Origin of the sequence: Enterobacter sp. ENT02 (assembly GCF_019219165.1) — a bacterium.
Lineage (GTDB): Bacteria > Pseudomonadota > Gammaproteobacteria > Enterobacterales > Enterobacteriaceae > Enterobacter > Enterobacter mori.
The window spans coordinates 1-115,343 of sequence record NZ_JAHUWD010000002.1; the positions used below are offsets into that span (position 1 = coordinate 1).

Below are 115,343 nucleotides of genomic sequence, written 5' to 3' on the forward strand. Positions count from 1 at the left end.
GCATAGGTCGGGTCTCAGTCCAGGGCATAGCGAGTCTCCTCTTCTATGCCAGTTATAACTGTTACCCATGTATCCGGTCTAAAGTGTTACCCATGTTTCCGGTTCATACCCGACGCTTACCGGGCCTACAAATCACTTACCAGCGATAATTCACCGTCGCCGTCACCGTTCGGCCAATCCCGTAGAAGCACGCCGTATCGCTTGCGCACGACGCAACATATTTCGTGTCCGCCACGTTATTGACGTTGAACTGCACGCTCGCCCCTTTCAGGCTGTGGTTCAACTCGCCCAGATCGTAGCTCAGCATCGCATCATACAGATCCACCGACGGCACCTTGAAGGTATTCTTCGCATCGCCGTAGCTGGTACCGATGTAGCGCATCCCCACGCCAGCGGTCAGGCTCTTCAGCGCGCCGCCCGGAACGGTATAGCTGGCAAACGCCGATGCCATATGTGCCGGAATACGCGCCGGCGTTTTGCCTTCTGTTCCCGCCACCGTCGTGCTTTTTGTTTTCGCATCGGTGTAGGTGTATGAGCCAATCAGGTTGATGTTGTCCATCAGCGTGGAGTGGATTTCCGCCTCAACGCCTTTCGAACGCACTTTACCCGCGTTCTCGAACCAGCCTTCGGCGCTGTTGTAGGTTGCCACGTTGTCCTGGGTTAAATCGTACAGCGCGAGGGTCATCAGCGTACTGTCGACCGGCTGATACTTCAGGCCAATCTCGGTCTGCTCCCCGGTGGTTGGCTTGAAGGGGGCAACGCCCGGCGCGCGGTTGGTTTGCAGGTTCGGTTCAAACGAGGTGCTGTAGCTGACGTAAGGCGACAGGCCAGAATCGAACGCGTACAGCAGGCCGGTTCGCCAGGTGAACTTGCTGTCGTTCTGCTGGGTTAAGCTGCCGTCGGTGAAGTCGTGAGTTCGCACTTCGCTCCAGTCGTAGCGCCCGGAGACCAGCCATTCCCAGCTGTTCCAGCTCATTTGATCCTGCAAATACAGCCCCATCTGGTCGAGATTTTGCTGCTCGTCGGTGGCCGTTTTGAAGGTGCTTTCATCCACGTTCACGCCGTACACCGGGTTCGTCCAGTCGAGGTCATACTGTGAACCGCTCCCGCGTTCCAGCAGCTGTTTATCTTTGCTGGTCTTGTAGTCGAACCCGCCGAGCAGGGTGTGGCTGACGCTGCCGGTCTCCATCAGATACTCAAGCTGGTTATCCAGGCCAAATTCGTTGGTGGTGCGCTCTTCATGCTGCGCGCGTCGCGTCAATACCGTGCTGTTGGCCGCGCTGCTGGCGTAAACGAGGTAACGGTATTTTTGTTTGATGCTGGCGTAACGCGCGTTCTGGCGGAAGGTGAGGTCGTCGGCGAACTGATGTTCCAGCTCGTAGCCGATCGTCGTCTGCTCGCGCCAGGACTGGTTGTAATTCGGATCGCTGACGTTAAAGTCGCGCGGGATGTATTTCCCGTCGACGCTTTTGACCGTGCCGTAGGCGGGCAGGAAGTTGCGGTAGCCCGCATCCGGATCCTTCTGGTAGCTGGTCAGCAGCGTAAAGCGGGTCTGATCGTTCGGGTACCAGGTGATAGCAGGCGCGATCGCCATCCGCGTCTCTTTATAATCATCCACCTGATTATGCTGGGTACGGGCGATACCGTTGACGCGATACAGCACGCGGCCGTCGTCGCTCAGCTTGCCGCCGAAATCAAACGCGCCTTCTGCCAGATCGTTATTGCCGGTGCGGAACTGCACGTTATGGATGGATTCCGCGGTCGGCCGTTTGCTGGTCATGCTGATTAACCCGCCAGGGTTGACCTGACCAAACAGCACCGACGCCGGGCCACGCACCAGCTCCACTCGCTCCAGTAACCACGGGTCAATCGTACCCGTCTGGGACGAGGCTGTCGCGCCGAAGCTCAGGCCGTCGAGGAATTTCGGCACATAGCTAAAGCCGCGCACGAACACCTCGTCGTTACGGTTCGACGAGCCGCGGTACTCGGTAAACACGCCCGCCGAGTAGCGCAGCGCCTGCGATACGGACGTCACGTCCTGCATGTTCATCTGATCGCGGGTGATCACCGATACCGACTGCGGCGTTTTCACGATCTCCGCGCGGGTCTTGGTTGCGGAGAGTGTTTGGGTTGCCACAATCCCTTTTACCGGGGCGGTGGGTTCTTCACTCACACTCTGCGTCACCGTTATGGTTTCTTCTCTATTTTCAGCCTGAGCCGCCACGCTGGTCGTCGCCAGACTCAGCAGACACAGTTGCATTATCTTATTATTCTTAAACATTTTTTCTACTCATCCTTGGTTGCTATCGCCATAGAAACACCGTTAAAACGCGTTAGATGATATTGCAAATTATTACCATTTGCATTAGCGTTGATAACAAATTTCGTCAGGGAACAAGCGGTAATGAAGAGGGTATGGAGCGGATTATTACTCGGGATAGGTGTGCTGCCTGCGGTGGCGGCAACCTGCGAACACTCTTCCCGGCAGGGAGACGTCCAGGGGAAGTTTGATGCCAGCGGTGAAGTCTGTTTTATGCTGCCAGAGCTTGCTGAAAATTATGTCTCCGCCACGCTGCATGGCGTAACGGATGCCCGCCTGCTGGACGGGCAAAACCGCCGCATTCGTACGTTGGTTGAAAATGGGCCCGCCGATGGCGAACATACGCTGCTTTTTGCCCTGCCGGAAAAGCAGAGTACCTCGCTGGTCCTGCACGGCGAAGCGGGTAAACCCTGGCGTTTTCAGTGGCGGATGAAAGAGACATCTGCGCTACCGCGCGTACAGATGCTTGCACCTGAAAGCCCAACGCTTCAGGCGCTGGCAAAAGAGATTGCTGCCGGAGGGAGTACCGACGCGTTCTGGCAGACGCAGATTCGGCAGGGAACGCCGATGGTGGAGCCGGTAGACGCAGAACATAAGCGCGTCACCTTCCTGTGGCGCGGCGCGCGGGATAACGTTTTTATTCTCGGCTCACCGGCGGGGGATCACGACCCGCTGTTCCGCCTGGGCAACAGCGACGTCTGGTTCCGCAGCTATGTGGTGCCCGCTGACACGGTGATGCAGTACAAGCTCGCGCCCGATGTGCCGATCGTCGAGGGTTCCTCACGCGATCAACGTCGCGCGATCCTGGTGAGCGCCCAGGCCGATCCGCTCAACCCGAATACATTTGGTGAACAAAAGACGGATCGCTGGAACCGCTATTCGCTGCTCGATCTCAGCCCGGCACGCTATTGCTCCGTGCAGGCCACGGCTCAGCCACTGGTCCACGGGTCATTAAGCCGCCAGAGCATCAGGAGCAATATCCTCGGTAATACCCGCGAGGTGATGGTCTATAAACCGCGCGGCGCACAGCCTGCACGCTGGACGCTCATCCTCTTCGACGGGCAGATTTATCAGGACGAGTACCATTTCGCTAATGTGCTGGACGGTCTGATCGCCCGCCATCATCTTCCGCCGATTAACGTGGTGTTTATCGACAGCCTCGATCACGCCCGACGCGGCAACGAGCTGCCGCCGAACCCGGATTTCGCCGACTTTATGGCGCATGAACTGCTGCCGTGGCTGCGCGGGCAGGGCATCGCGATGCAGCGGCAGAAAACGGTGCTGGCGGGGTCGAGCTACGGGGGAATCGCGTCGTCATGGGTAGCGCTGCGCTATCCGCGCCTCTTTGGTAACGTGCTGAGCCTTTCAGGTTCGTACTGGTGGGCACCGAAAGGGGAGGCTCCCGGCTGGCTGACGCGGCAATATAATCAGTCGCCGCCATATCCGGTGCGCTTCTGGCTGCAGGCCGGAAAGTTTGAAACCACGGGGCCGGGCGGGGGCATTTATCGCACTACGCAGGATTTCGAACAGGCGTTGAGGGAGAAAGGGTATCGCGTCAGCTTCCATCCCTCATCCAGCGGTCACGACTACGCGGCCTGGTGTGAAGCGCTGATCCACGGCATGCGTGACTTCACCGGCTTACGACGCCAGTGAAAACCAGCGGCGCCAGACGAAACGCAGGATAAAGAATTCGATGGCGCCGAGTGCCAAAAACCACAGGCAAAACAGAATGGTGTAGAGCTGGTTCAGATCGACCATGTGAAAGGTCGTCATCAGCTTTTGCGCCAGCACCAGACCCAGCGACGGCGCGGGTAACAGCAGGCAAGAGATCAGGGCCAGCAATAAAATGCCCCCCGCCGTAAGCAGCGATTCTAACGGGTGTTTCATCTTAATGTTAATCGTCAGTTAAAAATGTCATTGTCCGGCATTCTGTAACGTAAAGCAATATCGGCCCCGCTGGCCTTTTTGAATAAAACAAAGACATTATTACTGCGAATAAATAACACTATACGACCCGGTGTTCATATTAATATCGCGTTATGTAAATAAATGTCCGTATCAGGAAAATAATTTTACAAATGTATAGGTGCTATAACCAATTAACGTGGCAATAACAATGGCTGCGACAATGTATAACGCCAGGCGTCGTCCGCGATAAATACCAAACATGGTTCCCCCTCGTTTAGTGTTGGTTTAGAAATATTTTGTAAAAATCAGGTCATCGAAATAGTTTTAATCAGTTTTGAATAACCGAGAAGTCATTATATTGCGGTAGATCAATTTTACCCGCAAGACTTAAAAATGAATTTATTTAAGCCAGAAAGGAATTCAGGCTTCTGTTCACCGGATATTGAAGGAAAAATACGATGACCGAAAAAAAATTGTCCCCAAACATGCCGCCTTCCGGCGGGCTGGCATACCAGCAGACCGCAGAGCAGGTGCTTACGTACCTGCAGAGCCAGGCCAGCGGTCTGGATCGTGCAGAGGCGCAGGCGCGTCTGCAAAAATCAGGTCCGAACGCGCTGCCGGAGAAAAAAGGTAAACCCGCCTGGCTGCGTTTTTTGGCCCATTTTAATGATGTGCTGATTTATGTCCTGCTGGCCGCCGCCGTATTAACGGCAGTAATGGGCCACTGGGTTGATACGCTGGTTATTCTGGGCGTCGCGGTAATCAATGCCTTAATTGGCCATATTCAGGAAAGCAACGCGGAAAAATCCCTGAAGAGTATTCGCAATATGCTCTCCAGCGAGGCGCGCGTTATTCGTAACGGCAGCCACGAAACGATACCCACAACTGAAATAGTTCCGGGCGATATTATTGTATTACGCGCGGGGGATCGTATTCCGGCGGATATGCGTCTAATCGAAGCGCATAATTTACGCGTGGAAGAGGCGATTCTGACCGGTGAATCCACCGTGGTGGATAAGCACACGAATCCGCTGAGCGGCGAACTGCCGCTGGGCGACCGCACCAATATGGTCTTCTCCGGGACGACCGTAAGCGCGGGCGGCGGCGTCGGCCTGGTCACCGCGACCGGCAAGGATACCGAACTCGGCCACATCAACCAGATGATGGCGGGCATTGAAAAACACCGCACGCCGCTGCTGGTGCAGATGGACAAGCTGGGTAAAGCGATCTTCGCCATTATCCTGGCGATGATGGCCGCGCTGTTTGTCTTCAGCCTGGTGTTCCGCGAAATTCCAATGGGCGAGCTGCTGCTCTCCCTGATTAGCCTGGCGGTGGCCTCCGTGCCGGAAGGTCTGCCAGCGATTATCTCCATCATCCTCTCGCTGGGCGTGCAGGCGATGGCGCGCAAGCGGGCCATTATCCGCAAGCTGCCGACGGTCGAAACCCTGGGCGCGATGACCGTGGTTTGCTCGGATAAAACCGGCACTCTGACCATGAACGAAATGACGGTCAAAGCCATCATCACCGCCGACGCCTGCTACCGCGTGGACGGCAACAGCTACGAGCCGGTGGGCAACATCTACCTGGAAGGCAGCGACGAGCCGGTCCACATCCAGCCGGGCACCGTGCTGGAGCAGTACCTGCGCACCATCGACCTGTGTAACGACAGCCAGATGATTCAGGACGAGCGCGGCCTGTGGGGCATTACCGGTGGGCCGACCGAGGGCGCGCTGAAGGTGCTGGCGGCGAAGGCCAGCCTTGCGCCGGTCATGACCACGCTGGTTAACAAGATCCCGTTCGACTCGCAGTACAAGTACATGAGCACCCACTACCAGATTGGCGGTGAGGAGCAGATCCTGATCACCGGTGCGCCGGACGTGATTTTCGCCCTGTGCGCGCAGCAGCAGACCCGTCACGGCGCGGAAGCCTTTAACCACGCGTACTGGGAAACCGAGATGGAGCGCTATGCGCGTCAGGGGCTGCGCATGGTTGCCGCGGCGTTTAAGCCAGCGAACGGCGAGCAGGAGCTGACGCACGACGACCTGAGCCACGGTCTTATCTTCCTCGGCATCGCCGGGATGATGGATCCGCCGCGTCCGGAAGCGATTGAGGCGATTCACGCCTGCCAGCAGGCGGGGATCCGCGTGAAGATGATCACCGGGGATCACCCGCAGACGGCGATGAGCATCGGCCAGATGCTGGGGATCACCAACAGCGAGCAGGCGGTGACCGGTTACGAGCTGGAGAAAATGGATGACGCCGAGCTGGCGGATGCGGCGGTGAAGTATGACATCTTCGCCCGCACCAGCCCGGAGCATAAGCTGCGCCTGGTGAAAGCGCTGCAGGATAAAGGTGAAATCGTCGGCATGACCGGTGACGGCGTGAACGATGCCCCGGCGCTGCGTCAGGCGGACGTGGGCATCGCGATGGGCATCAAAGGCACGGAAGTGACCAAAGAGGCGGCGGACATGGTCCTGACGGACGATAACTTCGCGACCATCGCCAGCGCGGTGAAAGAGGGGCGTCGCGTTTATGACAACCTGAAGAAGACCATCCTCTTTATCATGCCGACCAACCTCGCGCAGGGGCTGCTGATTGTGATTGCGCTGCTGGCGGGGAATATCATTCCGCTGACGCCGGTACTGATTTTGTGGATGAACATGGCGACCTCCGCCACGCTCTCCTTCGGCCTGGCCTTTGAAGCCGCCGAGCGCAACATCATGCGCCGTCCGCCGCGTCAGACCGGGCAGCACGTGATGGACGCCTACGCCGTCTGGCGCGTGGCCTTCGTCGGCACCATGATTGCCATCGCCGCCTTTGCGCTGGAAGCCTGGCTGGCCCCGCGCGGCCACAGCGCGGAGTTCATCCGCACTGTGCTGCTGCAGATGCTGGTCTGCGCCCAGTGGGTGTACATGATTAACTGCCGCAACACCGAAGGGTTCTCCCTGAACCGCGGCCTGCTGGCAAACAAAGGTATCTGGCTGGTGACGGGCGTGCTGTTCCTGCTGCAGGCGGCGATTATCTACCTGCCGTTTATGCAGATGTTGTTCGGCACTGAAGCGCTGCCGCTGCGCTACTGGTTCGTGACTCTGGCGGTGGCGGGCGTGATGTTCTTCGTCGTCGAAATCGAGAAGCGACTGACCCGCAGGTTCCGTAAGGCTGCATAACTTTTTGCCCTCACCCTAACCCTCTCCCACAGGGAGAGGGAACTCTGACCTCCCTCTCCCTGTGGGAGAGGGCCGGGGTGAGGGAAAACAACGCCGAGGTACTCCCATGAAACTCCCACTCCTGTTCGCGCTCCTCGCCTGCACCCTGCAACCCGCATTCGCTGCCGCCATTCCCGTTCGCGTCGCCGCCGTGGAGCAGACCGCCCACGCCGCCGAGCGTCAGATCCCGGGTCGCATCGAAGCGATTCACACCGTTGAGCTACGCGCCCGCACGGAAGGCGTGATTACCAAAATCCACTTCCGCGACGGGCAGTACGTGAAAAAGGGCGACGTGCTGTTTGAGCTGGACGACGCCGAGCCGCGCGCCGCCCTGCGCCTGGCGCAGGCCGAAGTGAGAAGCGCCGAAGCCACGCTGCGTCAGGCGCAGCAGCAGCTTTCCCGCTTTGAAAGCCTGGGTAGCAGTAACGCCATCAGCCGTCACGACGTGGATAACGCCCGCATGCAGCGGGACGTCGCCAGCGCCGCGCTGGAGCAGGCGAAAGCCCGTCTCGACACCCGCAGCGTCACCCTGAACTACACCCGCATCGCCTCGCCGATTGACGGACGCGTGGGGCACAGCAGCTTCCACGTCGGTAGTCTGGTCAATCCGGCGAGCGGCGTTTTGGTGGAGGTGGTCCAGCTCGATCCGATCCGCATCGCCTTTGCGCTGGAAGAGGGGGCGTTTGCCACCAAAGCCGGACAGCATGCGGATATCAGCGCCATGAAGCAGGCCTGGCAGGCGTTAATTGACAGCAACGGCCAGCGCGTCAGCGGTGAGCTGACGTCGGTGGATAACCGCATCGACCCGCGCACCGCCAGCGTGATGCTACGCGCCGAGTTTGCCAACCCGCGCCATCAGCTCCTGCCCGGCGGCAACGTGAACGTGACCCTGCGCCCGGCAAGCGAGCAGCCGGTTCTGACCCTGCCCGCCGCCGCGGTACAGCAGAACGGCGACGGGTTCTTTGCCTGGGTGGTTAACGCCGACGGCAAAGCCGAAATGCGCCCGCTGAAGGTCGCCGGACAGATTGGCCAGCAGTTCCAGATTGCATCCGGCGTGAAGCCCGGTGAGCGAGCAATCACTGACGGCGTGCAACGCGTGCAGCCCGGCGCTACCGTCCAGATACTGAATTAAGGAGCCATCATGCTGACGTTTTTCATCAAACGCCCGCGCTTCGCGATGGTGATTGCGCTGGTCATCACCCTGCTGGGGGCCATCGCGCTGAGGATTATTCCGGTAGAGCAGTACCCGCAGATCACGCCGCCGGTCGTGAATGTGTCAGCGTCATGGCCCGGCGCCAGCTCGGCTGACGTGGCGGAGGCCATCGCCACGCCGCTGGAGACCCAGCTAAACGGCGTGGATCACATGCTCTATATGGAGTCCACGAGCTCGGACGAAGGCTCGTACAGCCTGAACATCACCTTTGCGGCGGGTACTGATCCGGATCTCGCCGCCATCGACGTGCAAAACCGCGTGGCGCAGGCCGTGGCGCAGCTGCCGACCGAGGCGCAGCAAAATGGCGTGCAGGTACGCAAGCGGGCCACCAACCTGATGATGGGGGTAAGTCTTTACTCACCGAATAACACCCACACGCCGCTGTTCGTCAGCAACTATGCCAGCACCCAGGTGCGGGAAGCGCTGTCTCGGCTGCCGGGCGTCGGGCAGGTACAGATGTTCGGCGCGCGCGACTACAGCATGCGCATCTGGCTGCGTCCGGACCGCATGAACGCCCTGAACGTCACGACCGACGACGTGGCGCAGGCGCTGCGCGAGCAGAACGTGCAGGGGGCGGCAGGCCAGGTCGGCACGCCGCCGGTGTTTAACGGCCAGCAGCAGACCCTGACCATCAACGGGCTGGGACGTTTAAACCAGGCCGACGACTTTGCCGACATCATCATCCGCGCCGGGGAGATGGGCCAGCTGGTGCGCCTGAAGGACATCGCCACCATTGAACTCGGCTCGCGCAGCTACAGCTCCGGCGCGCAGTTGAACGGGCACGACTCCGCCTACCTCGGCATCTACCCGACGCCGTCCGCCAACGCCCTGCGCGTGGCCGACGCGGTGCGCGCGGAGCTGGAGCGCCTTTCGACGCGCTTCCCGGACGACCTGGTCTATGAGGTGAAATTCGACACCACCTCCTTTGTTGCCGCCACCATTAAAGAGATTGGCGTCTCCCTGGCGCTGACCATGCTGGCGGTTGTGGTGGTCGTTTCCCTGTTCCTGCAAAGCTGGCGCGCGACGCTGATTGTCGCGCTTGCCATTCCGGTGTCGCTGGTGGGCACCTTTGCGGTGCTCTACACGCTCGGCTATTCCGCCAACACCCTCAGCCTGTTCGCCATTATTCTGGCGCTGACCATGGTGGTGGATGACGCCATCGTGGTGGTGGAGAGCGTCGAAACGCTGATGGCGGAAGGGCAGAGCCGAACGGCGGCGACCGCGCTGGCGCTGCGCCAGATCGCAGGGCCGGTAATCGCCACGACGCTGGTGCTGCTGGCGGTGTTCGTGCCGGTGGCGCTGCTGCCGGGGATCGTTGGCGAGCTGTATCGCCAGTTTGCGGTGACGCTCTCGACGGCCGTCACGCTTTCAAGCCTGGTGGCGCTGACTCTGACCCCCGCGCTCTGCGCGATGCTGCTGCGTCCGCGTCCGGAGAAACCTGCGGCACTCTATCGCGTCTTTAACCGCGGGCTGGACGCCACGCGTGGTTTCTACACCCGCATCGTGAACGTTTTAAACCTGCGTCCGTGGCTGGCGCTGCTGGCCACCGCAGGCGCGGCGGCTGTGGTGGCGTTCAGCTTTATGTCGATGCCTAAAGGCTTCCTGCCGCAGGAGGATCAGGGCTACTTCTTCGCCAGCGTTCAGCTGCCGGAAGCGGCCTCGCTGGAGCGCACCGAAGCAGTGATGGCCACCGCGCGCGAGCTGATTGCCAAAAACCCGGCGGTGGAGGACGTGATTCAGGTCTCCGGGTTTAACATTCTCAACGGCACCAGCGCCTCCAACGGCGGGTTTATCTCCATCATGCTGAAGGACTGGAGCGAGCGGCCGCCGCTGGATGAGGTGATGGGCACCCTGCAGCGCCAGCTGCTGGCCCTGCCGGAAGCGACCATTATGACCTTCGCACCGCCGACGCTGCCGGGGCTGGGCAACGCCTCCGGCTTCGACCTGCGCATTCAGGCGCAGGCTGGGCAGAGCCCGGCGGAGCTGGAGCGCGTGACGCGTGAGGTGCTGGCGAAAGCCAACCAGCACCCGCAGCTGAACCGCGTGTTCACCACCTGGAGCAGCAACGTGCCGCAGCTGACGCTGACCGTTGACCGCGAGCGCGCCGCCCGTCTCGACGTGCCGGTGTCGCGCATCTTCAGCAGCCTGCAAACCGCCTTTGGCGGCACGCGCGCCGGGGATTTCAGCGTGAATAACCGCGTTTACCACGTCGTCATGCAGAACGAGATGCAGTGGCGCGAGCGCGCCGAGCAGATTAGCGAACTGTTCGTGCGCAGCAACAGCGGTGAGCGGGTGCGTCTGAGCAACCTGGTCACCATTACGCCGACCGTCGGCGCGCCGTTCCTGCAGCAGTACAACCAGTTTCCATCGGTGTCGGTGAGCGGCTCGGCGGCGGAAGGGGTGAGCAGCAGCACCGCGATGGCGGCGATGGGCGAGATTCTGGCGGAAAACCTGCCAGCCGGGTACGACTATGCCTGGAGCGGCATGTCTTATCAGGAGCAGCAGACCGGCAACCAGGCGATGTGGATCGTGCTGGCGGCGGTGGTCATGGCGTGGCTATTCCTCGTCGCCCAGTACGAGAGCTGGACGCTCCCGGCGAGCGTGATGCTCTCGGTGCTGTTCGCCATCGGCGGGGCGCTGGTCTGGCTGTGGTTGGCGGGATACGCCAACGACGTGTACGTGCAGATAGGTCTGGTGCTATTGATAGCCCTCGCCGCCAAGAACGCGATCCTGATAGTGGAGTTTGCCCGCGCGCGGCGCATGGACGGGATGGCGATTGTCGATGCCGCGCGCGAAGGGGCCTCGCGCCGCTTCCGCGCGGTGATGATGACCGCCGTGTCGTTCATTATCGGCGTATTGCCGATGATGCTGGCGACCGGGGCGGGAGCCCAGAGCCGCCGCATCATCGGCACCACGGTGTTCAGCGGCATGCTGGTGGCGACCGTGGTAGGGATCCTGTTTATCCCGGCGCTGTTCGTGCTGTTCCAGCGCCTGCGCGAGTGGGGCCACGGCCTTACGGACTCGTCGCCCACAGATCGCAGTGCTTCTGAACCAGAGAAATAAGCGAACCGCCGTCGGCGATAAACTCCCGCATGCGCTGCGCCTCGCTCTTGCCCTGCTTTAACAGCAGGGCAATTTCATTGATTGCGCTCGTCGCGCCGAGCTTCTCGGCCGACGGCGCAACCTGCTCCAGCAGCCAGGCAATGTCTTCCGCCACGGTTTTGTGCTCACCGGTGTGCACGTCCGTCAGAATGCCCTCTAATCCATAGCGACACGCCTGAAAACGGTTAAAGCGATACAGCAGAAAATCCTTCTCCTGATGCTTATAGGGCCGCGCGGTCAGCAGCCAGTGGGACGTCGCCTGAATCAGTCCGGCGATGTTAATCGCGTGGCCGAGCGTCAGCGGCGTATCCATCACCCGCATCTCCACGGTGCCGAAGTGCGGGCTGGGGCGGATGTCCCAGTGCAGATCTTTAATGCTGTCGATCATGCTGGTCGAACTCAGGCGGCGGAACAGCCCCTCGAACTCCTGCCAGCTGTTGACCCACGGCATCTGGCCGTTATCCGGGAACCCTGAAAAAATGTTAAGCCGCGACGAGGAGAACTTCGTGTCCGTACCCTGCATGTACGGCGAGGCCGCCGCCAGGGCGATAAAGTGCGGGACAAAGCGCGACAGGCCGTGCAGCAGGTAGATGGCGTCATCCCCGGTCCGACAGCCGACGTGGACGTGCTGGCCGAACACCGTTGCCTGCAAAATCAGGTAGCCAAAGCGCTCCAGCGTGACGTTATAGCGCTCGTCGTCGCACACCTCCTGCCGCTGCCACTTCTGGAACGGATGCGTCCCGCCGCCGCAGATCTGGATATGCTGCTCCGCCGCCGCGCGCAGGATGCTCTGCTGCATCACCGAGAACTGCGCGGCCGCCTGGTCGATGTTCTGGCACACGCCGGTGGCGATTTCGAGCATGCTTTCGGTGATGTCGTGTTTGACCTCGCCGCCTTTGATGTCGTCTTTGACGGCGGCGATAAGCGCGGAGGAGTCCTGGCTGAGATCGTACCCCGGCGGGTTAACCACCTGCAGTTCGAGTTCGATGCCGAGGGTAAAAGGTTCAGAGGATTTGAAATCGGGTAAAGGCATGGCGCACTCCGTTGTCTGTTGTGTGTTGAGTATAGACAACGACGTGGCGCTCACTTTTTAGGGTGGTATAACTGTTAGCAGGCTTAGCGAAAAGGGGAGTTAACCATGTCTGACAATCCAGTGATTGCGCTGATTGGGCCTGGCGCAATTGGTACCACCATTGCCGCAGTGCTGCACGACGCGGGCCGTACGCCGCAGCTCTGCGGACGTACCGCGCATCCTGAACTGCGTTTGCGCGACGACGAGGGTGAAACGGTGGTGCCGGGGCCGGTATTGACCGATCCGGCCGTCATCACGCGCCCTGTCGATCTGGTATTCGTGGCGGTAAAAACGACGCAAAATGCCGACAGTGCCGGGTGGCTGCGCGCGCTGTGCGATGAAAACACCGTGGTCTGCGCCCTGCAAAACGGCGTGGAGCAGAAAGCCCAGCTGGAGCCGTGGGTCAATGGCGCGACGGTGCTGCCGTCGGTGGTCTGGTTCCCGGCGCAGCGCGAGCCGGATGCCTCCGTGTGGCTGCGCGCCAAACCGCGCCTGACGCTGCCGGACGTGCCGCAGGCGCAGCGGGTAGTGGAGGCGCTTCGCGATACGCGCTGCGCGGTTGAGCTCTCGGAAGATTTCGCGAGCGTCGCCTGGCGCAAGCTGCTGCAAAACGCGGTTGCCGGGCTGATGGTGCTGGCCAACCGCCGCGCCGGGATGTTCAGGCGTGAGGATGTCAGCGAACTTTCGCTGGCCTATCTGCGCGAGGGGCTTGCCGTCGCCCGCGCCGAAGGGGCGAAGCTGGACGCTGCTGTGGCCCAGGAGATTCTGGCGAACTTCCAGCGCGCACCTGAGGACCTGGGTACCTCGATTCTTGCCGACCGTCAGGCCGATCGACCGATGGAGTGGGATATCCGCAACGGCGTGATCCAGCGCTACGGCCGCAAACACGATATTCCGGTACCCATCAGCGACGTGGTGGTCCCGCTGCTGGCGGCGGGGAGCGAGGGGCCGGGCTAACGGCCGCTGTTTTTCCGTTCGGCAAAGTAATGCGCGGGCGTGCTGCCCATCGCTTTTCTGAACATGGTGATAAACGCATTCACGGATTCGTACCCGAGCGCTGTCGCCATGTTCTGGACCGGCACGCCGCTTGCCAGCTCCCGCAGGGCAATAATCAAATGCAGCTGCTGGCGCCACCGCCCGAAGCTTAGTCCGGTCTCGCGCTGCATCAGGCGGGCAAACGAGCGCTCGCTGAGGGCCAGCCGCTTCGCCCACGCTTTCAGGGTGCTTCTGTCCTCCGGGCGGCTGACCAGCGCTTCGGCCATGGCGCGAATTTTCGGGTCGGATGAGACCGGCAGGCTCAGCTTCTGCTGCGGCATGCTGGCGAGCTCGTCCAGCGTCACCCGGGTCAGCCTGGCGACGTGGCTGTCGGGGGGATAATCAACCCCTTCATGCGTCAAACGATCGACCAGCTCCTTAATCAACGGCGAGATCGCCAGCGTGCAACACTTCTCCGGCAGCGCCGCCGCGCCGGGCTCAATAAACAGATAGTTCAGGTGCGCGTTCCATGTCGCTTTCGCGCTGTGCGGGATCCCGCCCGGGATCCAGACGGCGCAGTCCGGCGGCACGATCCAGATATCGTTTTCCGCATAGCAGCTGACCGCGCCGTAGCGGGCAATAATCAGCTGCCCCTTACGGTGGGTGTGTACCGGCACTTCCGCGGCGTAGTCCACGAAGTCCAGATGACGCGCCACGGCAGGCGAGGCGCTAGAGTCAGGGTCATACAGCGTATGAGCAAGTTGGGGCATCACGATTCTGGCAACTTTTAGGTATTTTTTGACAGAATAGAGTATTTAAGCGGGTCTGCAAGCCGGTAATAATCCCGGCATGAAAAACATTTTCTCTCATTCCGCACTGCGAAACGACGCGGGGGCGCTGATCTACGCCGCAAAGAGTTTTGCCGCGGCGATGCTCGCGTATTACCTCGCCCTGTCGATCGGCCTTGAGCGTCCCTCATGGGCGATTATTACGGTTTACATCGTGTCGCAGACGTCGGTGGGGGCATCGCTCAGCAGAAGCCTCTACCGGCTGGCCGGTACGGTTGTCGGAGCCTGCGCGACCGTTCTGATTGTGCCCACCTTCGCGAATACGCCGATCCTGTGCAGCGTTGTACTGACGGGCTGGATCGCGTTCTGCCTGTGGCTCTCTCTGCTGGAACGCACGCCCCGGGCATACGCCTTCGTGCTGGCGGGCTACACCGCGAGCCTGATTGGCTTTCCGGCGGTGTCCGATCCCGGCGGCATCTTCAACGTCGCCATTGTCCGCGTGCAGGAGATCGCGATTGGGATTTTCTGCGCGGCGCTGATCCACCGCTACGTGCTGCCCGCGCGGGTATCGGGTCAGTTCAACGCTAAGCTATCCCAGACGCTACGGGCCGCCCGCGGGCGGGTGGCGGATACCTTAGCGGGCAAACCCGACGCGGCTTCCGGCCCGCTGCATCTGGCCCTGGCGCTGCAGTTCCTGCAGGGCATCAGCCACCATATTCCGTACGATTTTGCCCTCTCAGCCCCGGTGCGGCAGGCCAGAAAAGCGATTCACGATCGGCTGGCGCGGCTGGTTATCGTCAACTGTGAATTACACGACCGCCTGCCGGCTATCGGAACCCTGCCCGCCGAGGTGCAGGCATTGCTGGAGGACGTTCAGGCCTGGCTTGCCGCTGAAGGCGCTGGTGCCAGCAGCCCGGCAGAGGCGCTGCGGCACCGCAGCGCGCTTCTCATCGCGCGGTATGCCGCGCAGGCGCAGACGTTTGACGACGTGCTGCGGGTCAGTTTTATCCGCTACCTCTCGGAGGCCATCGCTCTTCTGCAGCAGTGCGAGCACCTTTCCGGGGCCATCCGCCACGCGAAACCGGCCTTCGGGGAGGTACCAGCTCGCGCGGCAAAAGGCTACGTGTTCCACCGGGATCCCCTTACCGCAGCCCGCACTGCGCTGGGGGCTTTCGCCATTATCCTGAGCGGCTGCCTGGTATGGATCTTCTCTGCGTGGCCGGATGGCGCAGCGGCGGTGTCAATACTCGGCGTCTGCTGCACGCTGTTTGGTAGCTTCGACACCCCGGCGCCGCACATTGTGAAGTACATCATTGGCTCGTTCTGGGGCGTGGTGATTAGCCTGCTCTATAGCTTTGCGCTGCTGCCGCAGGTGAGCGATTTCCCGGTGCTGGTGGCGGTGCTTGCCCCGGCGTATCTGCTGGCCGGGTCGCTTCAGGCGCGTCCGCCCACCACGTTTATGGCGATGGGGATCACCCTGACGCTGCCCATTCTGTGCGAGCTGGGTGCGCGCTACAGCGGAGACTTCGCCGTCGCGGCCAACACTGCCATTGCGCTCTTTGCCGCCACTGGATTTGCCGTCATCAGCATGAGCCTGCTGCAAACCGTGCAGGCGGACGCCGCCATCGCGCGTCTGCTGAGCCTGTGCCAGCGCGACATTCGCCGCAGCGTGAAGGGCACGCTGCGGGTTGATGAAACGCACTGGATCAACCTGATGATGGACCGCACCGCTCTGCTACTGCCGCGCCTGCAGCGCAGCAAACATGAGCCAGAGCAGGCGCTCGATCGGCTTCTGCACGCGCTGCGTCTGGGGCTTTCGGTTATGCATTTACGCCGTAGTGACACACTGCCCGTCAGGGAGGTTGACGCGCTTTTTCATCAGATTGCTACCGCAGACAGCAGCCCCTTGCGCGAACGCATCGCCGACATCATCGAGTGGCACCTGCCTGCGGCAGATGAACATACGCGCCAGTTTGTCTTCAGGCTGGTGGATCTGCACTGTGCATTACGGGAGCCAGACCATGGTTAACGATCTCAATATCGGCGGCGTTTTTATTCCGGGGCTGCTGACGGTCGCCCTCGCGGCGCTGGTCTGCACGCTGGGCCTCGTGGCGCTTTTCTCTCTCAGCAGGCTCTACCGGCACCTGCCGTGTCGCCCGCTGCTGGACGTTTCCACCTGGATTGTCACCTTTTTCCTGCTGATGCAGGGCCTGACCGCGTTGGGGTTATTGTCATGAAATCACTGCTCTCTTTACTGGCTCGCTATGCGCTGACGTTAAGTGCGGCCGCAGCTGCCACGCTTCTGGCGTTTATGATGTGGAAACACTATGCACAAACGCCTTGGACACGCGATGGCCGCGTGCGGGCGGACGTGGTGCAGATTGCGCCGGACGTCTCCGGGCCGGTCATCAGCGTGGCCGTGCGGGATAATCAGTGGGTGAACCGGGGCGATGTGCTCTACACCATCGATCCGCGCTGGCTTAAGCTGGCGGTGACCAGCGCGCAGGCGGACGTCGAGTCGAAACGCCATGAGATGCTGATGCGCCAGGATGCGGCCCGGCGACGCACGCTGATTAAAAACGCCATCTCCAGCGAGGATTTGCAGCAAACCGGCAGCGCGGCGAACGTTGCGGCGGCCAACTATCACGGTGCGCTGGCCGCGCTGGCGCTGGCCGAGCTTAATCTGGCGCACGCCACCGTCCGTGCGCCGGTTTCGGGGTACGTCACGCACCTGCGGCTTCGCCCCGGAGACTACGCGACGGCGGGGGAGACAAAAGTTGCCATCGTCGATGCCCACAGCTTCTGGGTGGTGGGGTACTTTGAGGAGACCAGGCTGCGCCATATTCGCGTTGGGGATCGCGCGCGGGTCGCGCTGATGGGCTTCGAGCCTGTGATTACCGGGCACGTGGAGAGCATCGGGCACGGGATCGGGGACAGCAACGATGAGACGGGCGGGCTGGGTCTGCCCGACGTCGAGCCTACCTTCAGCTGGGTGCGGCTGGCGCAGCGCGTGCCGGTGCGCATTCATATCGACACGCTGCCGCAGGGGATTGAACTGGTGGCGGGCCTGTCGGCGAGCGTGTCGGTGGGGCAATAATCTGGGGATAGTCAGCCTTAAACACATATGCGAAACTTACCGCTTCTGAAAATATGTGGTGGGACCCGCTCAATGTCAGAACAACATTCGCAGTGCCTTTTCAGTGAAGGACTGATCAACGTTCCTGAGGGTTATCAGGACCGTACCGTTAACGTATTCGCACCGCCCGCGGCGGATGCGCCGGCGTTCAACATCTCCCGCGATGCCCTCAACCCCGGCGAAGCGCTTGCCGCGTATATCGATCGCCAGCTCGCCCTGATGGCAAAGCACATCAAGGGCTGGAAGCAGGGTGAGCGCAGCGCCGCGACGCTAGGCGACGGCCTTTCACAGGGTGAAACCGTCCATGCCAGCTACCTGCGCGACGGGAAACGCATCTGGCAGCAGCAGGCCGTCTTTAACGTCGACGGCGATAACATTCTGGTGTTCACCATGACCTGCACCCGCGCGCTGGGCGATGCCGACGGCGCGCTGTTTGGCGATCTTCTCAGGAGCTTCCGCTTCCACCATTAACTTCAGGGACCGTTGTTATGTTTGAAGCAGCACGCGTTGGTGATGATATCGGCCACTCCGGTGCGCTGGCCGGGATGATTGCCGGAACGATTGTCGGTGGCCTGATTGCCGCCGCCGGGGGCATTCTGGCGGGGGCCATGTTTATTGCTGGCCTCGGCGCATCCTGCCTTGGCGTGGGCGTCCTGCTCGTCGGTGCCAGCCTGGCCGTGGGGTATTACACCGGGGAGCTGGCAACCGCCGCCCGGGACAGCATCGCGGACGCCGGGGCATCCAGCATGACGAAGAAAGGCGTCATCACCTCCGGCTCGCCCAATGTGTTTATCAACGGTAAACCCGCCGCGCTTGCCACCGATAGCACCGTCGACTGTTCTGACGACGGCTCGCAGCAGATGGCCGAAGGCTCTAAGCGCGTCTCCATTAACAGCCAGCCTGCGTCACGCATCGGGGATCGCACCACCTGCGACGCGAAGGTGATGACCGGTTCGGACAACGTCATTATCGGCGGCGACCCGCAGCAAACCCTGCCCATTCAGTCTGAAGTGCCCGAGTGGCTCTACAAAGTCTCCGATCTAACCCTGCTGTTCGCCGGCCTGCTCGGCGGGTGGGGCGGTGCCGCTGGCAAAGTCGGGGCGCTCTCTAAGCTGCTGGGCAAAATCCCCGGCATCAACAAGCTGGCCCGTATCGCCTGTCGCGCCGGCACGCTGATGACCGGCGTGGCGGCCGCGGGGATCATCGCCCGCCCAGTGGATATCGTCAGCGGACAGAAGTTTCTCAGCGGGGATGATGAGCTGGACTTCGTCCTGCCTTCCCGTCTGCCGGTGCGCTGGCAGCGTTACTGGCGCAGCGGCAACCCCGGCGACAGCGTGCTGGGCCGCGGCTGGAGCCTGTTCTGGGAAAGCCGCCTGGAATCTTATCAGGATGGCCTGGTGTGGCGCGCGCCGTCCGGCGATTACGTCGCCTTCCCGAAGGTGCCGAAAGGGCTGCGCACCTACTGCGAAAGCGAAAAGAACTGGCTTGAACATCATCAGGACGACAGCTGGTCGGTGTATGACGTCAGCGGCGAGCGCTGGCACTATGCACCGCTGCGGGAGGATGCCCCGTCGCTGCTCCAGCGCATCTCTGAACCGTGCGGCAACGATATCCTCTTCGAGTGGAATGCGGATAATACCCTGCATGCCCTGACCGACAGCGCGGGCCAGCGCGTGGTCTGCCGCTACGACCGTGACAGGCTCCTCGGCGCCTGGCTGGATGACGAGATCTGCCTGGTCAGTTACGCTTATGATGAACAGCGCCAGCTGGTCTCCGTGACCGGCCGGGGCGGTAGCGTGCGCCGACGCTTCAGCTGGCAGGACGGGCTGATGAGCACCCACGAGGACGCCAACGGCCTGCTGAGCGAATACCGCTGGCGGGAGATTGACGGCCTGCCGCGCGTGGTCGGTTTCCGCCACAGCGGCGGCGAACAGCTGACGTTCGAATACGATTTTGATAACGGCACCCGCCGCGCGACCCGCGAAGACGGCGCGCAGGCGCACTGGCTGGTGGATGACGACGACAACGTCGCGCGCTTCACGGATTACGACGGCCGCCAGACGACGTTTGTTTACCGCGACGGCGAGCTCTGCGACGTCATACTGCCGGGCGGCGCAATGCGCCGCAGCACGTGGGACAAATACGGCCGCATGACCAGCGAGACGGACCCGGCGGGCCGCCGCACGGAGTATCACTGGCATCGCCTGACCGACCGCATCACCCGCACGGTGTACCCGGACGGCACTTCAACGCAGGCCATGTACGACCTTCGCGGTCGCCTGCTGTCGGAAACGGATCCGGCCGGTAGCACCACCGCGTATCACTATCCCGATGATGAAGAAAACCTGCCGGAGAGCATTACCGACGCCATCGGCGGCGTGGTGCGTCTGGTCTGGAACCACCAGGGGCTGCTGACGCAGCGCACCGACTGCTCCGGCAGCGTCACCCGCTTCACCTACGACCGCTTCGGACAACTGATTGCCAGCGAAGATGCAGAAGGGAATATCACGCGCCGGGAGTGGAGCCGTGCCGGGCTGCTGAGCGTCGTGATCCATCCGGACGGCAGCCGCGAGTCGCTGGTGTGGAACGAACGCGGCCAGCTCACGGGCTGGCGCGACCCGCTGGAAAGCGAGGTGAGCTGGGCCTACAACGCGCTCGGCCTCCCGGTCAGCCTTACCGACCGTATTGGCCGCGTGCGCCAGTGGGGCTACGACCCGCGCGGTAACCTGCTGCGACTCGATAACGGCAACGGGGCGGAATACCGTTTCACCTACGATGCCGTGGGCCGACCGCTCAGCGAAACGCGCCCGGACGAGACCGTGCGCCATATGGAATGGGACGCGCGAGGGTTCCTCTGCGCGCTCGAAGAAAACGGCCGGCCTGCCGCCGACGGCGGTATCGCCCGTCGCGTCCAGCAGTTCAGCTATGACGACAGCGGGCTGCTGATCGGGCGCACACAGCGCCACGCGGAGTACCGCTACTTCCGCGACCTGAGCGGCCAGATTACCCGCATCCGCCGCACGCCAACCGCCGAAGGCGTTGCCCTGGGTATCGAGAGCGATGAGATCGCTTACCGCCACGATGCCGCCGGACGCGTGCTGAGCGAGTCCGGCATTAACGGCGAGGTGGGCTACGAATGGGATGCTCTGAGCAACCTGACCGGCCTGACGCTGCCCGGCGAGCAAAAGCTGGCCTGGCTGCACTACGGCTCCGGCCACGTCAGCGCCATCCGCTTCGGGCAGCAGCTGGTGACCGAGTTCACCCGCGACCGCCTGCACCGCGAGGTGCGCCGTACTCAGGGCGCGCGCGATCAGATCCGCCAGTATGACAGCCTCGGCAGACGCACCCTGCAGCGCAGCGAATTGAGCACGGACGTGACCCTGCCGGAGCAGGCGCTACTGGAACGCCTGTATCGCTACACCGCACGCGGCGAACTTTCCGGCGTCAGCGACACCCTGCGCGGTGAGGTGGACTACGGCTACGACGCCGAAGGGCGCCTGCTGAAGCACTACGAGGCCCGCCAGGGGCACAGCCGCGCGCAGTTCAGCTACGATGCCGCGGATAACCTCGCCGCCAATGACGATCCGGTACCGGTCACGGATAACCGCCTGCAGCACTGGCAGGCGCTGTTCATGAAATACGACCACTGGGGCAACCTGGTCAGCCGCCGCAACGGGCTGTATGAGCAGCATTATGCGTATGATGCCGAGAACCGTCTGGTGTCCGCCCGGGGAACCGGGCCGGAAGGGCGGTTTGAGGCACGCTATCACTACGACGCGCTGGGCCGCCGCACGCGCAAAATCGTCACCACGACGCACGGCACCACCGACACCCGCTTCCTGTGGCAGGGCTACCGCCTGCTGCAGGAGCAGCAGGAGAGCGGGCTGTGCAGCACGTATATTTACGACCCGAATGAAGCCTGGAGCCCGCTGGCGCGGGTGGATCATCTTCGTGACCAGAGCAGCGGTGAGATTTACTGGTTCAATACCGACCTGAACGGCGCGCCGCTTGAAGTGACAGACGAGCGCGGCGCGGTGCGCTGGAGCGGCCAGTACGGCAGCTTTGGCGAGGTACGCCACCAGAGCGAAGGGTTCTCACGGGGGGGGAATCGCACGGCGATGCCACACCAGCCGCTTCGCTATGCCGGGCAGTACGCTGACGGTGAAACGGGGCTGCACTATAACCTGTTCCGCTACTACGACCCGCAGGTCGGGCGGTTTATTGTGCAGGATCCGATTGGGTTGAATGGTGGGTGGAACCTTTATCAGTATGCGCCGAATCCGTTGGGGTGGATTGATCCGCTGGGTCTTGCTGCTTGTAATTCTTCTGGGCAAAACAGGAAGTTTTGGAAAAATGAACCAATAGAATTTAACGGAAATAAAGTTTATCAGCGGGATGATTTATTTGATCCTGAATTGATGACAACTTGGCGTGAAAAAGGAAAAGTTTTCAGGGGAACGAACGTAGAGCGAATGGCTACAGGCCGTGCACCTGTTGGATATGATGGAAATGCAGTTAATTTACATCATATGTTACAAACTCAAGATGGCCCAATTGCGGAGATGAGTCAAACATTCCATAAAACTAACCATGGAATAATACACATAAATCCAAACACAATCCCATCTGGTATAGATAGATCTGTATTTGATACATGGCGTAAACAATATTGGACAAACAGAGCGAGTGATTTCCTATGAGCAGAGAAGAATTAGTAGAGCTTTTTGATAAACATTCTGATTTAATCAACATGGGAACGTCTGAAGATTCTCCAGGAAGTGACTGGATCGATGCTGCCGAAAAAGCATTATCAGTGACTTTTCCTGCTAGCTATAAGTGGTTTTTAAACAATTATGGTGGCGGAGATATCTGTGGTGAGGAAATTTATAGTATTTACTGCCTGCCTTTTGATGAGGCGGTAGGTGGAGATATAGTATATCAAAATACTATAGCAAATGATAATTTAAAAAAAGGAAGAGTTGTTGTATCGAATACGGATTTTGGCGAAGAGTTCTTTTTTGATGCAAATGAAATGGAAAAAATATATGTATCATTAGGGGAGAATGTTCAACCCTATGCTGATAATTTTATTGAGTATCTCAAGAAACGATTGTTTGCATACATTTAATAACTGTATTTTTCCATTCTAACTAAAACGCCGGGAAGTACTTTTTAATTTCCGGCTTGTTTTACCTATTAAGTTTAATATAACTACTACGCTCCTCGGATAGACTGTATATCGTACAGGATCCGATTGGGTTGAATGGTGGATGGAATCTTTATCAGTATGCGCTGAATCCGCTGGGATGGTTTGCTCCGTGGAGGTTATGTAATGGTAATACTGTCATAAGAGCGGTGACGCCTGAAAACGAGAGAGTATGTGAGCGGCTAAAAAACAATAATAACAACACGTTAGCATAAAATAACACCGGCCTAACATGTTGCAGGTGCTCCGCATTCGCGTGACTCTTGGATTTCCTCCACCAGAAGCCAGGCATCAGCAGAGAATTTACAAACACTGCTTACTCGAAATGCTGATGCGGCGCATCAGAAAGTTTTAATTTTGGTGAGGCATCCCACGAAACCATAATATTTTAATAGGTCATTTATGTTAAGTGATGTAAAGAAAAAAATAATTGAAAATGATTTTGTTAATAACGTTAGGATTAATATGATTTTCAAAGATGAGCAGTATAATGACTTGGTTTCTGGTTTAGAGAAACTTGCTAACCTATTGAAAAATAATGAGTCCATAGATAAAGAATTAGCTTTGTATTTATATACAATACCTCAAATGATAAGAAATGCGTATGCTAGTTTTGATAAAGTGGAAAACAAACCAGATTTGGCTTTTAAATTAGAGGATGCATGGATAGAGTTAGACTCGCTAGTAATAAACTGTTTAAGCTAAAAAGAATGAAGGCCGGGTGAGAGATTCGTCCAGCTTTGATATGATATAATCCTTTCTTGAACCACAAATATATAATTAATAATCCATCCTCTACTACGACCCGCAGATTGTGCGGTTTACTGTACAGGATCCGATTGGGTTATGTAGGGGATATGAAGTCAGTGGTAACAATCCATACCAGACGCGGGTTGATCCTCATTACCCCGGAAGAGCTCATCAAGCATTCTCAATAGATACCAGAACATTAGTATCAGGAATGCTTATTTCAAACTGCAATATAAGGAAATACCAAGAACTTTGGAGTCAATAATCTGATATGCATCGGGTTCCTTAAGTTAAAGCAAGTTATATAGAATAAAAGAAGTGGGAAAGTTACCGAAAATAGATGAAACCTGGATTAAAGTATTTCCAGAGCATGTGAATTATAAAGGAAAAGCAATAATACATTAACATGTAGATTTTGGGACATATCCTATACCCTAACCTGAACGTATTCATGTTGACAATGGCGATGTTTGGCATACGAATTGAGAGTAATAATTGTGTTAATAACACTAAATGAAATTGAAGTTAAATTAAATGAGAAGTTCTCTCCTTTTAATGGAGAGATGGATGATTTGATTTTGAAAAAAAGAATATCGCCTGTAAACAATATCAAACTTTCTGAGGAAAGACTTCGTGTGAATTTTCCAAAGGATTTTATTGAGTTTGTCAATAATTATGATGTTGATAACTTCTCTTTGGGGAATATATCTTTCGGCCATGGTGGTGATTATTTGGAGAAAATAGTCAGTATTAACAATAATCAGTTTAACCATTGGTGGATTGGCGAGCATAGACCAGATGGTGTGTTATGTGTTGCAATATCAGACCCTTATACTATTTTACTTAATACTCATGATGGCAAAGCTTATGCTATTACAAGTGAGCAAACTATGGATGGATGGGAATCGATAGCTGATAGTTTTGAGCTATTTATCAGAGGTGTTGGTTCGCATGTTTTAAAAACATGTCCTTTATCGGAAATTATCATGTTAACAGGGGCGAGGGATACTTCATTTTGGAATGATATCTGATGGCGTTGTCTGGTGATAATTTATATATTACTGCGTTGAATGTTTTTTTGAAACACTATCAAAAATAGTGAAAGAAATAATTTCCAAAATTGTTGTGGTGGTGTGGGTATTAAACCAACTTGCGAACTCAGTCCTTTTGTATAATTTAATACGAGCACAACCTTTACAAAAACCCGCATCTGTAGATGCGTTAGGGTGAAATTACTATGTATCTTACTGATTCAGAAAATAAACTAACTGTATACGAAATAAATGCTTTCAATACGATTTTTGATAATCAACTTCCCGCTTCATTTCTTGATTTTTATCTAAAAAATAATGGAGGACATCCTCGTAAAAATAAAGATGGTAATCCGTTTATGCTTGGCGGGTTTAACCCTGTAAAATATGGTGACCTGCCTATAGAACAACTCTACCGTGACCTTGTTGAGTCGTTTGGCGAATTGAGGAATATGGTCCCTTTTGCATATGATGACGGGGGGAACTCTTTTCTACTATCTCTCAAATCTGATGATTCATTAGGGAAGGTGTTTATTTTTTTCATGGATGATAAAGAAGTTGCATTGGTTTCTGGCTCGTTCTCAGAATTTTTAGAGGAATTGTTTCTTTGAAAGCAATGAGGTAGTGTATGAAATTCACAAAAGTGAGTTTGTTATTATCGAAAACTAAAGCAAAGTATGCAGTTAAAATATTAAATGACAGTCATTAATTTAATTATTGTAAATTTAATAACTATGCTTGCGTCTGGTTTGTTAATGTTTATTGGTAATTGTTGATATTTTTAGATATAAAAGCCAAGATTAAAACCGTAAGCTTCAATGTACGTATAAATTAATGTTAATGGTGAAGAATAGCATGTCAAATGGCAATGTGTGCAAGAGCAGAATTTGGAAAGGTATAGCATTTAGATGTTTGATAAATTTTATTACATAGCTTCAGATTGATGACGATAGAAGGAAGGAATAAATGCAACGATTGATGGGGGACGGTTACGAACCTTATGTTAATAAGTTTAATAACAGGCTTATATATTCATTACCTGTTGAATCGGGATTTGTCAGTTTTCATTTTGAGTTTGATATTCTTCAGACCGATCTTGACGTCCTGCTGTCCGATCATTACCGGCGGGCCGTCCTGGAAGTGACCGCACACACTTTGCTCCAGCGTTCGACGTTGAAGGGACACAAACGATTCACTCAGAACGATTTTGATAACCTTATCGCCACTACTCTTCATGCATCGCAAGAGCATCTTAGCGCATTCATTTCTCAGATTAATCGGGAGCACAATATTTCGATTGAACATTATGTTAATGACATAATGAATAGACGCTTAACTAAAGGATGAATATACCGAACCCAGATAAGGTCAACATTATTGTAATAATAACGCTGGATCGATAGCTCTTTTCAACCTCGTGCTGCCCGAAAAGATCAAATCGATTTTTTCGTGAGAAGCGCTCAGGTGGTTCTGTTTTTCCTTGAGTAGCTTCCCACAAACGCTTATCTGTCGGTGTCGTCCAGTGTGGAGGATGCCTATCTTTTACCTTGCTAAACATTTTGCCGGGAGCTGGAGGCAGGTAAGGAAACAGAATCAGGATGAGCTCGCGTATTGTCACGCTTTATCTCATTGCCTGGCGCTCTTCATTGCATCCTGCTTCCCCGGGTTGCATTGCTGTTTTGTACCGGGAAGATAAAAATGCCCCGATGGATCCGGATCTGTTCCGCCCGGACAACCCGCTCGGCCATTAGATGAGGCGGTGCCATCAGAACCGTTTCCGCCATCAGAGCCATTTCCTCCATCACCACCCTTACCGCCATCAGCAGCATTTACAGCGAATGCACTGAGTAAGAGCAAACAGGCAATAGCGCGCTTATTCATCAAAACCTCCATTGTTCAACCCATAAACATTCTGGAAAATACTCCCGCGAGGTTTCCTTTCGGAACATTTCACAGGTACACCTCACGTCTGACTTTCAATATTCTCTCTGACCGCCTTCAGCGTCCTTTTACGGATCCAGCCGCTGCCCGCCCGGATTACCAGCCAGTAAGCTGTCATCCTTAGCCGAGTGCTTCTGTCCGGACAATAGACGAACGTTTCCGTACAGAGTTCATGTTGCCCTGGCGCCAGTTCCGTTATCCGATAGCGAAGTAACAGTTTCGCACTGCCCGGAGCGGCTGGCGTCTGAAAAGCACTGGCATCCGGCACGTCTTCCAGACCGAAATCTGTCCGCCAGAATTGCCCGATTAAGCCATAGCACAGCTCAGATGCTGAGCTTTTCAAAAGGGTAAAGCTGTGCAAACCAAAGTCGCCGATCGCGTTAGATTGCGGGTTGCGCAGAAATTTCTGCGGTATTTGACGTAATGACATTAGCCGCTGAATCACGGGGTCTTGCCGGACGTCAAAGTTAGCAATCAATGGCAGAATAGTTTCAGGATGAGCAGTATGAATGACCGTTCGATGTTTCTCATGAAATTGAAACTGGGGTAGAAAAGCGGGAACGTCCCGCCAGTGAGCAAGCGCTTTGCGGGTAACGAATCCTGGATTCAGCATCTCTCATCCTTGTCATCCATTGAGCCCAGCCAGAGTAACAGATGCTTTGATATAGACAATTACCAGGAAAAGAGAGGGGTATCTGGCCGAAATCCTCGCCCGTCCGCAGCAGCAGAACCCCGGCCTCCCATCACCCGCCTCAATGCGCCGTTATATACGGCTCCTTCACAAACTCCGCCAACAGCCAGACCATATCATGCAGTAGCCCGGTGAGTTCTTTCGCCACGCTCGCAGGCAGTGTCCCGCCCATCACCGCCAGCGTTAACGCCACAGCATAATCCACCTGCAACTCCGTTTCCTGCCAGCAGTCCGGCACGCAGGAAACGATCTTCTCCCCCGCGATGAGCCGTTCAATCAGATGCGGGGGAAGCTCCGTATCGCAATGTTCACGCAGGCGTTTAAGCAGTTCCAGCAAGCGCTCGCAAAGTATGGAAAACGTCACGGGATCGTCAGTTTCAACCAGCACGCTCACACAGGCGGCGCAGGTGTCAGCCAGTTCGAAGAGATCTGCGGAATCGCAAAGCTGAAGATTGATGAGATGATGAACAGCGCTTTCTTCAGAGAGCGCATAAGAAAAGTTAGGTGTAGTAGCCATTTAGCATCCTCGTTGTGCAAAAAAGTGTCATGTTATGCTAACGGGTTCCTACGCCCGGTTACGGATGTGCCGCAACGCAGGCACTTTACGACCGTGAAGAAGGGATGAAAAGGGATGCCCCTGAATTACATAAGGTTGCTTGCAGGTTTGCGAGGCGGCTTCCAGAAGGGCATTGCCGGGTGGCGGCTGCGCCTTACCCGGCCTACAAAAAACACCAACCAAACCGGCCGCTACCCCTCGCTCATCATCGTCAGAAACCGCTTCACCGTCCGCGAGCGTTCAAAGCGCCGCCAGCAGAGTGCGATATCGGTATAAAGCTCCGGCGAGCTCAGCGCGTGGTAGGTGACATTCGGCGGAGAAATGGCCGCCATCGACTTCGGCACCAGCGCGAAGCCGCCACCTGCGGAAACCATGCTCAGGGAGGATGAAAGCTGTGATGACTGCAGCGCGTGCTGCACGTCAATCCCGGCCCGTTCACAGCAGCCGTAAACCCGGTCGTACAGGCCGGGCGCGACCTCCTGCGGGAACAGCACCACCGGCGTATCACGCAGCTGATCCAGCGCCAGATCGCCGCTTGCTGCCAGCGGATGGTCGCGATGCAGCGCCACCACCATCGGCTCCCGGTCGAGAATTGTTAACTCGAACGCTTTGCTGCTCTCGCAGGGCAGGCGCACGAAGGCGATATCAAGTTCACCCTCCGCCAGCTTTGTCGTCAGCGAAGACATATTGGCTTCCACCTGGTGAACCTGCACCGCCATGTTCTGCACCTGAAACTGACGGATCAGCGCGAAAATTTTGGGATGAAAAGCGTCGGAGCTGGTGATGCCAATCGACAGGCTGCCGTTCAGCCCGCGCGCGATGCCGCGGGCTTTCTCCAGCGCGGCGTCGCTCAGCGCCAGGATCTTGCAGGCGTCCTCGTAGAAGGCTTCTCCCGCTTCGGTCAGCTCGACGCCCCGCGTCAGGCGTCTGAACAGCGGCGTGCCCACTTCCTCTTCGAGCCGTTTGATCTGCTGACTCAGAGGAGGCTGTGAAATACCCAGCGCTTCGGCCGCCCTGGTGAAGTGTCGCTCGCGTGCAACCGCGACAAAATACCGCAGATAACGAAGTTCCATATCAAAAACGTCTCAAACCACCATGGTTTCTATATTGGAACTCTCTGCTGAATCGGGTCAACATTTATTTAACCTTTCTAAATAAAGTTGAAGAGGACGAGCACGATGATGCATTCATCTGCCTGCGACTGTGAGGCCAGCTTGTGCGAGACCCTGCGCGGGTTCTCCGCCCAGCATCCTGACAGCGTGATCTATCAGACATCGCTAATGAGCGCCCTGCTAAGCGGCGTGTACGAGGGGGAAACCACCATCGCCGATCTGCTGGCACACGGTGATTTTGGTCTGGGCACCTTCAACGAGCTGGACGGCGAAATGATTGCCTTCAGCAGCAAAGTGTACCAGCTGCGCGCCGACGGCAGCGCCCGGGCCGCGAAGCCAGAGCAGAAAACGCCGTTCGCGGTGATGACCTGGTTCCAGCCGCAGTACCGGATAACCTTCAATGGCCCGGTCAGCCGTCAGCAGATCCACGACGCGATCGACCAGCAAATTCCCTCCGACAACCTGTTCTGCGCGCTGCGCATCGACGGCAACTTCCGCCATGCCCACACCCGCACCGTACCGCGCCAGACGCCGCCGTACCGCGCGATGACCGACGTGCTGGACGACCAGCCGGTGTTCCGCTTTAACCAGCGCGAAGGGGTGCTGGTCGGGTTCCGCACGCCGCAGCATATGCAGGGCATTAACGTGGCGGGCTATCACGAACATTTCATCACCGATGACCGTCAGGGCGGGGGACATCTGCTCGACTACCAGTTGGAGAGCGGCGTGCTCACCTTCGGTGAAATTCACAAGCTAATGATTGATCTGCCCGCCGACAGCGCGTTTTTACAGGCCAACCTTCACCCCAGCAATCTTGATGCAGCGATCCGTTCCGTCGAAAACTAACAGGAGAACTACCGTGAACAGTGAGAAACAGTCACGTCAGTGGGCGCACGGCGCCGATATGGTTGTCGGTCAGCTGGAAGCGCAGGGCGTGAAGCAGGTGTTCGGCATTCCGGGTGCGAAAATCGACAAGGTCTTTGACTCCCTGCTGGACTCCTCCATCGAGATTATTCCCGTCCGCCACGAGGCCAACGCGGCGTTTATGGCGGCGGCGGTAGGGCGGCTGACCGGCAAGGCCGGGGTCGCGCTGGTCACCTCCGGGCCGGGCTGTTCGAACCTGATCACCGGCATCGCCACCGCCAACAGCGAAGGCGATCCGGTGGTGGCGCTGGGCGGGGCGGTGAAGCGGGCGGATAAAGCCAAGCTGGTGCACCAGAGCATGGACACCGTTGCCATGTTCAGCCCGGTCACCAAATACGCTGTAGAAGTCAGTTCACCGGATGCGATTGCCGAAGTGGTATCGAACGCGTTTCGCGCCGCCGAGCACGGCAGGCCGGGGGGCGCGTTCGTCAGCCTGCCGCAGGATATTGTCGATCAGCCCGCGACCGGGGCGATACTGCCCGCCAGCGGCCCGGCACTGATGGGCCCGGCGCCGGAATCCGCCATTAACGACGTGGCGAAGCTTATCGAGAACGCCAAAAACCCGGTTATTTTGCTCGGCCTGATGGCTAGCCAGCCGGCCAACAGCGCCGCGCTGCGCAAGCTGCTGGAGAAAAGCCGTATTCCGGTCACCAGCACCTATCAGGCCGCCGGGGCGGTGAACCAGGAACACTTCACCCGCTTCGCCGGACGCGTCGGCCTCTTTAACAACCAGGCGGGCGACAGGCTGCTCCACCTGGCGGATCTGATTATCTGCATCGGCTACAGCCCGGTGGAGTACGAGCCGTCCATGTGGAACAGCGGCGATGCCACGCTGGTGCACATTGACGTGCTGCCCGCCTATGAAGAACGTAACTACGTGCCGGATCTGGAGCTGGTGGGGGACATCGCCGAAACCCTGAACCTGCTCGCTAACCGCATCGAACGTAAGCTGGAGCTGAGCCAGCGGGCGTCAGAGATTCTGGTCGATCGCCAGCATCAGCGCGATCTGCTCGACCGCCGCGGCGCCTCGCTCAACCAGTTTGCGCTGCATCCGCTGCGCATCGTCCGGGCCATGCAGGACATCGTGAATAACGACGTGACGCTCACCGTGGACATGGGCAGCTTCCACATCTGGATCGCCCGCTACCTCTACAGCTTCCGGGCGCGTCAGGTAATGATCTCCAACGGTCAGCAGACCATGGGCGTCGCGCTGCCGTGGGCGATTGGCGCGTGGCTGGTCAACCCGGGGCGCAAGGTGGTGTCGGTGTCCGGCGACGGCGGCTTCCTGCAGTCGAGCATGGAGCTGGAAACCGCGGTGCGCCTCAACGCCAACGTGCTGCACATCATCTGGGTGGATAACGGCTACAACATGGTGGCCATCCAGGAAGAGAAAAAATACCAGCGTCTTTCCGGCGTCGAATTCGGGCCGGTCGATTTCAAAGTGTATGCCGACGCCTTCGGCGCGAAAGGCTTTGCCGTGGAGAGCGCGGACGCGCTTGAGCCGACGCTGCGCGCGGCAATGGATGTCGACGGCCCCGCCGTGGTGGCCATTCCCGTCGACTACAGCGATAACCCACTGCTGATGGGCCAGCTCCATCTCAGCCAGATTTTGTGAATCAATATAAGGACAGAGAAATGCAAAAAGTTGCTCTCGTAACAGGCTCAGGCCAGGGGATTGGTAAAGCGATTGCGCTGCGCCTGGTGAAGGATGGCTTTGCCGTCGCCATCGCCGACTATAACGACGAGACGGCGAGAGCCGTTGCCGACGAAATCATCCGCAACGGCGGTAATGCCGTCGCCGTGAAGGTCGATGTCTCTGACCGCGAGCAGGTGTTTGCGGCGGTGGAAAAGGCGCGCACCGCACTGGGCGGCTTCGACGTGATCGTCAATAACGCCGGGGTTGCGCCGTCCACGCCAATCGAATCCATCACCCCGGAGATTGTCGACAAGGTCTACAACATCAACGTGAAAGGGGTGATCTGGGGCATTCAGGCCGCGATCGACGCGTTTCGCAAAGAGGGGCACGGCGGCAAGATCATCAACGCCTGCTCCCAGGCGGGCCACACCGGTAACCCGGAGCTGGCCGTCTACAGTTCCAGCAAGTTCGCGGTGCGCGGCTTAACCCAGACCGCCGCGCGGGATCTCGCGCCGCTGGGGATCACCGTTAACGCCTACTGCCCGGGCATCGTCAAAACGCCGATGTGGGCAGAGATCGACCGTCAGGTGTCCGAGGCGGCGGGTAAACCGCTCGGCTACGGGACCGAAACCTTTGCCAAACGCATTACGCTTGGCCGCCTGTCCGAACCGGAAGATGTCGCCGCCTGCGTTTCATACCTCGCCGGGCCTGACTCTGACTATATGACCGGCCAGTCCTTATTGATCGACGGTGGTATGGTGTTCAACTAAATACTAATAAGCTCTGACATGAGTTTTCCCCTGCCCCCGTGCAGGGGCTTTTTTTTGTCTCCTCCGCCATTGTGCATTACACTGCGCGCTGCAAAACTTTAGTCATTACGATCTGACAGGCGGTAACAGCGATGAACGGTACAATCACAACGTGGTTTAAAGATAAAGGCTTTGGATTTATCAAAGATGAAAACGGCGACAATCGCTATTTTCATGTGATTAAGGTCGCGAACCCCGATCTGATTAAAAAAGATGCCGCGGTGACCTTCGAGCCAACCACCAACAATAAAGGCCTCTCCGCCTACGCGGTGAAGGTGATCCCCGAAAGTAAGCACCTCTATATTGCGGGCGAGCGCGTGAAGCTCACCTCGATCAAATCCTTCGTGGTGTTCAGCGAAGAAGAGCCGGTTGATGCCAAAATCGACAAAGAGAACGCGGTGCTGTCGGTCGGGCTGCTGATGAACAGCATCAAGCCGAAGTCCGATAAAAAGCCGGGCGAAACGCGTTCGGTGAAGAAGCTGGCGATCACCACCTTCCAGAATACGACGATGATCTTCACCGAAGATGAAATCGACATTGATGCCACGGTGAAGCTGCTGAAGTGATTTGTTGCCGGGTGGCGGCTACGCCTTACCCGGCCTACGAAACCCGTGCGGCGCTCGCCGCCGCACGGTTTACCCCATTCTGTGCTCGCCCCTCAACATTGCCTCACGGTCAAACACCCGCTGGATCTCCCCGTGCGCCATAAACGCCGCCCGGTCTGACATATGCGCAACCACGTCCGCGTCGTGGCTCACCAGCAGATAGGTCATGCCGTGCTCGGCCTTCAGGCGGTTGAGCAGGTTCAGGATTTCCGCCTGCACCGACATATCCAGCGCCGAGGTCGGCTCGTCCAGCAGGAGTAGCTGCGGGCGCAGCAGCAGCGCGCGGGCAATGGCAACGCGCTGGCGCTGGCCGCCGGAAAGCTGATGCGGATAACGTTTACCCGCGTCGGCGGAAAGCCCCACCTGCTGTAGCGCATCCGCCATCTTTTCGGCAACCTGAGTTTCACCGTGGATGTTTAACGGCTCTGACAGGGTACGCGCAACGGTGTGGTTCGGGTGCAAAGAGGCCCACGGATCCTGAAACACCATCTGCACGTTGCGGCGAAGCTCGCCTTCAAAACGTCGTCCTGGCCGTAACGCTTCTCCCAGGATCGAAATGCGGCCGTTCCACTCGCGCTGCAGCCCCGCCAGCACGCGCAGAATAGTCGATTTCCCGCAGCCGGATTCACCGATCAGGCTGAAGGTCTCGCCTTTCTCAATAGCAAAGCTGGCGGCGGAGACCGCCGTTTTCTCCCCGAAGCTCACCTGGAGCCGGTTTACGTCAACGAGAGCCATTGTTCACCTCCTTCCACGGCTGCGAGCGGTCCAGCGTCGGCAGCATCTGTCCATAGGTACTGGCGTTCGGACGGCAGGTCCACAGGGTGCGCGTATACGGGTGCGTCGCCTGCGGGAGCTGGCTTGCCGCCATCTCATCGACTTTTTCGCCCTGATACATCACCAGCACGCGGTCGCAGTGCTCCGCTACCAGCGGCAGATCGTGGCTGATTAACAGCATCGCCATCTGGCGTTCTTCGCACTGCTGCACCAGCAGTTCGAGGATCTGGTTGCGCAGGCGGGCGTCCAGTGCGGAAGTGGGTTCGTCGGCAATCAGCACCTGCGGGTTGTTGATCAGCGCCATCGCAATCATCACGCGCTGGCCCATGCCGCCCGAGAGTTCGCCAGGGTAGCGCTGGAGGACATGTTCGTTAAGTCCGACGGCGCGGATGATGTCGTGAATGCGCGCCAGGCGTTCAGCGCGGGGCAGGCGCTGATGCAGGGTCAGCGCCTCATCAAGCTGGGCGGCGACGTTTTTCGCCGGATTCAGCGCGTAGCGCGGGTCCTGCAGGACCATTGCAATCCCGTTGCCGCGCAGCGCCTGCCAGCGGCGGCTGTTCAGGGCCAGCAGGTCGTTGCCGAGCACGTTAAGCCGGTTCGCGCTCACGATGCCGGGCCTACGCACCAGCCCCATCAGGGCGCGGGCGGACATCGACTTGCCCGAGCCGGATTCCCCCACCAGCGCCAGCCGCTCGTTGCCAAGCGTGAAGCTCAGGTTGTTGACCACGCGCGCGGCGGGGTAGTCGATATTCAGCGCATCGACGATGACGCGTTGTTCAGTCATGCTGTGGCTCCAGTACGTCGCGCAGGCCGTCGCCCAACAGGTTAAAGGCCAGGCTGGCAAACAGAATGGCCCCGCCCGGAATGGCGGCAATCCACCACTGGTCGAAAATCACCTGCATGCCGTCGGCAATCATCGCGCCCCATTCGGCCATCGGCGGACGTGCGCCAAGGCCGAGGAAGCCAAGACCGGCGGCCGCCAGAATAATGCCTGCCAGATCCAGCGCCAGCCGCACAATCGCGGACGGCAGACACAGGGGCAGAATATGCCCGACCAGCAGGCGCGGGCCGCGAATGCCCATCATCTCGGCGGCGGCCAGGTAATCGCTGTGGCGCAGACGCTGAATTTCACTTCGGGCCTGACGCGCGTAGGCCGGCCAGGTGGTTAAGGCCAGCGCCAGCGCGCCGTTGACCAGCCCCGGGCCGAGCATTGCCACAAACGCGAAGGCGAGGATCAGGCGCGGCATCGACATCACCACGTCGGTAAAGCGCATCAGGATGCGCTCCATCCAGCCGCCGTAGTAGCCGGACAAAATCCCCATCAGCAGCCCGGCGGGCAGGGTGATAACGGTAACTAATGCCACCAGCCCGAGCGCCGGTCGCGTGCCGTAAATCAGGCGCGAAAGCAGGTCGCGCCCGTAGCTGTCGGTGCCCAGCCAGTGCTGGTCGTTCGGTGCCTGCAGGCGCGCGGCCGCGTCCTGCCAGTTCGGATCAAGCGGTGCGAGCCACGGCGCGAACAGGGCGATAAGCACCAGCAGTACGATGGCAACCAGCCCGCAAAACGCGGCAGGGGAGCGGCGCAGGCGGCGTAAGAAAAGATAAAACGGCATTAGCGCACCCTGGGATCGGTTGCCCGCACGAGCAGGTCGGTAAGGTTATTGATCAGTACAAAGCAGACGCCAATCAGCAGCGTGCCGCCCATGATGGCGGTGGTGTCTCCGGCGAACAGGGCGGTGGTGAGATAGCGCCCGATGCCCGGCCACGAGAAGACGGTTTCAGTTAATACCGCGCCTTCCAGCATGCTGGTGTAGGCCAGCGCAATCACCGTCAGCAAAGTGCTGCGAATGTTCGGCAGCACGTGGCGCAGCAGGATGGTCATCTCCCCGGCACCCTTGGCGCGGGCGAGCAGGATGTACTCTTTATTCATCTCGCTCAGGCAGGCCGAGCGCGTGAGGCGAGTGATGCTCGCCAGCGAGTAATACGCCAGCAGCAGCACCGGCAGCACCAGGTGGCTGAGGGCGTTGCGGAACGCCTCGCGGTCGCCGGAAAGCCAGGTATCTATGAGCGCAAAGCCGGTGCGCGGCTCGACGGTGAACTGCCAGATATCGTCCAGCCTGCCGGGACCCGCACTCCACTGCAGCTTCGCGTAGAACAGGGCCAGCATCAGCAGGCCGAGCCAGAAGATCGGCACCGAGTTGCCGAGCAGGGTGAGGGTTCTGATGGCGAGATCGAGCGGCGAACCGGCGTAGCGGGCGCACAGCACCCCGGCAATGACGCCGAGTACGGACCCGATGATTAAGGCCAGGGTTGCCAGCTCCAGCGTGGCGGGGAAGGCGCGCAGCAGGTCCTGCAGCACCGGCTGTCCGGTGGCGCTGGCGGTGCCTAAATCACCGTGGGCGAGGTTTTGCAGATAGTGCCAGAACTGCACGGGCAGCGGCCGATCCAGCCCGAGCTGGTGGCGAACCTGATCGTAGGTTGACTGGCTGGCGTGATCGCCGACGATCTGCAGCACGCGATCGACCGGGGAAAAAGCCGAGAGCGCAAACGTGACGAGCAGCAGCCCGAAAAGCGTGAGCAGCAGGGTCAGCAGACCCTGGAGCACGCGGGTGGAAAGATGTGGCATGGGAAATCTCTTCATGCCGGGTGGCGGCTTCGCCTTACCCGGCCTACAAAAACCGAGAACGTAGGCCGGGTAAGCGCAGCGCCACCCGGCAACAAGGCTACTTCGTAACGCGATCGTACCAGACCATATCCGCGTTCAGGCCCTGCTGATACCCCTTCACGCTATCGCGCACCACGATCTGGGTTTTGCCCTGATCGACGAACACGTACGGCGAATTCTGCTGCAGCTGTTCCTGCATTTTCTTGTACAGATCCAGACGCTTCGCCGGATCCGGCTCGGCAACCGCCGCCAGCGTGGCTTTGTTCAGATCCGGAATTTTCCAGCCGTTCAGGCCGGCCACGGTGCTGGATTTACCGTCGTTCCACGCGAAGGCGCTAGCGTTGGAGTGCGCATCGAAGTAGTCCGGGATCCACAGACGAATGGCCGCCTGATGCTGCTTCGCGCGCACGCGGGCATAGACCTGGCTACCCGCCGCAGGCAGCAGATCCACCTTCACGCCGCCCTGGGCAAAGCTCGCCTGCATCGACTGGGCGATGGTGATAAACGGCGGCTTGTTCTCCACGTCCAGCGTGAAGTGCGCGTCTTTAATGCCCGCTTTGGCGAGGATCGCTTTCGCCTTCGCCGGGTCAAATTTAAACGGATTGTCTTCCAGCGCGCCCGGCAGACCGACCGGCAGGAAGCTCTGATGAACAAAATACTGGCCTTTCAGCAGGTTTTTGGTGATGCCTTCATAGTCGACCAGCCAGCGCGAGGCCTCCCAGAATGCCGGGTTGTTCAGCAGCGGGTTGGCGCTGTTGCCGGTGTTGAACACCAGGTAATTTTGCTCGGCGGACGGGATGCTCAGCACCTTCACGCCGGGCTTGCCGTCCAGGGCGCTAATCTGATCTGCCCCCAGATCGCGCGCAACGTCCGCGTCACCCTGCTGGATCAGCAGGCGGCGGGAGGCCGGATCGGGGACGTTTTTAATGATGATGCTTTTCAGCTTTGGTGCACCGCCGGGGGCGGAGTCGTTGGCTTCCAGCACGATGGCCTGATGCGGCTGATAGACGCGCATTTTGAACGCGCCGCTGCCCGCCGAGTGCATTTTCAGCCACGCGTTGCCGAAGTCGTTATCCTTCACGTTCGCCGCAACCTGCTTTTCATCCACGATGGAGGCAATCGGCGTGGAGAGAATATTCAGCGCCACCGCCGGGCTGACGTCCGCCGTCCAGTGAAGCTGGAGGGTATGGTCATCCACCTTTTTCAGCTGGCTGGCGATGTTGCTGGCGTCCCAGCCCAGCACGTTCAGGATAAAGGCCGGGGATTTGTTCAGCGTCACGGCGCGGGTGTATGAGAAGATCACGTCTTCCGGGCGCAGCGGGTTGCCGGAGGCGAATTTTGCATCGGGCTTGAGCTTGATGGTCAGGGTTTTTGCTGCCGCGTCGGCGTCCCAGCTTTCTGCCAGAATCGGGGTGATTTTTTCCGGGTTATCGCGGTCCGGTTGCACCAGGCGCTGATACAGGCTCGGCACGGTCTGGATGCTGGAAAGCTCGTTGGCTTCGGCCGGGTCGAGGCTCACGATGTCATCAAGCCCCTGCGCGACAACCAGCGTGTTGGGCGGAGTAGCGGCGTGGGCAACGCTTGAGAGCGCAGCCAGCACCAGTAACGGCAGCAATTTTTTAGTCATAGCGATCCCTGAAGAAAATATATTGTGATTGTTTTATGCTCCGCTACGTTAGGTGGTCTCTGAAATTACGCAAAGTCGAAATTCAGCTTTCCTTATGCCTTCCGGGAATAATGCATGCGCTCGGGCTATTAAAATACGCTGCTTCTCGCCCGCTTTTTAACCTGCTATAACAAACTCCTTACCTTTCAGGGAGTCAACGCCGTGCCCGAAATCAATCAACATGGTCAAACCGTTAACGATATCGTCCCGGACTGGAAATGCGCCCGCGTGTTAACCCGCACGCCGCTTACCGGCCAGTACTGCCGTCTTGAGCCGCTGGATGCGGAGCATCACTCTTCAGATTTGTTCGAAGCCTATGCTCTGGGCGACGACAGCGACTGGACGTGGCTTGCCAGCACGCAGCCGGAAAGCGTGGAAGCGACCGCGCACTGGGTGCTGGGAAAGGTGCTGGACGATGACCTGGTGCCCTTTGCCGTGATCGATTTACGTACCGAAAAAGCGGTAGGGCTGGTGAGCTATATGGCGATCGAGCGGTTTCTCGGCTCGGTGGAAATCGGCCACGTCACCTGGTCGCGCAAGATGAAAGGCACCCGCATCGGCACCGAAGCGGTGTGGCTGCTGCTGAAAAACGCCTTCGAACATAAGTACCGTCGGCTGGAGTGGAAGTGTGATTCGATGAATATCGCCTCGCGCAACGCGGCAGAGAGGCTGGGGTTTGTCTGGGAGGGACGGCTGCGCCAGAAGCTGGTGCGCAAAGGTCGCAACCGCGACAGCGATATGCTCTCTATTATTGACGGCGAGTGGCCGGAAAGGGACGCGGCGCTGCGCGCCTGGCTGGCGGCAGAGAATTTTGACGGGGAAGGGCGGCAGATTAAGCGGTTAGAGGCGTTTCGGTTATAAGTGTTTTATGTAGGGTACATCTGAAACGGTCGATCAATCTGCGGAAATCGCGATTTCGATCAAATTGGTTTTTCCGGACTGTAGCCCCTGCGTCACCGCTGTGGCGATATCCGCGGCCTGGGTCACCCGGCAGCAGCGGATACCCATCGCGGTGCCCAGCGACTGGAAATCAATTCGCGGGTTAATCAGATCCATCCCGATAAAACGACCCAGCTTTGTCGAACTGTAGCCCGGCTGTCCTTTCATGAAGTTTTTCAGGATGTTGTACTCTAGGTTATTCATCACGATAAAGGTGACGGGCAGATTTTCGTGTGCCGCCGTCCAGAGCGCCTGCGGCGAGTACAGGGAGGCGCCGTCGCCAACCAGACACACTACCGGCTCGCGCCCCTGCCCCAGCGAGTGACCTACTGCTGCAGGCATTCCCCAGCCCAGACCGCCGCCGCGCATAAAGTAATAGCGCGGGTGCTGCTGGTCGGAGATAAACCGGCGAACGTGTCTGGCCGTTGCTATCGCCTCGTCGACAATCGTTATGCCAGGTGGAACAGACTTTATCACCTCGTAGGCCGCGACCATCGGTGAAATCGCCGGGCGCAGCCGCTCGGCTGCCAGACGCTCTTCCTGCAGTTGCCACTCTTTTCCACGTTCAGCGCGTGCCGCTTTGAGCAGCCGCTGATGCGCCAATTTGCTTGCCACCCGGCGTTGCTCAAGCTTCGGCAACAGTTCCTTCAGGGAGAGTTTTATATCTCCCATCACCGAGAGGCGGGTGGCGTAGGTGCGGCCAAGTTCGTTCATATCCGCCGAGAGCTGATACACCGCGCAGGTTTCCGGAATGGCCTCGCCCTCGCTATACAAAATGGTAATCAGGCTTCTGCCGCCGATGATAAACACCGCATCGTAGGCATTAACGACGCTGGCGATTTCATTTGCGGTGGTGGGCATATTCCCTCGCCAGAGCGCGTGCTGCGTGGGGAAGGGCAAATTCAACGGCCAGGAGGAGCCGTAGACGTGGGCGCCGAGCGCTTCAGCAAGCTGGACAATCTCCTGCGTCGAGCCGCTGGAGTGAACTTCATCCCCCGCCACAATCATGATCCTGCCGGGCGTAACCTGTATCAACTCTTCGGCCAGTTCGTCCAGCGAGCCCGCCACGGTGTGGTAGTTCACTTTAGAGGCCGTTTGTATCCCGGCGTCGCTCAGCTCTTCCATCACGTTCATTGGCAGGGATAGCAGCACCGGACCCGCGGGAGGGTAGCTGGCGGCGTGAAAGGCGCGGCGCACAAGAACCGGGAGCTGATCGGCGCTGGTGACCTCCTGCGCCCATTTCACCACCGGCGATCCAATGGAGACAATGTCATCGTACAGGAGCGGGTCGCGCACGTAGTGCCGCGTGTCCTGCTGCCCGACGGTGACAACCAGCGGCGTTTTCATGATCCGCGAATTAATGAGATTCCCCATGCCGTGCCCAAGACCGCTGGCGGTATGCAAATTGATAAAACCGGTCTTGCCGGAGGCTTTCGCGTAGCCGTCGGCAATGGCGACCACGCTGCTCTCCTGGAGTGCCAGAATATAGTGAATATTTTCATGGCGAAGAAGGGCATCAATGAGCGGGAGTTCGGTGGTGCCAGGGTTGCCAAAAATATATTCCACACCTTCACTCTCCAGCACTTCAAGGAGAATATCGGCACCCGATCGCATATTTAAATCTGATAGGGACGTTAATGATTTAATCATAATGACACCTCATTCAGCGTTATTTAACTTATGTTAAAATTCTTCCTGCGTAGGACGGACAATTATTTCATTTACATCAACGTCGTCAGGCTGTTCGATAGCAAATAATACGGCTCTGGCAATCGACTCTGCCGGAATAGCCTGCTTATAAAATTCATGCAGGAACTGTTTGCTCGGGGCATCAGAGCTGCCAAACTGCAGCTCGCTTTCAACGGCACCGGGGGAAATTAGGGTAGTTCGAACGGTTTTCCCCGCTTCCAGACGTAAGCCTTCACTCAGGGCGCGGACGGCGAATTTCGTGGCGCTGTACACCACGCCGCCGGGGGCAAGGACCTTGATACCCGCCACGGAGGCCACGTTAATAAAGTGTCCGCTCCCCTGACGCTGGAATACAGGGAATGCCGCGGCGATACCGTACAGCACGCCTTTAATATTGGTATCGATCATCCGGTCCCACTCGTCGGTTTTCAGCTCGCTGAGGGGGGCAATCGCCATAAAGCCCGCGTTGTTGATCAGCACGTCGACGCGCTGGTATGCGGTGACGGCAGCGTCAATCGCGCGCTGAACCTCCTCCTGTCGGGTCACGTCCGCCTTCAAGGCAATCGCCTGGCCGCCCTGCTGAATAATGCGATCCACCAGGGCGTTAATTCTCTCCAGACGACGGGCAACCAGCACCAGAGAGAAAGGTTTATTTACCAGATGAAGGGCAATGGCCTCACCAATACCGCTGCTGGCACCGGTGATAACAACAACTTTGTTTGCACTATTATTCATGATCTTATCTCACTGTTGTGTGATTCAAAAAAATAAAATGCAGATAAGGATTAAAGAATGATGACGAATTCTTTAACCCTTTTTAAAAATATATTGTATATATCGAATTAAATAACGTTCGATTTAAACTTAATGGAGTTGCAGGGATAGTGTCAATAACGTTTTAAATAATAAAATTCATTGCGGTGCTAATATTTAATTCTTATATGTAACAGTCAATATTATGTATAGGATTGAGTATTGAAAAATCTCTCTTTTCTTATCACGCGGGTGTAAATCCGCGGAAGGTAGATTAAGAGGCGCGCGGCCCTGCGAACAAGGCCGGAGGATTAAATCTTGCCGCTGTACAGCACGGGGCCGGTGGGTTGACCGGTGGGAGACCCCCCTTCGGGTTCGAGGCTTATGGCTATCATCGCGTCAGGGGTAAGGGTGTTGTTCCTGAGGGCAACATTAGTCGGTATATCACTTTGCAGCAGCCCAAGGGATATCGGGGCCTTCCCGGCAGGAATAAGCCAAAGCTGCAGGCTGTTTTGCGCCGCGACAGCGTTCGGTCTGAGAGGGGTGATGCTCAGATACTGGCGGCGGCTGTCCGCACTGACGATCCATTGCCCGTGCTGTTGGGCATCGTTGAGCACCATCAGCGGTGCGAGTTCCGGCGTGCGGGTGGAATACCAGGCTACCGCGCTAACGGCGGCGATGCCGGCCGCGACCATCCAGCCGAGATAGGGTCGGCTTTGGCGCAAAGGCTTTTTCGGTGGCAGATCGATGGCGATCCTCTTCCACACCGTCTCGGGTGGGTTAACGGGCGCGAGATGACTGTCGAGCGTGCTGAACGTTTCCTGCCAGTACGCCACGCGGGCGGCCAGACCAGGCTCAGCGGCAACTCTTTTCTGGAACTGAAGCCGCGCCCCTCCGCGCAGAGTACCGAGGGCATACTCCGCAGCCAGCATGTCATCGCGTTTTTCGCTGCCATTCATAGGCCCACACACTCCCGAAGATGATCCATCGCGCGGCGGATCCAGCTTTTTACCGAGCCCACGGGCTGCTGGAGCCAGTCGGCAATGTCGCTGTGGGACATGCCCTGATAGTAGGCGAGCATAATGCTCTGGCGCTGTTCATGACTCAAATGATCCAGACAGTGCCTGAGCCGTGCTGCCTGTGCGTCTTCGTGCCAGCTGTTCGGCTCATCGTTTTCGCTAAGCAGACTCTCTTCGGAATACGACTCCTCGCGGGCGGCAGCGCGGGTTTGCCCGCTGCGCAGCCAGTCAATACAGCGGTTGCGAACAATATGCGTAAGCCAGGTCATCGGAGAGCTCAGGGCGGCGTTATAGGTTTCAGCTTTACTCCAGACGGTGACAAAACAGTCGTGAAGGATCTCTTCTGCCCAGGCGCGATGATGAAGCATGCGCAGCGCGACGGCAAACAGGTGAGGCGATGTGAGTCGGTAAAGTTGTTCAAATGCGCGGCGATCGCCGTTAGCGATCGCCTGCATTAATTTCAACTGCTGTTGAGCCAGCGCGTTATCCATGTTTTTCCCGGAAGGCAACGTCACACTTCCGAAGTATAGACAACTACTTAGGCATCAGGACGGTATCAATCACATCGATCACGCCATTTTTCTGATGGACGTCATAGGTGCTGATGTTCGCCACGTTACCTTTACCGTCCTTGAGCTGAATATTGTGCGGGCCGTTACTCATGATCCACAGAGACTGACCGTTTACGGTCTTAAGCTCCGCATGACCGCCGCCCTGTTTAATTTTCTGCTCCAGCGCTTTCATATCGTAATTACCGGCGACCACGTGATAGGTCAGGATGCTGGTGAGCAGCGCTTTATTTTCCGGCTTCACCAGATTGTCGACCGTACCCGCAGGCAATTTAGCAAACGCCGCATCGGTCGGCGCAAAAACGGTGAAGGGCCCTTTGCTCTGAAGCGTATCCACCAGCCCGGCCGCTTTGACCGCCGCCACCAGCGTGGTGTGATCTTTTGAATTCACAGCGTTTTCAACAATGTTTTTGATCGGGAACATTTCCGCTCCGCCCACCATCACGGAGCCTGATGTCATGGCCGCTGATGCGCCTGCACAGAAGAGTAAAGCGCTGGATACGAATGCAACACTGAGTAGCTTTTTCATCATTTATCCTCGGATTAAGGAGCAAAGGCGTTGCTCACATACTCACATACGAGGGCAGGGGGGAAAGTGGATGCAGGCAAATGAAAATATTTTTGGAAGGGGGGCAAAGTGAATTTGATAGTTGATTTTGGTTAAGTTCAGCTCGCGGGTTTTATGCGCTAATGCCCTTCTGGATCTCCAATATCAGGAACTTAACTCATGGATGACTCTGAAAATCGTGCTTATCATCGGCCTATCTGGGACGACAATGGACGGTTTCATTATGAATTGATCTCCCAGCCAAAAGAAAATAATTACGTGGCGGTTTGCCTTATGCCGCCGCATAAAATCATTCCGGTTGTTTTTATTCCAGGAGTCATGGGGTCAAATTTAAAAAATAAAGACAACAAAGTCTGGCAGTTCAGTGTCGAATCGCTTAAAAAATGGCCGTTAGCAGGCCCAGAGAAAAGAAAACAGCTTCTGGACCCAAAAACCACATCCGTTGATAACAGCGGGAATATCTTCAATGAGGGGGCAGATGGCAAAAAATTCCCGTCCCGCCGTACACGGGGGTGGGGAAGTGCGTTTTATATGAGCTACGGCGAGGCGCTTGACCGGTTGCAGTACTTGCTCAGTGACGACGATATCCTGTTAGATAATTATTTCCGTGAAGCGCAATTACAAACGGCGCGGCAGCGTTTTACCGGTGTAAGAATCGGTGACGAACCTGCAGAGCAAGTGCTGACGGAAGAAGAAACTGCGCACGGCCACCACTTTTTATACCCGCTTCACGTTTTTGGCTATAACTGGCTACAGTCGAATGCTGATTCGGCGGCGTTGCTTGGCCAATATATCAGCAAGGTTCTGGGGTTATATCACGGTCGTCTCGCGGTGGATAAAGTCATTCTGGTTACCCATTCGATGGGAGGCCTGGTTGCCCGGCATTATTCAGAAAACATGAACGGACAGAGCAATATTCTGGGGATTGTCCACGGGGTGATGCCCGACCTCGGCTCGCCAGCAGCTTATCGACGTATGAAAACCGGCGAACGGGGAATTACCGGGATGATTATCGGGGACAGTGCTGAGAAACTGATGCCGGTGCTGGCCCAGTCTCCCGGTCCGTTACAGCTGCTGCCGGGCAAGGCTTATGGCCCGGGCTGGCTGAAAATCGAAAGCGACATTACGCAGCAGTCTTTGCCGAAGAGTGATCCTTACACGGAAATATACCTGAACAAAACGGACTGGTGGCGACTGTGTGATAAGGATTTGCTGCTGGGGGATACGAATAGTGAGTGGCAAGATTTTGTATACCGGATAAAGAATCCAGTTAAAGAATTCATTGAAAAACTGAACGGCAAATACCACCCGCAGACCTGGCTGTTTTATGGCGCGAGTGCAGACAATAAGTCTGATGCTTTTCTGACGTGGAAAGAACGGCCTGCTCTGCGGCCCGTGCCGGTGATGGGCTATCCAGAGCCATCATCGCCGACATATAGGCAAGATGCAGGAACAACCTTTGAGTTAATTTCCGCAGGAACGCCCGGCGATGGCACGGTGCCAGTAAAGGCGATTCGGACCAGGTCCCCCAGAATTCTTGGGGTACTGGCGACCAATGTTGACCATGAAGGGGCCTATGCCGTTGATCCCGTAGACCGCTCCCGTTCAGTTTACAGCGACTTGTCCGACGCCCTGATGTTCACAGTCCGCTCGGTGGTAAAAATCGTGCAGCAGGTGCCAGCACCATGAAAAAACTCCCGTTTCCCCTGCTTATTCCGCTGGCGATGCTGTTGCTGGCGGCAGGATTCTATACTCACAACTATGTGGCGTTTGTTCATACGCCACCAGAATTGACCGCTAAGGAAAAAAGTATGGTTGATACCCTGTTTGCCTCCACTAAAGCCCAGTGCGTGGGGCGCTATGTGTTTGAGGTTCCATCCTCTTTTGAAAACCCCCGGACCGAAGATGCCAAAATCAATGAGATCAGCATCAGCAGCAAGCGACTTTATCGCCCGGCGTTTGCGCAGCGTATCCGACTGCGAGAGGAGACGCTGAAAAACAGCCATACGGTTGATGCGATGGATCAGCCTTTTCTTAAGCAGGTGCACCGGATCAATGAGAATGCGGTGATATTTGACCGGAATAGAAATGGGAGTGAAGGAGGATATGGCCGCACTCTGGAAGGGCACCTGTATATAGATGGGGTAGCGTTTATCCTCAGTCAGGATATTATCGATTTATCAGATCCTAAATATCAACATGATAAAGAGGATTTTATCAATGCTGGTGTCAGTCTCGGCCATATTAACAACAAACCTCAGAAACTAGCAGAGCTACAGGACTTAATGTCCCGTCTGAGCGGGCGAAAAGATGATGAAATCCCGACACAACCGGGCACCTGTATTTCCGAGGGGTATATCCGCGACGGGAACGGAAAACCAAAGGAAGACATCACCTTTATTTATCCGCACAGTTCGGTCTTTTCTTTTACCGTCTGGAGCAATAATGCTCTGAAAGAAAGCACCACCATGCTGGAGCGAACCGGGGAAATTCAGTCTTATATCAACAGCATTAATGGACGCACGCTGCGTAAGGGTGAAACGCAGATTGCTGGTTTCAAGACCAGTGAATGGTTGATTACGGCCCCGCCGACAAGCTCATCCGATAATCCCTCAGCACAACTCATGTTTACCGCCGTAGCGAATGAGACAAATACAGACTTCATGCATCCCAATCTTGATCTGACGTTAAGCAACGAAATCCCACCCGAAGGAAGCGACACTGCTTTCCCATCAGCCTATAGCGACGCTGAGCTTGTGGCGATCTGGGATCGCATTATCCGCTCTTTTCGTCTCAGGGACAATGCGTTCTGACTGGTGCAAATCCCCGGCGGCGACGTCCGGGGAGTTTAATCTATGAAACTGAGTGCCTAATCATTGTTGAAACGTAGTCAGGCAACTCAGCGTCTGACCGGCGCCCCGTTCGCCACATAATACGCCGCCGTGCTCTTCGCCAGCGGCTCGCGCCCGCGAATGGCGTCGGCTATCTTCTCGCCAATCATGATGGTGGTGGCGTTCAGGTTGCCGGTGATGATTTGCGGCATGATCGACGCATCCACCACGCGCAGCCCTTCCAGCCCGTGAACGCGGCCTTCGCCGTCGACCACCGCCATCTCGTCGTAACCCATTTTGCAGGTGCCACACGGGTGGAAGGCGGTTTCGGCGTGGTTGCGCACGAATTCGTCCAGCTGCTCGTCGGTCTGGCACTCGACGCCCGGGCTGATTTCGCGACCGCGGTACTTGTCCAGCGCGGGCTGGTGCATGATCTCGCGGGTAATGCGGATCGCGTCGCGGAACTCCTGCCAGTCCTGCTCGTGGGACATATAGTTGAACAGAATTGCCGGATGCTGGTGCGGATCGCGGGATTTAATCCGCACGTGGCCGCGGCTCGGGGAACGCATGGAGCCGACGTGGCACTGGAAGCCGTGCTCTTTTACCGCGTTCGAGCCGTTGTAGTTAATCGCCACCGGCAGGAAGTGGTACTGGATGTTCGGCCACTCGAATTCTTCGCGGCTGCGGATAAACCCGCCCGCTTCGAAGTGGTTGCTCGCGCCCACGCCGGTGCCGCCAAACAGCCACTCGGCGCCAATCTTCGGCTGGTTCCACCACTGCAGGGCAGGGTAGAGGGAGACCGGCTCTTTGCATTCGTACTGGAGGTACATCTCCAGGTGATCCTGCAGGTTTTCGCCCACGCCGGGCAGGTCGTGTACCAGCGGAATATCGAACTGCTTCAGCAGCTCCGCGTTGCCCACGCCGGAGCGCTGCAGGATCTGCGGGGAGGCAATGGCCCCTGCGCACAGCAGAACCTCTTTGTTCGCCGTCGCTTTGGATGGGATAGTGCTTTCGCCTTCGAGCCACTCGACGCCCACGGCGCGTTTGCCGTCAAAGACAATATGATCGGTCATGGCGTGGGTGCGGATGGTCAGGTTCGGACGCGGCTTCGCCTGGTCCAGATAGCCGCGCGCGGTGCTGGCGCGTCGGCCCTGCGGCGTCACCGTGCGGTCCATCGGCCCGAAGCCTTCCTGCTGATAGCCGTTGAGATCCTCAGTGCGCGGATAGCCCGCCTGCACGCCGGCTTCGACCATCGCTTCAAACAGCGGGTTCACGCCCGGTTTCGAGGTGGTGACGCTCACCGGGCCGTCGCCGCCGTGGTAGTCGTTCGGGCCCACGTCGCGCGTTTCCGCCTTGCGGTAGTAGGGCAGGCAGTTGAGGTAGCTCCAGTGTTCAAGGCCCGTTTCTTTGGCCCAGTTGTCCAGATCCATCGCGTTACCGCGGATGTAGCACATGCCGTTTATCAGCGACGAGCCGCCCAGCCCTTTGCCGCGTCCGCACTCCATGCGGCGGTTGTTCATATACGGCTCTGGCTCGGTTTCATATGCCCAGTTGTAACGCTTGCCCTGCAGCGGAAACGCCAGCGCGGCGGGCATCTGGGTGCGGAAGTCAAAGCGGTAATCCGGCCCGCCCGCCTCAAGCAGCAGGACGGTGGTATTCGGATCTTCAGTCAGTCGCGTTGCCAGTACGTTGCCGGCAGAGCCGGCCCCGATAATGATGTAGTCAAATTGCAAATAAACCTCCCGGTTAAAATATGGACTGGAATTTACCCATCTCAACCTGGATGGACTTCACCTGGGTGTAGCTCTGGAGCGTCATCACCCCGTTCTCGCGGCCAATGCCGGAGTGCTTGTAGCCGCCCACCGGCATTTCTGCGGCGGATTCACCCCAGGTGTTGATCCAGCAGATGCCCGCTTCAAGCTGGTGAATGGCGCTATGCGCGCGGTTCAGGTCGGCAGTGACGATGCCCGCCGCCAGTCCGTAGTCGGTGTCGTTGGCGCGGCAGATCGCTTCTTCATCGGATTCATAGGAGAGGATGGACATCACCGGGCCGAAGATCTCTTCGCGCACGATGGTCATCTCGTCGGTGCAGTCGGTGAACACGGTCGGGGCGACCCACGCGCCGTTATCAAAGCCGTCACCTTTCAGCACGTCACCACCGCACAGCACGCGCGCGCCTTCCTCTTTACCTTTGGCGATGTAGCGCAGCACGCTGTCGCGGTGCGGGAAGCTGACCATTGGGCCGAAGTTGGTGCGTTCATCGAACAGATCGCCCGCGCGAATACGGCCCACGCGCTCAACGATTTTCTGCTCAAACGCGGCCTTGAACGTCGCGGGCACGAACACGCGGGTGCCGTTGGTGCACACCTGGCCGGAGCTGAAGAAGTTCGCCATCATGGCGATGTCCGCCGCCAGATCCAGATCCGCATCGTCAAAAATAATGAGCGGGGATTTGCCGCCCAACTCCATCGTCACCTCTTTCAGGGACGAGGCCGCCGAGTTGGCCATCACTTTCTTGCCGCTGGCGACGCCGCCGGTGAAGGAGACTTTCGCAATGCCCGGATGCTCGGTCAGGTACTGTCCGGTCTCCGCGCCCACGCCTGGCAGGACGTTAAACACGCCGTCCGGAACGCCCGCTTCGGTGTAGATCTCGGCAAGCTTCAGGGCAGTGAGCGGGGTCACTTCGCTCGGCTTGAAGATCATCGCGTTGCCCGCCGCCAGCGCCGGGGCGGATTTCCACAGGGCGATCTGGATCGGGTAGTTCCACGCCCCGATGCCCGCCACCACGCCCAGCGGCTCGCGGCGGGTGTAGACGAATGAGGTCTCACGCAGCGGGATCTGGCTGCCTTCCAGCGCCGGGATCAGCCCCGCGTAGTATTCCAGCACGTCCGCGCCGGTGACGATGTCGACGGTTGAGGTTTCGGAATACGCTTTACCGGTGTCGAGGGTTTCCAGCTTCGCCAGTTCGTCGTTGCGCTCGCGCAGGATATCGACGGCGCGACGCAGAATGCGCGAGCGCTCCATGGCGGTCATCGCCGCCCAGATTTTTTGCCCGCGTTTTGCGCTTTCCACGGCGCGATCGACATCTTCTCGCCCGGCGGCCTGTACGGTCGCCAGAACTTCACCGTTGGCCGGGTTGATGGTCTCGAAGGTGCGACCGCTGGTGGCGGATGTATAACCACCATTGATATAAAGCTGCTGTTCTGCCATTCGGGACATAAATCCTCCTCGGTTATTCGGTCGGTAAATGCTGGCTGATAAAGTGGCTGGTAAGCGACTGGGCCAGCGTCTTATCCAGCGGTTTGCCGCTCAGGGCTGCGCGCAGCCACAGCCCGTCAATCAGCGCCGCCAGCCCGTAGCCCGCCTCCTGCGCCTGTTCGCGCGGCAGCTCGCGGCGGAACTCGTACACCAGGTTCGACAGAAGACGGCGGCTGCTCACCTGCTGCAGGCGGTAGAGCATCGGCTGGTGCATGCTGCTCGCCCAGAAGGCCAGCCAGGCCTTCATCGCCGCGCCACTGGTCTGGGTTTCATCAAAGTTGCCGCCGACAATGGCCTGCAATCGCTGCTCCGCGCTGGCGTCCGGCAGGGCGTGCAGACGACTCAATACCGCGTCGCGAAGCTGGCCGGTGATGTCGCGCATGGTCGCTTCCAGCAGACCGTTTTTGTCTTTGAAGTAATGGCTGATGATCCCCGTGGAAACGCCCGCCCGACGGGCGATCTGCGCGATGGTCGCGTCATGCATTCCCACTTCATTAATTGCTTCCAGCGTGGCGTCGATAAGCTGCCTGCGCCGGATTGGCTGCATCCCCACTTTGGGCATTTTTGCCACTCCATTCATCAGCGTTGGTAATACATTAAAGCGGTTTTTGATTGGACGTTCAATATAAAATGTGTCTTAATTGTTGCGGATTTGGATTTCAATAGTTACAAAAACAGTGGGGATACTGGATGACAGACCTTTCACAGGACAGAGAAAAAGACAAAATCAACCCGGTCGTTTTTTATACTTCCGCCGGGCTGATTTTGTTGTTTTCCCTGACGACCATTTTCTTTCGTGATTTTTCTGCCGAGTGGATTGGGCGCACCCTGAACTGGGTGTCGAAGACCTTCGGCTGGTACTATCTGCTGGCGGCGACGCTCTATATTGTCTTTGTGGTTTGCATTGCCTGCTCGCGCTTCGGGTCGGTGAAGCTCGGGCCAGAGCAGTCCAAGCCCGAGTTCAGCCTGCTGAGCTGGGCCGCGATGCTGTTTGCCGCAGGCATCGGCATCGACCTGATGTTCTTCTCCGTGGCGGAACCGGTCACGCAGTATATGCAGCCGCCGGAAGGGGCAGGGCAGACGATGGAGGCCGCGCGCCAGGCGATGGTCTGGACGCTGTTCCACTACGGCCTGACCGGCTGGTCGATGTACGCCCTGATGGGCATGGCGCTCGGATACTTTAGCTATCGTTATAATTTGCCCCTCACCATCCGCTCTGCGCTGTATCCGATTTTCGGGAAAAAAATTAACGGCCCGATTGGCCACAGCGTCGACATTGCGGCGGTGATCGGCACCATCTTCGGTATCGCGACGACGCTCGGGATTGGTGTGGTGCAGCTCAACTACGGGCTGAGCGTGCTGTTTGATATCCCGGATTCGATGGCCGCCAAAGCGGCGCTGATTGCGCTTTCCGTCATTATCGCCACCATTTCGGTGACGTCTGGCGTTGATAAGGGCATCCGCGTGCTGTCCGAGCTGAACGTGGCGCTGGCGCTGGGACTGATCCTGTTCGTGCTGTTTATGGGCGACACTTCGTTCCTGCTCAATGCCTTAGTGCTCAACGTGGGCGACTACGTGAACCGCTTTATGGGCATGACGCTGAACAGCTTCGCCTTCGACCGCCCGGTAGAGTGGATGAACAACTGGACGCTGTTCTTCTGGGCGTGGTGGGTCGCGTGGTCGCCGTTTGTCGGCCTGTTCCTCGCGCGCATTTCGCGTGGCCGCACCATTCGTCAGTTCGTAATGGGTACGCTGATTATTCCGTTCACCTTTACCCTGCTGTGGCTATCGATTTTCGGCAACAGCGCGCTGCACGAAATTATCCACGGCAATGCGACCTTCGCGCAGGAAGCGATGGCGCACCCGGAGCGTGGCTTCTATAGCCTGCTGGCGCAGTATCCGGCGTTTACTTTTAGCGCCTCGGTGGCGACCATCACCGGTCTGCTGTTTTACGTCACCTCGGCGGATTCCGGCGCGCTGGTGCTGGGGAACTTCACCTCAAAGCTGAAGGACATCAACAGCGACGCGCCGAACTGGCTGCGCATCTTTTGGTCCGTCGCCATCGGCCTGCTGACGCTCGGCATGCTGATGACCAACGGTATCTCTGCGCTGCAGAACACCACTGTGATCATGGGTCTGCCGTTCAGCTTCGTGATCTTCTTCGTGATGGCCGGGCTGTATAAATCGCTCAAGGTGGAAGATTACCGCCGCGAAAGCGCCAACCGCGACACCGCGCCGCGACCGCTGGGGGCGCAGGATCGCCTGAGCTGGAAGAAACGCCTCTCACGCCTGATGAACTACCCCGGCACGCGCTATACCCGACAGATGATGGAGACGGTGTGTTACCCGGCAATGCAAGAGGTGGCGCAGGAGCTGAAGCTGCGCGGTGCCTACGTAGAGCTGAAAAACCTGCCGCCGGACGAGGGGGAGAACCTGGGGCACCTGGATCTGCTGGTGCACATGGGCGACGAGCAGAACTTTGTCTATCAGATCTGGCCACAGCAGTATTCGGTACCCGGCTTTACCTACCGGGCGCGCAGCGGGAAGTCGACCTACTACCGGCTGGAGACCTTCCTGCTGGAAGGGAGCCAGGGGAATGATTTGATGGATTACAGCAAGGAGCAGGTGATTACGGACATTCTGGATCAGTATGAACGGCACCTGAACTTTATCCATCTGCACAGGGAAGCGCCTGGGAATAGTGTGATGTTCCCGGATGTTTGATTGATGACAAACATTTGTCATTAACAATTCAGCCGTCTTTCTTGCCGGGTAGCGCTGCGCTTACCCGGCCTACAAAACTGCTTTTCGGTAGGCCTGATAAGCGAAGCGCCATCAGGCTCGCCTTTCATTGACACAACTTTAATGATAACCATTTTCATTTAAATATAGCCTGTGCTATACCTTATAGCACGGGCTAATTTTGCTTTGAATTTAATCACCTCAGGAGACTTCTGCGATGCACCCACGGCAAGGATTGAAGCGTCTGTTGCTCGGCGCGCTGCTCATTACTGCGACCACGACCGGCGCGCTGGCGGCTGAAAAGTTTCAGGTTATCACCACCTTTACCGTTATCGCTGATATGGCGAAAAACGTGGCGGGTGACGCCGCAGACGTGACGTCCATCACTAAGCCGGGCGCTGAAATTCACGAGTACCAGCCTACCCCGGGCGATATAAAACGCGCACAGAAGGCGCAGCTGATTCTGGCGAACGGCATGAATCTGGAGCTCTGGTTCCAGCGCTTTTATCAGCACCTGAGCGGCGTGCCGGAAGTGATTGTCACTAACGGCATTACGCCGATGGGGATCGGCGAGGGGCCGTATAACGGCAAGCCCAACCCGCACGCGTGGATGTCGCCGGATAACGCCCTGATTTACGTCGATAACATCCGCGACGCGTTGGTGAAGTACGATCCGGCCAACGCACAGACCTATCAGCGCAACGCTGAAGCCTACAAGCAGAAGATCACCGCCACTCTCGAACCGCTGCGTAAGCAGGTGGCGGAGATCCCGGAAGACAAGCGCTGGATGGTAACCAGCGAAGGTGCCTTCTCCTATCTGGCGCGGGATCTGGGGATGAAAGAGCTTTACCTGTGGCCGATCAACGCCGATCAGCAGGGCACGCCCCAGCAGGTGCGCAAGGTGATCGACCAGGTGAAAAAACATCATATCCCGGCGGTGTTCAGCGAAAGCACGGTCTCCGATAAGCCCGCGCGTCAGGTGGCGCGGGAAACCGACACCCACTACGGCGGCGTGCTGTACGTCGACTCACTGAGCGCGCAAAACGGCCCGGTGCCGACCTATATCGATCTGCTGAACGTCACCACCCGCACGCTGGTACAGGGCATCCGTGACGGCATGAAGGAGTAACCATGCACGAGGGGATTGTTGTTTCAGACGTCACCGTGACCTACCGCAACGGCCACACGGCGCTGCGCGACGCGTCGTTCAGCGTGCCGGGCGGATCGATTGCCGCCCTGGTTGGCGTGAACGGTTCTGGCAAATCCACGCTGTTTAAGGCGGTGATGGGCTTTGTGCGGGCGGCGAGCGGCACTATCACCATTCTGGGGCTGCCGCCTCACCGGGCGCTGCGCCAGAACCTGGTCGCTTACGTGCCGCAGTCGGAAGAGGTTGACTGGTCGTTTCCGGTGCTGGTCGAAGATGTGGTGATGATGGGCCGCTACGGGCACATGGGGTTTCTGCGTCGGCCCAAAGATCGCGACAGACAAATCGTGACCGACGCCCTGAAGCGTGTGGATATGCTCGAGCTGCGCCATCGGCAGATTGGCGAGCTGTCCGGCGGGCAGAAGAAGCGCGTGTTTCTGGCCCGGGCGATTGCCCAGCAGGGCGAGGTGATCCTGCTCGACGAGCCGTTTACCGGCGTGGACGTCAAAACCGAAGCCAGGATCATCAGCCTGCTGCGCGAGCTTCGCGACGAGGGCAAAACGATGCTGGTCTCGACCCATAACCTGGGCTCGGTCTCGGAGTTTTGTGATTACACGGTGATGGTCAAGGGCACCGTTCTGGCGAGCGGCCCGACGGAAACCACCTTTACCGCCGAAAATCTCGAGCGCGCCTTTAGCGGCGTGCTGCGCCATGTGGTGCTCAGCGGCTCGGAAGATCGCATTATTACCGACGATGAACGCCCCTTCGTGACGCACCGACAGGAGGCAAAATGAACGCGCTTCTCGAACCCTTCGGCTACGAGTACATGCTCAACGCGATGTGGGTCTCGGCGATGGTGGGCGGGCTGTGCGCGTTTCTCTCCTGCTATCTGATGCTTAAAGGCTGGTCGCTGATCGGCGATGCGCTGTCGCACTCCATCGTGCCCGGCGTGGCGGGAGCCTACATGCTCGGGCTGCCGTTCTCGCTGGGGGCGTTCCTGTCGGGCGGGCTGGCGGCGGGCAGCATGCTGTTTCTCAACCAGCGCAGCCGCCTGAAGGAGGATGCCATCATCGGGCTGATCTTCTCCTCCTTTTTCGGGCTCGGGCTGTTTATGGTCTCGCTCAACCCGACATCGGTGAACATTCAGACCATCGTGCTCGGCAATATTCTGGCTATCGCCCCGGAGGATATCGTTCAACTGGCGATTATCGGCGTGGTGTCGATGGTTATCCTGCTGTTCAAATGGAAAGATCTGATGGTGACCTTTTTTGATGAGAACCACGCCCGCGCCATCGGCCTGCGTCCTGAACGCCTGAAAATCCTCTTCTTTACCCTGCTGGCGGTCTCTACCGTGGCGGCGCTGCAAACCGTCGGCGCGTTTCTGGTGATCTGTCTGGTGGTCACCCCCGGCGCGACCGCGTGGCTGCTGACCGACCGCTTTCCGCGCCTGCTGATGATTGCGGTCGCCATTGGCAGCATCACCAGCTTCCTCGGCGCGTGGGCCAGCTACTATCTGGACGGCGCGACCGGCGGCATTATCGTCGTGGCCCAGACGCTGCTGTTCCTGCTGGCGTTCGTCTTTGCGCCGCAGCACGGGCTGCTCGCCAGCCGCCGTCGGGCGCGTCAGACGCAGGAGGCACAGCCATGATGGCGCTGCTTCTCGACCCTTTCCAGTTTGCGTTTATGAACAACGCGCTGCTGATTTCACTTCTGGTGGCCGTGCCCTGCGCGCTGCTGTCGGTTTTTCTGGTGCTGAAAGGCTGGGCGCTGATGGGCGACGCCATGAGCCACGCGGTGTTTCCCGGCGTGGTGCTGGCGTGGATGATGGGCCTGCCGCTGGCGCTGGGGGCGTTTGTAGCCGGGTTGTTCTGCGCGGTCGCCACCGGATACCTGAAGGATAACAGCCGAATCAAGCAGGATACGGTCATGGGGATCGTGTTTTCCGGCATGTTCGGCGCGGGCCTGATCCTTTATATCGCCGTCAAACCCGAGGTGCATCTCGACCACATTCTGTTCGGCGATATGCTGGGCATTAACGGGATGGACATTCTGCAAAGCGGGATCGTGGCGGGGCTGATCGCGCTGGTGATTGGCCTGAAGTGGCGCGACTTTCTGCTGTTCTGCTTTGATTACCAGCAGGCGCAGGTGAGCGGGCTGCGCACCCGCTGGCTGCACTACGGCTTACTGTGCATGGTCTCGCTAACCATCGTGGCGACGCTGAAGGCGGTGGGGATTATTCTGTCAATTTCGCTGCTGATTGCCCCCGGCGCGGTGGCGGTGCTGATCACCCGACGCTTCCACATGGCGCTGCTGGTCGCGGTCGCCGTTTCAGCCCTCGTGTCGGTAAGCGGTGTATATGCGTCGTTTTATCTCGACAGCGCGCCTGCGCCGACCATCGTAGTGCTGTTCGCAATGGTGTTTATCGTGACGTTCGGGGTCACCAGCGTGAAGGCCCGTCGGCAGGAGAGCGTGACAGCAGGGTGATCGCCTGTTCACCCTGCTGTTGCCAGTGAAGGGTGAAGGCTGCGCCTTCGTTAAAGCCTGCCAGTTGACGAGTCAACGCCAGCGTAAGCGTCTTATCGTCAAGCTTTGTCACCCGGGCGCTGTCAAACCCCATATAGGCCTGCACCCGTGGAAAGAGGGCTTTAAACAGGCTCTCTTTGGCGCTAAACACCAGCGTCAGTGCAAGGGCGAACGGGTATCCCGAGCGGGAAAGCACAGGCTCTTCCTGCACATCGATGATCCCATCCTTTATTTCTCTGGCTTCGTTTTCGGGAAGTATCGCTTCGCAATCGATGCCGATAAGCGCCTGTCGCTCACGGACCACGACCGCCATGGCCTGCGTGCCGCTGTGGGTGATGCTGCCGGAAATACCGTCCGGCCAGAGCGGTTCGCCGCTGGTGCCGATGCCGGGAATGGGGTGATCCGGTAAGGCGTGCGCGGCGGCGATGCGTCCGGCAAGATGGTCGGCTTTGCGTTTGCGTCCGGCATCAGCGAGCTGCTCGTGATGCGGAAGCCAGAGGAGATCTGCGTCGGTGAAGGTGGCGGGGTCGAAGGTGACGTGATGGACGGTGTGGCCGGCGAGAATGAACGTGCGGTGGGTGGTGTGCATGTTTTTCCTCTTTAATTATGCGGCCTGATGCCCTCACCCCGACCCTCTCCCACAGGGAGAGGGAGCAAACACTAAAAACGGCAACGGGGTTGCCGTTTTGCTTTTACCTTGCCCTCACCCCGGCCCTCTCCCACAGGGAGAGGGAGCAAACACTAAAAACGGCAACAGGGTTGCCGTTTTGCTTTCACCTAGAAATGCGTATTCACGCTCATATACCAGGTCCGGCCCGGCTCATTATACGTATACGCACCCGCACCGTACATATACGCACCGGTCGTGGTGTTCCCGGTGGTCTGGGCATTACCCGCACGCCACTGGCGCTTGTCGAAGACGTTGTCTACGCCGCCGGTCAGGCTGACGTTTTTGGTCACATCCCAGGTCGCGCTCAGGCCCACGATGCTGTACGGGCTGACTTCGTCTTTCTCAGACCCGGTCACCGGCTGACCTTTGTAGTTGTACTTCTTCGGCTGCTGCTTGCCGTACCAGGTGAAGGTCGACTGGAGCGACACATCCTGATGCACCTGCCAGCTCAGGGTTGAGTTCAGCGTGTACTCAGGAATGATCGACAGACGGTCGCCGGTCTCCTTGTTTTTGCTCTGCAGCATGTAGGTGATGTTGTTGGTCCAGTTAATGGTGTCGCTGACCGGCACGTTCAGGGAGCCTTCCAGACCTTCGACCACCGCCTTCGGCACGTTTTCCCACTGGTAAATATCGGTCGTGACTTTGCTGGTGGACGTCTGGCCAATCGGCGCGTAGCCTGCTTCAATCTTGTCGCGATAGTCGTTACGGAACCAGGTGACACCCGCCTGCCAGCCGTCACGTTTCCACTCCAGACCGATCTCTTTGTTGATGCTGGTTTCAGCTTTCAGGTCGTCGTTACCCATCATGTAGCAGCCCACGCCGTCGGAGCTTGCGTAGCAGCCCTGACCTTTGCTGTAGAGCAGGTAGTTCGGGTTAGTCTGGTACAGGCTCGGTGCTTTGTAGGCGCGCGCGATCCCCATCTTCAGCGTGAATTCATCGCCAAGGCCCTGCGAGAGGTTGAGCGACGGGCTCCAGTTGTTGCCGACGATGGTGTGGTGATCGAAGCGCAGGGCAGGGGTCAGCATGGTGCTGTCGGTCAACTCCATGTTGTTTTCGGCGAACAGGGAGAAAATCTCCGCCGAGGAGTACGGGCTGCGGTCGTCGCTCATGCCCGGAATGGTGCCGCCCTGCTGGGCCTGGGTGTTAGAGGTGGAATCCTTCATGCGCTGCTGGTTCCACTCGGTGCCCAGCGTCAGGTTCTGGTTGACGATGAAATCAATCGGCAGGTTGATTTCGCTGTGCAGCATCACGTCGGCCAGGTCGGTGTCGGTGAATTTATTGCTGTTGAACAATCCTTCCAGACCGCCCGCCAGCCCTTCGCCCAGACGGGAGTTGCGGGTGTGTTCGTACTGCGCCCAGTTGCTGGTGGTAATGCCGTTATCCCAGCCGCCGTTCCAGGTCACCGCAAAGTTCTGGCGGTAGATACGGTTAGTCTCTTTACCGTAGTTTTTCTTCACCAGCCCGCTGGAGCTGTTGTCGTTGTTGGTGTTCTGCGTGTCACCTGCGTACAGGTTGTTCTGGCGGCTGTAGCCGGCTTCAAACTCCAGAGACTGCATTGGCGCGAAGTCCCAGCGCACCACGCCGTTGATGTCTTTGTTTTCCACACCTTCACGGCCTGCGGGCAGCGTGTCGGCGTAAGCACCGGTACGGTCAGACTGGTGGCCCTGGTTGATGTCCCACGCGTCGGCCTGGGTTTTGTCCAGGTTGCCGAACATGCGGAAGCTGAAATCGCCGCCCAGCGGACCGCTGAGGCTGAAGTTGGTGCGCTTGGTGGAACCTTCGTCCTTGTGTTCTGGCGCATTGAGGTAGGTGTTCCAGGAGCCGTGCCACTGGTTGTCGAATTTTTTGGTGATGATGTTCACCACGCCGCCAGCCGCGCCGTTACCGTAGCGCGCGGCGGCCGGGCCGCGGATCACTTCGATGCGTTCGATCATCTCTGGTGGCACCCAGCCGGTATCGCCGCGGGTATCACGCTCGCCGCGCCAGCCCAGGCGGATGGAGTTACGGCTGGTGACTGGCTTACCGTCGATCAGGATCAGGGTGTTTTCCGGGCCCATGCCGCGAATGTCAATCTGACGGTTGTTCCCGCGCTGGCCGCTGGTGGAGTTCCCGGTCAGGTTGACGCCCGGCATGGTGCGGATGATTTCTGCCACGTCCCGCGCGGGCGGGTTTTTGCGGATTTCATCGGCGGTGATGGTCGACACGCCCGGCGCCTGCAGGTTCTGCTCGGCGGCGGTGATCACCATTGTGTCTTCGTGCTGCGCGGTGGCGGTGTTGTCGTCTGCCATGGCGGGCAGCGCGACACCATAAATCCCTAAATTGACCAGCAAGGCCAGAGAGTGAATCTTCTTATTCATTGTACGTCCCGCTTTTATGGTTATTTAATGAGCGCGCTTCCCACAGCGCGGGCATTACGCTATTGCAAATGCAAATAGTTATCAATAATATTATCAATAAAATTTGTCCTGAAACAAAAAAGACTGTTAAACATGAGGTTATAAGGGTGACGGCGTTAACAACGGGAAGTGAAGCCTGGTGGCAGTCCAAAAACGGGCCAGAATGGGAACGTCTGAAGGCGAATTATCGCGTCACCTTCTGGTGGCGTGACCCGGCAGGAACGCAGAAAACGTCAACGGTTAAACGCGTCTGGCTCTACATCACCGGCGTGACCGATCATCATCAAAATGCCCGCCCGCAATCTCTTGAGCGCATCCCGGATACCGACGTCTGGCAGTGGCAGGGCGAGTTCAGCCCCGAATGGCGCGGCAGCTACTGTTTTATCCCCTCCGATAACGAAAACGATTTTGCCAGCGCAGTGTTTGAAGGCGAGCAGCCGGACCGCATGGCGCTGCGCGAAGGCTGGCGCAAGCTGTTGCCGCACGCAGTCTCCGACCCGCTGAATCCGCAGAGCTGGCGCGGCGGGCGCGGTCACGCCGTCTCGGCGCTGGAGATGCCGGATGCCCCCGTTCAGCCCGGCTGGGATCGTCCCGATACGCCGTATCAGCCACCTGTCTGCATTGAGTGGAACAGTGCACGTCTGAACAACCGTCGCCGCGTGTGGATTTTTACCACCGGAGATGACAGCTCCGGGCGCCCGCTGGCGGTGCTGCTCGACGGGCAGTTCTGGGCCGAAAGCATGCCCGTCTGGCCTGCGCTGGCGTCGCTGACCCGCGAGGGAAAACTGCCGCCTGCGGTCTACGTCTTAATTAATGCGATCGACACAGAACATCGCAGCCGGGAACTGCCCTGTAATCCCGATTTCTGGCTGGCGGTGCAGGAAGAACTCCTTCCCCTTGTGAAAACAACCGCCTCGTTCAGCGACCGTGCCGATCGGACCATCGTGGCGGGCCAGAGCTTTGGTGGCCTCTCTTCGCTTTATGCTGGCCTCAACTGGCCGCAGCGTTTTGGCTGCATCCTCAGCCAGTCCGGCTCCTACTGGTGGCCGCACCGCGGGGCGCAGCAGGACGGGCTGCTCATCGAACAACTTAAAGCGGGTGAAAAAACCGCACGCGGGCTGCGCATTGTCCTCGAGGCCGGGCGCAACGAGCCGCTTATCTTCCGCGCGAATCAGGCGATTTTTGCCGAACTACACACGCAGCAGCCGATTTTCTGGCGTCAGGTTGACGGCGGGCACGATGCGCTTTGCTGGCGCGGTGGGCTGACGCAGGGGCTGATGACCCTCTGGCAGCCGCTTATTCACTAACGGAGTCTGTATGGAATTCAGCAATCCTTTCGATAATTCGCAGGGACAGTTCGCCATTCTGCAAAACGACCAGGGGCAGTACAGCCTGTGGCCGCAGCAGTGCGACCTGCCCGCAGGCTGGCGCGTTGTCTGCGAGCCGCAGTCCCAGGAGGCGTGCCAGCAGTGGCTTGCCGGGCATTGGCAAACGCTTGTCCCGTCCCATTTTGCGGAGGGGAGCGCATGAACCGTCTTCCTCTCGTTGCCGCCCAGCCGGGTATCTGGATGGCGGAGCAGCTTTCCTCCCTGCCAAACGCCTGGAGCGTGGCGCACTACACCGAACTGAAAGGCGACATTGACGCGCCATTGCTGGCAAAAGCGATTGCTGAAGGCATGATGCAGGCCGATACCCTGCGGATGCGTTTTGCCGAGGATAACGGCGAGGTGTGGCAGTGGGTGGATGACACCTTCGTTCTGCCGGAGCCGTCCATCGTTCGCGCTACCTCTCACGACGACGCCGTGGCGCTGATGGAGGCCGATCTTAACCAGAACCTGCGCGTCGACAGCGGGCAGCCGCTGGCGTTTCACCAGCTGATTCAGGTGGGGGAAAACCACTGGTACTGGTATCAGCGCTATCACCATCTGGTGGTGGATGGCTTCAGCTTCCCGGCCATTACCCGCCAGATCGCCGCGATTTATACCGCCTGGAAAAAGGGTGAACCGACGCCTGCATCCCCGTTTACGCCGTTTGCCGAAGTGGTGGATGAGTATCAGCGCTATCGCGACAGCGAGGCATACGCGCGCGACGGTGCCTTCTGGGCAGAGCAGCGCAAGCAGCTTCCTTCTCCGGTCTCGCTCTCTTCCGCGCCGCTGCCGGGACGCGCCGCCACTACTGACATTCTGCGCCTGAAAATTGCAATGGACGGCCGGGCCTTTAGCCAGCTTGCACAGGCGGCAGGGCAGGCGCAGCGCACCGATCTGGCGCTTGCGCTGGTGGCGCTGTGGCTGGGCCGCCTCACCGGACGGCTGGACTACGCCGCCGGGTTTATCTTTATGCGCCGCATGGGTTCCGCGGCGCTCACCGCGACCGGGCCGGTGCTGAACGTGCTGCCGCTGGCGGTCAATATCGACGCGCAGGAGAGCCTGCCCGCGCTGGCGCTGCGACTGGCTAACCAGCTGAAAAAAATGCGCCGCCATCAGCGCTACGACGCCGAGCAGATCGTGCGCGACAGCGGGCGTGCCGCGGGCGACGAAGCGCTGTTTGGCCCGGTGCTGAACGTTAAGGTTTTCGATTATCAGCTGGATATCGACGGCGTGGAGGCCATCACCCACACGCTGGCAACCGGCCCGGTGAACGATCTCGAGCTGGCGCTGTTCCCGGACGAGCAGGGCGATCTCCGCATTGAGATCCTCGCCAATAAACAGCGTTACGATGAGGCGACGCTTACCCGTCACGTGGCGCGCCTGAACGCGATGCTACTGCAGTTTTCGGCTAATCCGGACCTGCGCTGCGGCGAAGTGGAAACCGTTTCAGAGCAGGAATACGCGAAGCTCGCCCGCATCAACGATACCGGGCTGGCGCTGCCGTCTACCACGCTGGCGGATCTGGTGGCGGAGCAGGCGAGCAAAACGCCGGACGCCCCTGCGCTGGCGGATGCGCACATCGAGCTGAACTATCGCCAGATGCGCGAGCAGGTCGTCGCGCTGGCAAACCTGTTGCGCGAGCGCGGCGTGAAGCCGGGCGACAGCGTGGCGGTGGCACTCCCGCGCTCGGTGTTCCTGACGCTGGCGCTGCACGGCATCGTCGAGGCCGGTGCCGCATGGCTGCCGCTGGATACCGGCTACCCGGACGACCGCCTGCGGATGATGCTGGAGGACGCGAAGCCGTCCCTGCTCATTACCACCGACGAGCAGCTCCCGCGCTTTAGCGATCTATCGATTACGACGTTTAGTTACAACACACTGTTACCGGCTGAGAATGCTGAACCGCTGCGGCTGGCGACGCCGGAGCAGACGGCGTACATCATCTTTACCTCCGGTTCGACGGGACGCCCGAAAGGGGTCATGGTCGGCCATACCGCCATCGTTAACCGCCTGAAGTGGATGCAGGACCATTACCCTCTGACGGCGTTTGATGTGGTGGCGCAGAAAACGCCGTGCAGCTTTGACGTGTCGGTGTGGGAGTTCTGGTGGCCGTTTATCGCCGGGGCGAAGCTGGTGATGGCCGAGCCGGACGCGCACCGCGATCCGCAGGCGATGCAGAGTTTCTTCGCCCGGTACGGCGTGACCACCACCCACTTCGTGCCGTCGATGCTGGCGGCCTTTGTCGCCTCGCTGACCCCCGAAAACGCTGCGTGTTGCAAGACCCTTAAGCAGGTGTTCTGTAGCGGCGAAGCGCTGCCGACCGGGCTGTGCCGGGAGTGGGAACAGCTCACCCGTGCGCCGCTGCACAACCTCTATGGTCCAACGGAAGCGGCGGTGGATGTGAGCTGGTATCCGGCGTTTGGCCCCGAGCTGGCGGCGGTGGAAGGCAACAGCGTGCCAATTGGCTTCCCGGTGTGGAACACGGGGCTACGCATCCTTGACGCGATGATGCGCCCGGTGCCGTTCGGCGTGGCGGGCGACCTTTATCTCACCGGCATTCAGCTGGCGCAGGGGTATCTGGGCCGTCCGGACCTCACCGCCAGCCGCTTTATCGCCGACCCGTTTGCCCCCGGCGAGCGGATGTACCGCACCGGCGACGTTGCCCGCTGGCTGGACAACGGCGCGGTGGAATATCTCGGCCGCAGCGACGATCAGCTGAAAATTCGCGGCCAGCGCATCGAGCTGGGCGAGATCGACCGGGCGATGCTGTCGCTGCCGGACGTCGCCCAGGCCGTCGCCCACGCCTGCGTGTTCAACCAGGCGGTGGCAACCGGCGGCGATGCCCGTCAGCTGGTAGGGTATGTCGTCTCTGAATCCGGCTTACCGCTGGATCGCGACGCGCTGCTGGCGTCGCTCAAAGCCCAGCTGCCGCCGCACATGGTGCCGGTGGTGCTGCTGCAAATCAGCGCGCTGCCGCTCAGCGCGAACGGCAAGCTTGACCGCAAGGCGCTGCCGCTGCCGGAGCTGACGAGTAAATCCTCCGGCCGTGCGCCGGAGACGGAAACCGAAGTCGCCGTCGCGCAGGCGTTTTCCGCGCTGCTGGGCTGTGAGGTGAACGACATTGAAGCCGACTTCTTTGCCCTCGGTGGCCACTCGCTGCTGGCGATGCGCCTGGCGGCACAGCTTAGCCGCGCGTTCGAACGCAGGGTGACGCCGGGGCAGATTATGGTCGCCTCCACGGTCAGCAAGCTCAGCGCGCTGCTGGACTCGCAGATGAGCGACGAGCAGGCGCAGCGTCTGGGGTATGAAACCCTTCTGCCGCTGCGCGAAGGTAATGGCCCAACGCTGTTTTGCTTCCATCCGGCGTCCGGCTTTGCCTGGCAGTTTAGCGTGCTGGCGCGCTACCTCAGCCCGCGCTGGTCCATCATGGGCATTCAGTCACCGCGCCCGGAAGGGCCGATGCAGCAGTGTGCGGATCTGGATGGAGTGATTGAGCATCATCTGAATACGTTGCGTAAGCAGCAGCCCCAGGGGCCGTATTACCTGTTCGGCTATTCCCTCGGTGGCACGCTGGCGCAGGGCATTGCGGCGCGTCTGCGCGCGCAGGGTGAAGAGGTCGCGTTCCTCGGCCTGCTGGATACCTGGCCGCCGGAAACCCAGAACTGGGCGGAGAAAGAGGCCAACGGCCTCGACCCGGAGGTGCTGGCGGAAATCGAGCGCGAGCGCCAGGCGTTTATCGCCGCCCAGCAGGGGCAAGGCTCCAGCGAACTGTTTAGCGCCATTGAGGGCAACTACGCCGACGCGGTACGGCTGCTCACCACGGCGCACAGCGCGCGGTTTGAGGGGAAAGCGACGCTGTTTGTCGCCGAGCGCACGCGAACGATGGATCCGCAGCAGGCCTGGTCGCCGTGGGTGGCGGAACTTGAGGTGTATAGCCAGGATTGCGCCCACGTGGATATCATTTCACCGCAGGCGTTTGAGCAGATAGGGCCGGTGTTGAAGGAAATAATGGGGTAGTGAAAATGCCCCTCACCCTCACCCTAACCCTCTCCCACGGGGAGAGGGGATGGTTTGCTCCCTCTCCCCGTGGGAGAGGGCCGGGGTGAGGGCATCAGACCTCACTCTTGCCTAAAGGCACCACCAGCGGCGTACCCGCCACCGGATCGTCAATTATCATGCAGCGCATGCCGTAGATCCGCTCGATCAGTTCCGGCGTCACAATCTCTTTCGGCGCGCCCTGCGCTACAATCTCGCCGTCGCGTAGCGCAATCAAATGCGTGGCGTAGCGGCACGCCTGGTTTAAATCGTGCAGCACCGCTGCCAGGGTATAGCCCTGCGTGCGGTTCAGCTCGCTCAGAAGCTCCAGCAGATCAATCTGATGGCTGATGTCGAGCCAGGTCGTCGGCTCGTCCAGCAGCATGATGGAGGTCTCCTGCGCCAGCACCATCGCGATCCACGCCCGCTGACGCTGCCCGCCGGAGAGGGTGTCCACGCTTTGCAGGGCGAGATCGGTAATCCCCGTCGCCCGCATCGCGCGGCTGACCGCCTCGTCATCCTCTTTACGCCAGCGGGTGAACAGCGGCTGGTGCGGATAGCGCCCGCGCGAGACCAGCTCCTGTACCGTGATGTCTCCCGGTGTGGTGGCGTTTTGCGCCAGCAGCCCGATGCGCCGCGCCACCTCTTTGCTGGCGAAGCGCTGGATCTGCTCTCCGTCGAGGAACACGCTGCCTTCAGCCGGCGTCATCAGGCGGCTCAGCGTGCGCAGCAGGGTCGATTTGCCGCAGCCGTTCGGCCCGATGATTGCCGTAAAATGGCCGTCCGGAATGGCGACGGATAAGTCACAGGCAATGATTTTTTTGCCGTAGCCGAGGGTAAGATTTTCGCCGCGCAAGCGGGGGGTTGTGTCTGTCATTTCTTGCGTGACTCCTGAACGAGCAAGACGATGAGGTAAATCCCGCCGAGGCTGACGGTCACCACGCCCACCGGCAGTTGATAAGGCATAAACAGCCGCTGGGCGCAGAGATCGGCGGCCAGCAGCAACAATGCGCCGCAGAACGCCGCCTGGGTTAATCCCCAGCGCGCCGTCCCGCTAAGGCGGCGGGCGATGTGCGGTGCCACGAGGGCGATAAACGAGATCGGCCCGGCGATAGCGGTAGAGGCGGCAGTCAGCAGTACGGCGACCAGCATTAGCATCAGGCGCGAGCGCTCAACGCCCACCCCCAGCGCGCAGGCGCTGTCATCGCCCATCTCCAGCAGGCGCATGCGTCGCACCAGCAGCAGCGCGCCGATAAACATCAGCAAAATCAGCGGCGCGGCGGGCCAGGTTTTACCCCACGTCAGGCCGTTGAGGGAACCGGCATACCACAGCCCGGCGGAGAGCGCGGTTTCCAGCGAGGCCTGCAGTAAAAGCCAGGTGTTAAAGGCCATCAGCATGGCGCGTATGCCGATCCCGATGATGATCAGACGGAAGGTGTCGATACCGTTGCGCCAGGCCAGCGCCCAGATCAGTAATGACGTCAGAATGCCGCCCGCCATCGCCGTAAAGGTAATCGCCGTCAGGTGCTGACCAAACAGCACCATCGCCACCAGCACGCCGCTCCAGGCCCCGGTGTTGAGGCCCATCACGTCCGGGCTGCCGAGCGGGTTGCGCATCAGCGACTGAAATATCGCACCGCTCACGCCGAGCGCCGCGCCCACCAGAATCGCCATCGCCACGCGCGGCAGTCGCCACTCCGTCACTACCATAGTGATGTTACGCGGCGCGCTGCCGAGTAGGGCGTTAAAGACCTGCGCAAAATCGAGCGTGACCGTGCCGCTACGCAGGCTCCAGACCGCCAGCAGCAGAATGGCGATAAGCAGCAGCGAGACGCTGGTAAGTAAACGACGGGACGGGGCCATCATGCGCCACCTCCGCGTTTACGGCGTACCAGGAAGATCAGCACTGGCGCGCCGATAAAGGCGCTGACCACCGAGACGCGCAGTTCACCGGGCACCAGCAGGCGGCCCAGCACGTCGGCAAACAGCAGCAGGGCAGGGGTGGCCAGCAGCGTCACCGGCAGCGACCAGCGGTGATCCGCCCCCACCAGCCAGCGCGCCATGTGCGGCATCATCAGGCCAATAAAGGCGATCGGGCCGACCACCGCGGTCGCGCTGCCGCACAGCACGGTGATGGCGAGCAGACCAATCAGCTGCGTGCGCGCCACGCGGTTGCCGAGGGCGGTCGCGGTGTCGCTGCCGAGGCTCAGGCTGTTGAGCGCGCGGCTTAAAAACAGCGCCACGGCGGCAGCGATAATGACCGGGATCGCCACCACTTTTAACGTTTCAAGGGTGCGGATATCCAGCGAACCGGCCTGCCAGAAGCGCAGCTGGTCGTAAACGTCCGGGTTGAGCAGGGCGATGCCGTTGGATAAGCCTTCCAGCACCGCCGCGAGCGCCACGCCCGCCAGCGTCAGGCGGACCGGACTCAACTGGCCGCCGCCCTGGCTGCCGGTAAAGGCGACGACCAGCGAGGCGGCCAGCGCGCCGCAAAAGGCCATGACCAGCTGCTCGGACGGAGAGGTCAACCCGAACAGCGCCGCGCCGAGCACGATGGCAAAGCTGGCGCCGGAGTTAACGCCGAGAATGCCGGGGTCCGCCAGCGGGTTACGGGTAAGGGTTTGCATCAGGGCACCGGCAAGGCCGAGCGCGCCACCCGCCAGCAGTCCGGCAAGCGTGCGGGGGAGTCGGGCGTCGAGCACGATAATACAGTCAGCGCTCTGGCAGGTGCCGGAGAGTGCATCAACGATAACGGACGCGGGCAGCGGCTTCGCGCCGACCAGCAGGCTGAGTGCAACCGCAAGGCTCAGGAGCAGCAGTAAAACGGGCACGGCAACGGCGCGCACCGCAGAAGAGGAAAACAACATAGCAACATCCATGATTTGATAATGATAGTGATTATCGTTATCTATCTTATTTGGCTATGTTAGCATGTGCGCCCATGGAAAGGGTAGAAATAGACTCAAGGCTTTGTCATGAATCAAAAATCCTGGCTGCTCAACCTCAGCCTGCTGAAAACGCACCCGGCGTATCGCGCCGTATTTATCGCTCGCTTTATCTCCATTTTGTCCCTCGGGTTGCTCGGCGTGGCCGTGCCGGTACAGATCCAGACCCTGACGCACTCCAGCTGGCTGGTGGGGTTATCCGTCACCTTAACCGGCGGGGCGATGTTCATCGGCCTGATGGTCGGCGGCGTACTGGCGGACCGCTACGAGCGTAAGAAGCTGATCCTGCTGGCGCGCGGCACCTGCGGCGTGGGCTTTATCGGGCTGTGTCTGAACGCCATGCTGCCGGAGCCGTCGCTGATCGCCATTTACGCGCTGGGGCTGTGGGACGGTTTCTTCGCCTCGCTGGGCGTGACGGCGCTGCTGGCGGCAACGCCTGCGCTGGTCGGGCGCGAGAATCTGATGCAGGCGGGGGCGATCACCATGCTCACCGTGCGCCTCGGCTCGGTGATTTCGCCGATGGTGGGCGGCCTGCTGCTGGCGACCGGCAACGTGGCGTGGAACTACGGGCTGGCGGCGGCGGGGACCTTTATCACCACCCTGACCCTGCTGCGCCTGCCGCTGCTGCCGCCTCCGCCGCAGCCGCGCGAGCATCCGCTGAAATCACTGATGGCCGCTATTCGTTTCCTGTTCAGCAACCCGCTGATTGGCGGGATTGCGCTGCTCGGCGGCCTGCTGACGATGGCGAGCGCCGTGCGCGTGCTCTACCCGGCGCTGGCGGGAGAGTGGCAGATGAGCGCCTCGGAGATTGGCGTGCTTTACGCCGCCATTCCGCTCGGCGCGGCATGCGGAGCGCTGACCAGCGGCAACCTGGCGCAAAGCGCGCGTCCGGGGTTGATTATGCTGCTTGCCACGCTGGCGTCGTTTATCGCCATTGGCTTCTTTAGCCTGATGCCGGTGTGGGCGCTGGGCGTGCTGTGTCTGGTGATCTTCGGCTGGCTGAGCGCCATCAGCTCGCTTTTGCAGTACACCCTGATCCAGACCCAGACGCCGGAAGGGATGCTCGGGCGCATTAACGGCCTGTGGACGGCGCAGAACGTGACGGGGGATGCGATTGGCGCGGCGATCCTCGGCGGGCTGGGGGCGATGATGACCCCGGTGGCCTCGGCGAGCAGCTGCGGGTTTGCGTTAGCGATGGTTGGCGTGATGTTGTTAGTGGCGCTGGTGGAATTACGGCGGTTCAGGCAGGAGAGTGTGTTGAACGACGGTGCGGCCTGATGCCCTCACCCCGACCCTCTCCCACAGGGAGAGGGAGGGAAAATGCCTACTTAAACAACGTATTCAGTCTGTCTAACACCAACATCGCGCTGTAATAATCCAGGCGGAACGTCTCGGTTCCCAATGCCCAAACCCGTTTGTTTTTCACCGACGGCAGATGCGCCAGCAGCGGGTTGGCGTAAATCGCGTCGACGTCTTTCTCATCGCCCGCAAACACAAACAGCCCTTCACCGCTCAGCCCCGTCGCCAGGTTTTCACCACCCAACTGAATAATGTCGTGGCGTTTGCCCTGGCTTTTGGAGGTCTGCAGCCCGGCGGGCAGCTTCGCCAGCGTAAAGCCCAGCTGGTGCAGCAGCTTGCCCTGCGCGGATTCAGCGGTCCACAGGTTGGCGCTGTGCGCGGCGGCGGTGTAGACGATGGCGTTCACAGGCTGCGGCGGCAGCTTCATCTGCTCTTTTACCTGCGCGAGCTGTTTATCAAAGGCGGCAATGCGCCCGGCGGCCTGTTTTTCCTGACCGGTGATGGTGCCCAACTGGGTCAGCAGTTCCTGCCAGCTCTTGTCGTCGTAGTTGATGATAAGCGTCGGCGCGATGGCGGAGAGCTGGTCGTACAGCGCCAGCGCGGAATCCCCGCCGGTGGCGCTGATCAAAATCAGATCCGGCATCTCGGCGGCAACCGCTTCGGCACTCGGCTCGCCGATGTACAGCCGCGCAACCTTGCGCTGTTTCGCAATATCCCCCCACTGGCGCAGGAAACCCTGCCCATCCGCCACGCGGTTGTTCGGCGTGGTGGCGCCGCTGGCGACGACCGGGGCGTCAATCGCCAGCAGGGAGCCGGTTAAGGTCACGCTGGTGGAAACAATGCGCGTCGGTTTGCTCTCAAGGGTATGCACGCCGCGGCTGTCGGTCACCTGGCGCGGCCAGTCGGCGGCGGTCGCTGAGGTTAGTCCTAAAACAAAAAGACCTGTCAGAAGAAAGGCATTACGGCAAAGGGCAGGGAATTTCACTGAGCGGCATCCTGTTATCGTTGAAGTTAATGCTTCTCATTTTCATGATTGCCGGGAAGGGATGCAAGCGTTTGTCGCACAAGTTGTTTGACCGACGGTTGACAGCGGGGCGCTGTGGGATTAGGTTAGCCGACGAAAATATAAATGATAATCATTATTGCTTCTTTTATCATTTTGAGGAGGATGATATGGATACGTCCCTGGCTGAGGAAGTTCAGCACACCGCAACCACGCTGCAATCAGACAGCTTTTTCTTTATGTCGCCTTACCGCAGTTTTACGACGTCCGGCTGCGTTGCCCGCTTTTCTGAGTCCGCCGTTGGCGGCGACGATCCGGCAGGCCGCTTCCAGCAGAAATTAGCCCAGGCTTTTCAGAACGCGAAGGCCAGCGGCATCGCCCATCCGGTCATGGTAGGGGCAATCCCATTCGATACCCGCAAGCCGTCGTCGCTGTTTATTCCCGAACGCTGGCAGACGTTTTCTCGCCCGGCGCGTCAGCAGTCTTCACGCTATTTCTCCGGTGCGCAGTCACTGAATATTGAAAAACGTACCGAGATCCCCCCGCAGCCTGTGTTTGAAGAGATGGTCGCCCGCGCCGCGGCGCTGACCGCCACGCCGCAGGTGAACAAGGTCGTGCTGTCGCGCCTGATTGATATTGCGACCGATAACAACATTGATAGCGGTGCGTTGATGGAGCGTCTTATCGCTCAGAACCCGGCGAGCTTTAATTTCCACGTGCCGCTGGAAGACGGCGGCGTGCTGCTGGGGGCAAGCCCCGAACTGCTGCTGCGCAAAGAGGGCGCGCACTTTAGCTCGCTGCCGCTGGCAGGCTCGGCGCGTCGTCAGCCAGACGACGTATTAGATCGCGAAGCGGGCAATAAGCTGCTGGCCTCCGAAAAAGACCGTCACGAGCACGACCTGGTGACCCAGGCGATGAAGGCCATTCTGGCACCGCGCAGCCACCATCTCAGTATGCCGGACTCTCCTCAGTTGATTACCACGCCGACGCTGTGGCATCTGGCAACGCCGGTAGAAGGTGAGGCGCGTGAAAATGAAAACGCCCTGACGCTGGCTTGCCTGCTGCACCCGACGCCGGCACTGAGCGGTTTCCCGCATCAGGCGGCAAAACAGCTGATTGCCGAGCTTGAGCCGTTCGACCGCGAGCTGTTCGGCGGCATCGTCGGCTGGTGCGACAGCGAAGGCAACGGCGAGTGGGTGGTGACCATCCGCTGCGCGCGTCTGCATAAAAATAGCGTTCGCCTGTTTGCCGGTGCGGGCATTGTTCCCGCCTCCTCGCCGGTGGGCGAGTGGCGCGAAACCGGTGTGAAGCTCTCCACCATGCTCAACGTTTTTGGTTTGCACTAAGGAATACTCATGACCATCCCTTTTACCCGCTGGCCTGAGGAATTTGCCCGCCGCTACCGCGAAAAAGGCTACTGGCAGGATCTGCCGTTGACCCACATCCTGACGGATCGCGCGGACAGCGATGCCGTGGCGATAATCGACGGCGAGCGGCACATCACCTACTGCGCGTTTAATCAGGCGGTCAACAACCTGGCGTCCGCCCTTGAAGCGCAGGGGCTACACCGCGGCGAGACCGCGCTGGTGCAGCTCGGCAACGTGGCCGAGTTTTACATCACCTTCTTCGCGCTGCTGCAAATCGGCGTCGCGCCGGTGAACGCGCTCTTTAGCCATCAGCGCAGCGAGCTGAACGCCTACGCGGAGCAGATCAAACCCGCCGTGCTGATTGCCGATCGCGACCACACGCTGTTTGTGGGCGATGACTTTCTGAATACCTTTGTGGATGCGCACCGCTCGGTACGCGCCGTGCTGCTGCGCAGCGATAAGGGCGAACACGCGCTGGAAGCGGCGATTGCGTGCCCGGCGGATAATTTTATCCCGAACCCGACGCCCGCCGACGAGGTGGCGTTTTTCCAGCTCTCCGGCGGCAGCACCGGCACGCCGAAGCTGATCCCGCGCACGCATAACGATTACGACTACAGCATTCGCCGCAGCAACGAGATTTGCGGCATCACCGCCGAAACGCGTTACCTGAACGCGCTGCCCGCGGCGCATAACTACGCCATGAGCTCGCCGGGATCGCTAGGCGTTTTCACCGCGGGCGGCTGCGTGGTGCTGGCGAACGATCCGAGTGCGACGCTCTGCTTCCCGCTGATTGAACGGCATCAGATCAACGTCACCTCGCTGGTGCCCCCGGCGGTGAGCCTGTGGCTGCAGGCGATTGCCGACGGCGCGGGGAACGCGCAACTGAGATCTCTGAAGCTGCTTCAGGTGGGCGGCGCGCGCCTCTCCGCCACGCTCGCGGCGCGCATTCCGGCGGAAATCGGCTGCCAGCTTCAACAGGTGTTCGGCATGGCGGAAGGGCTGGTGAACTACACCGCGCTCGACGACGCGCCGGAGCGCATCATCAACACCCAGGGCCGCCCGATGTCCCCGGATGACGAGGTGTGGGTGGCGGACGAGCACGGCAACCCGCTGCCGCGCGGCGAGGTCGGGCGTCTGATGACGCGCGGTCCGTACACCTTCCGCGGATATTTCAACAGCCCGGAACACAACGCCAGCGCCTTCGACGCCGACGGCTTTTACTGCTCCGGCGATCTGATCGCCATCGACGAGCAGGGTTACATCACCGTGCAGGGGCGCGAGAAGGATCAGATCAACCGCGGCGGGGAGAAGATCGCCGCCGAAGAGATCGAGAACCTGCTGCTGCGCCACGAGGCGGTGATCCACGCCGCGCTGGTGAGCATGGAGGACAGCCTGCTGGGCGAGAAGAGCTGCGCGTATCTGGTGGTGAAACAGCCCCTGCGCGCGGTCGAGGTGCGTCGCTTCCTGCGCGAGCAGGGCGTTGCCGAGTTCAAGCTGCCGGACCGCGTGGAGAGCGTGGATGCGCTCCCGCTGACGCCGGTAGGCAAAGTCGATAAGAAACAGTTGCGCCTGTGGCTTGCTGAACGCGCCCGGGGCTGAGGAACAGAGAATGGCTATCCCAAAATTAACCGCTTACGCGCTGCCAACCGCCGCAGAGCTGCCGACTAACAAGGTGAACTGGAGCTTTGAGCCGGAGCGCGCGGCGCTGCTCATCCACGATATGCAGGAGTATTTCCTGAACTTCTGGGGTGAAAATAGCGCGATGATGCAGCAGGTGGTGGCGAATATCGCCAGACTGCGCGCCTTCTGCAAAGCGCACAATATTCCGGTGTACTACACCGCTCAGCCGAAAGAGCAGAGCGACGAAGACCGCGCCCTGCTCAACGACATGTGGGGGCCGGGCCTGACCCGCTCCCCGGAGCAGCAGCGTATCGTCGCTGAACTCACGCCGGACGAAGCCGACACGGTACTGGTCAAGTGGCGCTACAGCGCGTTTCACCGCTCGCCGCTGGAGCAGATGTTGAAAGAGACGGGCCGCAACCAGCTGCTGATTACCGGCGTGTACGCCCATATCGGCTGCATGACCACCGCCACCGATGCCTTCATGCGCGACATCAAGCCGTTCTTTATTGCCGACGCGCTGGCGGATTTCACCCGCGACGAGCACCTGATGTCGCTGAATTACGTAGCAGGGCGCTCGGGCCGCGTGGTGATGACCGACGAGCTGCTGCCGTCCGTCCCGGCGACCAAAGCCGCGCTGCGCGAGCTGATCCTGCCGCTGCTGGACGAGTCCGACGAGCCGATGGATGATGAAAACCTGATCGACTATGGCCTGGACTCGGTACGCATGATGGCGCTGGCCGCGCGCTGGCGCAAAGTGCACGGCGATATCGACTTCGTGATGCTGGCAAAAAATCCAACAATCGACGCCTGGTGGGCGCTGCTCTCCCGCGAGGTGAAGTAATGGGATTTGATTTCACCGGTAAAACCGTCTGGGTGACGGGCGCGGGGAAGGGGATTGGCTACGCGACGGCGCTGGCGTTTGCCGAAGCCGGCGCGCAGGTGACCGGGTTCGATCTGGCGTTTCTGCAGGATGATTACCCGTTCGCCACCGAAACGCTGGACGTGGCGGATTTTGCTCAGGTCAGCGATGTGTGTGGCCGTTTGCTTAATACCCTTGAGCGTCTGGACGTGCTGGTCAACGCGGCGGGTATTCTGCGCATGGGGGCGACGGACCAGCTCTTGCTGGAGGATTGGCAGCAGACCTTCGCGGTCAACGTCGGCGGCGCGTTCAACCTGTTCCAGCAGACGATGGCCCAGTTCCGCCGTCAGCAGGGTGGGGCGATAGTCACCGTGGCGTCCGACGCGGCGCACACGCCGCGCATCGGCATGAGCGCCTACGGTGCGTCGAAAGCGGCGCTGAAAAGCCTGGCCCTGACCGTCGGGCTGGAGCTGGCGAGCAGCGGCGTGCGCTGTAACCTGGTGTCGCCAGGCTCAACGGACACCGACATGCAGCGCACCCTGTGGACCAGCGACGACGCGGAACAGCAGCGTATTCGCGGCTTTGGCGAGCAGTTCAAGCTCGGCATTCCGCTGGGCAAAATCGCCCGCCCGCAGGAGATTGCCAGCACGGTGCTGTTCCTGGCATCCGATGTCGCCAGCCATATTACCCTGCAGGATATCGTGGTGGACGGCGGCTCCACGCTGGGGGCGTGATGATCTGGAAACGTCATTTATCGCTTGAGGAGCTGAATGCCACCAGCCAGAACACCCTGGTGGCGCATCTGGGCATCGTCTATACGCGTATCGGTGACGATACGCTGGAAGCGGAGATGCCGGTGGATGCGCGCACCCATCAGCCGTTTGGCCTGCTGCACGGCGGCGCGTCGGCGGCGCTGGCGGAAACGCTGGGATCGATGGCCGGTTTTCTGATGACCCGCGACGGACAGAACGTGGTAGGTACGGAGCTGAACGCCACGCACCACCGGGCGGTGTCGCAGGGGAGAGTCCGCGGGGTGTGCCAGCCGCTGCATCTGGGGCGCTCCAGCCAGAGCTGGGAGATCGTGGTATTCGACGAGCAGGGGCGGCGGTGCTGTACCTGCCGGTTGAGTACGATGGTGCTGGGTTGATTTTGTGCGGTCTGTTGCCCTCACCCTAACCCTCTCCCACAGGGAGAGGGGACGGTTTAGTGCAAAATTAGAGCATAGAGACTACACGTCTGAGTAATCGAATTCTCGGCTCAATCGACGCTTTATCCAGCCACTCCGCCGGGCTGTGGAACCCGGCGCCAATCGGCCCCAGGCCGTCGAGCGTCGGGATGCCCAGCGCGGCGGTGTGGTTGGCGTCGCTGCCGCCGCCGACCGCCTGCCAGGTAATGTCGATACCCTCCGCTTTTCCTGCAGCTTCAACCTGCTGCATCAGGCCCTGAGTCGCTTTACTGGTTGCCATCGCCGGTTTGTGATTCACCCGCGCAAGCGTAGTGGTCACGCCGTCTAAAAAGCCTTTTTCACATAACGCCTCCAGCGCCTGATTCACCCGGTCGTACTCGTCGTTTTCCCAGAAGCGCACGTCAAGTTCGGCTACGGCGTTATCCGCCACCACGTTGGCCGCGCTGCCGCCGTGAATCACCCCGGTGTTGAGCGTGGTGCCGCGATCCCAGTCGGTTAGCGCATTAATGGCGATGACGCTGTTTGCCAGCGCGGTAATTGCCGAGCGACCTTTCTCCGGATCGTTGCCCGCGTGTGCCGCCACGCCGCTGAAGGTGAGGTGATAGCCCGCCATCCCTTTACGCGCTTTCACCAGCGAGCCGTCGGCGCGGGCGGCTTCGCAGACCAGCACGCAGCGGGAACGCTTAGCCAGTTCGCCAATCCATTCGTGGGAATGGACAGAGCCGGTCTCTTCGTCCGGGTTCATCGCGACGGCAATCGCGAGACGATCGTTGTCTGCGGCGTCGAGCCCGCGCATTGCCCACAAAATATTCAGAAGTCCGCTCTTCATATCCGAGACGCCGGGGCCGTACAGGCGGGTATCGTCCTCGCTCATCGGGCGCTCGGCGACGGTGCCGGGGGCAAATACGGTATCCAGGTGCCCGACCAGCAGCACGTCAAAGCGTTCGGCCTGCGGTTTGTTGCTGACGAACACGCCGGGGCCCACCTTATCGCCCAGATTAACCTGCTCGGTGTGCCAGCCTTCGCGCTGCCAGAGCTGCTGTATGATGCCTGCCACGGCGGCAACGCCCGCAATGGTCTGGGTGCCGCAGTCCACGTTCACCAGGGTTTTCAGCTCTTCAATGTAATGGTCAAGATTCATGTTCACGTCCTGTTCAGAGAATAATGCGCATCAGCAGCATGGCTAAAAACGCGTTGACTACCGAGATGGCGATCATCAGCGGGATACGTTTAGCGCGGGTGCCGATCACGCCCAGAATGCGGCCCAGATACTGCACCTGCGAGCCCATCAGGTAGATGGCGGGTGCCAGGATCGCCAGATGCTCGCCAGTGATAATGCCTTTATCAAACAGGCCAATGGCGACGCCTATCCCGCCGCCCATCGACATCCAGCCGCCAATCAGTACCGCGGCGGCCTCACCTGGCAGGCCGAACAGGCCCATTAACGGGGCGAAGATCATGCCCAGCCCTTTCAGGGCACCGGTAATTTCCAGCGCTTTGATGATGATAAACGCCATCACCACGTTGGGCAGGGTGCTGCTGGTGGCAATGCTCCAGCCTTTGCGCGCACCTTCGACGAAGACATCGGTAATGACGGGGTTAGACTGTGGGGCACTCATGCGGCGTCTCCTTTGCGGGTGAAGGACAGGATCAATCTCAGCAGATTTGCGCCCACGATTTTCATGATGAACATGACGGCGATACAGGCTCCGATGGACGTGGGAACTGCCGCCGTGCCGTCAACGGCGACCAGCGTGAAGAGGATCGCCCCGGAAGAGAAAAAGTTGGTGATCATCGCCCCGGCGGAGAACTGGAACATGGCGAAAACGTCTTTCTCTTTTTCGCTGATTTGCCCTTCGTCTGAAAGATTGCGGGTAAGTGACGCGCCCACGTCGGTGCTTTGCAGGCTGCCAATCAGCGCCAGCCCGGTGGTGCCGGGAATGCCCAGCAGCGGGCGCAGCAGAGGGGTCAAGAGTTTGCGGGCGGCACGCAGCGCGCCATAGTGTTCCAGCACGTTGATCATCCCCAGCGCGAACATCACCGCGGGAATTAAACCGAGCGCGAAGAGAAACCCGTCCATCGCGCCGCTGCCGCCGGTGCCGCGAAAGGCGCTGCTGGCTGTGGTTAACGTACCGTCATCCAGACTGGCTTTACTGACCACTTTGCCAAATGCGCCGTTGAGGGTGGTGAAATCAAAGACGCCGTACCACTCTTTTCCGCCTAACAGGCCGGAGAAGAAAACGGCTGCAAACGCCAGGGCGAAGTACGCGCCCGGCCCGACCTTATGATCCTGAGGTACAGAACTGTTCATATCCTTTTCCTTGTATGTACGCGATTGCGCAGGATCATTCTGGCGAGGTTATGAGCAAAAAAAATGATACAAATCATTCCGTAAGGCGGCGCATGGATGAAAAAGGCAAAAGTGTGACCGAGGACGTCACGAAAGTGATCGGCTTAACAATGTGGTGTAAATGTCTGGTTTGACCACGCATTATTGCGTTTCAAAGTTGTTAAATTTTTCCGGTTGTTCTAGAAACAAAATGTAACATCTCACTGTTTCACAACAACGGATAACCACTATGAACAACTCAGGGAAATACCTTACATGGGCAGGGCTCTCCGTTGTGGGAGCCTTTGCCCTGGGCTATATCGCCCTCAACCGGGGGGAACAGATCAATGCGCTCTGGATCGTCGTCGCCTCCGTCTGCATTTATCTGATCGCGTACCGTTTTTATGGCCGCTATATCGCGAAGAACGTATTAGGGGTTGATGCAACGCGCATGACGCCTGCCGTCCGCCATAACGACGGGCTGGACTACGTTCCGACCGACAAAAAAGTGCTGTTCGGCCACCACTTTGCGGCGATTGCCGGGGCAGGCCCGCTGGTGGGGCCGGTGCTGGCGGCGCAGATGGGCTACCTGCCGGGGATGATCTGGATCCTCGCCGGCGTGGTGCTGGCGGGCGCGGTGCAGGACTTCATGGTGCTGTTCGTCTCCACCCGTCGCGATGGTCGCTCGCTGGGCGAGCTGGTGAAAGAGGAGATGGGGGCAACCGCCGGGGTGATTGCGCTGGTGGCGACCTTTATGATCATGGTGATCATCCTCGCGGTGCTGGCGATGATCGTGGTGAAAGCGCTGACCCACAGCCCGTGGGGAACCTATACCGTTGCCTTCACCATTCCGCTGGCGCTGTTTATGGGGATCTACATTCGCTATCTGCGCCCGGGGCGCATTGGTGAAGTGTCGGTGATTGGTCTGGTGTTCCTGGTGTTCGCCATTATCTCCGGCGGCTGGGTGGCGGAAAGCCCAACCTGGGCACCGTTCTTCGACTTTACCGGCGTGCAGCTGACCTGGATGCTGGTGGGCTACGGCTTTGTGGCGGCGGTGCTGCCGGTGTGGCTTCTGCTGGCTCCGCGTGATTACCTTTCCACCTTCCTGAAAATCGGCACCATCGTCGGGCTGGCCATCGGCATTTTGATTATGCGTCCGACCCTGACCATGCCTGCGCTGACCAAATTTATTGACGGCACCGGCCCGGTCTGGACCGGTAACCTGTTCCCGTTCCTGTTTATCACCATCGCCTGCGGTGCGGTGTCTGGCTTCCACGCGCTGATTGCCTCCGGCACTACGCCGAAGATGCTGGCGAATGAAAATCAGGCCTGCCTGATTGGCTACGGCGGCATGTTGATGGAGTCCTTTGTCGCCATTATGGCGCTGGTCTCGGCCTGCATTATCGATCCGGGCGTGTACTTCGCCATGAACAGCCCGATGGCGGTGCTGGCACCTGCCGGAACCGTTGACGTGGTGGCGTCTGCTGCACAGGTGGTGAGCGGCTGGGGCTTTGCCATTACCCCTGAAACGCTAACGCACATTGCTAATGAGGTGGGCGAGCAGTCGATCATCTCCCGTGCGGGTGGTGCGCCGACGCTGGCGGTGGGGATGGCCTACATCCTGCACGGCGCGCTGGGCGGGCTGATGGACGTCTCCTTCTGGTATCACTTCGCCATCCTGTTCGAGGCGCTGTTTATCCTGACGGCGGTGGACGCAGGAACCCGCGCGGCGCGCTTTATGCTCCAGGACCTGCTGGGCGTGATCTCCCCGAACCTGAAGCGTACCGATTCGCTCCCGGCGAACCTGCTGGCGACGGCGCTGTGCGTGCTGGCGTGGGGCTACTTCCTGCACCAGGGTGTGGTCGACCCGCTGGGTGGGATTAACACCCTGTGGCCGCTGTTTGGTATCGCCAACCAGATGCTGGCGGGCATGGCGCTGATGCTCTGCGCGGTGGTGCTGTTCAAGATGAAGCGCCAGCGTTACGCGTGGGTGGCGTTAGTGCCAACCGCATGGCTGCTGATTTGTACCCTGACGGCAGGCTGGCAGAAAGCCTTCAGCCCGGACAACAAGGTGGGCTTCCTGGCAATCGCCAACAAGTTCCAGGCGATGATCGACAGCGGTAAGATCCCGGTGCAGTACACCGAGTCGCAGCTGTCGCAACTGGTGTTTAACAACCGTCTGGACGCCGGGCTGACTATCTTCTTTATGGTGGTGGTCGTGGTGCTGGCGTTGTATTCTCTCAAAACCGCGCTGGCGGCGTTGAAAGTCGACAAGCCAACGGCAAAAGAGACGCCTTACGAGCCGATGCCTGAAAACCTGGAAGAGATTGTCACCCAGGCCAAAGGGGCGCATTAATTTAATCAGACATACCCCTCACCCCGGCCCTCTCCCCTGTGGGGAGAGGGTTAGGGTGAGGGGGAAACAAACGAGAAATGACCTATGTTCGACACCCTTTCCAAAGCAGGTAAGTACCTGGGCCAGGCCGCCAAAATGATGATTGGCGTGCCGGACTATGACAACTACGTCGAGCATATGCGCGTCAACCATCCGGACCAGACGCCCATGACCTACGAAGAATTTTTCCGCGACCGCCAGGACGCCCGCTACGGCGGCAAGGGCGGGGCGAAGTGCTGTTAACCCTCTTTCGGTAAATAGAGGCTGATCTGTTCCTGCCTGCAGCCGTAGATTGCCGCCACCGTCGAGGGTGCTCGGAAACGCCTCTGTCAGGCGACAGAGGCTTACAGAAAATCGGCGATCAGGCGTTCAAACCGCCGTCTACGTCCAGACCGGTACCGGAGATCTGCCCGGCGGCCGGGCTGGCGAGGAAGGTGACCGCCGCCGCGATGTCTTCCGGCTGTCCATAGTGACCGACCGCAATCATCTGGCGCTGGGCTTCCGCCTGTTCCCCGTCTTCCGGGTTCATATCGCTGTTGGTGGGGCCGGGGTGCACCAGATTAACGGTAATGCCGCGCGGCCCTAAATCACGGGCCAGCCCGCGGGTGAGGGAGTTGAGGGCCGATTTGGTCATCGAGTAAACGGCGATACCCGGCTGCGCCACGCGGTTTGCCAGACAGCTGCCGATGTTGATGATGCGCCCGCCGTCGGACATATGCACCAGCGCTTCCTGAATGGCGATCACTACGCCGCGGATGTTGACGTTGATAAGGGCGTCGATGTCCGCCAGCGTCATGGACTCCAGCGGGCCGCCGCGCGCGATACCCGCGTTGTTGACCAGAATGTCCAGCCCGCCGAGGGAACGCGCCGCATGGGTGACGGCATCCTGAATCGCCTGCGCGCTGGCGCTGTCCGCCTGCACGGCTTCGCTGTGTCGTCCCAGCGCCTTAATCTCATTGGCGACCGCCTGGGCCTTATCGGCCGATTTTTCATACGTAATAATCACATCTGCACCGGCGCGCGCCAGCGAGAGTGCAATTGCCCGACCCAACCCGCGGCTGGCGCCGGTAACCAGCGCCTTTTTACCTGTTAAATCGATCTGCATGATGACCTCGTTGCAAGAGTAGAAAGAATCATCATTAGGTATAGCCTGTCGGCGCGATTAACGACTGAAGGATTCCACTTTCTCAAACGCGGCGCGCAGAACGTCAGGCGTTAGCGCAACCGGCAGATAGTGAATCGACTCCACCGGGCGCAGGGTGTGGGCAATGACCTTATCCAGCGCTTCCCGGTTATTGATGTCGACGTCCAGCGCGCGAAGCGTGGTCGGCAGGTTAAAACGCCGGTACGCCGTCACCAGTTGCGCCAGCACATCGTCCTGACCGAGCAGGGCGCTCTGCACCAGAATCCCGTAGGCTACCTTGGTGCCGTGCAGATATTTTTCCGTCTGCGGAAGCACGGTTAAGCCGTTGTGTACCGCATGTGCTGCCGCCACGCGGGTATAGCGTTCGCCCAGACCGCCGACCATCCCGCCACCGGCAATAATCGCATCCACCACGTCCCGGAACGCCTGCGTTTGGTCACCGCGCTGCTGGTCGGCCAGCGCCTCTTCGCTGCGTGTCAGCAGCACGTCGCGGATCGCCAGCGCGCCGTTGATGCCGAGCCGCACGGTCAGCGGCAGGTTCTCCGGCTCAGGTGCCAACACCACCGCTTCGTACCACTTCGCCAGCGTATCGCCGATGCCTGCCAGCAGATATTCCGCTGGGGCGTTAAGGACGATCTGCGGCTCCACCAGCACCAGGAAGTTGGCGTCGTCGAAGATCTCAAAATGCAGCGCCTGACCGGCATCGTTGTACCAGACGGAGAGCGGGGTCCACGCCGCGCAGGTGGCGGCAATGGTGGGGATGCCCACGAACGGAACGCCTAAACGACGCGCCACGGCTTTCACCGTATCCATCACCGCACCGCCGCCGACGCCAATGACCACGCTCGCACCGCTGCCGGCGTCGTTCACCAGGTGGGTGACGTCGCGCTCGCTGCAGTGGCCCTTAAACAGCAGGTGCTTCGCCCCCGGCGCGTTAAAGCTCTCCGGCAGGAAAGGGCGCGCGCCTTCGATAGCACGCTCGCCGTAGATCCACACCGCGCGGGAAAGCTGTTCCGGGGTAAAGAAGGTATCCAGCTGCGCAAGGCTTCCGGGGTGAGAGAAGTAGTTCGCCGGGCCAGGCACGACGCGGATATCGGTGTTGCTCATGGTGTTGTCCTTTTTTAGCAAGCGCTAACCCGATGTTATGTCTGGACATCCGGATGGCTAATAATATTTCGCTTTATCTTATGCCTTTTCCGTCGTTGTCAGTCAACCGGAGCTGTGAAAAATTCGATAAATCAGAAGAGTAATGAAGGATTTACGCGGATGGTTTCCAGTCGCCTTGAGATGCGCGGTATCAGCCTGGCCTTTTCCGGCTTTCAGGCGCTGTCGCGCGTGAATTTCACCTTAACCGGCGGATCCGTACATGCGCTAACCGGTGCCAACGGTGCGGGAAAATCGACCCTGATGGCGGTGCTGTGCGGCACGCACAACCACTATGAGGGTGAGATCAGCATTAACAACCAGCCGGTGACGATCCGCGAACCGCTTGATGCCAAACGGCTGGGGATCCACCTCGTGCAGCAGGAGGTGGACGTAGCGCTGATCCCGGGGTTGAGCATCGCCGAGAACATCATGCTCGACCAGCTGGCGCAGCCGGGGCATCGCTTCAACTGGCGCGCGATCCGCCAGCAGGCGAGACAGGCGCTGGCACAGCTGGATGTCTCTCTGGACGTACGCCGTTCCATCGACAGCTGTTCGCTGGCCGAAAAGCAGCAGATTTTGCTGGCACGTGCCTTGTCCCACCACTGCCGTTTTTTGATTCTTGATGAACCCACCGCGCCGCTGGATGCGCACGAGAGCGAGCGCCTGTTTGCGGTGGTGAGACGTTTAAAGCAGCAGGGCATCGGCGTGGTGTTTATCTCCCATCGCATTCACGAGCTGAAGGCCATCTGCGACACCCTGACGGTGCTCCGCGACGGCAAGCTGATCGAGTCCGGGCCGATGGCCGATCTTAGCGGCGAAGAGATTGTCGAGAAGATGCTCGGACACGTGCTGAGCGATATCTATCCGCCCGCACGACCGCCGCACGGTAACGAAACGCTGCTGCGGGTGGAGGGATTGCACGACGATGCGCTGCTGAAAGATATCTCCCTGCACCTGCGCAAAGGCGAAATCCTCGGCATCGCCGGGCTGGCGGGCGCAGGGAAAACCGAACTCTGCAAGGCGCTGTTTGGTGCCAGCAAAAGCCGTGTGGCAAACGGTGAGTTGAATCATCAATCCTGGCAGCCGCGCGACCCGGCGGATTCCGTGCTGCGCGGGCTGGCGCTGGTGCCGGAGGAGCGGCGGAAAGAGGGCATTTTTATCGACGAGCCGGTGAGCATGAATCTTGCCGTGTGCGCCGATAACAGCTTTTCGCGCTGGAGCCTGTTTGGCCATCGTCAGGCGTGGCGCTGGGCGGAAGAGGTGATAGCCCGCGTTGGCGTTCGGGCGCGCGGGCCGGGGCAGGTGCTGCGCCGTCTGTCCGGGGGTAACCAGCAGAAGGTCGCCATCGGCAAATGGCTGCGCAATGACGCCAGCGTGCTGATATTCGACGAGCCGACCAAGGGCGTGGACGTGAAGGCCAAAACCGACCTGTTCCAGTTGATTGACGGCCTGGCGCGCGAGGGCAAAGGGGTCATTTACGCCTCCGGCGAGTTTGCCGAGCTGGTCGGGCTATGCGACCGCATCTGCGTGCTGTGGGACGGGCGCATCGTGGCGGAAATCGCCGGGGCCGAGGCCCGCGAAGAGACACTACTTTATTATTCAACCGGAGGAACGGCGTCGTGAGCAAGGCCCTTTCAGTGAACGCGGCGGCGTCTGGCCGTCAGCAGATTTTCGATTTTCTCTACAAGTGGGGCATGCTGTTAACCGTCGTCGCGCTGGTGGCCGTCTTTGGCCTGGCGTCGGACAGCTTCCTCGATCCGAACAACATCATCAATATTCTGCGCTCGATTGCCATCGTGACGGTGATTGCCATTGGCGTGTCGATTTCATTGACCATCGGCGGGTTCGATCTCTCTGTGGGATCCACCGCCTCGCTGGCGAACGCGCTGGTGATTTCCCTTTTCGTCTGGCACGGCTTTGGTACCACCGAGTCGATTCTTATAACCCTTGCGCTCTGCACGCTGGTGGGGCTGTTTAACGCTTTTCTGATCGTCATCCTGCGTATCCCGGACATGCTCGCGACCCTTGCCAGCCTGTTTGTGATCCAGGGCGTGGCGATGACCTACAGCTACGGCGGGTCGATTACCGAGAACATGGTGCTGCCGAGCGGCGACATGGCGGAAGGAACGATACCGGCGGCGTTCAGCCTGCTGGGGCAAGTGCCGACCATTGTGATCGTCATGCTGGTGGTGACCGTGCTGGCGCAACTGGGGTTGTCTTTGACCACTCACGGACGCCGGATGTACGCCATCGGCGGCAACCCCGAAGCCGCGCGTCTCTCCGGCATTCGCACTACGCGCTACAAGGTGGCGGCCTACGTGATCGCCTCGCTGCTGGCGGGCCTGGGCGGGATTTTGCTGGCTTCGCGCATCGGTTCGTCGCAGGTGAATGCGGGCGGCGGATACCTGATGGACGCGGTGGCGGCGGCATGGATCGGCTTCTCGCTGGCCGGATCCGGCAAGCCTAACGCGCTGGGTACGCTGGTCGGGGCGGTCATTCTTGGCGTGCTGTCGAACGGGCTGGTGATGCTCTCCGTGCCGTATTACGCCATGGACATTATAAAAGGGCTGGTGCTCGCGGTAGCGCTGGCGATTACCTACATACAAAAACGCTGACAACACAACGGGATAAAAAAATGAAAAAGATTGCACTCTCTTTGGTGGCACTTGGGTTGCTCACGGCTCTGCCAGGCTTCGCGGCTACGCCCGCGCCGCTTCCGGCTGCCATTGCGAACCATGACGGCCCGATCCGCATCGCGGTGATCCGTAACCTTGGCTCAGACGACAACACCACGCAGTTTATTGCCGGGGCAATTCAGGAAGGGAAGAAGCTCGGCTTTAAGGTCAGCACCTTTTTAAGCAACGGGGACGATGCCAAATTCCAGGACTTCGTGAACCAGGCGATCAGCCAGAAATATGACGGGATTATTCTCTCCCAGGGGCGCGACCCTTACTCCACCGCGCTGGTGAAGAAAGCGGTGGATGCCGGGATCAAAGTCTCGGTATTTGATACCGCCGTTAACGGTGAGATCCCGGGCGTGACCGTGACCCAGCAGGACGATGCCTCCCTGACCAACCTCTCCTTCGGCCAGCTGGCGAAAGATTTCAACGGCAAGGCCAATATCGTTAAGCTGTGGGTGGCGGGCTTCCCGCCGATGGAGCGTCGCCAGGCGGCGTATAAAGTGCTGCAAAAGCAGTATCCGGACATCAAAGAGCTGGAGTCTATCGGTGCCGTCTCCTCTGACGTGCAGGGCGATACCGCCAACAAGGTGGGTGCGATCCTGGCGAAATACCCGAAAGGCAAAATCGACGCCATCTGGGGCACCTGGGACGCCTTCAGCCAGGGCGCGTATAAGGCGCTGAAAGAGAACGGCCGCACCGAGATCAAGCTCTACAGTATCGATATCTCCAACCAGGATCTGCAGCTGATGCGCGAACCGGGCAGTTCGTGGAAGGTGAGCGTGGCGGTGGATCCTAAGCTGATTGGCGCGACGAACGTGCGTCTGGTGGCGAACAAGATTGCCGGGGAAGCGACGCCTGCGACCTACGATTTCAAAGCGGCAGCTATTCCACAGGCGCTGCTGACCGCCCAGCCGGGCGCGGTGAACGTGGCGTCTCTGGGGAAAATCATTCCGGGCTGGGGCCAGACGGAAGATTTTATCGCGCCGTGGTTTGCGACGCTGGAAGCGAAAAACAAATAAAACCAAGCCGGGTGGCGACAGGTGTGGCCTGATGCCCTCACCCCGGCCCTCTCCCACAGGGAGAGGGGGAAAACCAACAGGAGCTAACGGTGACGCAAGTACCCCCTCCAGAATACAGCCGCAATATGCGGCTGATTGGCCATAGCGACCAGGGCGGTCGTCCGGACGGCGTGCAGCTGATGGTGCATCGCGGTTTTGCCTATATCGGCCATATGGTGTCGCAGGGCTTTTCGATTGTCGACGTGCGAGACCCGAAGAATCCGAAAGCGGCGGGCTACGTGCCCGCGCCGCCCGGTACCTGGAATGTGCACCTGCAGGCGCATGACGACCTGCTGCTGGTAATCAACGCCCGGGATCTGTTTGCCGATGCCCGCTTTGCCGACGAGAAGGTCTACTACACCCGCCAGGTGGGGGAGACCGTCAGCGACGTGCAGGGCAAAGGCTGGAGCGCGGGCTTGCGGGTGTTTGATATCTCCACGCCGGATAAGCCGCGCGAAATCGGTTTTCTGTCGCTGAGCGGCATTGGCATTCACCGCATCTGGTACGTCGGCGGGCGCTGGGCGTACGTCTCGGCGCTGATCGACGGCTTTACCGACTACATCTTCCTGACCATCGATCTTGCGGACCCGCGTAAGCCTGAAGTGGCGGGGCGCTGGTGGTTGCCGGGCATGAACCAGGCCGAAGGTGAGCAGCCCAACTGGCCGGAAGGGAAACGCTACGCGCTGCATCACGCGATTATTGCCGGGGATACCGCCTACGGGAGCTGGCGCGACGGCGGGCTAACGCTGCTGGACGTGAAAGACCACACCCAGCCGACGCTGATTAGCCATCGCAACTGGAGTCCGCCGTTTGGCGGCGGGACGCACACCGCGCTGCCGCTGCCGGATCGCTCCCTGCTGGTGGTGCTCGACGAGGCGGTGCTCGACAACCAAGAAGACGGCGAAAAGCTGATCTGGCTGTTTGATATCCGCGAGCCGTCGAACCCGGTCAGCATCTCGACCTTCCCGCAGCCGGATGAAACCGACTACGTGGCGAAAGGGGCGCATTTCGGCCCGCACAACCTGCACGAGAACCGGCCGGGGAGCTTTGTCAGCTCAACGCTGATATTCGCGACCTGGCAGAACGCGGGCGTGCGCGCGTATGACATTTCGAACCCGTATCGACCGGTGGAAACGGGGGCGCTAGTGCCCGCCGCGCCGGAGAGAATGATGGACACGCGGCCGAATCGCCCTCAGGTGATCCAGTCGTGCGATGTGTTTGTGGATGCGCAGGGGATTATTTACAGCACGGACTATAACGGCGGGCTGTCGGTGATTGAGTATCTGGGGGGATAATAGCCGCTTCAGACGACGATATTTATAAGTCTTCTGAATGCTTTTATTTATATATTCTTAAAAAAGGATTGCTGACTTTATCTTTATGTCCTGAACCGTACTATGGCTCCTTTTTATTCAAGGATGAATGCAATGAGCCTGAAAAAGATCGCGGCCTGTTTGCAAATCGCGCTGCAGCTCCTCCCACCGTCATTATTCTCGCTTGGCGCTGCGCCTGTTGCCGCAGAAGATAAGGTGCCTGAACCGCAAAGTGCGGAGCGGGTAGTTGCCCAAACCGCCGTGCAGGCGGGTTCGCTGCTGGAGAGCGGCAGTGGTCGTTCGGTTGCCAGTGCGATAACTTCTCAGGCAACGCATACCGCTACCCAGGAAATTCAGTCCTGGCTAAATCAGTATGGTACGACGCGCATAAATATCACTACCGATGAGAACTTTTCCTTACAGGACGCTGAATTAGATCTTCTCGTACCTTTATACGAGCAGAAAGATGCCCTTATTTTTACCCAATTTGGCGGTCGACGTCATGACGACAGAAATATCGTCAATGCCGGGTTTGGCTACCGCGCGTTTAATTCCGCGTGGATGTGGGGCGTTAACGCTTTTTACGATCGACAGGTTTCGACTAATCAGCATCAACGCCTCGGCGTCGGTGCGGAACTGGGCTGGGACTATTTGCGTCTCTCAACCAATGGTTACTATCGCTTAAGCGGGTGGAAGGCTTCATCGGCCTATCGCGATTATGATGAGCGCGTGGCGAACGGGTTTGACGTGCGAGCCACCGGGTATCTGCCTGCTTATCCGCAGCTTGGCGCTAACCTTGTCTACGAACAATACTACGGTAATCATGTTGGCCTGTTCGGTGATGACGAGGACGATCGCCAAAAAGATCCTTATGCCATCACGGTCGGGCTGAGCTACACCCCGGTTCCGCTTGTCACACTGGGCGTCAATCAAAAAACTAGTAAGGGCGACGCATCGGACACCCAGTTTAACCTGGCGTTGAACTGGGCACCGGGGGTGCCGTTGAGTACTCAGCTTGATCCTGACCAGGTCGGGGGCCGCCGCACGCTGCTGGGCTCGCGTAAAGAGCTGGTTGATCGCAACAACAACATCGTTCTCGATTATCGCAAACAAGAGCTGATCGCCCTCTCTCTGCCGGAGAAAATTGCCGGTGAAGAAAATGCCCGGCAGTCAGTCAGCGCGAAGGTGAAATCAAAATATGGGCTTGAGCGCATTGACTGGCAGGGCGACAGCCTGATTCGCAATGGCGGTAAAATTACGCCGGGATCTGACCCTTCGCAGGTCGTGATTACACTGCCCGCGTGGCAAAGCAACGGTTCAAACGCCTATTCCGTCACCGCCACGGCCTGGGATAAGCACGGCAATGCCTCCGACACGGCGCGGATGGCGGTGAGTGTGAATGGCGTAGATGTGAAGGCGCTTCAGTCCAGCCTGACGTCCTCACCGGCCAGACTCCCTGCCGATGGAATGAGCCAGTCTACGTTAACCTTAACGTTAAAAACCGCGTCCGGCGAGGTCGCCACTGGCCTTGAGAAACGTCTCAGCGCCGGCGTGACGCTGAAAACGACCGGCACTTCCGCTAAGGCCGCCGTGGCACCGGCGGTGAGCGTATTCCGTGAAACGAACAGCGGTGTTTATACCGCCACGCTGACCAGCGGAACCACGCCTGCCACCCTGACCGTGCAAACACTCATTGATGGCAGCATCAAGCTTGCGACCACGTCGGTCACCGAAGAGGCAACCACCGTTATCGCCGCACTGGCGTCACTTGAGCCTTCGGCGTTAAGCGCGCTGGCAAACGGCGTAGCGCCCGTGACGATTGTCGCTACCGTGGTAGATCAGACGGGGAACGCGCTGGCAGGAGAGGTCGTAAACTGGCGTGCAGACAAGACGACAGTTCTGCTTTCAGAGAGTAAAACCACGACGAATGCAAAGGGGGAGGCCAGCGTCACGCTGACCAGCAATGAGGTTGTCGATGCGCTCGTCACCGCAACGCTTGAAAAGGGCAGTTCACTCACCACGCCGACGATAAAATTCATTGCCGATACGGCAAGCGCGCAGGTGAAGAGCGTGAGCCCTGATAAGAAACAGGTTGTGGCGAATAACAGCGACAGCGTGACCTATACCGCAAGGGTGGCCGATAGCAGCGATCATCCGCTCGAAAACGTGACGGTAAACTGGGACGTGAAGCGCGAAGACGGAACCTCGGCAGGGGGGAAAACCTCCGTTTCCGACAGTGCAGGGAATGCCACGCTCTCCCTCTCCTCAGCGAAAACCGGCGTGGCGTACGTTTACGCCGACGTGAACCAGAAAAACGCAGTTAAGGCAGAGGGGGTAACGTTTGTCGCGGATACCAGCACCCAGCGTGTTGATACCGTGGAGAGTAACAAAAAAGAGGCCGTTGCCAACGGCAGCGACAGCCTGGTTTATACCGCGAAGATCGTCGATATTCAGGGGAATCCGATCCCGGATGTCGTGGTGAACTGGTCTGCGGATAATGCTGACGTGAAGCTTGCCGCCGATAGCGCCCGGACGGATACGCAGGGTAACGCCTCGCTGAAGGTCACTTCTCTGAAATTGGGCAGCGTCATCGTCACCGCGCAAACCCCAGACAGTGCGCCGGTGCGGGCAGAGAGCGCAAAATTCATTGGCGATGCCGGGACCGCGAAACTGAGCGCTATTCAGTCCGATAAAGATCGCGCGGTGGCTAACGGCACCGACGGTATGGCAGTGAGCGTCACGATTGTGGATGCCAATGGTAATCCAGTTGAAGGCGCACAGGTTGGCTGGGAGGTTACACCGTCCACCGCGACGCTGGCGGATAACGCGACGACGTCTGACGCATCGGGTGTGGCACGCGCGATGCTGCGTTCGACGTCAGCAGGTGTTTACACTGTACAGGCGACCCTGGATGGCAGCAGCATGAGTCTGGCGAATTTGACCTTCACCGGCGATACCAGCACGTCGAAAGTGGCGACCGTGACGGCAGATAAAACCACCCATATCGTTGCGGATAGCGATACTGCGCTGTTAACCGCAACAGTTGTGGATGGAAACCAGAACCCTGTTGCCGGGGTCACGGTTAACTGGAGCAGCAGCGATACTGCCAACGTCATCCTGACGTCAACTTCGGCGATAACCAACGCCCAGGGGCAGGTGGAAACGCGTTTCTCATCACGTAAAGCCGGTACGGTGACGGTCACCGCCACGGCGAACGGCAGCAGCCAGAATCTCAGCCTCACGGTTGTCGGTAACCCGGCAACGGCGCAGTTTGCCGACTTGAGCGTCGATAAAAAAGAGGAAGTGGCAGACGGCACGGCAAAAATAAGCTGGACTGCCAGCGTAGAGGATGCCAACCATAACCCGTTGACGGGAGTCGACGTCGCATGGAGCGTGGATAACAGTAGCGTCAATCTCTCTGGCGTCAGCACGAAAACCGACGGCGCAGGGCAAGCGGTGGTATCGGCCTCAACGACCACCGCGGGTACGGCCACGGTCAGCGCTACCCTGACGGGCGTATCGGTTGCAAAAAGCGCAGAACCGGTTTCATTTGTCGGCGACATAGCCAGCGCCCGCCTGGAAAGCCTCACGGCCAGTTCCGATCATGCCGTGATTAACACCGATCGCATAACCTATACCGCCGTGGTGAAAGACGTAAACGGTAATGTGGTTAAAAATGGCACAATCCAGTGGGCCACTACGCTTAATTCGCTTTCAGCACAAACGAGCCTCACCAATGACAGCGGCGTGGCAACCGTGACGTTGAGTGGGCCAGACACCGGAACGGCAGAAGTCAGCGCTGAGATTAACAGCAGCAGTAAAACCGATAAAACGGTGGTGTTTATCGCCAGCTATTCCGCGACGTGGAATATCACCAGTTCGACAGGCTCGACAAGTTCATTTAATACGGGGGCGATTTTTGGATTCCCATCTCTTGGATTCGTGGCTACGGGAAGCACGCAGGGGCCAACTTCCCTGGTGTGGTCTGCAGACGGCTACAGTACGCTTGTTGTGCCGATGCAAGACGAGCAGGGGAACATCAGGGACGTGACGCTTCGCGGACAACGCGGCTCTGATTGTTCCACACGTCCATTCAATGTTGCGGTTCTGTGCAGCTCCTGGCAAACCACGGGCTACAGTGCAAGACTCAAGTTTGTTCAGGCGGATAACCCGGATCTCCCCCGTGGTGTATACCGGGGGGATGTCCGGTTTGCAGGTAAAGACTGGCATTCTTCATGGTCGCTTGATTACACCGTGACCACAACGCTAACCCAAAACTAATAGACTGAACCTCCCGAAAGGGAGGTTTTTTTTAGCTGTACTGACGCACCCGTGCCACCAGCTCTTCCGCGCTGTCGATTCTGTCGGCAATGACAATCAGCGCCTTGCCGAGCGTAATGGCGTGGCGCAGGCATTCGTGGCGCATGGCGTCATCCGCAATGGTGTCGATATCCGCCACGTGAGAAAGCCCCACGCTTCGGCGAATCAACTCGGTGCCGCAGAAGCCAATGGCATCGTGCCAGACTTTTTTCAGGAACGCGGAGGCGTAGCCCGGTACGCTCAGCGCCGCATCGCGCGTTTTTTCGTTTGCCAGCGCCTGGAAGCGTTCCGCGAAGGTATTCCAGAGTTCCTGAATATCGGTCAGGCGCTGCTCGCGTGCGGCAGCGGCATCGCGAATGCCCAGATGCCCCGGCAGGCCGCAGAAATTGAGCAGCAGGTTGCCGATGGCGGTGCCCAGGTCAAAGCCAATCGGGCCGAAGTAGCCAAACTCGGCGTCGATGGCCTTCAGGCTGCCGTCCGCCACGAAAATTGACCCGCTGTGAATATCGCCGTGCAGGAGCGCTTCGGCGTGCGAGAAGAAGCGATGCTTCAGGGAGGCCACGGCAATCTTCAGCTGGGCATCGTCGCGCAGGGCGGCAACATCGTTTTCCAGCTCGGCCGGGTAGCTGTTGCGCTCGTGGATCTGGTACGGATCGTTAAAGAACAGATCTTCGGTGATCTCGCACATCTCCGGATTAATGAATTTCGCCACCTGCGCTTTTTTCTCGTGCGGGTGCAGGTAGAAATCGCTGGTGTGGAACAGCGCGTGCGCGAGGTATTCGCCCAGTTGCTGAGCCGCCTGTGGGTAGTAAATGTTGTTGATCAGCTCGCCGCGCCAGATGCGATGGCTGGAGAGGTCTTCCATCACCATCACCGCCAGTTCCGGGTCATAGTGGTGGATTTTCACGGTGTGCTGCGGGCTGTGCTGGTAGTGCTCGACCAGCGTTTGCGCCTCAAGACGGGCGCGATCCAGCGTCAGCGGCCAGGACTCCCCGACGCAGCGCACGTAGGGCAGCGCCTGCTTGACGATAATGCGGCTCACGCCCGCGCTGTCGAAAATTTTGAATACCAGATTGAGGTTGCCGTCGCCTACCTCCTGCGCCTCCACCAGCGATGATGGGTCATCAAGACCGCCAAACTGCCTGGCATACTCCACGGCGTCCTGGGCGGTAAAGGTACGGTATTGCGACATAGCCTGATCCTCACGGTTTGCTAATAAAGACATGTAGACGTCTATACATCTGGATTTCATCCTGACACAATGTGCTACAACAACGCAACAGGGAATTAACGACATGCAGACATTACAGACGACCAGCCTGCGGGTGACGGATAATCAGCTCTTTATTCTCGACCAGCAGGCCCTTCCGCAGGAGAAACGCTGGCTGGACGCCTCTACGGTAGAGGCGCTGGTGGGGCATATTCACGCCCTGCGGGTGCGCGGCGCGCCGCTGATTGGTCTCTCTGCAAGCCTGCTGCTGGCGCTGCTGGCGGAAAACGGTAAAACCCGCGACGAACTGACCGTGGCGCTGGATACCCTGCGCGCGTCGCGCCCCACGGCCGTGAACCTGATGAACAACCTTGACCGTATGAAGCTTGCGCTGTGGCAGGAAGAGTTTGTGCCGGCTCTGGTGGCTGAGGCGCTGCGCCTGATTGACGAAGATAAACAGCTCTGCGATGCGATTGCGAAAGCCGGTAGCGCGCTGGTCAAACCCGGCAGTCGTCTGCTGACCCACTGCAACACCGGAGGGCTGGCAACCGCGGGCGTCGGTACCGCGCTGGGCGTTATTGCTCGTGCGCATCAGGAAGGAAACGTCAGCAACGTCTGGGTGGATGAAACCCGTCCTCTGCTGCAAGGCGGTAGATTGACCGCATGGGAACTGGGCGAACTGGGCGTGCCGTATCAGCTCATCACCGATTCCATGGCTGCCAGCCTGATGGCGAAAGGGGAGGTAGACGCCGTGTGGGTGGGCGCAGACCGTATTGCCGCCAACGGCGACGTGGCGAACAAGATCGGCACCTATTCCCTGGCTGTGCTGGCGAAATTCCACGGCATCCCCTTCTACGTCGCCGCGCCGCATACCACGCTCGACCCGGCCTGCCCGAACGGGGACGCGATCCCCATCGAGCAGCGTGCCGCCAGCGAAGTCACGGGCGTGGCAGGGAGCTTTGGCGCGGTGCAATGGGCACCGGAGAACGCACGGGTCTATAACCCGGCCTTTGACGTTACGCCTGCCTCGCTGATTAGCGGCTGGGTACTGGATACGGGCGTGGTCACGCCGCAAGAGGTGGCGGAAGGGAAATTTGCCTGAGTCCGGCTATCCTTTAAGGGGTTCCCTTAAGAGGACAATATCGTGACGCTCGATCCTGAAACTGACTTAAAACTGGAGCGCGTGGTGGATGCCCCGCGCGACCTGCTATGGCTGTGCTGGACCACGCCGGAACATATCAAAAACTTCTTCATTCCTGCTCCCCATAAGGTGACCGAGTGCGACCTCGATCTCCGCGTGGGCGGGCGGTTCAACACCGTGTTTGAGGTGGACGGTCAGCGTATGGATAACCGGGGCGTCTTCCTTGAAATCGATCCCGGTAAAAAGCTGGTCTTTACCGACGGTTATACCGAAGGCTGGAAACCGGCCGAAAAGCCGTTTATGACGGCGATTTTATTGCTGGAAGACGTCGGGGAGGGGAAAACCCGCTATACGGCGATAGCGCGTCATCCGACGAAGGACATCCGCGAGCAGCATGAGCAGATGGGCTTCCACGAAGGGTGGGGGATAGTTCTGGACCAGCTGGTGGGGTATGTGAAGGGGCTTAACGCGTAATGCGCGCTGATGCCCTCACCCCGGCCCTCTCCCACAGGGAGAGGGAGAAAAGATTATGCCAATCGTGGATACGCATCCGCGATCGCATCGCCCGTAAACTGGGCCACCCAGCCTTCCGGGTTATCGAAAATACGAATCGCCGTAAAGTTCGGCTCTGAACCCATATCGAACCAGTGCGGCGTACCCGCGGGCACGGAAATCAGGTCGTTTTTCTCGCAGAGCACCTGATACACCTCATCGCCAATATGCAGGCAGAACAGCCCCGCGCCTTCTACGAAGAAGCGCACTTCGTCTTCGCCGTGGGTGTGTTCGTTCAGGAACTTCGCGCGCAGCGCCTCTTTCTGCGGGTTGTCGGCGCGCAGGCTGATCACGTCCCAGCTCTTATAGCCTTTCTCCGCCACCAGCTTGTCGATCGCATGCTGATACGCCTCGATCACGGTTTCGGGCGCAGGATCGTGGCCTAAATCACGGTCAGCCGCCCAACGTTCAAACCGCACCCCTTTAGCGTTGAGCTGCTGGGCGATCTCGGCGGCGTCAGTGCTGTGCCACTGGTGTTGGCTGGCGTCTTTATCGGAATAAATGGTCAATGCGCTCATGAAGGGATCTGCTCCGGATTAATCTCGTCAAACTGGTGGACCTGATGGTGATGGCTTGCGCCGTCATCATCGCCGCGAATCAGCTGCAGGGTGCGAAAACCTGCCTGTTCAGCCGCGTCCAGCTCCTGATGGATATCGGACAGGAACAGGATCTGCGACGGGGCGATGCCCGTTTGTGCCGCAATGTTTTGATAAGACTGCACCTCGCGCTTGGCGCCGATGTGGGTATCAAAATAGCCGCTGAACAGATGAGTAATATCACCTTCGTCACTGTAGCCAAATAACAGTTTCTGCGCGGCGACGGAGCCCGAGGAATAAACATAGAGATCAATGCCTTGCGCTTTCCATTTTTCAAGCGCAGGCAGCACGTCCGGATAGAGATGGCCGGTAAAGTCGCCGTTCACGTAGCCGTCGTGCCAGATGATCCCCTGCAGGGCTTTTAGCGCCGTGGATTTGCGATCTTCGTCCATAAAGGCAAACAGGGCATCGATAAGCTCGCTGACGCTGGCGTGCGGGCTACCGATTTCATCACGCAGGTTGTCCAGAATGGATGTGACCGGCTCGGCGTACTGCTGCGTGGTGACGAAGGCCGCCAGCCGCTCACGCGCATAGGGGAACAAAACATCATGGACAAAACGGATATCGCTGGTGGTGCCTTCAATATCCGTCACAATTGCGCGAATCATACTCTCTCCAGTTGTCGTAAACGCATTTCACATTCAAACAGGAATTCCAGTCCTTCCAGATGACGGCGGGCTTCGGCCACGTCGCGTCCCCAGCAGGTTAAGCCATGACCGCGCAGAAGAAAACCATAATTAAGCGGGCGTTCCTGCGCGTAATGGGCGATGCGCGAGGCGAGGGCATCGATGTCCTGGTCGTTATCAAATACCGGGATGGAAACCGTATCCAGATGCGTGGTCTGTCCGGTGAGGGATTTTTGCATCTCAAAGCCGCTAATATTCAGTTCAGCCTCTTTTACCAGACGTGACAGCACCGTGGCGTTGACCGTGTGCACGTGCAGGACGGCATTGGCCTCCGGGAACAGGCGATAAATAAGGGTGTGTAGCCCCGTTTCGGCTGATGGCTTACGACCAGACGGCGCGCGGTTGGTGGCGATTTCAACCTGCAGAAAATCCTCCGTTGTCAGGCTGCCTTTGTCTTTACCGGATTCGCTGAGCCAGCACAGGCGTTCGTCATGCCGCACCGACATATTGCCGCCGGTGGCGGGAGCCCAGCCTTTGGCACCAATCCAGCGGCATGCGTCGACCAAATGTGTGAGTTGCAGGTTGTCTGTCATTTCCTTTTACCCTCTCGGCCAGGAATATTTATAGTATATAGACGTCTAAGCGTCTTGATTGCCAAAGACTAACATCGTGTTATAGTGGCAGCAACATAAGTATTACAAGCAGGCACAGCATAATGAGCAATAACGCATTGATTCCGCAGAGTAAACTCCCCAATCTCGGCACCACTATCTTTACGCAGATGAGCGCCCTGGCGCAGCAGCACAACGCCATTAACCTCTCGCAGGGGTTCCCGGATTTTGACGGCCCGCGCTATCTGCAGGAGCGTCTGGCGTACCACGTGGCGCAGGGGGCGAATCAGTATGCGCCGATGACCGGCGTGCAGGCGCTGCGGGATGCCATTGCGGATAAAACGGCTGAGCTGTATGGCTATAAGCCCGATGCGAACAGCGAGATCACGGTGACGGCAGGGGCGACCGAAGCGCTGTATGCGGCGATTACCGCGCTGGTGCGTGCGGGCGATGAAGTTATTTGTTTTGATCCGAGCTACGACAGCTACGCGCCAGCCATCGAGCTTTCCGGCGGCGTGGTGAAACGCGTGGCGCTCCAGCCACCGCATTTCCGCCCTGACTGGCAGGCGTTTGCCGCGCTGCTGAGCGATAAAACCCGCCTGGTGATCCTGAATACGCCGCACAACCCGTCGGCGACGGTGTGGCAAAAGGCCGATTTCGCCGCGCTGTGGCAGGCCATTGCCGAACGTGAGATTTATGTTCTGAGCGACGAAGTGTACGAGCACATCTGCTTTGCAGAGGAAGGGCACGCCAGCGTGCTGGCCCATCCGCAGCTGCGCGAGCGCACCGTCGCCGTCTCGTCGTTCGGTAAGACCTATCATATGACCGGCTGGAAAGTGGGCTACTGCGTCGCACCGGCCGCCATCAGCGCCGAGCTGCGTAAAGTGCACCAGTACCTTACCTTTGCGGTGAATACGCCTGCCCAGCTGGCGCTGGCGGATATGCTCCGCGCCGAGCCGGAGCACTATCGCGATCTGCCGGACTTCTATCGAAAACGCCGGGATCTGTTTGTGAACGCGCTGAGCAAAAGCCGTCTGGAGATTTTACCCTGCGAAGGGACCTACTTCCTGCTGGCGGACTACAGCGCCATTTCCGATCTGGATGACGTCAGCTTCTGCCAGTGGTTGACGAAAGAGGTGGGCGTTGCGGCGATCCCGCTCTCTGTTTTTTGCGCCGATCCCTTCCCGCATAAGCTGATTCGTCTCTGCTTTGCGAAACAGGAATCGACGCTGCTGGCGGCGGCAGAACGCCTTAACGCGCTCTGATTATTTTACCGTCCAGGCTTCCGAGTATCGACGGTCTGCAAAGAGTTCCAGCAGACCGTTGATCTGCTTGAGGCGTAGGACCTCGTCGCTGTCCATCCCCAGTTCCTGACCGATTTTCGCATCATCCCAGCCAAGCTGAACCAGTTCGCGAACGATATCGGACATCGCATGAATCTGGTGACGGCCGCGCGCCCGGTTATGACGAATGGTCGCCGCCATCCGGTCGCCTTTTTTCTGCCGCGCTTTACGCAGGCAGGTGACCGGGAGGTAGCCTTTAAGCTGGCGCTTTAATATCGCCCGGTTCGACCCCATTTCGTGGCGATGAAAGCCGTCGACGATTTCATAATGCTGAGCGTCGCTTTCCGTTACCACGATGGGCTGGGTGAAGCCGTCCATCTCCAGCGATTTGCAGAGCAACCGTTTTTCCGGCGGTGCGACGTTATTGGGGTTGTAATCGTTCGCAGTAATCTCGTCCTGTTTGATCCACAGCACGCAGTCGACAGGCTGCTCGCGAAAAGGGCTGTGTTCATGGATGGCCTGGCGAAAGGCGTTGATGGCTTCAATGCGTTGGTCTTCGGGAAGAGACTGAAGATAGCGCGCTATGTCGTTAATCAATCGTTGCTGCATAAGATCCCCCATTCCTTGCGTTTTGACTTTATTCGTTCGCTGTAACGCTGATAGTGCTTTGGTTTGTTAGGACTGAATGAAAGGGCACGACACCAGTAGTCATTGTTGAGTAATACCTTGCACACGCGTCGCCATGACGGAATATCCTTCGCCCCGATATCGCCCTCCTGGGTGTCGGGAATATCGGCCACGCCTCGCTTCTGATACCAGTGCAAATAGATCGCGATTTTATTGCGGTAATGTTCCGCTGTGGTGTGCGGCATGCTGTCGAGCAGCAGCATGGCGTACTCGCGCCAGCTGAGCGCGTCAGGTTTAAGAATTTTACGGTGGCCATAAAAGTGATTGTTCTGGCCTGCGTAGATCCCCCCGCTGTGTACGCCGCTCACCCGCTCGCACATCGCCGCCCAGCGTTCGGGCTCAACAACATGATAGAGCCACAGTCCCTGGCGCTGTTCCGGGCCAAAAGGCTCACAGATGCGCATGTAGCGAGGCGGGACGCCTGCCTGAAACATCAGGTCGTAAAGGGGGTTGTAACATCCGCCCGTTTTAGCAAACCATGTCCAGATATCGGCGGTTTTCCAGTCGTAGAGCGGATAGATGTACCAGGCGTGACCGCCCGGGGCGATGGTGGTCCAGGGTTTGTCATCGGCAAAGCGGCGCTTGCGCGCGTTCGCGATAGTCAAAAAACGATTGTAGGATTCATCGGCGCGAATACCGACCATCATGGCCGCCGGACGGCTTTTGGCAAACCAGTCTGAAAATGCGCGGACAAAGGCTTCAAACGTCATGCCGGGCTGGTAGAAATCGAAGTAATCCGGATCGGTAATCGCGTCTGCGGGAGGCTGACGCACCCATCGCTTTCCTGGCTCCCAGCATTGCCATTCAGGGTAAAACTGCGTAAGCGCATTTTGCGTGGTGAGTGGCAGCGCCACCCACCAGCATTGCTCAATGACATCGGTGTATTGCGCAATCATATTATTTACGTGCTGAATGGTATAAGTGAACTGCGCTTCCCAGTCGATAAAGAGCAGGTGGATTTTCTTTCCCATTTTTCGGGCCTCTCGGGCCGTCAAATGCAGCATAATGGTAGAATCCTTCCCCCCTGAAAATGAAACACAAACCCTGGGTAGATTCTCAAGCGTCCATGTAATGCGCTCTTTCGCGGCCTCAAGCACATTTTGATTAAGTGGATACTTATACATTGACATAGCCAAACTCCTCCCTGGATATAAATACCGGATGGGTGTCAATAATGGAGAAAGGATAATAGTAGTGAAAAATAAGAGCAGGTAAATGAAAAAGAGAAATGTTTTTATTATCTATAAATGAGACTTATCTTTTAACAAAAGAGAAAGGCTGTGAGATCACAGCCTTGGGTGTTTATTTTTCTGCAAGCTGCTCAATAAATGTCGAGAACACCGCGCTGTTGAGCGCTGAGCGGTTATAAATCATGTACACCTCCAGAGGCGGAAGCGTAAAAGGCGCGTCTAATTTTTTTAATCTCAGAATATCTTTGTATTTTTCATACAAAGGTTCTGGCACATAGCCGATTAAATGTGAGGCGCTGATCATGGCGATAATGGTGAATACAGAGTCACAGCGAAAACCGATGTTTTTTTCTGCGTGCACTTTTGCCGCCATGGACTGGTAGTTCTTCACGCCGGGTTCTTCACTGAGGAAGATGGTAAACTTCTCTTCCTGAAGCTCCTCCATCGTGACAACGTCTTTCATGCGCGGATGATCCTGACTGCATACCAGCAGCATGGAATAAGTTGCATAAGGGACACACACCATTGAACGGTTGTTAACCGGCGCCATAGAGAAAATCAGGTCCGCTTTACGGTATGCCAGCAGGTCTTCTGCAGAATCCGCCGTCAGCAGCATATCGTGAAGTTCTATCTGATAATTATGATTTCTCATCAACAACTTGAGTGGGGAAAGCAGGTTTTCCGTCGTCAGGATCTGCGGGCTGTAGACGACAAAATTCTTCTGGAGAGAAGACGCATTCATGATGTTAATGGTCTGCTCAAGTTGGTTGAGGTTTTGCTCAAGATGGTGATGAAGATTAACCCCAACGGTCGTCGGCGTGATCCCTTTGCCTGAACGGATAAATAACGGATCGTTGAGCTGATTACGTAAACGCTGCAGCGACTGACTCACCGCCGACGGCGTAATATAGAGCGTTTCCGCCGCCTTGCTGATGCTGAGGTGTTGGTAAATGCATTCGAAAATCACCAGCAGGTTAAGGTCGAATTTTTTGAGGTCGTAAAGGTTTGCCATTTTTCATCCTGAGTACGCGACGTTGCGTTATCACATAACTGATAACTATAGAACTAAGTTAACCATTTACCATCCATGAAAGTTAACTGACTTAATTAGTTATGAAAACCCACTTAATATATCACGAACATAGATTAATGAAATGGAACTTCAAAGATCATTAAGATATTTTTATCTCTAAAAGAGCACGTGATAGTGAATGAAAATAGTGTGATTTATATATCGACAAGGAATTATAACGTGCTTTTATTTTTCTCCCGGTGGCCATGACGGCTACGCGACAGCACCGTTTGGTAAAACCTATCGCAGCCATAGATACGATTGCCCCTTACGTCCATTGCCCTGCGTCAGTACGGGTGGTGTAATCAGGGGGCTGTTACGACCTTGATACCAGGGTAAGTAGAGCGCAACGCAACGCCGGTAGTTTTACCGGCACTGAAAGTTCCTGTGGAAAGTTCAGGTATCAGGGCCGCCCACCAGGGCGGCCTTTTTACTTTCGGGCTTTAGTTTGTTTCACAAGGTTGTCTTGTTCGGGTTGTAAGGTTTGGCTGATTGATTTGATAAAGCATACGCATTAGCCCCGATGAATAAAGTTGGTTACCTTACCTCTCAACGAAAACACGGAGGAAGTACAGATGTCTTTGATTAACACTAAAATTAAACCTTTCAAAAACCAGGCGTTCAAAAACGGTGAATTCATTGAAGTTACCGAGAAAGATACCGAAGGCCGCTGGAGCGTCTTCTTCTTCTATCCGGCTGACTTCACCTTCGTTTGCCCGACCGAACTGGGTGACGTGGCTGACCATTACGACGAACTGCAGAAGCTGGGCGTAGACGTTTACTCTGTGTCTACCGATACCCACTTCACCCACAAAGCATGGCACGGCAGCTCTGAAACCATCGCGAAAATCAAATACGCGATGATCGGTGACCCGACTGGCGCCCTGACCCGTAACTTCGACAACATGCGTGAAGATGAAGGCCTGGCAGACCGCGCGACCTTCGTTGTTGACCCGCAGGGCATTATCCAGGCTATCGAAGTTACCGCTGAAGGTATCGGCCGTGACGCATCTGACCTGCTGCGTAAAGTGAAAGCCGCTCAGTACGTGGCTTCTCACCCAGGCGAAGTGTGCCCGGCGAAATGGAAAGAAGGCGAAGCGACTCTCGCTCCATCCTTAGACCTGGTCGGCAAGATCTAAGTCTGTAAAGCCTGGCGGCGCTGCGCTTGCACAGGCCTACAGTATCGTAGGCCGGGTAAACGAAGTGCCACCCGGCAATCAATGGGCGCCCCCCGCGCCCATTTCATTCCAGCACCATGATGCAAGTTGCATTCAGGCCGCCCGTTAAAGGCAGCTTGCATGATGACGTTTTAAGAGAGGGAAGAACAATGCTCGACACAAACATGAAAACCCAGCTCAAGGCCTACCTTGAGAAACTGACCAAACCCGTTGAGTTGATTGCCACGCTGGACGACAGCGCGAAATCGGCAGAGATCAAGGAACTGCTGGCGGAGATCGCCGAACTGTCGCCGAAAGTGACGTTCAAGGAAGATAACGCGCTGGCTGTTCGTAAGCCTTCTTTCCTGATTACTAACCCAGGCTCCGACCAGGGGCCGCGATTTGCCGGTTCTCCGCTGGGGCATGAATTTACCTCGCTGGTGCTGGCGCTGCTGTGGACCGGCGGTCATCCGTCGAAAGAGGCGCAGGCGCTGCTGGAGCAGATCCGCGATATCGACGGTGATTTTGAGTTTGAAACCTATTATTCACTCTCCTGCCACAACTGCCCGGACGTGGTGCAGGCGCTGAACCTGATGTCGGTCCTGAACCCGCGCATCAAACACACGGCAATTGACGGTGGAACCTTCCAGAATGAAATCACCGATCGCAACGTGATGGGCGTTCCGGCGGTCTACATGAACGGTCAGGAGTTTGGCCAGGGCCGTATGACCCTGACGGAAATCGTGGCCAAGGTGGATACCGGTGCTGAAAAACGTGCGGCAGAAGAGCTGAACAAACGCGATGCGTATGACGTGCTGATCGTCGGTTCTGGCCCGGCGGGCGCAGCGGCGGCGGTCTACTCCGCACGTAAAGGGATCCGCACCGGCCTGATGGGCGAACGTTTTGGTGGTCAGGTACTCGATACCGTGGATATCGAAAACTACATTTCCGTGCCAAAAACGGAAGGTCAGAAACTGGCTGGCGCACTGAAAGCGCACGTCAGCGACTACGACGTGGACGTGATCGATAGCCAGAGTGCCAGCAAGCTGGTTCCTGCTGCGGTTGAAGGCGGTTTACACCAGATTGAAACCGCCTCCGGCGCGGTGCTGAAAGCGCGCAGCATTATCATTGCCACTGGCGCGAAATGGCGCAACATGAACGTGCCGGGTGAAGATCAGTATCGCACCAAAGGCGTGACCTACTGCCCGCACTGCGATGGCCCGCTGTTCAAAGGCAAGCGCGTGGCGGTGATCGGCGGCGGTAACTCCGGCGTAGAAGCGGCAATCGACCTGGCGGGTATTGTTGAACACGTGACCCTGCTGGAATTTGCCCCGGAGATGAAAGCGGACCAGGTGCTGCAGGACAAAGTGCGCAGCCTGAAAAACGTCGACATCGTGCTGAACGCGCAGACCACGGAAGTGAAGGGTGACGGCAGCAAAGTGACGGGGCTGGAATACCGCGACCGCGTGAGTGGCGATGTTCACAGCGTGGCGCTGTCAGGCATCTTCGTGCAGATTGGTCTGTTGCCAAACACTACCTGGCTGGAAGGCGCGATTGAGCGCAATCGCATGGGCGAGATCATCATCGATGCGAAATGCGAAACCAGCGTGAAGGGCGTGTTTGCGGCGGGCGATTGTACCACCGTGCCGTATAAGCAGATTATCATCGCCACTGGCGAAGGTGCGAAGGCGTCTCTGAGTTCGTTTGACTACCTGATTCGCACCAAAACCGCATAATAAAAGAAAGTAAGACGACACCTGCAATAGCAAGAGGCCACCGAAAGGTGGCCTCTGTTTTTTTACCGAACGACCATCACCGGAATGTGGGTGTGGCGAATCACGCTGGAGGCGTTCGACCCCAGCAGGTGAGTGGTGATCGACGGATTACGCGAGCCAATCACCACCACGTCGGCTTTCAACTCACCGGCCATTTCGTTTACGGCATCACGCACGCTGCCAAAACGCACGTGGGTTTTGATGCGCGATGGGTCAATGGTGAAGTGCTCAACCATGGTTTGCAGTCGGGTTTCGGCTTCGTGCTGAAGGTGCTCTTCGAAGCGGCGCACGTCGGCGGCAAAACGATGCAGGCTCAGGCTGGCCGAACCCGGTAATACATGAAGAAGATGAATAATGCCGTCCTGCTGCGCCAGGAACTCCGCGTGGCGAACGGCCTTGTCGCTCAGCTCCATCTCAAAAACATCAACCGGCATAATGATTGTCTGATACATACCCGTTTCTCCTTGTTTATAAACGATGAATTCATTCAAACATAAAATATTATCGCTTTCTGTAACCTGAACAGCACTTTTCTATTCCGCCAGGATAAATCTCAAAACGGCCTGATTTCAGGGATGGCCTTCAGAGGACGCTACCCTTTTAGAAGCTTACTCACATCCTTTCGGAGGTCGCATGAAAGCACTCACATACCACGGTCCACACCATGTTCGCGTGGATAATGTTCCCGATCCCGTCATTGAACAACCTGACGATATCATCCTGCGCGTCACGGCGACGGCGATCTGTGGATCCGATCTGCATCTCTACCGCGGTAAGATCCCGAAGGTCGAGCATGGCGACATTTTTGGTCATGAGTTTATGGGTGAAGTGGTCGAAACCGGCAGGGATGTGAAGAACTTGCAGAAGGGCGAGCGGGTCGTGATCCCCTTCGTGATTGCCTGTGGCGACTGCTTTTTTTGCCGTCTGCAACAGTATGCGGCCTGCGAGAAAACCAACGCCGGGCAGGGCGCGGCGCTGAACAAAAAGCAAATTCCTGCTCCTGCCGCACTGTTTGGTTACAGCCACCTTTACGGCGGGGTGCCGGGAGGACAGGCGGAATACGTTCGCGTGCCGAAAGGCAATGTCGGACCGTTCAAGGTGCCACAACTGTTGTCTGATGACAAAGCGCTGTTCCTCTCAGATATTTTGCCCACAGCCTGGCAGGCAGCAAAAAACGCGCAGATTACAAAAGGCTCGAGCGTGGCCGTTTTCGGCGCGGGGCCAGTCGGTTTGCTGACCATCGCCTGCGCAAGGCTGTTAGGGGCTGAACAGATTTTTGTCATTGACCATCATCCGTACCGGCTTCAGTTTGCTCAGGAACGTTACGGTGCCATTCCCATTAACTTTGACGATGATAACGACGCGGCGGAAAAAATCATTGAGCAGACGGCGGGGCAGCGCGGCGTGGATGCGGTGATTGACGCGGTCGGGTTTGAAGCCAAGGGCAGCACCACGGAAACCCTCCTCAGTAATCTCAAGATTGAAGGAAGCAGCGGCAAAGCGCTACGCCAGTGTATCGCGGCCGTGCGTCGCGGTGGGGTGGTGAGCGTGCCGGGCGTCTATGCCGGGTTTATTCATGGGTTCTTATTTGGTGACGCATTTGATAAAGGGATCAGCTTTAAGATGGGGCAGACACACGTTCATGCCTGGCTGGGCGAATTGCTGCCGCTGATTGAAAAAGGGCTGCTGACGCCGGAGGAGATCGTCACGCATTATTTGCCTCTGGCCGACGCTGAACGTGCGTACAAGATTTTTGAGAAACGGGAAGAGGCATGTCGCAAAGTCATTCTGGTTCCCGGCGCGGAAAGCCCCGAGGCGGCAGAGCAGCAGGTTAAGGGGCTGGTTAACGCTTTTCCCGGCGGGGTAGTGTGAGCGTAGTCGTTTACCAGTGGCGCTCAAGATAAAGCACGGCCATGACGATAATCGCCAAAAAAATGAGAAAAATAAGTGTGATAGCCAGTATCTCACTCATAACCGTCCCCGCGGCAACAAAACAGATTAAGCGTGGATTAAGGTGATTTTGAGCGATATAGGACAATCGGGTGAAATGACGAAAAGAGGATGCAAGCGCATCCTCTTTGCAGGGCAGGAAGCGCGGGATTAACGAAGGTAATCGCCTGCGGCTTCTGGCTGGTAGAGCAGCTCAAGCACTTCCAGATGCGTCGACGCGCCACCCGGTAGTTCCCAGTGAATAGTATCACCTGTGCGCAACCCAAGCAGGGCCGCACCCACAGGTGCCAGTACGGAAAGCTGTGTGCTGCTGTCGGTCATTTGCGTCGGATAGACCAGCGTGCGGGTCAACTCTTCGCCCGTTGTCAGGTTACGAAATTTCACCTTGCTGTTCATGGTAACCACATCCTGAGGCATGGTCTCAGGCGTGCACATCTGCGCCCGGTCAAGCTCCTCGTTCAGTGCATCGGCTACCGGGAGAGAAGCGAATTCGGGTTTCTCCAGAAGACGGTCAATACGTTCTGCGTCGAGCTCATTAATGATAATTGTGGGTCTGGACATTTTTTACTCCATGTCGTTAATACTGCGTGTAACGCAGAAACCAATCCAAAAGAAAACCCTCGCCGTCTGGCAGCGAGGGTTTAACTCTACCGATGATACTGGCTGAGCGTGCAAGTTTGAAGTGATGAAGGTCACATTCATGGTCCATATGAATTTTCGCTGAAATTTATTCAGTCTTCATTCCGGGCGGAATACGTTACGCTGAGTGTCCTGAACCTGGGCGTTGCGCCCCCCAACGAGAGAGAACTATGTACTTCTACCAACCGTCTCAGGGTCACGGCCTGCCGCACGATCCGCTGAACGCCATTATTGGCCCGCGCCCGATTGGCTGGATCTCGTCCTGCGACACGAACGGCATGCTTAATCTCGCGCCGTATAGCTTCTTTAACTGTTTCAACTATCGGCCACCGATCATTGGTTTTTCCAGCAACGGCTGGAAAGACAGCGTGCGCAATATTCATGAAACGGGCGAGTTTGTCTGGAACCTGGCCACGCGCGATCTGGCTGCTGCGATGAACAAAACCTCGGCCATGCTCCCCCATGATGAAGACGAGTTTACCTTTGCCGGACTCACGCCCGTCGCCAGCCAACTGGTGAAAGCGCCGCGCGTGGCAGAAAGCCCGGTGAATTTTGAGTGCCGCCTGTCGCAGTGCATCCAGCTGACCGGCGCAGACGGTACGCCAGTGGACACCTGGCTGGTATTGGGAGAAGTGGTCGGTATTCATATTGCTGATACTCTGCTGGAAGAGGGGATTTATCAGACCGCAAAAGCGCAGCCCATCCTGCGTGCGGGTGGGCCGACGGCGTATTACGGCATCAGCGATGAACACCGGTTCGATATGGTGCGTCCGGGCGCGGGTCAATAACCTGCTTTATCAATAACGAACTGTTTGCCGCAGTTGCCTGGATGCGGTTGCGGCGCAAAAGAGGCCGACGAGAGAGGGGCATTAATGGTGTCGGCTTTCAGGGAGATCTGCATCTCGGTCAGATAAGCCGGATTGCCGTTACAGGTAAGCTTAATGGCTTTGACGTTCTGTTTGCCCCAGCTTTTCGCGACGGCATTATCAAAGTCACGGCGGCTGACGGTCTTGCCGTAGTTATCCGCCAGAAATTTACCGACTGCGCTGGTTTTAACATCCTGATTTAAACGCACCATGGTGCCGAAGTAAGCGTCGGGATCAAAACCAAAGCAGACGCCATGTTTGGCATATTCGTAACGTTCCAGGCAGGAGTTCCCGCCCGCGCCGGGCATCACGCTGTTAAGCTTTGCGGCGCCTGAAAGTGACAGCCCGGTTTCTGCGGCAGAACATTTACGGCTTGCTTTTGCTTCAGGCATGTTCGGGACGGGGCGGGTGGCGCAGCCAAAGCGCATCCAGCGGCGTTCATCTACCCCGCGTGACGCGATGGATTTTGGCAGGCCAGGCCATAAGCCGTGCACGGTCAGGAAATCAGTTTTGCTGGCGCTCTCTTTTTGCAGGCGACATTCATCGGGTTCATTGCGATTGCGTTCGACCATGCTTTGACAGAATCCGGTTTGCCAGGAAAGCGCCAGAACGTAGCGATCGAAATCGCCATATTGCGTTGCCTTGAGGGGTTCTGCTTGTGCGGAGAGGACACAAAGGGCAAGCGCCATAGCGCCAGATGGGATAGCGATATCCTTACTGAACATTTGATTTCCTGATCGATTGAGTGCAATTAATTTCTGGAAATTATTAAAGCACAAAAAGCGCCCGCAGGCGCTTTTTGGTTATCAGGAATTTCGCTTAGGCGGCGCCGGGAACCAGCACTTCAGTGGCGATGATCACGATGATCAGGCCAACCAGCACGGGTACTGACGTCCGTTTCACTACCTCAAACGGCGAGATTTTTGCCATACCGGCGACGGCAACCACCACACCCGATACCGGAGAGATGGTACGGCCCAGGTTTGAGGCCTGAAGCATCGGGATAGAAAGGTAAGCCGGGTTAATGCCAGAGGAGTGAGCCAGTTTCGGGATCATCTCAACGAAGGCATAAAACGGTGCGTTACCGGAACCCGTGGTCATTGCCGCCAACATGGTGAGGATCACCAGGACCAGCATCAGGATAATACTGGCAGAGCCGAACGAGGTGGCGATGGAGATCAGGCTCTGAATAAAGCCGATGGTGCTGAGACCCTGTGCAAACACGCCCGCGGCAACCAGCAGCATCACGACGCCAGCAAACGCATCCGCCATCCCGCGATAGGCCACTTCCAGTCCTGAGAACACCTTCTGAGTGTTGAAGCCGCGCACAAATTCCAGCAAGGCTGCCAGCAGCATACAGATCACCAGAATGGTGATGATGTGCAGCTGTGGACCCCATTTGCCGTCAAAAATCAGTACCCCGATAATCGGGGTGAACGGCAGAATGGCGTAAAACGCGGGCGCAGTGGTGGTGATTTCACTTACGTCCAGCATTTCATGGCTGATGTTCTCTTTCTTATCGAGATAGCGCTGCCAGAAGAAGTGGGCGATGCCCATACCCACGATGGCAACAATGGAGATGGGCAGCGTGGTCTTAAAGGCGAAATCGATGAGTGACATCTCCGCCGCCTTTGCCGCCAGCACAACGTCGCCGGAGGTTGGGGAGAGAATAATGGCTGCAGGAGAGGCACAAATTGCCGCGGCCGCGCCACGGCTGATACCGACGTTGACCATAACCGGGAACAGCGTTGCCATTAACAGTACGCCAAGGCCGGTTGCTGACGACACCGCAAGGGACATCAGGCAGGCGAGGAAATAGGCCGCGACCATGAGCAAATAGGGGGAGTTGATGTACTGCAGTGGTTTCGACGCCAGTTTGACCACCATATCGTTTGCGCCGATATGGGTCATATAGGCGGCAAAACCGCACAGCATCATAATCATCATGCCCAGGTCGCCACCGCGGCTCATGAGCAGAATTTTTATATATTCAACAATGTCGGTGGCCGTGTAGCCGGTGCTGGCTGCGCTGGCAGGTAACACCTGATGACCCATTAGCGCGCTAACAATCAGCAGGGTTAAGCCGCCGACAAATAACACGCCTGTGGCTGAGTACCCTTTAATGATGTAGCGGGCTACACCGACAATGACGACGACTCCGATAAGGAGTTCGATAAACGTAAGCATGATTTCCCCTGTCTCCTTGCTACCCGAGAGCACAAATAATCAATAAAAAAGAAGGATGAGAATGTGCCGAATTATTGCGCAGTCCTTGCTGATTAAAATCAATAAAAAGACTACTTAAGAAGGCATTGACGCTATTTTTGCCATCACTCCGGCATTTATGACATATGGGTATTGACCGCCGGATACACCATTATATGTCATTTAGGGCACGGCAGGTCGGGAACGTGCGGGGCGCTGAAGCCTGTCTCTTCTGTGCACCTGGCAGCCTTTTGCTATAAACCATATGATGCGTGTGGCTCAAAATCCTTTTTTCTTCACCGGGGATAGTATTATTTTGGCGCAACGGATAAATATTTATTACATGAAAAATAAATTGAAAAAGAATTTATGGGTTCTTTGGGGGTGCATTTTATTATGCAGAATGATTTTTTTAATATATCGCCATAGGTCTTCAGGTTCTGTGGCTGAATATAGTAGTGATGAAGTAGAAGTGCTACGAATATGTACCAAGGTGAGAACGGATGGCGGGCTTACTGACGTGTGCTGAGAGCGGTGGCAGAGCCCGGCAGGGCTGGAGTGCATCTTCTCATCCTCTTTCTAAGAATATTCTCGGATTTAGGGCCATTAATTAGGAATAACGCTGATGTTGTTAAGGATTCATTCAACTATTCTATGGTAAACTTTGCCTTGAATACTAAGAATGGTAATTGCATTGTGATGGTACGTAATAAATTTTTCCTGATTTTATTGTTTATTTTTGGGCAGTTAACTTTCTCTTCTGTCGCCAGGGCAGAGGATAACGCGGCGGATAAAGGTTGGTTCTCAACGTTTACGGATAACGTCGCGCAAACCTGGAAGGAGCCAGAACATTACGATCTCTATATTCCGGCGATAACGTGGCATGCACGTTTTGCCTATGACAAAGAAAAAACGGACCGCTACAACGAACGTCCCTGGGGAGCGGGTTTTGGTCAGTCCCGTTGGGACGACAAAGGAAACTGGCACGGACTGTACCTGATGGCGTTTAAGGACTCCTACAACAAGTGGGAGCCGATTGGCGGTTACGGCTGGGAGAAAACGTGGCGTCCATTAGCGGATGACAACTTCCATCTTGGCCTGGGCTACACGGCAGGCTTTACGGCGCGTGATAACTGGAAGTACATTCCGGTCCCGGTCTTGCTGCCGTTGGCCTCCATTGGCTATGGTCCCGCGACGTTCCAGATGACCTACATCCCGGGAACCTATAACAACGGAAACGTTTACTTTGCCTGGATGCGTTTTCAGTTTTAACTGACAAAACGTAACAAACTGGCGAAAAAATGCACTCTCGTTGAATCATAAAGGATAAAAATCCGTCAACGAAAATTAACGCGACTTTTGTCACTTTTTAGCAAAGATCCGCTGGACAAAAGGTTCCACAATTGATGTACTGATACCCGACACAGCATTTGTGTCGTTTTTTAATGTAAAGGTAATTTTGATGTCTAAGATTAAAGGTAACGTTAAGTGGTTTAATGAGTCCAAAGGATTCGGTTTCATTACTCCTGAAGATGGCAGCAAAGATGTGTTCGTACACTTCTCTGCAATCCAGTCTAATGGTTTCAAAACCCTGGCTGAAGGTCAGCGTGTTGAGTTTGAAATCACTAACGGTGCCAAAGGCCCTTCTGCTGCTAACGTAATCGCTCTGTAATTCAGACGCGTCAGCAAGAATTTCAAAACCCGCTCTCTGAGCGGGTTTTTTTCGTTCTGAATCAACCAATCAGATACATTTTCAGGAAGCTGGCGACGATTGCCACGCTCAGCAAAACCATTCCTGCGCTCATCAACTGTTCTTTCATACTGTCACCCTCGCTCCGTATTACGTCCAGAGTGGCAGAGAAAAATTAAGCCAACATTAACGTCGGGCGATTAATGCGCGCTGGCGGAAGAAAAGAGCCAAAATGCGATCCCGGTCATCGCAAATGAACCGAGCATATTGATGGCAATGTTCGTAAATGCCCAGCCAATGCGACCTTCCTGAAACAGGAACACCACTTCAGCAGAGAAGGTGGAGAACGTCGTTAAACCGCCACAGAAGCCGGTGGTAATCAATACCTTCCACACCGGGTCGATATGTGTCATGCGGTTAAACCAGGCTAGCCCCATACCGATAATAAAGGCACCAATCAGGTTTGCTGCCAGGGTTCCCATGGGAATGGCCTGATGAAGAGGGTTAAACCGCATACTCAAAAACCACCGCGCAACGCTACCCGTGCCTCCGCCAATAAAAACGGCTATAAGTAGTTGTAACACTGTCAATACCTGCTATTGGATGTGTAAGTACGTCGAGTGTAACGCTGTTTTTGACCGGGGGACAAATATGTATGTTGCGGTAGGGCAGTTTGCGGTAACGCCGGACTGGAATGAGAATGCGGGAACATGCGTCTCCCTGATGGCCCAGGCGCGACAGAAGGGGGCATCCTTGCTGGTGCTTCCCGAAGCGCTGCTGGCACGGGATGATAACGATCCTGATATGTCGGTTAAGTCGGCGCAGTCGCTGGACGGGGCGTTTTTACAGCAGCTGCTGGCAGAGAGCACTGGCAATCTCATGACGACCATTTTTACGGTGCATGTACCTTCTGCTCCGGGCAGGGCAGTGAATACGCTTGTGGCTATCCGTGGCGGCGAGATTATTGCACGCTACGCTAAGCTTCATCTCTATGATGCGTTCAACATTCAGGAGTCGCGACTTGTCGATCCCGGCGACAGCGTTTCACCCCTGCTGGAGGTCGATGGATTTAACGTGGGATTAATGACCTGCTACGATCTGCGTTTTCCAGAAATGGCACTGAATCTGGCTTTACAGGGTGCCGACGTCCTGGTATTGCCAGCGGCCTGGGTTAAAGGGCCCCTAAAAGAGCACCACTGGACGACGCTGTTAGCCGCAAGGGCGCTTGATACCACCTGCTACGTGGTCGCTTCAGGAGAGTGTGGGAATAAGAATATTGGGCAGAGCAGGGTTATCGATCCGTTGGGTGTGACCATCGCCTCAGCAGCCGAAACGCCAGCGCTTTTAATGACTGAGATATTATCAGAGAGAATTGCGCTTGCACGTCGGCAGTTACCCGTTCTTCGCAATCGACGGTTTGCGCCACCGCAATTATTGTGATGTTTTTTTCAACAATGCTTGATTCACCTTGTTACAGATTGCTATTGTGTGCGCGCGTCAAATGTCCGTTAATACGATCGGGTTTTTGGCGCTTAATGCAGCCTGTTTTATGTAAAGAAGGTATCTATGGGTGAGATTAGTATTACCAAACTGCTGGTGGTTGCCGCACTGGTCGTCCTGCTGTTTGGTACCAAGAAGTTACGCACGTTGGGTGGAGACCTGGGTGCTGCCATTAAAGGCTTTAAGAAAGCGATGAATGACGATGACGCGGCCGCGAAGAAAAGCGCCGAAGATAGTGTTCCTGCAGAGAAGCTTTCGCACAAAGAGTAATGGCAATCCTGCAAGGCTTGCATAAAAAAACCGGCTCATGAGGCCGGTTTTTTTGTGTTTCTGTAAAAAGATATTACAGGTTTATTTTACTTCTTCGCCTTTCGCCTGCATATCGGCGTGGTAGGAAGAGCGAACAAACGGGCCACACGCTGCATGGGTGAAGCCCATCGCCATGGCTTCGGCTTTCATCTCGTCGAACTCATCAGGGCTAACATAGCGCTGTACCGGCAGATGGTGACGGCTTGGCTGCAGATACTGCCCCAGCGTCAGCATAGTGACACCGTGGCGGCGCAGATCGCGCATCACTTCGATGATTTCGGCATTGGTTTCACCGAGACCCACCATCAGACCGGACTTGGTCGGAATATGCGGATGCGCTTCTTTAAAACGCTCCAGCAACTTCAGAGACCAGTTGTAGTCTGCGCCTGGACGCACCTGACGGTAAATACGCGGCACGTTTTCCAGGTTGTGGTTGAATACGTCTGGTGGGGTGGCGGTCAGGATATCCAGCGCGCGGTCCATACGTCCACGGAAATCGGGAACCAACGTCTCAATCTTGATGCTTGGGCTTTTCTCACGGATGGCAGTAATGCAGTCTGCAAAGTGCTGTGCACCACCATCACGCAGGTCATCGCGGTCAACCGAGGTGATAACGACATAACGCAATGCCATGTCGGCGATGGTTTGCGCCAGTTTCTGCGGCTCGTTCACATCTGGCGCAACAGGGCGGCCATGAGCAACGTCGCAGAACGGGCAGCGGCGGGTACAGATAGCACCCAAAATCATAAATGTCGCGGTACCGTGATTGAAACATTCAGCAAGGTTAGGGCAGGAGGCTTCTTCACACACGGAGTGAAGGCCATTTTTGCGCATCGCCGCTTTGATCCCCTGGATACGCGAAGAGTCCGCCGGCAGTTTGATTTTCATCCACTCCGGTTTTCTTAACAGCGCTTCGCGCTCTGTAGCCACGTTTTTAACCGGGATAAGGGCCATTTTATCGGCATCGCGGTATTTAACACCGCGTTCCATCACAATGGGTTTACTCATAGCGTGCGTGTTCCAGTTGCGAATATCGAAGGAAAGCGTTTCAATTCAAGGGAATGTTGTATTTATCAACTATTTTTGAACGAACGACAGGCAGTATATCATTGAAACGGTCGGTAAAGCAGCCTGCCAGGTCGCCAATTTGTAAAATAGTTGTTGTTTTGTGCGTTTTGCCCCGCATACAGCAGGGGCTTGTGCTGCCAGGCGGGTTCAGAAGGCCTGGCGGATAACGTTGATGACGTTTTCCAGTACCGGATCGCGCAGGCTTAGCTTGTTGTAATGCAGCGAAATTTCAAGCGTTTCGTCATTTAACTGATCGAGCGGAATGCTCTCCAGCGGCCAGCATTTGCGCAGCAGGTTAAAGAGGCGCAGAGGCATTACGCACAGCATGTCGCTACTGCCAATCAGGGATGCAACGGTAAACATATTGTAACTGCTGAAGCTCACCTGCCGCTCCGGGAAGAGTTCATCAATGCGCTGCCGTAGCGGGTTGGATCCCTGGCCTTCTGCCATAAAAGAGGAATGCTCGTAGGCACGCAGGTTTTCTAGCGTCAAAGGCGCATTGAACGCGGGATGATGCTGGCGGCATACCAGGATCAGGCTGTCGGCGTACAGGACATGCTGGCCTAAAGCCCTTGCACTGAAATTATTGCTGTCAATGATCAGGTCGGTCTGGAACTGCGCCAGTTGGGTTTCAGGATCATTCACGGTGACGTTGCGGATCAACAGCTGCGGCGCATGTTGCTTTATTGTCTTGTAGATAGCAGGCATCACCAGCACGCCCAATGATGGAGAGGTGCCAATAGTGATGGTTCTGTGTTTATCGTAGCTACCCGTGAGGTCCAGCGCGCCGAGAATCGATTCCAGTCCCTGGCTAATGTATTCATGCAGATGTGTGGCATAAGCCGTAGGGGTTACGCCCTGGCCCTTACGTATAAATAACGGATCCGGGAAAATAGCGCGCAGCTTTTGAATTGACTGGCTAATTGCTGAGGGGGTCAGATTAAGAATTTTCGCAGCGTTAACGATACCCTTATGGACATAAACTGCCTCAAAAATAGTCAACAGGTTGAGATCAATATTACGTAAAGTCCGAAAAATTTGTGGCTTATCTTCACCGCCGGGTTCATTCAGGCGTTTGGCTGGTAAATTAGTAGACTCCACGCTTTCACTCCGTATCCATTCACAATATGAATGATAGTTGAATTTATTTATTATGCTTGCAGAGATTCGTAAAGTGTTTCACATGTTTAACGAAAACAGACAGTTGGGTGATTGTCACGCAAGTAATATGGGATCCGCAGGCGGCACTATCAAATTGATGAATAATATGTATCGCTAATATGCGGGCGCTTCGAAAATATAGAATCTGCTGATTGTTGTAAAGCGTAAATGCGGGAAATAGCCGTGGCCCGTCAAATAATCGAGCCACTAGCAAGCATATATTAAGCAGGGATATATTCGTGAGGAGGATTGTTAAGCAGTGCTAAAAAGTTCTTCAAAAGTACAGGACGAATAATATCCGGGGTGGCGGTGGCTACCCACTGGCACATTTGCGTCATCTCCATACCCGCATAGCCGCACGGATTGATGCGCAGGAAGGGGGCGAGATCCATATTGATATTGAGCGCCAGCCCATGGAAGGAACAGCCTTTACGAATGCGCAGACCCAGCGAACAGATCTTCATCTCTCCCACATATACGCCCGGCGCATCCGCACGCGGATGGGCATCAATGCCGTATTCTGCGAGGGTGTTTACGACGGTTTGCTCCAGCAGGGTGACAAGTTCACGGACACCCAACTTTCTGCGCTTCAGGTTGAGCAACACGTACATCACCTGCTGACCCGGACCATGATAGGTTACCTGCCCACCACGATCGCTTTGAATCACCGGGATATCGCCTGTCATCAACAGATGTTCGGCTTTTCCTGCCTGCCCCTGGGTAAACACAGGAAGGTGTTCAACTAACCAGATTTCATCGGGTGTGGTTTCATCGCGTGAATCAGTGAAGTCATGCATAGCC

The 115,343-nt window shown here is 57.9% G+C and carries 103 protein-coding genes (1 of these 103 running past the window's edge); 56 read left to right on the plus strand and 47 right to left on the minus strand.

The features are described from left to right. Nucleotides 1-136: 136 nt before the first annotated feature. Nucleotides 137-2,281, minus strand: a complete 2,145-nt coding sequence (locus tag KW829_RS05965) for a TonB-dependent siderophore receptor (RefSeq protein ID WP_218307811.1) — start codon at nt 2,279-2,281, stop codon at nt 137-139. Nucleotides 2,282-2,404: 123 nt separating this feature from the next. Here KW829_RS05965 and KW829_RS05970 point away from each other — a divergent pair, with 123 nt between their 5' ends. Beyond that, a complete protein-coding gene (locus KW829_RS05970) occupies nt 2,405-3,973 on the plus strand; it encodes an alpha/beta hydrolase-fold protein (protein WP_218307812.1) in 1,569 nt (522 codons plus the stop codon). On the opposite strand, the gene KW829_RS05975 is transcribed toward KW829_RS05970, so the two are convergent. Further along, nucleotides 3,959-4,207 (minus strand): DUF1158 domain-containing protein, encoded by a 249-nt coding sequence (locus KW829_RS05975; protein WP_010428319.1) that lies wholly within the window; start codon nt 4,205-4,207, stop codon nt 3,959-3,961. The genes KW829_RS05970 and KW829_RS05975 overlap by 15 nt on opposite strands. Before the next feature lie 479 nt (nt 4,208-4,686). Between KW829_RS05975 and KW829_RS05980 the strand changes: the two genes are divergently transcribed. The 3 genes from KW829_RS05980 (at nt 4,687) to KW829_RS05990 (ending at nt 11,710) form a co-directional block, all read left to right on the plus strand. Next, nucleotides 4,687-7,395 (plus strand): cation-transporting P-type ATPase, encoded by a 2,709-nt coding sequence (locus tag KW829_RS05980; RefSeq protein WP_218307813.1) that lies wholly within the window; start codon nt 4,687-4,689, stop codon nt 7,393-7,395. A gap of 106 nt (nt 7,396-7,501) precedes the next feature. Next, on the plus strand, nt 7,502-8,566 hold the full coding sequence (locus tag KW829_RS05985) for an efflux RND transporter periplasmic adaptor subunit (protein ID WP_218307814.1): 1,065 nt from the start codon (nt 7,502-7,504) through the stop codon (nt 8,564-8,566). Nucleotides 8,567-8,575: 9 nt separating this feature from the next. After that, on the plus strand, nt 8,576-11,710 hold the full coding sequence (locus KW829_RS05990; protein ID WP_218307815.1) for an efflux RND transporter permease subunit: 3,135 nt from the start codon (nt 8,576-8,578) through the stop codon (nt 11,708-11,710). On the opposite strand, the gene KW829_RS05995 is transcribed toward KW829_RS05990, so the two are convergent. Continuing rightward, entirely contained in the window at nt 11,661-12,782 is a 1,122-nt protein-coding gene (locus tag KW829_RS05995; RefSeq protein WP_218307816.1) for a YbdK family carboxylate-amine ligase, read from the minus strand. The two genes, KW829_RS05990 and KW829_RS05995, sit on opposite strands and share 50 nt — an antisense overlap. 105 nt (nt 12,783-12,887) lie before the next feature. On the opposite strand from KW829_RS05995, the gene KW829_RS06000 reads away from it, so the two are divergent. Then, complete coding sequence (locus tag KW829_RS06000; RefSeq protein WP_218307817.1) at nt 12,888-13,778, plus strand: oxidoreductase; 891 nt, start codon at nt 12,888-12,890, stop codon at nt 13,776-13,778. Here KW829_RS06000 and KW829_RS06005 read toward each other — a convergent pair. Next, the gene (locus tag KW829_RS06005; RefSeq protein ID WP_218307818.1) at nt 13,775-14,566 is read right to left on the minus strand and encodes a helix-turn-helix domain-containing protein; all 792 of its coding nucleotides are present in this window, start codon (nt 14,564-14,566) and stop codon (nt 13,775-13,777) included. The genes KW829_RS06000 and KW829_RS06005 overlap by 4 nt on opposite strands. A 79-nt stretch (nt 14,567-14,645) precedes the next feature. Between KW829_RS06005 and KW829_RS06010 the strand changes: the two genes are divergently transcribed. The 12 genes from KW829_RS06010 to KW829_RS06065 all read left to right on the plus strand — a co-directional run bounded on the left by KW829_RS06010 (nt 14,646) and on the right by KW829_RS06065 (nt 26,458). Next, nucleotides 14,646-16,613, plus strand: a complete 1,968-nt coding sequence (locus tag KW829_RS06010) for an FUSC family protein (RefSeq protein WP_218307819.1) — start codon at nt 14,646-14,648, stop codon at nt 16,611-16,613. Further along, nucleotides 16,606-16,821, plus strand: coding sequence for a DUF1656 domain-containing protein (locus KW829_RS06015; protein ID WP_218307820.1), 216 nt, complete (start codon nt 16,606-16,608; stop codon nt 16,819-16,821). Before KW829_RS06010 ends, KW829_RS06015 begins: the two co-directional genes overlap by 8 nt. After that, complete coding sequence (locus tag KW829_RS06020) at nt 16,818-17,681, plus strand: HlyD family secretion protein (RefSeq protein ID WP_218307821.1); 864 nt, start codon at nt 16,818-16,820, stop codon at nt 17,679-17,681. Before KW829_RS06015 ends, KW829_RS06020 begins: the two co-directional genes overlap by 4 nt. Nucleotides 17,682-17,753: 72 nt before the next feature. Then, a complete protein-coding gene (locus KW829_RS06025; protein ID WP_047347183.1) occupies nt 17,754-18,191 on the plus strand; it encodes a DcrB-related protein in 438 nt (145 codons plus the stop codon). 17 nt (nt 18,192-18,208) lie between these two features. Then, on the plus strand, nt 18,209-22,420 hold the full coding sequence (locus tag KW829_RS06030; protein WP_218307822.1) for an RHS repeat-associated core domain-containing protein: 4,212 nt from the start codon (nt 18,209-18,211) through the stop codon (nt 22,418-22,420). After that, nucleotides 22,417-22,848, plus strand: a complete 432-nt coding sequence (locus KW829_RS06035; RefSeq protein ID WP_010428339.1) for an SMI1/KNR4 family protein — start codon at nt 22,417-22,419, stop codon at nt 22,846-22,848. The genes KW829_RS06030 and KW829_RS06035 overlap by 4 nt, the downstream gene beginning before the upstream one ends. Nucleotides 22,849-23,328: 480 nt before the next feature. After that, complete coding sequence (locus KW829_RS06040) at nt 23,329-23,631, plus strand: hypothetical protein (protein ID WP_148400358.1); 303 nt, start codon at nt 23,329-23,331, stop codon at nt 23,629-23,631. 363 nt (nt 23,632-23,994) lie between these two features. Next, on the plus strand, nt 23,995-24,081 hold the full coding sequence (locus KW829_RS23045) for a hypothetical protein (protein ID WP_237702320.1): 87 nt from the start codon (nt 23,995-23,997) through the stop codon (nt 24,079-24,081). 92 nt (nt 24,082-24,173) lie between these two features. Continuing rightward, on the plus strand, nt 24,174-24,707 hold the full coding sequence (locus KW829_RS06050) for an SMI1/KNR4 family protein (protein ID WP_218307823.1): 534 nt from the start codon (nt 24,174-24,176) through the stop codon (nt 24,705-24,707). A gap of 206 nt (nt 24,708-24,913) precedes the next feature. After that, on the plus strand, nt 24,914-25,318 hold the full coding sequence (locus KW829_RS06055) for an SMI1/KNR4 family protein (RefSeq protein WP_218307824.1): 405 nt from the start codon (nt 24,914-24,916) through the stop codon (nt 25,316-25,318). 355 nt (nt 25,319-25,673) lie between these two features. Continuing rightward, nucleotides 25,674-26,054 (plus strand): hypothetical protein, encoded by a 381-nt coding sequence (locus KW829_RS06060; protein ID WP_089599365.1) that lies wholly within the window; start codon nt 25,674-25,676, stop codon nt 26,052-26,054. 251 nt (nt 26,055-26,305) lie between these two features. Next, complete coding sequence (locus tag KW829_RS06065) at nt 26,306-26,458, plus strand: hypothetical protein (protein ID WP_172411120.1); 153 nt, start codon at nt 26,306-26,308, stop codon at nt 26,456-26,458. A gap of 212 nt (nt 26,459-26,670) precedes the next feature. Here the strand turns inward: KW829_RS06065 and KW829_RS06070 are convergent, their stop codons facing one another. The 3 genes from KW829_RS06070 to KW829_RS06080 form a co-directional block, all read right to left on the minus strand. Further along, a complete protein-coding gene (locus KW829_RS06070) occupies nt 26,671-27,261 on the minus strand; it encodes a hypothetical protein (RefSeq protein WP_063429386.1) in 591 nt (196 codons plus the stop codon). A gap of 139 nt (nt 27,262-27,400) precedes the next feature. Then, nucleotides 27,401-27,856 (minus strand): hypothetical protein, encoded by a 456-nt coding sequence (locus tag KW829_RS06075; RefSeq protein WP_089599363.1) that lies wholly within the window; start codon nt 27,854-27,856, stop codon nt 27,401-27,403. A 230-nt stretch (nt 27,857-28,086) separates the two neighbouring features. Beyond that, a complete protein-coding gene (locus KW829_RS06080) occupies nt 28,087-28,968 on the minus strand; it encodes a LysR family transcriptional regulator (protein WP_218307825.1) in 882 nt (293 codons plus the stop codon). Between the two features lie 105 nt (nt 28,969-29,073). Between KW829_RS06080 and budA the strand changes: the two genes are divergently transcribed. From budA to KW829_RS06100, 4 genes are all read left to right on the plus strand, one after another. Then, a complete protein-coding gene (budA, locus tag KW829_RS06085; protein WP_010428351.1) occupies nt 29,074-29,853 on the plus strand; it encodes an acetolactate decarboxylase in 780 nt (259 codons plus the stop codon). Next, nucleotides 29,825-31,546 (plus strand): acetolactate synthase AlsS, encoded by a 1,722-nt coding sequence (alsS, locus tag KW829_RS06090; RefSeq protein ID WP_256350496.1) that lies wholly within the window; start codon nt 29,825-29,827, stop codon nt 31,544-31,546. The genes budA and alsS overlap by 29 nt, the downstream gene beginning before the upstream one ends. 20 nt (nt 31,547-31,566) lie before the next feature. Further along, nucleotides 31,567-32,337, plus strand: a complete 771-nt coding sequence (locus tag KW829_RS06095) for a (S)-acetoin forming diacetyl reductase (RefSeq protein ID WP_148400362.1) — start codon at nt 31,567-31,569, stop codon at nt 32,335-32,337. 131 nt (nt 32,338-32,468) lie between these two features. Beyond that, nucleotides 32,469-32,942, plus strand: coding sequence for a cold-shock protein (locus KW829_RS06100; RefSeq protein ID WP_010428355.1), 474 nt, complete (start codon nt 32,469-32,471; stop codon nt 32,940-32,942). A gap of 69 nt (nt 32,943-33,011) precedes the next feature. Here the strand turns inward: KW829_RS06100 and KW829_RS06105 are convergent, their stop codons facing one another. From KW829_RS06105 to KW829_RS06125, 5 genes are all read right to left on the minus strand, one after another. Continuing rightward, nucleotides 33,012-33,716: an ABC transporter ATP-binding protein gene (locus KW829_RS06105; RefSeq protein WP_218307827.1), complete on the minus strand. Its 705-nt coding sequence runs from the start codon at nt 33,714-33,716 to the stop codon at nt 33,012-33,014. Further along, complete coding sequence (locus tag KW829_RS06110; protein ID WP_218307828.1) at nt 33,703-34,539, minus strand: ABC transporter ATP-binding protein; 837 nt, start codon at nt 34,537-34,539, stop codon at nt 33,703-33,705. The genes KW829_RS06105 and KW829_RS06110 overlap by 14 nt, the downstream gene beginning before the upstream one ends. Next, on the minus strand, nt 34,532-35,365 hold the full coding sequence (locus tag KW829_RS06115) for an ABC transporter permease (protein ID WP_218307829.1): 834 nt from the start codon (nt 35,363-35,365) through the stop codon (nt 34,532-34,534). Before KW829_RS06115 ends, KW829_RS06110 begins: the two co-directional genes overlap by 8 nt. Beyond that, nucleotides 35,365-36,378, minus strand: coding sequence for an ABC transporter permease (locus KW829_RS06120; protein WP_218307830.1), 1,014 nt, complete (start codon nt 36,376-36,378; stop codon nt 35,365-35,367). Before KW829_RS06120 ends, KW829_RS06115 begins: the two co-directional genes overlap by 1 nt. 97 nt (nt 36,379-36,475) lie before the next feature. After that, the gene (locus KW829_RS06125) at nt 36,476-38,044 is read right to left on the minus strand and encodes an ABC transporter substrate-binding protein (RefSeq protein WP_218307831.1); all 1,569 of its coding nucleotides are present in this window, start codon (nt 38,042-38,044) and stop codon (nt 36,476-36,478) included. 201 nt (nt 38,045-38,245) lie between these two features. Between KW829_RS06125 and KW829_RS06130 the strand changes: the two genes are divergently transcribed. Beyond that, the gene (locus KW829_RS06130) at nt 38,246-38,944 is read left to right on the plus strand and encodes a GNAT family N-acetyltransferase (protein WP_218307832.1); all 699 of its coding nucleotides are present in this window, start codon (nt 38,246-38,248) and stop codon (nt 38,942-38,944) included. A gap of 33 nt (nt 38,945-38,977) precedes the next feature. Here the strand turns inward: KW829_RS06130 and KW829_RS06135 are convergent, their stop codons facing one another. The 5 genes from KW829_RS06135 to KW829_RS06155 form a co-directional block, all read right to left on the minus strand. Further along, a complete protein-coding gene (locus KW829_RS06135) occupies nt 38,978-40,672 on the minus strand; it encodes a thiamine pyrophosphate-binding protein (RefSeq protein WP_218307833.1) in 1,695 nt (564 codons plus the stop codon). Between the two features lie 33 nt (nt 40,673-40,705). Continuing rightward, on the minus strand, nt 40,706-41,446 hold the full coding sequence (locus tag KW829_RS06140) for an SDR family oxidoreductase (protein WP_218307834.1): 741 nt from the start codon (nt 41,444-41,446) through the stop codon (nt 40,706-40,708). 329 nt (nt 41,447-41,775) lie between these two features. Beyond that, on the minus strand, nt 41,776-42,423 hold the full coding sequence (locus KW829_RS06145) for an anti-sigma factor domain-containing protein (protein ID WP_218307835.1): 648 nt from the start codon (nt 42,421-42,423) through the stop codon (nt 41,776-41,778). Further along, entirely contained in the window at nt 42,420-42,974 is a 555-nt protein-coding gene (locus KW829_RS06150) for an RNA polymerase sigma factor (RefSeq protein ID WP_218307836.1), read from the minus strand. Before KW829_RS06150 ends, KW829_RS06145 begins: the two co-directional genes overlap by 4 nt. A 43-nt stretch (nt 42,975-43,017) precedes the next feature. After that, nucleotides 43,018-43,581 carry a fasciclin domain-containing protein gene (locus tag KW829_RS06155; protein WP_218307837.1) on the minus strand — a complete coding sequence of 188 codons (564 nt, stop codon included), beginning with the start codon at nt 43,579-43,581 and terminating at the stop codon, nt 43,018-43,020. A 198-nt stretch (nt 43,582-43,779) separates the two neighbouring features. Between KW829_RS06155 and KW829_RS06160 the strand changes: the two genes are divergently transcribed. Both KW829_RS06160 and KW829_RS06165 read left to right on the plus strand, forming a co-directional pair. Then, nucleotides 43,780-45,309, plus strand: a complete 1,530-nt coding sequence (locus KW829_RS06160; protein WP_218307838.1) for a hypothetical protein — start codon at nt 43,780-43,782, stop codon at nt 45,307-45,309. Further along, the gene (locus KW829_RS06165; protein ID WP_218307839.1) at nt 45,306-46,433 is read left to right on the plus strand and encodes a T6SS immunity protein Tli4 family protein; all 1,128 of its coding nucleotides are present in this window, start codon (nt 45,306-45,308) and stop codon (nt 46,431-46,433) included. Before KW829_RS06160 ends, KW829_RS06165 begins: the two co-directional genes overlap by 4 nt. Nucleotides 46,434-46,519: 86 nt before the next feature. Here KW829_RS06165 and betA read toward each other — a convergent pair whose 3' ends face one another. The 3 genes from betA to betI are packed head-to-tail and all read right to left on the minus strand — an operon-like array spanning nt 46,520 to nt 50,271. Beyond that, a complete protein-coding gene (betA, locus tag KW829_RS06170) occupies nt 46,520-48,184 on the minus strand; it encodes a choline dehydrogenase (protein WP_212474161.1) in 1,665 nt (554 codons plus the stop codon). Nucleotides 48,185-48,197: 13 nt separating this feature from the next. Continuing rightward, the gene (gene betB / locus KW829_RS06175) at nt 48,198-49,670 is read right to left on the minus strand and encodes a betaine-aldehyde dehydrogenase (RefSeq protein ID WP_218307840.1); all 1,473 of its coding nucleotides are present in this window, start codon (nt 49,668-49,670) and stop codon (nt 48,198-48,200) included. 13 nt (nt 49,671-49,683) lie between these two features. Next, nucleotides 49,684-50,271, minus strand: a complete 588-nt coding sequence (gene betI / locus KW829_RS06180; protein ID WP_211446267.1) for a transcriptional regulator BetI — start codon at nt 50,269-50,271, stop codon at nt 49,684-49,686. Between the two features lie 128 nt (nt 50,272-50,399). Between betI and betT the strand changes: the two genes are divergently transcribed. From betT to KW829_RS06205, 5 genes are all read left to right on the plus strand, one after another. Next, nucleotides 50,400-52,433, plus strand: coding sequence for a choline BCCT transporter BetT (gene betT / locus KW829_RS06185; RefSeq protein ID WP_089599352.1), 2,034 nt, complete (start codon nt 50,400-50,402; stop codon nt 52,431-52,433). Nucleotides 52,434-52,668: 235 nt separating this feature from the next. Further along, nucleotides 52,669-53,580, plus strand: a complete 912-nt coding sequence (locus KW829_RS06190) for a metal ABC transporter substrate-binding protein (protein WP_218307841.1) — start codon at nt 52,669-52,671, stop codon at nt 53,578-53,580. A gap of 2 nt (nt 53,581-53,582) precedes the next feature. Continuing rightward, nucleotides 53,583-54,389 carry an iron/manganese ABC transporter ATP-binding protein SitB gene (gene sitB, locus KW829_RS06195; RefSeq protein ID WP_010428383.1) on the plus strand — a complete coding sequence of 269 codons (807 nt, stop codon included), beginning with the start codon at nt 53,583-53,585 and terminating at the stop codon, nt 54,387-54,389. After that, on the plus strand, nt 54,386-55,243 hold the full coding sequence (gene sitC / locus KW829_RS06200; RefSeq protein ID WP_218307842.1) for an iron/manganese ABC transporter permease subunit SitC: 858 nt from the start codon (nt 54,386-54,388) through the stop codon (nt 55,241-55,243). Before sitB ends, sitC begins: the two co-directional genes overlap by 4 nt. Beyond that, on the plus strand, nt 55,240-56,079 hold the full coding sequence (locus KW829_RS06205; protein ID WP_010428393.1) for a metal ABC transporter permease: 840 nt from the start codon (nt 55,240-55,242) through the stop codon (nt 56,077-56,079). Before sitC ends, KW829_RS06205 begins: the two co-directional genes overlap by 4 nt. Here the strand turns inward: KW829_RS06205 and entD are convergent. Both entD and KW829_RS06215 read right to left on the minus strand, forming a co-directional pair. Next, the gene (gene entD / locus KW829_RS06210; protein ID WP_218307843.1) at nt 56,033-56,707 is read right to left on the minus strand and encodes an enterobactin synthase subunit EntD; all 675 of its coding nucleotides are present in this window, start codon (nt 56,705-56,707) and stop codon (nt 56,033-56,035) included. The two genes, KW829_RS06205 and entD, sit on opposite strands and share 47 nt — an antisense overlap. A 188-nt stretch (nt 56,708-56,895) precedes the next feature. Further along, nucleotides 56,896-59,145, minus strand: a complete 2,250-nt coding sequence (locus KW829_RS06215) for a TonB-dependent siderophore receptor (RefSeq protein WP_010428395.1) — start codon at nt 59,143-59,145, stop codon at nt 56,896-56,898. A 146-nt stretch (nt 59,146-59,291) separates the two neighbouring features. On the opposite strand from KW829_RS06215, the gene fes reads away from it, so the two are divergent. From fes to entF, 3 genes are read left to right on the plus strand one after another with little or no spacing between them, the layout of a single operon-like run. Continuing rightward, entirely contained in the window at nt 59,292-60,491 is a 1,200-nt protein-coding gene (fes, locus tag KW829_RS06220; RefSeq protein ID WP_218307844.1) for an enterochelin esterase, read from the plus strand. A gap of 10 nt (nt 60,492-60,501) precedes the next feature. Then, nucleotides 60,502-60,714: an MbtH family NRPS accessory protein gene (locus KW829_RS06225; protein WP_218307845.1), complete on the plus strand. Its 213-nt coding sequence runs from the start codon at nt 60,502-60,504 to the stop codon at nt 60,712-60,714. After that, complete coding sequence (entF, locus tag KW829_RS06230) at nt 60,711-64,568, plus strand: enterobactin non-ribosomal peptide synthetase EntF (protein WP_218307846.1); 3,858 nt, start codon at nt 60,711-60,713, stop codon at nt 64,566-64,568. Before KW829_RS06225 ends, entF begins: the two co-directional genes overlap by 4 nt. 94 nt (nt 64,569-64,662) lie before the next feature. On the opposite strand, the gene fepC is transcribed toward entF, so the two are convergent. Genes fepC through fepD form a run of 3 tightly spaced genes read right to left on the minus strand, consistent with a single transcriptional unit; the run spans nt 64,663 to nt 67,453 of the window. Next, nucleotides 64,663-65,463, minus strand: a complete 801-nt coding sequence (fepC, locus tag KW829_RS06235) for an iron-enterobactin ABC transporter ATP-binding protein (protein WP_218307847.1) — start codon at nt 65,461-65,463, stop codon at nt 64,663-64,665. After that, nucleotides 65,460-66,449 (minus strand): iron-enterobactin ABC transporter permease, encoded by a 990-nt coding sequence (fepG, locus tag KW829_RS06240; protein WP_072250594.1) that lies wholly within the window; start codon nt 66,447-66,449, stop codon nt 65,460-65,462. The genes fepC and fepG overlap by 4 nt, the downstream gene beginning before the upstream one ends. Beyond that, nucleotides 66,449-67,453, minus strand: a complete 1,005-nt coding sequence (fepD, locus tag KW829_RS06245) for a Fe(3+)-siderophore ABC transporter permease (RefSeq protein WP_218307848.1) — start codon at nt 67,451-67,453, stop codon at nt 66,449-66,451. Before fepD ends, fepG begins: the two co-directional genes overlap by 1 nt. A gap of 108 nt (nt 67,454-67,561) precedes the next feature. Here fepD and entS point away from each other — a divergent pair, with 108 nt between their 5' ends. Beyond that, nucleotides 67,562-68,809, plus strand: coding sequence for an enterobactin transporter EntS (gene entS, locus KW829_RS06250; RefSeq protein ID WP_109081141.1), 1,248 nt, complete (start codon nt 67,562-67,564; stop codon nt 68,807-68,809). Nucleotides 68,810-68,855: 46 nt separating this feature from the next. On the opposite strand, the gene fepB is transcribed toward entS, so the two are convergent. Next, nucleotides 68,856-69,815 carry a Fe2+-enterobactin ABC transporter substrate-binding protein gene (fepB, locus tag KW829_RS06255; protein WP_218307849.1) on the minus strand — a complete coding sequence of 320 codons (960 nt, stop codon included), beginning with the start codon at nt 69,813-69,815 and terminating at the stop codon, nt 68,856-68,858. Between the two features lie 188 nt (nt 69,816-70,003). On the opposite strand from fepB, the gene entC reads away from it, so the two are divergent. The 5 genes from entC to entH are packed head-to-tail and all read left to right on the plus strand — an operon-like array spanning nt 70,004 to nt 74,829. Beyond that, nucleotides 70,004-71,179 (plus strand): isochorismate synthase EntC, encoded by a 1,176-nt coding sequence (entC, locus tag KW829_RS06260; protein ID WP_218307850.1) that lies wholly within the window; start codon nt 70,004-70,006, stop codon nt 71,177-71,179. 9 nt (nt 71,180-71,188) lie between these two features. Next, complete coding sequence (gene entE / locus KW829_RS06265; RefSeq protein ID WP_218307851.1) at nt 71,189-72,799, plus strand: (2,3-dihydroxybenzoyl)adenylate synthase EntE; 1,611 nt, start codon at nt 71,189-71,191, stop codon at nt 72,797-72,799. A gap of 10 nt (nt 72,800-72,809) precedes the next feature. After that, nucleotides 72,810-73,664 (plus strand): isochorismatase, encoded by an 855-nt coding sequence (locus tag KW829_RS06270; RefSeq protein WP_218307852.1) that lies wholly within the window; start codon nt 72,810-72,812, stop codon nt 73,662-73,664. After that, on the plus strand, nt 73,664-74,416 hold the full coding sequence (gene entA / locus KW829_RS06275; RefSeq protein ID WP_218307853.1) for a 2,3-dihydro-2,3-dihydroxybenzoate dehydrogenase EntA: 753 nt from the start codon (nt 73,664-73,666) through the stop codon (nt 74,414-74,416). The genes KW829_RS06270 and entA overlap by 1 nt, the downstream gene beginning before the upstream one ends. Beyond that, the gene (entH, locus tag KW829_RS06280) at nt 74,416-74,829 is read left to right on the plus strand and encodes a proofreading thioesterase EntH (RefSeq protein ID WP_089598859.1); all 414 of its coding nucleotides are present in this window, start codon (nt 74,416-74,418) and stop codon (nt 74,827-74,829) included. The genes entA and entH overlap by 1 nt, the downstream gene beginning before the upstream one ends. 67 nt (nt 74,830-74,896) lie before the next feature. Here the strand turns inward: entH and KW829_RS06285 are convergent, their stop codons facing one another. Genes KW829_RS06285 through KW829_RS06295 form a run of 3 tightly spaced genes read right to left on the minus strand, consistent with a single transcriptional unit; the run spans nt 74,897 to nt 77,179 of the window. After that, entirely contained in the window at nt 74,897-76,009 is a 1,113-nt protein-coding gene (locus KW829_RS06285) for a M20 family metallopeptidase (protein ID WP_218307854.1), read from the minus strand. A gap of 13 nt (nt 76,010-76,022) precedes the next feature. Continuing rightward, complete coding sequence (locus KW829_RS06290) at nt 76,023-76,487, minus strand: YjiG family protein (protein ID WP_010428441.1); 465 nt, start codon at nt 76,485-76,487, stop codon at nt 76,023-76,025. Further along, a complete protein-coding gene (locus KW829_RS06295; protein ID WP_010428444.1) occupies nt 76,484-77,179 on the minus strand; it encodes a nucleoside recognition domain-containing protein in 696 nt (231 codons plus the stop codon). The genes KW829_RS06290 and KW829_RS06295 overlap by 4 nt, the downstream gene beginning before the upstream one ends. Nucleotides 77,180-77,447: 268 nt before the next feature. Here KW829_RS06295 and cstA point away from each other — a divergent pair, with 268 nt between their 5' ends. Together cstA and KW829_RS06305 are read left to right on the plus strand one after the other, a co-directional pair. After that, on the plus strand, nt 77,448-79,553 hold the full coding sequence (gene cstA / locus KW829_RS06300) for a pyruvate/proton symporter CstA (protein ID WP_218307855.1): 2,106 nt from the start codon (nt 77,448-77,450) through the stop codon (nt 79,551-79,553). An 84-nt stretch (nt 79,554-79,637) separates the two neighbouring features. Continuing rightward, entirely contained in the window at nt 79,638-79,835 is a 198-nt protein-coding gene (locus tag KW829_RS06305) for a YbdD/YjiX family protein (protein WP_006809671.1), read from the plus strand. Between the two features lie 118 nt (nt 79,836-79,953). Here the strand turns inward: KW829_RS06305 and KW829_RS06310 are convergent, their stop codons facing one another. Together KW829_RS06310 and KW829_RS06315 are read right to left on the minus strand one after the other, a co-directional pair. Continuing rightward, nucleotides 79,954-80,697, minus strand: a complete 744-nt coding sequence (locus KW829_RS06310; RefSeq protein ID WP_218307856.1) for an SDR family NAD(P)-dependent oxidoreductase — start codon at nt 80,695-80,697, stop codon at nt 79,954-79,956. Nucleotides 80,698-80,754: 57 nt separating this feature from the next. Continuing rightward, entirely contained in the window at nt 80,755-81,843 is a 1,089-nt protein-coding gene (locus KW829_RS06315; RefSeq protein ID WP_218307857.1) for an oxidoreductase, read from the minus strand. 159 nt (nt 81,844-82,002) lie between these two features. Here KW829_RS06315 and KW829_RS06320 point away from each other — a divergent pair, with 159 nt between their 5' ends. The 5 genes from KW829_RS06320 (at nt 82,003) to KW829_RS06340 (ending at nt 91,215) form a co-directional block, all read left to right on the plus strand. Then, a complete protein-coding gene (locus KW829_RS06320) occupies nt 82,003-83,505 on the plus strand; it encodes a sugar ABC transporter ATP-binding protein (RefSeq protein ID WP_089598863.1) in 1,503 nt (500 codons plus the stop codon). Then, nucleotides 83,502-84,497, plus strand: coding sequence for an ABC transporter permease (locus tag KW829_RS06325; protein WP_039024441.1), 996 nt, complete (start codon nt 83,502-83,504; stop codon nt 84,495-84,497). The genes KW829_RS06320 and KW829_RS06325 overlap by 4 nt, the downstream gene beginning before the upstream one ends. A 20-nt stretch (nt 84,498-84,517) precedes the next feature. Then, the gene (locus tag KW829_RS06330) at nt 84,518-85,582 is read left to right on the plus strand and encodes a sugar ABC transporter substrate-binding protein (RefSeq protein ID WP_089598864.1); all 1,065 of its coding nucleotides are present in this window, start codon (nt 84,518-84,520) and stop codon (nt 85,580-85,582) included. Between the two features lie 89 nt (nt 85,583-85,671). Next, nucleotides 85,672-86,916, plus strand: a complete 1,245-nt coding sequence (locus KW829_RS06335; protein ID WP_218307858.1) for an LVIVD repeat-containing protein — start codon at nt 85,672-85,674, stop codon at nt 86,914-86,916. A 132-nt stretch (nt 86,917-87,048) separates the two neighbouring features. Next, nucleotides 87,049-91,215, plus strand: coding sequence for an Ig-like domain-containing protein (locus tag KW829_RS06340; protein WP_218307859.1), 4,167 nt, complete (start codon nt 87,049-87,051; stop codon nt 91,213-91,215). Nucleotides 91,216-91,246: 31 nt separating this feature from the next. On the opposite strand, the gene mtnK is transcribed toward KW829_RS06340, so the two are convergent. Continuing rightward, complete coding sequence (gene mtnK / locus KW829_RS06345) at nt 91,247-92,446, minus strand: S-methyl-5-thioribose kinase (RefSeq protein WP_218307860.1); 1,200 nt, start codon at nt 92,444-92,446, stop codon at nt 91,247-91,249. Nucleotides 92,447-92,549: 103 nt separating this feature from the next. On the opposite strand from mtnK, the gene mtnA reads away from it, so the two are divergent. Further along, nucleotides 92,550-93,566, plus strand: coding sequence for an S-methyl-5-thioribose-1-phosphate isomerase (mtnA, locus tag KW829_RS06350; RefSeq protein WP_218307861.1), 1,017 nt, complete (start codon nt 92,550-92,552; stop codon nt 93,564-93,566). 42 nt (nt 93,567-93,608) lie between these two features. Continuing rightward, a complete protein-coding gene (locus tag KW829_RS06355) occupies nt 93,609-94,079 on the plus strand; it encodes an SRPBCC family protein (protein ID WP_211447258.1) in 471 nt (156 codons plus the stop codon). Between the two features lie 53 nt (nt 94,080-94,132). On the opposite strand, the gene KW829_RS06360 is transcribed toward KW829_RS06355, so the two are convergent. From KW829_RS06360 to KW829_RS06370, 3 genes are read right to left on the minus strand one after another with little or no spacing between them, the layout of a single operon-like run. Further along, entirely contained in the window at nt 94,133-94,675 is a 543-nt protein-coding gene (locus KW829_RS06360) for an acireductone dioxygenase (RefSeq protein WP_218307862.1), read from the minus strand. Beyond that, the gene (mtnC, locus tag KW829_RS06365; RefSeq protein WP_010428478.1) at nt 94,672-95,361 is read right to left on the minus strand and encodes an acireductone synthase; all 690 of its coding nucleotides are present in this window, start codon (nt 95,359-95,361) and stop codon (nt 94,672-94,674) included. Before mtnC ends, KW829_RS06360 begins: the two co-directional genes overlap by 4 nt. Then, nucleotides 95,358-95,972, minus strand: a complete 615-nt coding sequence (locus KW829_RS06370; protein ID WP_100165310.1) for a methylthioribulose 1-phosphate dehydratase — start codon at nt 95,970-95,972, stop codon at nt 95,358-95,360. The genes mtnC and KW829_RS06370 overlap by 4 nt, the downstream gene beginning before the upstream one ends. Before the next feature lie 122 nt (nt 95,973-96,094). Between KW829_RS06370 and KW829_RS06375 the strand changes: the two genes are divergently transcribed. Further along, complete coding sequence (locus tag KW829_RS06375) at nt 96,095-97,255, plus strand: pyridoxal phosphate-dependent aminotransferase (protein WP_218307863.1); 1,161 nt, start codon at nt 96,095-96,097, stop codon at nt 97,253-97,255. Here KW829_RS06375 and KW829_RS06380 read toward each other — a convergent pair whose 3' ends face one another. The 3 genes from KW829_RS06380 to KW829_RS06390 form a co-directional block, all read right to left on the minus strand. After that, nucleotides 97,256-97,882: a ParB/RepB/Spo0J family partition protein gene (locus KW829_RS06380; RefSeq protein ID WP_218307864.1), complete on the minus strand. Its 627-nt coding sequence runs from the start codon at nt 97,880-97,882 to the stop codon at nt 97,256-97,258. Beyond that, nucleotides 97,867-99,090: a phosphoadenosine phosphosulfate reductase gene (locus KW829_RS06385; RefSeq protein ID WP_218307865.1), complete on the minus strand. Its 1,224-nt coding sequence runs from the start codon at nt 99,088-99,090 to the stop codon at nt 97,867-97,869. Before KW829_RS06385 ends, KW829_RS06380 begins: the two co-directional genes overlap by 16 nt. A 172-nt stretch (nt 99,091-99,262) precedes the next feature. Further along, nucleotides 99,263-100,162 carry a LysR family transcriptional regulator gene (locus KW829_RS06390; protein ID WP_218307866.1) on the minus strand — a complete coding sequence of 300 codons (900 nt, stop codon included), beginning with the start codon at nt 100,160-100,162 and terminating at the stop codon, nt 99,263-99,265. 635 nt (nt 100,163-100,797) lie between these two features. On the opposite strand from KW829_RS06390, the gene ahpC reads away from it, so the two are divergent. Further along, nucleotides 100,798-101,361 (plus strand): alkyl hydroperoxide reductase subunit C, encoded by a 564-nt coding sequence (gene ahpC / locus KW829_RS06395; protein WP_032638815.1) that lies wholly within the window; start codon nt 100,798-100,800, stop codon nt 101,359-101,361. A gap of 188 nt (nt 101,362-101,549) precedes the next feature. Beyond that, nucleotides 101,550-103,115: an alkyl hydroperoxide reductase subunit F gene (gene ahpF, locus KW829_RS06400; protein ID WP_089598876.1), complete on the plus strand. Its 1,566-nt coding sequence runs from the start codon at nt 101,550-101,552 to the stop codon at nt 103,113-103,115. A gap of 62 nt (nt 103,116-103,177) precedes the next feature. Here ahpF and uspG read toward each other — a convergent pair whose 3' ends face one another. Beyond that, on the minus strand, nt 103,178-103,606 hold the full coding sequence (uspG, locus tag KW829_RS06405) for a universal stress protein UspG (protein WP_218307867.1): 429 nt from the start codon (nt 103,604-103,606) through the stop codon (nt 103,178-103,180). A gap of 181 nt (nt 103,607-103,787) precedes the next feature. Between uspG and KW829_RS06410 the strand changes: the two genes are divergently transcribed. After that, nucleotides 103,788-105,026, plus strand: a complete 1,239-nt coding sequence (locus KW829_RS06410) for a zinc-dependent alcohol dehydrogenase (RefSeq protein WP_089598878.1) — start codon at nt 103,788-103,790, stop codon at nt 105,024-105,026. A gap of 10 nt (nt 105,027-105,036) precedes the next feature. On the opposite strand, the gene yldA is transcribed toward KW829_RS06410, so the two are convergent. Together yldA and rnk are read right to left on the minus strand one after the other, a co-directional pair. Continuing rightward, complete coding sequence (gene yldA / locus KW829_RS23050; RefSeq protein WP_283095801.1) at nt 105,037-105,126, minus strand: small membrane protein YldA; 90 nt, start codon at nt 105,124-105,126, stop codon at nt 105,037-105,039. A gap of 128 nt (nt 105,127-105,254) precedes the next feature. Next, a complete protein-coding gene (gene rnk, locus KW829_RS06415) occupies nt 105,255-105,665 on the minus strand; it encodes a nucleoside diphosphate kinase regulator (protein ID WP_218307868.1) in 411 nt (136 codons plus the stop codon). 248 nt (nt 105,666-105,913) lie between these two features. Here rnk and KW829_RS06420 point away from each other — a divergent pair, with 248 nt between their 5' ends. Then, entirely contained in the window at nt 105,914-106,531 is a 618-nt protein-coding gene (locus tag KW829_RS06420; protein ID WP_010428506.1) for a flavin reductase family protein, read from the plus strand. On the opposite strand, the gene rna is transcribed toward KW829_RS06420, so the two are convergent. Continuing rightward, a complete protein-coding gene (gene rna / locus KW829_RS06425) occupies nt 106,525-107,298 on the minus strand; it encodes a ribonuclease I (protein ID WP_371317572.1) in 774 nt (257 codons plus the stop codon). The two genes, KW829_RS06420 and rna, sit on opposite strands and share 7 nt — an antisense overlap. 130 nt (nt 107,299-107,428) lie before the next feature. Further along, entirely contained in the window at nt 107,429-108,796 is a 1,368-nt protein-coding gene (gene dcuC / locus KW829_RS06430; protein ID WP_089598881.1) for an anaerobic C4-dicarboxylate transporter DcuC, read from the minus strand. A gap of 672 nt (nt 108,797-109,468) precedes the next feature. Here dcuC and pagP point away from each other — a divergent pair. Next, nucleotides 109,469-110,086, plus strand: coding sequence for a lipid IV(A) palmitoyltransferase PagP (pagP, locus tag KW829_RS06435; protein WP_371317569.1), 618 nt, complete (start codon nt 109,469-109,471; stop codon nt 110,084-110,086). A 190-nt stretch (nt 110,087-110,276) separates the two neighbouring features. Beyond that, nucleotides 110,277-110,486 carry a transcription antiterminator/RNA stability regulator CspE gene (gene cspE, locus KW829_RS06440; RefSeq protein ID WP_002439184.1) on the plus strand — a complete coding sequence of 70 codons (210 nt, stop codon included), beginning with the start codon at nt 110,277-110,279 and terminating at the stop codon, nt 110,484-110,486. A gap of 218 nt (nt 110,487-110,704) precedes the next feature. Here the strand turns inward: cspE and crcB are convergent, their stop codons facing one another. Beyond that, on the minus strand, nt 110,705-111,088 hold the full coding sequence (gene crcB / locus KW829_RS06445; RefSeq protein ID WP_089598882.1) for a fluoride efflux transporter CrcB: 384 nt from the start codon (nt 111,086-111,088) through the stop codon (nt 110,705-110,707). 67 nt (nt 111,089-111,155) lie between these two features. On the opposite strand from crcB, the gene KW829_RS06450 reads away from it, so the two are divergent. After that, complete coding sequence (locus KW829_RS06450) at nt 111,156-111,944, plus strand: deaminated glutathione amidase (protein WP_218307869.1); 789 nt, start codon at nt 111,156-111,158, stop codon at nt 111,942-111,944. Between the two features lie 126 nt (nt 111,945-112,070). Beyond that, nucleotides 112,071-112,274 (plus strand): twin-arginine translocase subunit TatE, encoded by a 204-nt coding sequence (tatE, locus tag KW829_RS06455; RefSeq protein ID WP_010428567.1) that lies wholly within the window; start codon nt 112,071-112,073, stop codon nt 112,272-112,274. Between the two features lie 81 nt (nt 112,275-112,355). Here tatE and lipA read toward each other — a convergent pair whose 3' ends face one another. From lipA to lipB, 3 genes are all read right to left on the minus strand, one after another. Beyond that, nucleotides 112,356-113,321 carry a lipoyl synthase gene (lipA, locus tag KW829_RS06460; protein WP_010428570.1) on the minus strand — a complete coding sequence of 322 codons (966 nt, stop codon included), beginning with the start codon at nt 113,319-113,321 and terminating at the stop codon, nt 112,356-112,358. A gap of 207 nt (nt 113,322-113,528) precedes the next feature. Beyond that, nucleotides 113,529-114,482, minus strand: a complete 954-nt coding sequence (locus tag KW829_RS06465; protein ID WP_010428572.1) for a YbeF family transcriptional regulator — start codon at nt 114,480-114,482, stop codon at nt 113,529-113,531. Nucleotides 114,483-114,763: 281 nt separating this feature from the next. After that, nucleotides 114,764-115,343, minus strand: partial view of a lipoyl(octanoyl) transferase LipB gene (lipB, locus tag KW829_RS06470; RefSeq protein ID WP_010428573.1) — the 3' portion only. The gene runs 62 nt beyond the window's last position; 580 of the gene's 642 nt are visible here — the last part of the coding sequence; its start codon lies off the right edge, out of view; the stop codon is at nt 114,764-114,766.

Bases quoted from the DNA above. Each gene is read 5' to 3' on its own strand.
- mtnA (WP_218307861.1), top strand. From the start codon at position 92,550: ATGCAGACATTACAGACGACCAGCCTGCGGGTGACGGATAATCAGCTC.
- KW829_RS06190 (WP_218307841.1), top strand. From the start codon at position 52,669: ATGCACCCACGGCAAGGATTGAAGCGTCTGTTGCTCGGCGCGCTGCTC.
- KW829_RS06165 (WP_218307839.1), top strand. From the start codon at position 45,306: ATGAAAAAACTCCCGTTTCCCCTGCTTATTCCGCTGGCGATGCTGTTG.
- KW829_RS06120 (WP_218307830.1), bottom strand. From the start codon at position 36,378: ATGCCACATCTTTCCACCCGCGTGCTCCAGGGTCTGCTGACCCTGCTG.
- KW829_RS06125 (WP_218307831.1), bottom strand. From the start codon at position 38,044: ATGACTAAAAAATTGCTGCCGTTACTGGTGCTGGCTGCGCTCTCAAGC.
- KW829_RS06080 (WP_218307825.1), bottom strand. From the start codon at position 28,968: ATGGAACTTCGTTATCTGCGGTATTTTGTCGCGGTTGCACGCGAGCGA.
- KW829_RS06155 (WP_218307837.1), bottom strand. From the start codon at position 43,581: ATGAAAAAGCTACTCAGTGTTGCATTCGTATCCAGCGCTTTACTCTTC.
- KW829_RS06450 (WP_218307869.1), top strand. From the start codon at position 111,156: ATGTATGTTGCGGTAGGGCAGTTTGCGGTAACGCCGGACTGGAATGAG.
- KW829_RS06040 (WP_148400358.1), top strand. From the start codon at position 23,329: ATGTTAAGTGATGTAAAGAAAAAAATAATTGAAAATGATTTTGTTAAT.
- KW829_RS06295 (WP_010428444.1), bottom strand. From the start codon at position 77,179: ATGAACAGTTCTGTACCTCAGGATCATAAGGTCGGGCCGGGCGCGTAC.
- KW829_RS06225 (WP_218307845.1), top strand. From the start codon at position 60,502: ATGGAATTCAGCAATCCTTTCGATAATTCGCAGGGACAGTTCGCCATT.
- KW829_RS05980 (WP_218307813.1), top strand. From the start codon at position 4,687: ATGACCGAAAAAAAATTGTCCCCAAACATGCCGCCTTCCGGCGGGCTG.
- KW829_RS06070 (WP_063429386.1), bottom strand. From the start codon at position 27,261: ATGCTGAATCCAGGATTCGTTACCCGCAAAGCGCTTGCTCACTGGCGG.
- KW829_RS06285 (WP_218307854.1), bottom strand. From the start codon at position 76,009: ATGAATCTTGACCATTACATTGAAGAGCTGAAAACCCTGGTGAACGTG.
- entH (WP_089598859.1), top strand. From the start codon at position 74,416: ATGATCTGGAAACGTCATTTATCGCTTGAGGAGCTGAATGCCACCAGC.
- KW829_RS06010 (WP_218307819.1), top strand. From the start codon at position 14,646: ATGAAAAACATTTTCTCTCATTCCGCACTGCGAAACGACGCGGGGGCG.
- entF (WP_218307846.1), top strand. From the start codon at position 60,711: ATGAACCGTCTTCCTCTCGTTGCCGCCCAGCCGGGTATCTGGATGGCG.
- cspE (WP_002439184.1), top strand. From the start codon at position 110,277: ATGTCTAAGATTAAAGGTAACGTTAAGTGGTTTAATGAGTCCAAAGGA.
- KW829_RS06135 (WP_218307833.1), bottom strand. From the start codon at position 40,672: ATGATTAAATCATTAACGTCCCTATCAGATTTAAATATGCGATCGGGT.
- KW829_RS06290 (WP_010428441.1), bottom strand. From the start codon at position 76,487: ATGAGTGCCCCACAGTCTAACCCCGTCATTACCGATGTCTTCGTCGAA.
- KW829_RS06205 (WP_010428393.1), top strand. From the start codon at position 55,240: ATGATGGCGCTGCTTCTCGACCCTTTCCAGTTTGCGTTTATGAACAAC.
- yldA (WP_283095801.1), bottom strand. From the start codon at position 105,126: ATGAGTGAGATACTGGCTATCACACTTATTTTTCTCATTTTTTTGGCG.
- sitC (WP_218307842.1), top strand. From the start codon at position 54,386: ATGAACGCGCTTCTCGAACCCTTCGGCTACGAGTACATGCTCAACGCG.
- KW829_RS06370 (WP_100165310.1), bottom strand. From the start codon at position 95,972: ATGACAGACAACCTGCAACTCACACATTTGGTCGACGCATGCCGCTGG.
- KW829_RS06270 (WP_218307852.1), top strand. From the start codon at position 72,810: ATGGCTATCCCAAAATTAACCGCTTACGCGCTGCCAACCGCCGCAGAG.
- KW829_RS06025 (WP_047347183.1), top strand. From the start codon at position 17,754: ATGTCAGAACAACATTCGCAGTGCCTTTTCAGTGAAGGACTGATCAAC.
- entA (WP_218307853.1), top strand. From the start codon at position 73,664: ATGGGATTTGATTTCACCGGTAAAACCGTCTGGGTGACGGGCGCGGGG.
- KW829_RS06310 (WP_218307856.1), bottom strand. From the start codon at position 80,697: ATGCAGATCGATTTAACAGGTAAAAAGGCGCTGGTTACCGGCGCCAGC.
- entC (WP_218307850.1), top strand. From the start codon at position 70,004: ATGGATACGTCCCTGGCTGAGGAAGTTCAGCACACCGCAACCACGCTG.
- rnk (WP_218307868.1), bottom strand. From the start codon at position 105,665: ATGTCCAGACCCACAATTATCATTAATGAGCTCGACGCAGAACGTATT.
- KW829_RS06110 (WP_218307828.1), bottom strand. From the start codon at position 34,539: ATGACTGAACAACGCGTCATCGTCGATGCGCTGAATATCGACTACCCC.
- KW829_RS06145 (WP_218307835.1), bottom strand. From the start codon at position 42,423: ATGAATGGCAGCGAAAAACGCGATGACATGCTGGCTGCGGAGTATGCC.
- KW829_RS06095 (WP_148400362.1), top strand. From the start codon at position 31,567: ATGCAAAAAGTTGCTCTCGTAACAGGCTCAGGCCAGGGGATTGGTAAA.
- sitB (WP_010428383.1), top strand. From the start codon at position 53,583: ATGCACGAGGGGATTGTTGTTTCAGACGTCACCGTGACCTACCGCAAC.
- KW829_RS06105 (WP_218307827.1), bottom strand. From the start codon at position 33,716: ATGGCTCTCGTTGACGTAAACCGGCTCCAGGTGAGCTTCGGGGAGAAA.
- KW829_RS05990 (WP_218307815.1), top strand. From the start codon at position 8,576: ATGCTGACGTTTTTCATCAAACGCCCGCGCTTCGCGATGGTGATTGCG.
- KW829_RS06115 (WP_218307829.1), bottom strand. From the start codon at position 35,365: ATGCCGTTTTATCTTTTCTTACGCCGCCTGCGCCGCTCCCCTGCCGCG.
- KW829_RS06015 (WP_218307820.1), top strand. From the start codon at position 16,606: ATGGTTAACGATCTCAATATCGGCGGCGTTTTTATTCCGGGGCTGCTG.
- mtnC (WP_010428478.1), bottom strand. From the start codon at position 95,361: ATGATTCGCGCAATTGTGACGGATATTGAAGGCACCACCAGCGATATC.
- KW829_RS05975 (WP_010428319.1), bottom strand. From the start codon at position 4,207: ATGAAACACCCGTTAGAATCGCTGCTTACGGCGGGGGGCATTTTATTG.
- KW829_RS06390 (WP_218307866.1), bottom strand. From the start codon at position 100,162: ATGGCAAACCTTTACGACCTCAAAAAATTCGACCTTAACCTGCTGGTG.
- KW829_RS06305 (WP_006809671.1), top strand. From the start codon at position 79,638: ATGTTCGACACCCTTTCCAAAGCAGGTAAGTACCTGGGCCAGGCCGCC.
- KW829_RS06000 (WP_218307817.1), top strand. From the start codon at position 12,888: ATGTCTGACAATCCAGTGATTGCGCTGATTGGGCCTGGCGCAATTGGT.
- KW829_RS06075 (WP_089599363.1), bottom strand. From the start codon at position 27,856: ATGGCTACTACACCTAACTTTTCTTATGCGCTCTCTGAAGAAAGCGCT.
- KW829_RS06100 (WP_010428355.1), top strand. From the start codon at position 32,469: ATGAACGGTACAATCACAACGTGGTTTAAAGATAAAGGCTTTGGATTT.
- KW829_RS06035 (WP_010428339.1), top strand. From the start codon at position 22,417: ATGAGCAGAGAAGAATTAGTAGAGCTTTTTGATAAACATTCTGATTTA.
- KW829_RS06140 (WP_218307834.1), bottom strand. From the start codon at position 41,446: ATGAATAATAGTGCAAACAAAGTTGTTGTTATCACCGGTGCCAGCAGC.
- mtnK (WP_218307860.1), bottom strand. From the start codon at position 92,446: ATGTCGCAATACCGTACCTTTACCGCCCAGGACGCCGTGGAGTATGCC.
- uspG (WP_218307867.1), bottom strand. From the start codon at position 103,606: ATGTATCAGACAATCATTATGCCGGTTGATGTTTTTGAGATGGAGCTG.
- budA (WP_010428351.1), top strand. From the start codon at position 29,074: ATGATGCATTCATCTGCCTGCGACTGTGAGGCCAGCTTGTGCGAGACC.
- KW829_RS06420 (WP_010428506.1), top strand. From the start codon at position 105,914: ATGTACTTCTACCAACCGTCTCAGGGTCACGGCCTGCCGCACGATCCG.
- KW829_RS06360 (WP_218307862.1), bottom strand. From the start codon at position 94,675: ATGAGCGCATTGACCATTTATTCCGATAAAGACGCCAGCCAACACCAG.
- KW829_RS05965 (WP_218307811.1), bottom strand. From the start codon at position 2,281: ATGTTTAAGAATAATAAGATAATGCAACTGTGTCTGCTGAGTCTGGCG.
- tatE (WP_010428567.1), top strand. From the start codon at position 112,071: ATGGGTGAGATTAGTATTACCAAACTGCTGGTGGTTGCCGCACTGGTC.
- ahpC (WP_032638815.1), top strand. From the start codon at position 100,798: ATGTCTTTGATTAACACTAAAATTAAACCTTTCAAAAACCAGGCGTTC.
- fepC (WP_218307847.1), bottom strand. From the start codon at position 65,463: ATGACAGACACAACCCCCCGCTTGCGCGGCGAAAATCTTACCCTCGGC.
- pagP (WP_371317569.1), top strand. From the start codon at position 109,469: ATGGTAAACTTTGCCTTGAATACTAAGAATGGTAATTGCATTGTGATG.
- betT (WP_089599352.1), top strand. From the start codon at position 50,400: ATGACAGACCTTTCACAGGACAGAGAAAAAGACAAAATCAACCCGGTC.
- KW829_RS06385 (WP_218307865.1), bottom strand. From the start codon at position 99,090: ATGTCAATGTATAAGTATCCACTTAATCAAAATGTGCTTGAGGCCGCG.
- KW829_RS06315 (WP_218307857.1), bottom strand. From the start codon at position 81,843: ATGAGCAACACCGATATCCGCGTCGTGCCTGGCCCGGCGAACTACTTC.
- alsS (WP_256350496.1), top strand. From the start codon at position 29,825: ATGCAGCGATCCGTTCCGTCGAAAACTAACAGGAGAACTACCGTGAAC.
- KW829_RS06340 (WP_218307859.1), top strand. From the start codon at position 87,049: ATGAGCCTGAAAAAGATCGCGGCCTGTTTGCAAATCGCGCTGCAGCTC.
- KW829_RS05970 (WP_218307812.1), top strand. From the start codon at position 2,405: ATGAAGAGGGTATGGAGCGGATTATTACTCGGGATAGGTGTGCTGCCT.
- entE (WP_218307851.1), top strand. From the start codon at position 71,189: ATGACCATCCCTTTTACCCGCTGGCCTGAGGAATTTGCCCGCCGCTAC.
- ahpF (WP_089598876.1), top strand. From the start codon at position 101,550: ATGCTCGACACAAACATGAAAACCCAGCTCAAGGCCTACCTTGAGAAA.
- entS (WP_109081141.1), top strand. From the start codon at position 67,562: ATGAATCAAAAATCCTGGCTGCTCAACCTCAGCCTGCTGAAAACGCAC.
- cstA (WP_218307855.1), top strand. From the start codon at position 77,448: ATGAACAACTCAGGGAAATACCTTACATGGGCAGGGCTCTCCGTTGTG.
- rna (WP_371317572.1), bottom strand. From the start codon at position 107,298: ATGGCGCTTGCCCTTTGTGTCCTCTCCGCACAAGCAGAACCCCTCAAG.
- KW829_RS06060 (WP_089599365.1), top strand. From the start codon at position 25,674: ATGCAACGATTGATGGGGGACGGTTACGAACCTTATGTTAATAAGTTT.
- entD (WP_218307843.1), bottom strand. From the start codon at position 56,707: ATGCACACCACCCACCGCACGTTCATTCTCGCCGGCCACACCGTCCAT.
- betI (WP_211446267.1), bottom strand. From the start codon at position 50,271: ATGCCCAAAGTGGGGATGCAGCCAATCCGGCGCAGGCAGCTTATCGAC.
- KW829_RS06410 (WP_089598878.1), top strand. From the start codon at position 103,788: ATGAAAGCACTCACATACCACGGTCCACACCATGTTCGCGTGGATAAT.
- lipA (WP_010428570.1), bottom strand. From the start codon at position 113,321: ATGAGTAAACCCATTGTGATGGAACGCGGTGTTAAATACCGCGATGCC.
- KW829_RS06065 (WP_172411120.1), top strand. From the start codon at position 26,306: ATGAGCTCGCGTATTGTCACGCTTTATCTCATTGCCTGGCGCTCTTCA.
- KW829_RS06020 (WP_218307821.1), top strand. From the start codon at position 16,818: ATGAAATCACTGCTCTCTTTACTGGCTCGCTATGCGCTGACGTTAAGT.
- KW829_RS06215 (WP_010428395.1), bottom strand. From the start codon at position 59,145: ATGAATAAGAAGATTCACTCTCTGGCCTTGCTGGTCAATTTAGGGATT.
- KW829_RS06055 (WP_218307824.1), top strand. From the start codon at position 24,914: ATGTATCTTACTGATTCAGAAAATAAACTAACTGTATACGAAATAAAT.
- KW829_RS06160 (WP_218307838.1), top strand. From the start codon at position 43,780: ATGGATGACTCTGAAAATCGTGCTTATCATCGGCCTATCTGGGACGAC.
- KW829_RS05985 (WP_218307814.1), top strand. From the start codon at position 7,502: ATGAAACTCCCACTCCTGTTCGCGCTCCTCGCCTGCACCCTGCAACCC.
- fepD (WP_218307848.1), bottom strand. From the start codon at position 67,453: ATGTTGTTTTCCTCTTCTGCGGTGCGCGCCGTTGCCGTGCCCGTTTTA.
- KW829_RS06005 (WP_218307818.1), bottom strand. From the start codon at position 14,566: ATGCCCCAACTTGCTCATACGCTGTATGACCCTGACTCTAGCGCCTCG.
- KW829_RS06320 (WP_089598863.1), top strand. From the start codon at position 82,003: ATGGTTTCCAGTCGCCTTGAGATGCGCGGTATCAGCCTGGCCTTTTCC.
- KW829_RS06150 (WP_218307836.1), bottom strand. From the start codon at position 42,974: ATGGATAACGCGCTGGCTCAACAGCAGTTGAAATTAATGCAGGCGATC.
- dcuC (WP_089598881.1), bottom strand. From the start codon at position 108,796: ATGCTTACGTTTATCGAACTCCTTATCGGAGTCGTCGTCATTGTCGGT.
- KW829_RS05995 (WP_218307816.1), bottom strand. From the start codon at position 12,782: ATGCCTTTACCCGATTTCAAATCCTCTGAACCTTTTACCCTCGGCATC.
- KW829_RS06330 (WP_089598864.1), top strand. From the start codon at position 84,518: ATGAAAAAGATTGCACTCTCTTTGGTGGCACTTGGGTTGCTCACGGCT.
- fepG (WP_072250594.1), bottom strand. From the start codon at position 66,449: ATGGCCCCGTCCCGTCGTTTACTTACCAGCGTCTCGCTGCTGCTTATC.
- KW829_RS06380 (WP_218307864.1), bottom strand. From the start codon at position 97,882: ATGCAGCAACGATTGATTAACGACATAGCGCGCTATCTTCAGTCTCTT.
- KW829_RS06375 (WP_218307863.1), top strand. From the start codon at position 96,095: ATGAGCAATAACGCATTGATTCCGCAGAGTAAACTCCCCAATCTCGGC.
- betB (WP_218307840.1), bottom strand. From the start codon at position 49,670: ATGTCCCGAATGGCAGAACAGCAGCTTTATATCAATGGTGGTTATACA.
- KW829_RS06030 (WP_218307822.1), top strand. From the start codon at position 18,209: ATGTTTGAAGCAGCACGCGTTGGTGATGATATCGGCCACTCCGGTGCG.